Annotated in this window: 99 protein-coding genes (1 of these 99 running past the window's edge); 56 read left to right on the top strand and 43 right to left on the bottom strand. The window is 48.4% G+C overall.

Translation table 11 applies throughout. The features are described from left to right. Window positions 1-790, top strand: partial view of an amidohydrolase gene (locus W04_RS05160; protein ID WP_053910062.1) — the 3' portion only. The gene continues 53 nt to the left of window position 1, outside the view; 790 of the gene's 843 nt are visible here — the last part of the coding sequence; the start codon falls outside the window, past its left edge; it ends in the stop codon at window positions 788-790. A 55-nt stretch (window positions 791-845) separates the two neighbouring features. On the opposite strand, the gene W04_RS05155 is transcribed toward W04_RS05160, so the two are convergent. Continuing rightward, the gene (locus tag W04_RS05155; RefSeq protein ID WP_053910061.1) at window positions 846-3,884 is read right to left on the bottom strand and encodes a TonB-dependent siderophore receptor; all 3,039 of its coding nucleotides are present in this window, start codon (window positions 3,882-3,884) and stop codon (window positions 846-848) included. Window positions 3,885-4,224: 340 nt separating this feature from the next. Between W04_RS05155 and W04_RS05150 the strand changes: the two genes are divergently transcribed. Continuing rightward, entirely contained in the window at window positions 4,225-6,267 is a 2,043-nt protein-coding gene (locus W04_RS05150) for a winged helix-turn-helix domain-containing protein (RefSeq protein WP_269432190.1), read from the top strand. 53 nt (window positions 6,268-6,320) lie between these two features. Here the strand turns inward: W04_RS05150 and W04_RS05145 are convergent, their stop codons facing one another. Together W04_RS05145 and W04_RS05140 are read right to left on the bottom strand one after the other, a co-directional pair. Further along, complete coding sequence (locus W04_RS05145) at window positions 6,321-6,650, bottom strand: 5-carboxymethyl-2-hydroxymuconate Delta-isomerase (RefSeq protein WP_022945896.1); 330 nt, start codon at window positions 6,648-6,650, stop codon at window positions 6,321-6,323. 11 nt (window positions 6,651-6,661) lie between these two features. Next, window positions 6,662-7,249, bottom strand: a complete 588-nt coding sequence (locus W04_RS05140; RefSeq protein WP_053910059.1) for an outer membrane beta-barrel protein — start codon at window positions 7,247-7,249, stop codon at window positions 6,662-6,664. A 120-nt stretch (window positions 7,250-7,369) separates the two neighbouring features. On the opposite strand from W04_RS05140, the gene W04_RS05135 reads away from it, so the two are divergent. From W04_RS05135 to W04_RS05115, 5 genes are all read left to right on the top strand, one after another. Continuing rightward, on the top strand, window positions 7,370-8,149 hold the full coding sequence (locus W04_RS05135) for a hypothetical protein (RefSeq protein WP_053910058.1): 780 nt from the start codon (window positions 7,370-7,372) through the stop codon (window positions 8,147-8,149). Next, window positions 8,146-8,772 (top strand): LysE family transporter, encoded by a 627-nt coding sequence (locus W04_RS05130; protein ID WP_053910057.1) that lies wholly within the window; start codon window positions 8,146-8,148, stop codon window positions 8,770-8,772. The genes W04_RS05135 and W04_RS05130 overlap by 4 nt, the downstream gene beginning before the upstream one ends. After that, complete coding sequence (locus W04_RS05125; RefSeq protein ID WP_022945892.1) at window positions 8,769-9,269, top strand: gamma-glutamylcyclotransferase family protein; 501 nt, start codon at window positions 8,769-8,771, stop codon at window positions 9,267-9,269. The genes W04_RS05130 and W04_RS05125 overlap by 4 nt, the downstream gene beginning before the upstream one ends. Further along, window positions 9,266-10,822, top strand: coding sequence for a serine hydrolase (locus W04_RS05120; RefSeq protein ID WP_053910056.1), 1,557 nt, complete (start codon window positions 9,266-9,268; stop codon window positions 10,820-10,822). Before W04_RS05125 ends, W04_RS05120 begins: the two co-directional genes overlap by 4 nt. 115 nt (window positions 10,823-10,937) lie before the next feature. Further along, entirely contained in the window at window positions 10,938-11,855 is a 918-nt protein-coding gene (locus W04_RS05115; protein WP_053910055.1) for a histone deacetylase family protein, read from the top strand. On the opposite strand, the gene W04_RS05110 is transcribed toward W04_RS05115, so the two are convergent. Then, window positions 11,852-12,178: a hypothetical protein gene (locus W04_RS05110; RefSeq protein WP_053910054.1), complete on the bottom strand. Its 327-nt coding sequence runs from the start codon at window positions 12,176-12,178 to the stop codon at window positions 11,852-11,854. The two genes, W04_RS05115 and W04_RS05110, sit on opposite strands and share 4 nt — an antisense overlap. Window positions 12,179-12,200: 22 nt before the next feature. On the opposite strand from W04_RS05110, the gene W04_RS05105 reads away from it, so the two are divergent. Beyond that, entirely contained in the window at window positions 12,201-14,717 is a 2,517-nt protein-coding gene (locus W04_RS05105) for an EAL domain-containing protein (protein WP_053910053.1), read from the top strand. Here W04_RS05105 and W04_RS05100 read toward each other — a convergent pair. From W04_RS05100 to rpsU, 12 genes are all read right to left on the bottom strand, one after another. Next, window positions 14,690-15,511, bottom strand: a complete 822-nt coding sequence (locus W04_RS05100) for a DUF2797 domain-containing protein (protein ID WP_022946777.1) — start codon at window positions 15,509-15,511, stop codon at window positions 14,690-14,692. The two genes, W04_RS05105 and W04_RS05100, sit on opposite strands and share 28 nt — an antisense overlap. Window positions 15,512-15,553: 42 nt before the next feature. Beyond that, window positions 15,554-18,076, bottom strand: coding sequence for an EAL domain-containing protein (locus W04_RS05095; protein ID WP_053910052.1), 2,523 nt, complete (start codon window positions 18,074-18,076; stop codon window positions 15,554-15,556). Window positions 18,077-18,446: 370 nt separating this feature from the next. Next, a complete protein-coding gene (gene purD, locus W04_RS05090; protein ID WP_053910051.1) occupies window positions 18,447-19,733 on the bottom strand; it encodes a phosphoribosylamine--glycine ligase in 1,287 nt (428 codons plus the stop codon). Between the two features lie 12 nt (window positions 19,734-19,745). Further along, window positions 19,746-20,567: a class I SAM-dependent methyltransferase gene (locus W04_RS05085; protein WP_045980566.1), complete on the bottom strand. Its 822-nt coding sequence runs from the start codon at window positions 20,565-20,567 to the stop codon at window positions 19,746-19,748. Window positions 20,568-20,677: 110 nt separating this feature from the next. Then, a complete protein-coding gene (purH, locus tag W04_RS05080) occupies window positions 20,678-22,264 on the bottom strand; it encodes a bifunctional phosphoribosylaminoimidazolecarboxamide formyltransferase/IMP cyclohydrolase (protein WP_053910050.1) in 1,587 nt (528 codons plus the stop codon). Window positions 22,265-22,475: 211 nt separating this feature from the next. Next, window positions 22,476-22,766 carry a DNA-binding transcriptional regulator Fis gene (gene fis, locus W04_RS05075; RefSeq protein WP_010374122.1) on the bottom strand — a complete coding sequence of 97 codons (291 nt, stop codon included), beginning with the start codon at window positions 22,764-22,766 and terminating at the stop codon, window positions 22,476-22,478. 26 nt (window positions 22,767-22,792) lie between these two features. Then, entirely contained in the window at window positions 22,793-23,758 is a 966-nt protein-coding gene (gene dusB / locus W04_RS05070) for a tRNA dihydrouridine synthase DusB (protein ID WP_045980568.1), read from the bottom strand. A gap of 263 nt (window positions 23,759-24,021) precedes the next feature. Further along, window positions 24,022-24,900 carry a 50S ribosomal protein L11 methyltransferase gene (gene prmA / locus W04_RS05065; protein WP_022945342.1) on the bottom strand — a complete coding sequence of 293 codons (879 nt, stop codon included), beginning with the start codon at window positions 24,898-24,900 and terminating at the stop codon, window positions 24,022-24,024. A gap of 62 nt (window positions 24,901-24,962) precedes the next feature. Continuing rightward, a complete protein-coding gene (gene rpoD / locus W04_RS05060; RefSeq protein WP_022945343.1) occupies window positions 24,963-26,804 on the bottom strand; it encodes an RNA polymerase sigma factor RpoD in 1,842 nt (613 codons plus the stop codon). Window positions 26,805-26,928: 124 nt separating this feature from the next. Continuing rightward, on the bottom strand, window positions 26,929-28,698 hold the full coding sequence (gene dnaG / locus W04_RS05055; RefSeq protein WP_053910049.1) for a DNA primase: 1,770 nt from the start codon (window positions 28,696-28,698) through the stop codon (window positions 26,929-26,931). A gap of 148 nt (window positions 28,699-28,846) precedes the next feature. Continuing rightward, complete coding sequence (locus tag W04_RS05050) at window positions 28,847-29,293, bottom strand: GatB/YqeY domain-containing protein (protein WP_022945345.1); 447 nt, start codon at window positions 29,291-29,293, stop codon at window positions 28,847-28,849. Between the two features lie 21 nt (window positions 29,294-29,314). Continuing rightward, window positions 29,315-29,530: a 30S ribosomal protein S21 gene (gene rpsU, locus W04_RS05045; RefSeq protein WP_022945346.1), complete on the bottom strand. Its 216-nt coding sequence runs from the start codon at window positions 29,528-29,530 to the stop codon at window positions 29,315-29,317. Between the two features lie 199 nt (window positions 29,531-29,729). Here rpsU and tsaD point away from each other — a divergent pair, with 199 nt between their 5' ends. Further along, entirely contained in the window at window positions 29,730-30,746 is a 1,017-nt protein-coding gene (gene tsaD / locus W04_RS05040; RefSeq protein ID WP_022945347.1) for a tRNA (adenosine(37)-N6)-threonylcarbamoyltransferase complex transferase subunit TsaD, read from the top strand. Window positions 30,747-30,987: 241 nt separating this feature from the next. Continuing rightward, complete coding sequence (panP, locus tag W04_RS05035; RefSeq protein ID WP_022945348.1) at window positions 30,988-32,613, top strand: pyridoxal-dependent aspartate 1-decarboxylase PanP; 1,626 nt, start codon at window positions 30,988-30,990, stop codon at window positions 32,611-32,613. A 12-nt stretch (window positions 32,614-32,625) separates the two neighbouring features. On the opposite strand, the gene W04_RS05030 is transcribed toward panP, so the two are convergent. The 3 genes from W04_RS05030 to W04_RS05020 are packed head-to-tail and all read right to left on the bottom strand — an operon-like array spanning window position 32,626 to window position 35,625. Continuing rightward, complete coding sequence (locus W04_RS05030) at window positions 32,626-33,567, bottom strand: alpha/beta fold hydrolase (RefSeq protein WP_053910048.1); 942 nt, start codon at window positions 33,565-33,567, stop codon at window positions 32,626-32,628. 6 nt (window positions 33,568-33,573) lie between these two features. Next, window positions 33,574-34,941: an ATP-binding protein gene (locus W04_RS05025; protein WP_022945350.1), complete on the bottom strand. Its 1,368-nt coding sequence runs from the start codon at window positions 34,939-34,941 to the stop codon at window positions 33,574-33,576. Beyond that, a complete protein-coding gene (locus tag W04_RS05020) occupies window positions 34,942-35,625 on the bottom strand; it encodes a response regulator transcription factor (RefSeq protein ID WP_053910047.1) in 684 nt (227 codons plus the stop codon). It lies immediately after the preceding gene. Window positions 35,626-35,790: 165 nt separating this feature from the next. Between W04_RS05020 and W04_RS05015 the strand changes: the two genes are divergently transcribed. The 6 genes from W04_RS05015 to W04_RS04990 all read left to right on the top strand — a co-directional run bounded on the left by W04_RS05015 (window position 35,791) and on the right by W04_RS04990 (window position 42,851). After that, window positions 35,791-36,237 carry a Spy/CpxP family protein refolding chaperone gene (locus tag W04_RS05015; RefSeq protein WP_053910046.1) on the top strand — a complete coding sequence of 149 codons (447 nt, stop codon included), beginning with the start codon at window positions 35,791-35,793 and terminating at the stop codon, window positions 36,235-36,237. A gap of 294 nt (window positions 36,238-36,531) precedes the next feature. Further along, window positions 36,532-37,047, top strand: a complete 516-nt coding sequence (locus W04_RS05010) for a hypothetical protein (RefSeq protein ID WP_157576276.1) — start codon at window positions 36,532-36,534, stop codon at window positions 37,045-37,047. Between the two features lie 1,077 nt (window positions 37,048-38,124). Beyond that, on the top strand, window positions 38,125-39,141 hold the full coding sequence (locus W04_RS05005) for a Fe(3+) ABC transporter substrate-binding protein (protein WP_053910044.1): 1,017 nt from the start codon (window positions 38,125-38,127) through the stop codon (window positions 39,139-39,141). A gap of 13 nt (window positions 39,142-39,154) precedes the next feature. Further along, window positions 39,155-40,789, top strand: coding sequence for an iron ABC transporter permease (locus tag W04_RS05000; RefSeq protein ID WP_053910043.1), 1,635 nt, complete (start codon window positions 39,155-39,157; stop codon window positions 40,787-40,789). Continuing rightward, complete coding sequence (locus W04_RS04995) at window positions 40,786-41,820, top strand: ABC transporter ATP-binding protein (protein WP_053910042.1); 1,035 nt, start codon at window positions 40,786-40,788, stop codon at window positions 41,818-41,820. The genes W04_RS05000 and W04_RS04995 overlap by 4 nt, the downstream gene beginning before the upstream one ends. A 92-nt stretch (window positions 41,821-41,912) precedes the next feature. Continuing rightward, window positions 41,913-42,851 (top strand): Dyp-type peroxidase, encoded by a 939-nt coding sequence (locus W04_RS04990; protein ID WP_022945357.1) that lies wholly within the window; start codon window positions 41,913-41,915, stop codon window positions 42,849-42,851. Here W04_RS04990 and argR read toward each other — a convergent pair. Then, complete coding sequence (gene argR, locus W04_RS04985) at window positions 42,811-43,278, bottom strand: transcriptional regulator ArgR (protein ID WP_022945358.1); 468 nt, start codon at window positions 43,276-43,278, stop codon at window positions 42,811-42,813. The two genes, W04_RS04990 and argR, sit on opposite strands and share 41 nt — an antisense overlap. Window positions 43,279-43,507: 229 nt before the next feature. Here argR and mdh point away from each other — a divergent pair, with 229 nt between their 5' ends. From mdh to lpdA, 5 genes are all read left to right on the top strand, one after another. Next, on the top strand, window positions 43,508-44,443 hold the full coding sequence (gene mdh, locus W04_RS04980) for a malate dehydrogenase (RefSeq protein WP_053910041.1): 936 nt from the start codon (window positions 43,508-43,510) through the stop codon (window positions 44,441-44,443). 283 nt (window positions 44,444-44,726) lie between these two features. Further along, window positions 44,727-45,476: a pyruvate dehydrogenase complex transcriptional repressor PdhR gene (gene pdhR / locus W04_RS04975; protein ID WP_022945361.1), complete on the top strand. Its 750-nt coding sequence runs from the start codon at window positions 44,727-44,729 to the stop codon at window positions 45,474-45,476. A gap of 89 nt (window positions 45,477-45,565) precedes the next feature. Further along, window positions 45,566-48,232, top strand: coding sequence for a pyruvate dehydrogenase (acetyl-transferring), homodimeric type (aceE, locus tag W04_RS04970; protein ID WP_053910040.1), 2,667 nt, complete (start codon window positions 45,566-45,568; stop codon window positions 48,230-48,232). An 11-nt stretch (window positions 48,233-48,243) separates the two neighbouring features. Continuing rightward, a complete protein-coding gene (gene aceF, locus W04_RS04965; RefSeq protein ID WP_053910039.1) occupies window positions 48,244-50,151 on the top strand; it encodes a pyruvate dehydrogenase complex dihydrolipoyllysine-residue acetyltransferase in 1,908 nt (635 codons plus the stop codon). Window positions 50,152-50,306: 155 nt separating this feature from the next. Beyond that, window positions 50,307-51,734, top strand: coding sequence for a dihydrolipoyl dehydrogenase (lpdA, locus tag W04_RS04960; protein ID WP_045980580.1), 1,428 nt, complete (start codon window positions 50,307-50,309; stop codon window positions 51,732-51,734). Between the two features lie 95 nt (window positions 51,735-51,829). On the opposite strand, the gene W04_RS04955 is transcribed toward lpdA, so the two are convergent. The 5 genes from W04_RS04955 to W04_RS04935 form a co-directional block, all read right to left on the bottom strand. Next, window positions 51,830-52,792, bottom strand: a complete 963-nt coding sequence (locus tag W04_RS04955) for a DUF2608 domain-containing protein (protein ID WP_053910038.1) — start codon at window positions 52,790-52,792, stop codon at window positions 51,830-51,832. A gap of 4 nt (window positions 52,793-52,796) precedes the next feature. After that, complete coding sequence (locus tag W04_RS04950; protein ID WP_053910037.1) at window positions 52,797-54,797, bottom strand: FAD-dependent oxidoreductase; 2,001 nt, start codon at window positions 54,795-54,797, stop codon at window positions 52,797-52,799. Between the two features lie 11 nt (window positions 54,798-54,808). Continuing rightward, window positions 54,809-55,303, bottom strand: coding sequence for a hypothetical protein (locus W04_RS04945; RefSeq protein WP_053910036.1), 495 nt, complete (start codon window positions 55,301-55,303; stop codon window positions 54,809-54,811). Next, window positions 55,303-56,598 carry a hypothetical protein gene (locus tag W04_RS04940; RefSeq protein WP_053910035.1) on the bottom strand — a complete coding sequence of 432 codons (1,296 nt, stop codon included), beginning with the start codon at window positions 56,596-56,598 and terminating at the stop codon, window positions 55,303-55,305. Before W04_RS04940 ends, W04_RS04945 begins: the two co-directional genes overlap by 1 nt. Window positions 56,599-56,706: 108 nt before the next feature. After that, entirely contained in the window at window positions 56,707-57,249 is a 543-nt protein-coding gene (locus tag W04_RS04935) for a GNAT family N-acetyltransferase (RefSeq protein WP_053910034.1), read from the bottom strand. 57 nt (window positions 57,250-57,306) lie between these two features. Between W04_RS04935 and W04_RS04930 the strand changes: the two genes are divergently transcribed. Beyond that, the gene (locus W04_RS04930) at window positions 57,307-57,972 is read left to right on the top strand and encodes a tRNA-uridine aminocarboxypropyltransferase (RefSeq protein ID WP_045980595.1); all 666 of its coding nucleotides are present in this window, start codon (window positions 57,307-57,309) and stop codon (window positions 57,970-57,972) included. Between the two features lie 82 nt (window positions 57,973-58,054). Continuing rightward, on the top strand, window positions 58,055-60,148 hold the full coding sequence (locus W04_RS04925) for a TonB-dependent receptor (protein WP_053910033.1): 2,094 nt from the start codon (window positions 58,055-58,057) through the stop codon (window positions 60,146-60,148). A 74-nt stretch (window positions 60,149-60,222) separates the two neighbouring features. Here the strand turns inward: W04_RS04925 and suhB are convergent, their stop codons facing one another. Continuing rightward, window positions 60,223-61,026: an inositol-1-monophosphatase gene (gene suhB / locus W04_RS04920; RefSeq protein ID WP_022945497.1), complete on the bottom strand. Its 804-nt coding sequence runs from the start codon at window positions 61,024-61,026 to the stop codon at window positions 60,223-60,225. A gap of 206 nt (window positions 61,027-61,232) precedes the next feature. Here suhB and trmJ point away from each other — a divergent pair, with 206 nt between their 5' ends. The 13 genes from trmJ to W04_RS04855 all read left to right on the top strand — a co-directional run bounded on the left by trmJ (window position 61,233) and on the right by W04_RS04855 (window position 73,142). Continuing rightward, window positions 61,233-61,964, top strand: a complete 732-nt coding sequence (trmJ, locus tag W04_RS04915; protein WP_022945496.1) for a tRNA (cytosine(32)/uridine(32)-2'-O)-methyltransferase TrmJ — start codon at window positions 61,233-61,235, stop codon at window positions 61,962-61,964. Window positions 61,965-62,166: 202 nt separating this feature from the next. After that, window positions 62,167-62,658 (top strand): Fe-S cluster assembly transcriptional regulator IscR, encoded by a 492-nt coding sequence (gene iscR / locus W04_RS04910; RefSeq protein ID WP_022945495.1) that lies wholly within the window; start codon window positions 62,167-62,169, stop codon window positions 62,656-62,658. A 30-nt stretch (window positions 62,659-62,688) separates the two neighbouring features. Then, window positions 62,689-63,906: an IscS subfamily cysteine desulfurase gene (locus W04_RS04905; protein WP_045980587.1), complete on the top strand. Its 1,218-nt coding sequence runs from the start codon at window positions 62,689-62,691 to the stop codon at window positions 63,904-63,906. A gap of 35 nt (window positions 63,907-63,941) precedes the next feature. Next, window positions 63,942-64,325 carry a Fe-S cluster assembly scaffold IscU gene (iscU, locus tag W04_RS04900; protein WP_022943774.1) on the top strand — a complete coding sequence of 128 codons (384 nt, stop codon included), beginning with the start codon at window positions 63,942-63,944 and terminating at the stop codon, window positions 64,323-64,325. 11 nt (window positions 64,326-64,336) lie between these two features. After that, window positions 64,337-64,660 carry an iron-sulfur cluster assembly protein IscA gene (gene iscA, locus W04_RS04895; RefSeq protein WP_022943775.1) on the top strand — a complete coding sequence of 108 codons (324 nt, stop codon included), beginning with the start codon at window positions 64,337-64,339 and terminating at the stop codon, window positions 64,658-64,660. Window positions 64,661-64,748: 88 nt separating this feature from the next. Beyond that, window positions 64,749-65,273, top strand: coding sequence for a co-chaperone HscB (hscB, locus tag W04_RS04890; protein WP_045980589.1), 525 nt, complete (start codon window positions 64,749-64,751; stop codon window positions 65,271-65,273). Between the two features lie 30 nt (window positions 65,274-65,303). Beyond that, entirely contained in the window at window positions 65,304-67,166 is a 1,863-nt protein-coding gene (gene hscA, locus W04_RS04885) for a Fe-S protein assembly chaperone HscA (protein ID WP_053910032.1), read from the top strand. A 3-nt stretch (window positions 67,167-67,169) separates the two neighbouring features. Continuing rightward, window positions 67,170-67,508, top strand: coding sequence for an ISC system 2Fe-2S type ferredoxin (gene fdx, locus W04_RS04880; RefSeq protein ID WP_022943778.1), 339 nt, complete (start codon window positions 67,170-67,172; stop codon window positions 67,506-67,508). 75 nt (window positions 67,509-67,583) lie between these two features. Continuing rightward, the gene (locus W04_RS04875) at window positions 67,584-69,017 is read left to right on the top strand and encodes an NAD-dependent succinate-semialdehyde dehydrogenase (RefSeq protein WP_053910031.1); all 1,434 of its coding nucleotides are present in this window, start codon (window positions 67,584-67,586) and stop codon (window positions 69,015-69,017) included. Window positions 69,018-69,131: 114 nt separating this feature from the next. After that, a complete protein-coding gene (locus W04_RS04870; RefSeq protein ID WP_053910030.1) occupies window positions 69,132-70,037 on the top strand; it encodes a sugar phosphate nucleotidyltransferase in 906 nt (301 codons plus the stop codon). Between the two features lie 4 nt (window positions 70,038-70,041). Then, on the top strand, window positions 70,042-71,115 hold the full coding sequence (locus W04_RS04865; protein ID WP_053910215.1) for a phosphotransferase enzyme family protein: 1,074 nt from the start codon (window positions 70,042-70,044) through the stop codon (window positions 71,113-71,115). A 128-nt stretch (window positions 71,116-71,243) separates the two neighbouring features. Then, entirely contained in the window at window positions 71,244-72,620 is a 1,377-nt protein-coding gene (locus W04_RS04860) for a Gfo/Idh/MocA family protein (protein WP_053910029.1), read from the top strand. A 279-nt stretch (window positions 72,621-72,899) separates the two neighbouring features. After that, a complete protein-coding gene (locus tag W04_RS04855) occupies window positions 72,900-73,142 on the top strand; it encodes a hypothetical protein (protein ID WP_045979701.1) in 243 nt (80 codons plus the stop codon). A gap of 1 nt (window position 73,143) precedes the next feature. On the opposite strand, the gene W04_RS04850 is transcribed toward W04_RS04855, so the two are convergent. After that, window positions 73,144-73,413, bottom strand: a complete 270-nt coding sequence (locus W04_RS04850; RefSeq protein ID WP_045979700.1) for a YfhL family 4Fe-4S dicluster ferredoxin — start codon at window positions 73,411-73,413, stop codon at window positions 73,144-73,146. Between the two features lie 258 nt (window positions 73,414-73,671). Here W04_RS04850 and W04_RS04845 point away from each other — a divergent pair, with 258 nt between their 5' ends. The 3 genes from W04_RS04845 to W04_RS04835 are packed head-to-tail and all read left to right on the top strand — an operon-like array spanning window position 73,672 to window position 78,413. Continuing rightward, window positions 73,672-75,399 carry an HAD-IIB family hydrolase gene (locus W04_RS04845; RefSeq protein ID WP_053910028.1) on the top strand — a complete coding sequence of 576 codons (1,728 nt, stop codon included), beginning with the start codon at window positions 73,672-73,674 and terminating at the stop codon, window positions 75,397-75,399. Beyond that, window positions 75,392-76,633, top strand: coding sequence for a glycosyl transferase (locus W04_RS04840; RefSeq protein WP_053910027.1), 1,242 nt, complete (start codon window positions 75,392-75,394; stop codon window positions 76,631-76,633). The genes W04_RS04845 and W04_RS04840 overlap by 8 nt, the downstream gene beginning before the upstream one ends. Before the next feature lies 1 nt (window position 76,634). Then, window positions 76,635-78,413 carry a sugar phosphorylase gene (locus tag W04_RS04835; RefSeq protein WP_053910026.1) on the top strand — a complete coding sequence of 593 codons (1,779 nt, stop codon included), beginning with the start codon at window positions 76,635-76,637 and terminating at the stop codon, window positions 78,411-78,413. Here the strand turns inward: W04_RS04835 and yegQ are convergent. Then, entirely contained in the window at window positions 78,394-79,749 is a 1,356-nt protein-coding gene (gene yegQ, locus W04_RS04830) for a tRNA 5-hydroxyuridine modification protein YegQ (protein ID WP_022943788.1), read from the bottom strand. The two genes, W04_RS04835 and yegQ, sit on opposite strands and share 20 nt — an antisense overlap. Window positions 79,750-80,036: 287 nt before the next feature. On the opposite strand from yegQ, the gene ndk reads away from it, so the two are divergent. The 10 genes from ndk to W04_RS04780 all read left to right on the top strand — a co-directional run bounded on the left by ndk (window position 80,037) and on the right by W04_RS04780 (window position 91,236). Further along, window positions 80,037-80,468, top strand: a complete 432-nt coding sequence (ndk, locus tag W04_RS04825) for a nucleoside-diphosphate kinase (RefSeq protein ID WP_053910025.1) — start codon at window positions 80,037-80,039, stop codon at window positions 80,466-80,468. Between the two features lie 169 nt (window positions 80,469-80,637). Continuing rightward, window positions 80,638-81,768 carry a bifunctional tRNA (adenosine(37)-C2)-methyltransferase TrmG/ribosomal RNA large subunit methyltransferase RlmN gene (locus W04_RS04820; RefSeq protein ID WP_022943790.1) on the top strand — a complete coding sequence of 377 codons (1,131 nt, stop codon included), beginning with the start codon at window positions 80,638-80,640 and terminating at the stop codon, window positions 81,766-81,768. A gap of 91 nt (window positions 81,769-81,859) precedes the next feature. Next, window positions 81,860-83,923, top strand: a complete 2,064-nt coding sequence (pilW, locus tag W04_RS04815) for a type IV pilus biogenesis/stability protein PilW (RefSeq protein WP_053910024.1) — start codon at window positions 81,860-81,862, stop codon at window positions 83,921-83,923. Window positions 83,924-83,925: 2 nt separating this feature from the next. After that, a complete protein-coding gene (locus tag W04_RS04810; protein WP_053910023.1) occupies window positions 83,926-84,855 on the top strand; it encodes a RodZ domain-containing protein in 930 nt (309 codons plus the stop codon). Window positions 84,856-84,860: 5 nt separating this feature from the next. Then, window positions 84,861-85,979 (top strand): flavodoxin-dependent (E)-4-hydroxy-3-methylbut-2-enyl-diphosphate synthase, encoded by a 1,119-nt coding sequence (gene ispG, locus W04_RS04805; RefSeq protein ID WP_022944280.1) that lies wholly within the window; start codon window positions 84,861-84,863, stop codon window positions 85,977-85,979. Between the two features lie 113 nt (window positions 85,980-86,092). Continuing rightward, window positions 86,093-87,367, top strand: a complete 1,275-nt coding sequence (gene hisS / locus W04_RS04800) for a histidine--tRNA ligase (protein ID WP_053910022.1) — start codon at window positions 86,093-86,095, stop codon at window positions 87,365-87,367. Between the two features lie 21 nt (window positions 87,368-87,388). Continuing rightward, on the top strand, window positions 87,389-88,024 hold the full coding sequence (locus W04_RS04795) for a tetratricopeptide repeat protein (RefSeq protein ID WP_022944278.1): 636 nt from the start codon (window positions 87,389-87,391) through the stop codon (window positions 88,022-88,024). Window positions 88,025-88,036: 12 nt separating this feature from the next. Then, window positions 88,037-89,209: an outer membrane protein assembly factor BamB gene (bamB, locus tag W04_RS04790; RefSeq protein ID WP_022944277.1), complete on the top strand. Its 1,173-nt coding sequence runs from the start codon at window positions 88,037-88,039 to the stop codon at window positions 89,207-89,209. 90 nt (window positions 89,210-89,299) lie between these two features. Next, window positions 89,300-90,760: a ribosome biogenesis GTPase Der gene (gene der, locus W04_RS04785; protein WP_053910021.1), complete on the top strand. Its 1,461-nt coding sequence runs from the start codon at window positions 89,300-89,302 to the stop codon at window positions 90,758-90,760. A gap of 92 nt (window positions 90,761-90,852) precedes the next feature. After that, window positions 90,853-91,236 carry a VOC family protein gene (locus W04_RS04780; RefSeq protein ID WP_053910020.1) on the top strand — a complete coding sequence of 128 codons (384 nt, stop codon included), beginning with the start codon at window positions 90,853-90,855 and terminating at the stop codon, window positions 91,234-91,236. 27 nt (window positions 91,237-91,263) lie between these two features. Here the strand turns inward: W04_RS04780 and W04_RS04775 are convergent, their stop codons facing one another. The 8 genes from W04_RS04775 to W04_RS04740 all read right to left on the bottom strand — a co-directional run bounded on the left by W04_RS04775 (window position 91,264) and on the right by W04_RS04740 (window position 97,774). Then, window positions 91,264-91,491, bottom strand: a complete 228-nt coding sequence (locus W04_RS04775) for a hypothetical protein (protein ID WP_022944274.1) — start codon at window positions 91,489-91,491, stop codon at window positions 91,264-91,266. 29 nt (window positions 91,492-91,520) lie between these two features. After that, on the bottom strand, window positions 91,521-92,372 hold the full coding sequence (gene panC / locus W04_RS04770) for a pantoate--beta-alanine ligase (protein WP_053910019.1): 852 nt from the start codon (window positions 92,370-92,372) through the stop codon (window positions 91,521-91,523). 12 nt (window positions 92,373-92,384) lie between these two features. After that, window positions 92,385-93,179: a 3-methyl-2-oxobutanoate hydroxymethyltransferase gene (gene panB / locus W04_RS04765; RefSeq protein ID WP_053910018.1), complete on the bottom strand. Its 795-nt coding sequence runs from the start codon at window positions 93,177-93,179 to the stop codon at window positions 92,385-92,387. A gap of 12 nt (window positions 93,180-93,191) precedes the next feature. Next, window positions 93,192-93,671, bottom strand: a complete 480-nt coding sequence (gene folK, locus W04_RS04760; protein WP_053910017.1) for a 2-amino-4-hydroxy-6-hydroxymethyldihydropteridine diphosphokinase — start codon at window positions 93,669-93,671, stop codon at window positions 93,192-93,194. Next, on the bottom strand, window positions 93,671-95,101 hold the full coding sequence (gene pcnB, locus W04_RS04755; RefSeq protein ID WP_082342143.1) for a polynucleotide adenylyltransferase PcnB: 1,431 nt from the start codon (window positions 95,099-95,101) through the stop codon (window positions 93,671-93,673). Before pcnB ends, folK begins: the two co-directional genes overlap by 1 nt. A gap of 77 nt (window positions 95,102-95,178) precedes the next feature. Next, entirely contained in the window at window positions 95,179-96,123 is a 945-nt protein-coding gene (gene gluQRS / locus W04_RS04750) for a tRNA glutamyl-Q(34) synthetase GluQRS (RefSeq protein WP_053910016.1), read from the bottom strand. Window positions 96,124-96,129: 6 nt separating this feature from the next. Next, the gene (gene dksA, locus W04_RS04745) at window positions 96,130-96,573 is read right to left on the bottom strand and encodes an RNA polymerase-binding protein DksA (protein WP_022944268.1); all 444 of its coding nucleotides are present in this window, start codon (window positions 96,571-96,573) and stop codon (window positions 96,130-96,132) included. Between the two features lie 193 nt (window positions 96,574-96,766). Then, window positions 96,767-97,774, bottom strand: a complete 1,008-nt coding sequence (locus W04_RS04740; RefSeq protein ID WP_053910015.1) for an AraC family transcriptional regulator — start codon at window positions 97,772-97,774, stop codon at window positions 96,767-96,769. Between the two features lie 151 nt (window positions 97,775-97,925). On the opposite strand from W04_RS04740, the gene W04_RS04735 reads away from it, so the two are divergent. Then, window positions 97,926-100,484, top strand: coding sequence for a penicillin acylase family protein (locus W04_RS04735; RefSeq protein ID WP_053910014.1), 2,559 nt, complete (start codon window positions 97,926-97,928; stop codon window positions 100,482-100,484). Here the strand turns inward: W04_RS04735 and sfsA are convergent. Next, complete coding sequence (gene sfsA, locus W04_RS04730; protein WP_053910013.1) at window positions 100,456-101,163, bottom strand: DNA/RNA nuclease SfsA; 708 nt, start codon at window positions 101,161-101,163, stop codon at window positions 100,456-100,458. The genes W04_RS04735 and sfsA overlap by 29 nt on opposite strands. Window positions 101,164-101,241: 78 nt before the next feature. On the opposite strand from sfsA, the gene pepB reads away from it, so the two are divergent. Next, window positions 101,242-102,537: an aminopeptidase PepB gene (pepB, locus tag W04_RS04725; protein WP_045979682.1), complete on the top strand. Its 1,296-nt coding sequence runs from the start codon at window positions 101,242-101,244 to the stop codon at window positions 102,535-102,537. 57 nt (window positions 102,538-102,594) lie between these two features. Here pepB and W04_RS04720 read toward each other — a convergent pair whose 3' ends face one another. The 3 genes from W04_RS04720 to W04_RS04710 all read right to left on the bottom strand — a co-directional run bounded on the left by W04_RS04720 (window position 102,595) and on the right by W04_RS04710 (window position 104,816). Further along, a complete protein-coding gene (locus tag W04_RS04720; RefSeq protein ID WP_022944263.1) occupies window positions 102,595-102,828 on the bottom strand; it encodes a hypothetical protein in 234 nt (77 codons plus the stop codon). Between the two features lie 220 nt (window positions 102,829-103,048). Then, the gene (locus tag W04_RS04715) at window positions 103,049-103,702 is read right to left on the bottom strand and encodes a response regulator transcription factor (protein ID WP_053910012.1); all 654 of its coding nucleotides are present in this window, start codon (window positions 103,700-103,702) and stop codon (window positions 103,049-103,051) included. Beyond that, window positions 103,683-104,816 (bottom strand): sensor histidine kinase, encoded by a 1,134-nt coding sequence (locus W04_RS04710; RefSeq protein WP_053910011.1) that lies wholly within the window; start codon window positions 104,814-104,816, stop codon window positions 103,683-103,685. Before W04_RS04710 ends, W04_RS04715 begins: the two co-directional genes overlap by 20 nt. A gap of 151 nt (window positions 104,817-104,967) precedes the next feature. Between W04_RS04710 and W04_RS04705 the strand changes: the two genes are divergently transcribed. From W04_RS04705 to W04_RS04690, 4 genes are all read left to right on the top strand, one after another. Further along, window positions 104,968-105,705: a hypothetical protein gene (locus W04_RS04705; RefSeq protein WP_053910010.1), complete on the top strand. Its 738-nt coding sequence runs from the start codon at window positions 104,968-104,970 to the stop codon at window positions 105,703-105,705. Window positions 105,706-105,768: 63 nt separating this feature from the next. Further along, window positions 105,769-106,374 (top strand): fumarylacetoacetate hydrolase family protein, encoded by a 606-nt coding sequence (locus tag W04_RS04700; protein WP_053910008.1) that lies wholly within the window; start codon window positions 105,769-105,771, stop codon window positions 106,372-106,374. 46 nt (window positions 106,375-106,420) lie between these two features. Continuing rightward, window positions 106,421-108,559 carry an exonuclease domain-containing protein gene (locus W04_RS04695; protein WP_053910005.1) on the top strand — a complete coding sequence of 713 codons (2,139 nt, stop codon included), beginning with the start codon at window positions 106,421-106,423 and terminating at the stop codon, window positions 108,557-108,559. A gap of 2 nt (window positions 108,560-108,561) precedes the next feature. After that, window positions 108,562-109,179: a LysE family translocator gene (locus W04_RS04690; RefSeq protein WP_053910004.1), complete on the top strand. Its 618-nt coding sequence runs from the start codon at window positions 108,562-108,564 to the stop codon at window positions 109,177-109,179. Here W04_RS04690 and W04_RS04685 read toward each other — a convergent pair. Further along, entirely contained in the window at window positions 109,136-110,038 is a 903-nt protein-coding gene (locus W04_RS04685) for a hypothetical protein (RefSeq protein ID WP_053910001.1), read from the bottom strand. The two genes, W04_RS04690 and W04_RS04685, sit on opposite strands and share 44 nt — an antisense overlap. Window positions 110,039-110,222: 184 nt before the next feature. Here W04_RS04685 and W04_RS04680 point away from each other — a divergent pair, with 184 nt between their 5' ends. After that, window positions 110,223-113,312: an ATP-binding protein gene (locus W04_RS04680; protein ID WP_197275942.1), complete on the top strand. Its 3,090-nt coding sequence runs from the start codon at window positions 110,223-110,225 to the stop codon at window positions 113,310-113,312. 22 nt (window positions 113,313-113,334) lie between these two features. Here W04_RS04680 and W04_RS04675 read toward each other — a convergent pair whose 3' ends face one another. Further along, complete coding sequence (locus W04_RS04675; protein ID WP_053909998.1) at window positions 113,335-114,387, bottom strand: aldo/keto reductase; 1,053 nt, start codon at window positions 114,385-114,387, stop codon at window positions 113,335-113,337. 4 nt (window positions 114,388-114,391) lie between these two features. Beyond that, the gene (locus W04_RS04670; RefSeq protein WP_022944255.1) at window positions 114,392-114,829 is read right to left on the bottom strand and encodes a thioesterase family protein; all 438 of its coding nucleotides are present in this window, start codon (window positions 114,827-114,829) and stop codon (window positions 114,392-114,394) included. Window positions 114,830-115,343: the final 514 nt, after the last annotated feature.

Raw genomic sequence — 115,343 nt, 5'->3', positions numbered from 1 at the left:
TGATTATCACTGGTTAAGGCGCAAAGGACCGCCATTTTGGCCGCAAAAACAGGCTATTACGCGCAATTTTAAGCAACAGGATTTGCACCTTAAGGAGCCGTTGCAACACTGCGGCGCGGTGCATATTGAAGCCGGTTTTGACAATGCTGAACCCGCTCGAGAGCTACAGTGGTTGGCTGCCACGGAATTTACTGGGGCCGCCATTAGTCATGCCGCGATTGACCTGGCCCCTGCTGATTTTGCTGAAGCATTAGCTAAGTTACAACACCCCCTATTGCGTGGTATTCGTGATATCACCGAAGGCGCAGATGGAGCGCGATTACTTAACCCCCATTGCATCGACAACGCCGCGCTGTTAGCTGAGCAAGGGCTTATTTTTGAGGCGCAATTTACACTTGCTGATAGCCAATTGTGTAAACGTCTTATTGAGTTGGCCATTGCTGTGCCGACTATCAACATAGTCATTAATCATTGTGGCTTGGTGAGTGTGGATGGGTGGTCATTATGGCAAGACAACCTAGCGCTATTGCGCAGCTGTGACAACATCTTGATCAAATGCAGCGGCTGGGAAATGTTGTATCCGCATAAGTCAGTGCAGTGGCAGCAGCAGGTTATTAGGTGTTGTATTAACGCGTTGGGCGCTGAGCGAGTGATGCTCGCCAGTAACTTTCCCCTGTGTTTAATGCAGCAAAGTTACCATCAGGTGTGGCAGGGGTACGCCGATATGGTGTTGCCGCAAAAGCACAAACTTATGCATGATAATGCTTGGCAGCTTTATCGCCAGCCATAAAAAAGCCTCTCATTGAGAGGCTTTAGTCAACAAGGTAGGGGATGAGCCTACTCGTTTAGAAGCTGTATTGGGCTCCAAGATAGACAAACCGGCCGACACCACCGCCATATTCACTATCAAAGTTGCCGACGCCATGCTCGACATTATCGCCTGTGTAAGGAATAAACGGGCCTTGGTCGTCAAAAATATTATTTACCCCAGCAAATAGGCGCACGTCCTGCTCCCCTTGCAATGCGAGGTTATAAGAAAGCGAGATATCATGGGTGATATAAGAGGGGTAATATAAATATTTTGGCTGCTCTGGGTTTTCGACACAGCTATCATCGCCGGCGGCACAACTTGCGGCATTCTCGGCAAAGAGTTCGCGCATGTCTTCAACGCGGTCATGGCTATCAACGATGTCGCTTTTGTACTTGGTGGTCCAACGTACTCGTAAGTCTTCATAAGACCAAGTGAGTGAAGCGCGAGCTTTGTCGGTAAAAATGCCAGAATCTAGCTCGCCATCGTAGCGATTGACCACCGTGCCGTCGTTACCTTCATAGGTAATGCTGTACTCGGTGACGTGGTTCCAATCGAGCTTTAAGCGCAGACTACCGTACTCGGGCAAGTCGTAACGGTAGTTGATGGCAATGTCATAGCCCCGAGTACGGGTTTCGCTAAGGTTAAATACACGCTGCAAAATTTGTGTGATTTGACCATCACTGTCACGGGTAATGTCACCACAGAAACTATTATTTTCACCAAAGGGCACAGCAGCAGAAGCGTAGCACTCTTCAAGAATATCTTCATTGCCAATTTGTTCGATGGAGTCACTGATTTGAATATCATAATAATCGAACGACATGCCTAAATTTGGCGCGAAATCCGGCTGTACGGTTAACCCTAACGTGTAGGTGTCGGCGGTTTCTTCTTTGAGCAGTTTGTTACCGGTGTTAGGTGAGTAGCCGCTGTTTTCATCTTCAAACACGCCTTCGTTTGCAATCGCTTGGGCAATTCCCGCTTCTTGGCGACAGGCATCATGACCAAGCTCTGTGGAGGTTGCTGTTACGCCATCACAAATATCGCTGAAGCTGTCAAAGTCACCGCGTGGTGGCGACATTAGCTCAGTAATGTTCGGAGCTCGTTGTGCTCGAGAGTAGTTGGCACGAACCATATAACCTGAGGCTGGCACCCAGCTAAACCCTGCGCGGTAACTCGCCATGGTATCTATGCCTTCTGGGCTATAGTTGGCAATGCGTAGCGAGGTTTCTAAATCCAAAGATTTCGCTAAAGTTGCGCCTTTTAACACGGGTATGGAGGCCTCGGCAAAGGCTTCATAAATATCCATATCACCTGAGAAGGTCGGCACAACGTTAAAGGTTACGCCGCCATATCGCTGTTCCTTATTGGTGATCACATCTTGGGTATCGCGGCGATACTCAAAGCCAAAAGCAGTCGCCACTGGGCCAGCGGGCATCTCGAATAGATCGCCCGTCATATAGCCTTGCACGTTAAGCTGAGTAATATCTGTGGTGATCACGGGAGTGGCCCGGATCCAATCTGCCATCTCTGGTGTAATCGAGCCAATACCGAAAATATTCAGCGGTACACAGCCCTCGGCTCGTGCATCGGCATCTTTACATTGCACCGTGCCATCAGCCAGACGCTCAGAGGCGAGGGCTTGGCGTACACGCACGGTATTTAGCTCATTAAGGCGCTTTTGTTTTTGCTCAAAGGTGCCATAGCCTACCGAAACATCCCAGTCCCACTCATCATTAAAGGCCGTGCCTTTTAAGCCTGCCCAGCTACGAATCGTTTCTCGGCTATTATCTGTGGTCACAGGGCCGACTTCGGCAAAGCGGCGGTCCCAGTTGACACGGCCTTTCGCATTATCGCGAATTTCATCGGGCAAGAAGGGGTTATCAAGCTCAATATATCCTGGGCTAATTTCACCCGCAGCGCCCGTTAATGGGTCGAGAATGAGTGCATCTGCGCCTTCATATTCGTCCTCTGGCGACTTCACATTGCGGGAACCAGTTTTGCTGTATTGCACTTGTGCATAGCCGCGAACACTGTCATTCAAATCGTAATCAAGTTTAAAGGCGGCAGCGAAGCGATCATTGGGGACCTTAATCTTATCGAACATCTCATAGTTGATACCATCGCGCTCTTCATTCCAGCCACTTTGTAAGCCATCAGCGGTGTAGTAGTAGCCTCCGTCAGCGGCATCTAACCCTTCTTCGAATACCCCGCCATAGGTACCATCGCTGCGCTCTCGCCAATCGGCTTGAGTGATGTCACGCATACATTGGTCACCATCGATGGTGTTCATGGCATTACACATTTTACTGGCGAGGTAATCATAACTGGCCTCAATAGATGCTCGGTCACGGTCCTCCCAATTAATGCCAAATTGACGATCCCATGTGGCGCTAAAAAAGCCGTAGCCTTGGCCATCAGCAAAAGTAAAGCCATGCTCGGCATCTAGGGTAAACTCGTCGCCCCCGCCTTCAGGCGTTGTGCCGCCGCGCACTTTAATTTCGCTGCCGAGTTTATCTGTTTGGGTGATGATGTTAACCACCCCGGCTATGGCATCAGAGCCGTAGACAGCTGAAGCACCACCGGAAATGACTTCAACACGTTGCACCATGCCAGAAGGTATGGTGCCCAGACTGATATAGTTGCCGCTGTAGCTGTTGGAGACAACGCGACGGCCATCGATCAGGGTTAAGGTGCGGTCAGTGCCTAAGTCTCGTAGGTTTATGGTGGATAATCCGGTATTTTGTACACTAGATTGGCTGTTGGTGTTACTGAATGATTCACTGATCGCGGGTATTTGATCGACTAATATCTCAGATAATGAGCCAAGCCCAGTGTCGTTTAGTTCGTCTTTACCGACGCTGACAATGGGTGAAGGCGTGTCAAAATTGGTACGACGTAGTCGTGACCCAGTGACGATGATTTTTTCAACTTCTTCTGGCTGTTCAACGGTGGCGGGCGCAGCGTTATTTTGTCGCGCTACTTGTTGCTCGTTAGCCACTGCATAGCTGCTAAAACAGGCGCTAATTGCTGCCGCGACTAGACACTTTTTGAGTGGGGTTTTGGAGTAAGACACGATTGTTCCCTTTATTATTATATTCGAGGTGCTGCCGCAGCGTTTTAAACCAATAACTGGGGGGAAATCAGTTTGCCTGCGCGGCAGCGATGGGTCTTTAATTACGTGTAATATTACAGTGGTTAATTACATGTAACCGTTGTAATTTGATTGCTGACAACTAGCAAACAAGGGAGCCTCTTTTATCAACCTTTTTTATATCTATTAAATATCTATTCCTTAAAAATCATATGTTTAATTTTATTCCTCGACCCTTTATCGCAAACGGCTTGGTTAACTAAAGTGAATCACTGTAGACTGCAAAAGTGGATATGTTGGCTTTTTGGGTTGTATAGAATTAGTGCAGTTTGGCAAGGAATTTTTAATAGGTGCGTGTCATATAGATGTAAGCCGTTGCATTATTACATGTGGGCAGAATAGTCATGCATTGCAGCCCAAATTCATGGAATTATTATGCTATCTAGCCGATCGCTATCCTGAGCCTGTCAGTCGTGACGAGTTAATTGCGCATATTTGGCAGGGCAACGCCTATGTAGGCAAAAAAGCACTCACTAATGCTATCTGGCACCTGCGTAGTGCCTTTAAACAATGCGATGCACAGCATGAATACATTGAAACATTGCGCAAAACGGGTTATCGCTTATGTATTTCGCCGCAGGCACAAGAGCCTAAGCAAGCACAGACAAAACCGCTTAAACGCTCGTTCGCTTTGATTTTCTTGGGGGTTATGGCTCTGTCTGCGATCATTTTTCTCTGGTGGCCGCAACCGGCAACCAAAATAGCACAGGCGAGTAGCACTAAAATCACCGATGAGTTAGGGCGTGAACTCTTCCCCAGTGTATCACCCGATGGTCAATGGCTGTTGTACTCGTGGCGCCGCCTTGGCCAACCCACCAACCTTTACAAACAAAGCTTATTAGCACCGGAGCAAAGTGCGCAGGCAATTACGCAAAGCCCGTATCGTGAAAGTCGTGGGGTATTTAGCGCTGATATGCATTCATTATTTTACTACCGTAAGGGTAAGGATATCGGCTGCCAAGTGGTGCAACATTCTTTGCTTAATAATAAGGTGCAGATACTGGATGAGTGTTTAAGTAAAGGCAGTGCTGATGTTGCTATCTCGAAAGATGGTCACACATTAGCGTATATCGGCTTGAGTGCCGACGGTACTACTAACATTGCTTATTTGCGTGATTTGCGCACCGGTAGCAAACGGCCTTTGAGCTGCACCCATGAGCCTTGCCAGTTTCGTGATGAAGCATTAGCTTTATCGCCGGATGCCTCGCAGGTGGTGGTTAGCCGCAACTATGACTCAGGCCATGAAGAGTTAGTCTTGATCAATGCCACCAGCGGCGAGCAACAGCAACTTACATCAGGCTTTCTCGATGTGCGTGGTGTGGCATGGCATCCTTTATTATCTCGGCTTACATTTTCTGTTATTGAACAAGGGCGTCGTCAAGGTTATCACTTGCATTTGCCCAGTGGACAGTTACAAGCCCTCGATTTGCCTGGCTTTAGCTATCCGCATTATGGGCCAGATGGTGCCTTGTATTACCACCGTTGGCGCATTCCTAAATCGATAGTGAGATTAAGTCTAGATGCCGATGTGGCCTCAACTCCTTTCCCCTTGCTGCTAGGTGAGCACAGTGTGCGCTACCCCGCATACAGCGAACAAGCCAAAAAAATAGTGTTTGTCTCCAATGAGTCAGGCTTTGATGAGCTATGGAGTGCCGATGTCGACGGCAGCAATCGCCGCCAACTGACACATTTGCAGATGACCGCAGAGGACCCGAGCTGGTCTCATGATGGCCGTTATATTGCTTTTAATGCCTTCAGTGAACACAGTAATCATTTGTATATCTATGATATGCACAGTGGCCGCGCTCAGCAGCTAGAGGTGTCGCTTAATTATTTTGGGCGTCCTACGTGGTCTTTAGACAACCATCACCTTTATGTTTCTGACCAGAAGCAACTTTATAGTATTGATTTGAACACCCTGAGCGTGCAGGCGCTGACTCAAGATGGCGGCGCTTATGCTATGGCGATGGATGAGCAGACCTTGATATACGCCAAACCTCAAGGTAAGCGATTGTACTTACTTAACTTAAGCGATGGCACCTCGGCACCGCTGACCAAGGAGGTGCTCTTGTCGGGCGCCTACGGATGGCATTATCACAATGAAAAGGTGTACTTCTTTAAAGTTAATCGCGCCGATTATCGTATTAGTCGCTATGATATGGCCACGAATAAGGTGACCGATGTGATCAGGGTGCAAGAGCGCGGCTTCTCTCGTAATTTGGGAATGAGCTTTGTGCCGCACAAGAATTGGCTGCTGTACAGTGCCTATAAAGACCCGCAAATTGACATTATGGTATATCGCTAACGGCCAAAGGTAAGACGAGAACCGAATACTCGCCTCACCTGTCTTGGTCCGTATTACCCTTTACAGTATATATCTGGCTCAAGATCACGCACATCGACGCTGAGACAATCTGATTCGCGACAATAAGTGCGCAGACACTCTAATAAGTGATTGCTGAGTTGCTGTTTCTGCATGGGCGAGCGTCCCGCCATAATGTAAGCACAGATGTGAATGAAGCCTTCTTTGTTTTCGCCAAGTTGATAATGGCGATAGGCGATGGCTCGCGTCTTAATCGCATCTAATTCAAAGAGGCCACTGGAAAAGGTGGCTTGGTGTACTTTTTCTACCAGTACCTGGGGGAGTACAGGCAAATCTTCTGAGTGTTCTACAACAATGTGTGGCATGGCTGAACTCGTTAAAATCGCATACTAAATGCCAAGCTGGTATTGAATTGGTTTAGCACATCTCCATCAAAATGCCAGAGGCATTGATCATTTGGATCGTTGCTAATGGTGCAATTAAAGTCGCTGTCATTATTAATAATGGTCGCTAACCAGCGCACCTCGAACATAAGCTGAGCGTTGTCGGTGACATGATAGCCAGCGCCAGTGAATAACCCGGTGGCAAAGTAGGTATCGCTGCTTAACCATTCGGGGTCGACATTCGCGGCGCCAATTTGGGCCCCAAAGTAACCCGTTGTCGAGCTCGCTAGGGGATACTCTACGGCACTTTGAAACATATAGTGTTGAATATTTACTTGGCGCTCATTATTCCCTTGAATATCGCTCTTGTTGGCTGAGTAATAAAAGCCATAGCGAGCATCGGTAATGGTCCTATCGATACTAAAAGCAAAGTGATTGGCATCTTCAAGGTCGATATCGGCGCCTTCTTTGGTTTCTAAGCTTTGACTAAATGATTGACCGCCATAAAGGGTCACGGTTACATCGGCGGCAGCAACGCTGCTAAATAGGGTCGTGGCTAACAACAACGAGCGAGTGATCATAAGGGCTCTCCTTGAGCGTTAGTGTGACATCGATAGCTGAGCCATATCGCTGATGGCTATCATTTTTTACCCAAGTTGATATGCTTGCAGTTAACGACATAAGTTGCAATAAAAAATTACATGTTAAGTTGGTTAAAACCCTCGCCGTTACTGACCGAGAGCGAACAGCAGTGGCTGCTTGATGCCTTTTTATGGGCCTTCGAACATTTTGATGCGGATTACTTTCGCAATCACAGTCGCTTGGTGCAGCCTAGTAATGAATTTTTCCAGGGGCAAAGTAGCAGTACAGAGCAAATGGCGGCGCAAGTGTTTGCCCAAGTCAAAGCGCACAGTGGCTTGCAAAATTGGCCTATTCAATTACTCGGTCCAGGGCAGATGCCAGAGCAGCAATTTCCGCTGATGCGTTTCAGTGGTACTTTACGAGGCGAGCAAGCGCACTGTGTTGAGCACAGTCATGCGATCTTTGTGTCTTATAACCCGCAGCAAATTAATCAACCTCAAGACTTAATCGCCAGTTATGCACAAGCATTTGCACGCATTATGATTTATCAGCGTGGGGTATTGCCACCAGGTGGCGAAGCCATGATAGGTGCCGCTACTGAGGTAGTGGCCAGCTTCTTTGGTTTTGGCGTGATGCTTAGCAACACCGTCTATCAGTTCCGTGGCGGCTGTGGCAAGTGTTATAACCCCTACGCTAATCGCGCCAGTGAACTTTCTGAGCAGCAACATGTGTTTTTACTGGCGTTATTTTGTTTTATCAAAGGGGAAAAGCAAGGCACCGCACACTTGAAAGGACACTTGCGCAGTTATTATAAAAAAGCGCATAAGATTATCAGCACACTGGCCAATCATAGTCCGAACCCGATGTTGCTATCCTTGCTGAGCAAGGAGCAAGTATGAGCTATTGGCCGGAATTTTTAGCGATTGCCAGTGCCCACTTCTTTGCCGTTGCCAGTCCCGGTCCTGACTTTGCCGTAGTACTGCGTCAAAGTGTGCGTTTTGGTCTCGATAATGCACTTATTACCAGCGCTGGGGTGGGCGCGGGTATTCTCGTACACATTATTTACTGCCTCGTAGGTGTGGCATTACTTATCTCGCAGGCACCTGATTTATTTAATTTACTTAAATACATGGCAGCCGCCTATTTGGCATACATGGGTATTCAGGCTTTACGTCACGCGAAACCGGGGCAAGTTGAGCAAGTTCACCCTACTACCACGCAGCCTACAGAGTCATTTATAGTGGCCTTTCGCCGTGGTTTTTTAACCAATGCGTTAAACCCCAAGGCAACGCTGTTTTTTTTATCGTTATTTACCCTAGTGATCTCAATCGACACGCCCAAATGGGTGCAACTGGGCTACGGGCTCTATATGGCACTGGCGACTTGGGCGTGGTTTTCTTTTTTATCCATTATGCTGACACGAGCACGGGTGCGCACATTCTTCCTTGCTAAGGGGTTTTGGTTTGACCGTGCCATCGGCGTAGTACTTCTACTATTAGCGACACAAGTGGTGCTTTTATGACACAGTTTTATTTTGCCTTTGGCTCAAATATGTCACTTCACCGTATTCGCGCTCGCCTGCCAGGGGCTGAGCGCATTGGCGTAGCAGAACTCAAAGGCCACCGTCTTGATTTTGATATGCTCAGTCTGGATGGTTCTGGAAAATGTACGATTCATCCCAGTGACGATGAATCCGTGTATGGGGTTGTGTGGCAATTAAGTGATCACGAACAAGGTATTTTGCACGATATCGAAGGGCCGCGTTATGACATTGAAACTCGCACGGTCACTCTTATCGACAGCAATGAACACGTGCAGGTGTTTTGTTACATTGCCAATACCTTAGATAAAGTTGCGCTGCCGTTTGATTGGTATGTTCAGCATGTGTATTACGGCGCCCGTGAAGCTCAACTACCGGAGCATTATGTGAACGCTATTAAAACCAGGGCCAGCGTAGAGGATTTAAATCGCGAACGGCATTTACGGGAAACACAGATGTATAACAAGGAACAAAAATGAAACTGAAAACATTGTTAGCTTCGAGTGCGCTATTCGCCGCTCTGCACCTACCTAATTCGGCCTCGGCAGCACTTGATAAAGATAAAATAACCGCCGCTATTGAGCACTCTATGGCCCGATTTGATGTGCCGGGTATGGCTGTGGCCGTCGTCGAAGATGGCGAAGTGGTGTATGCCCAGGGTTTTGGTGTGCGCCATATTCAAAGCCAAGAGCCAGTGACTAGTGAGACCTTGTTTGGCATTGCCTCTAATACTAAAGCTTTTACCAGTGCGGCGCTCGCAATGCTGGTAGATGAAGGCAAGTTGGACTGGGATGATAAGGTGCAGACACATCTGCCGGAGTTTCGTTTGCACGATCCTTATGCATCGGCGCATATGACTATTCGCGACCTGTTGAGTCACCGTAGCGGGTTGGGGCTCGGGCAGGGCGACTTAATGATTTGGCCAGACACCAATAAATCGGTGGCGGATATTCTCGCCGGGCTAAAGCATTTAAAACCAAAGTCGAGCTTTCGTAGTCAATATGCCTACAACAACTTAATGTTCGTGACCGCCGGTGAAGTAGTGGCGCGAGTCAGTGGTATGAGTTGGCAAGATTATATTGAAAAGAAGATTCTCACACCGCTTGAGATGACCCGCTCACGCGCCGGGTTCTCGCGTATTGCACCAGATAATACTAACTATGCTACCGGGCACATTCCCTTAGATGGCAAGCTGCACCCGTTTTTCGTCAACTACCTTGAAGACTTCCGTGGTGCTGGCGCCATAGCTTCCAATGTTGAAGAGATGAGCTCGTGGTTAAATACTCAGCTCAATGGCGGCACAATGGCTAATGGCGAGCAACTTTTCAGTGAAAAGCAGCAACGTGAGATGTGGTTACCGCATATTAACCGCGCCGTGTCGAAAAAAGCTTTTGCCGACTCGCGCCGTCAATTCAGTGGGTATGGTTTAGGGTGGTCGATTGTTGACTATCACGGTTACAAGCGTGTTGGCCATGGTGGCGGCATTCTTGGCATGGTCTCTCAGGTTTCTTTGATCCCTGAAGAAAAGCTCGGTGTTGTGGTGTTATCAAACCAGCAGGCGTTTTCGGCTTTATCAGCGGTGACCGAGGAAATTTTTGAGCAAGCGCTGGAGCTAGAAGATAAAGACTGGGTCGAAATTTACGCTGAACAGCACTTTAGCCGCAAGGAAAAAGCCTATGCTTCAGCTAAACCAGCCATGGTGGAAGATTACCAACAGGCATTGCCTAATCATTATTATACCGGCACTTTGCGCGATGCTTGGTACGGCGATGTGATTATCGAAGAAGTAAGCGGCACGTTGCGTATCGATTTTACCCATACTAAACGCTTAAAAGGGCAGCTCAAGCATCACAGTGGCAACACCTTTATCGTTAAGTGGGACGAGCCATTGCTTGAAGCCGATGCTTTTATCGAATTTACCATGGGTAGCGATAACAACCTAAAGTCAGCCTCTATGCGTGCGGTGGCACCACAGGTGACAGACTTTAGCTTCGACTTCCGTAATTTAGATTTACGAGCCACAGAGCAGTAAAACCGTGATAACAAGGCACCTAAGGGTGCCTTGTTCATTATAAGACTAAAGGAGAAAAGCGCATTGATGCGAGCTCGTTTACTATATAGGCTCCATGTAATTGCCTAGACCGCTTATGTCTCGAATCGCTGTTATAACTCACCCCGCATGTCGCCGCCACGAAATGGGCAGTGAACATCCTGAGTCACCGGAGCGCCTTGATGTTATCTCTGATCGTTTACTTGCTAGCAGCCTGGATTTAGAAGTGCGGCAGCTGCAAGCACGTGGGGCGCAACGTCAAGATTATCTGCGGGTTCACAGTGAGCGCTTAGTGCATGAGGTAGAGCAGCGCATACCTGATATTGGCTACGCCGATTTAGATGGCGATACGCGTCTATGTCCACAAACCCTTCATGCTATTGAGCGAGCAGTCGGCGCTGGACTCACGGCGGTAGACGAAATTCTCGCCGGGCATATCGATGCTGGTTTTTGCGCGGTGCGTCCACCGGGGCATCATGCCAGTGAAGATCGCAGCGCCGGGTTTTGTATTTTCAATAATCTGGCAATCGCTGTACGCTATGCGCAGTCACTGGGTATTGAACGTATAGCGGTATTGGATATTGATGTTCACCATGGTGATGGTACCCAGAGTATTTTTAGCGACGACGATTCGGTGTTGTTGTGCTCGCTGTTCCAACGCCCTTTATACCCAGACCCCGAACTCATCGCGCGCGATAACCTAGTGCAATCACCACTGCCGCCTGCCAGTGATGGCCAAGCATTGCGCGAAGTGGTTGCGCAGCAGTGGCTGCCAAGGCTGCAAGAATTTAAACCCCAGCTTATCTTCGTCTCTGCGGGCTTTGATGCGCATTTAGAAGATGATATGTCGGCGCTGAAATTTGTCGAGCAAGATTACGGCTGGTTTAGTCAATGCATTAGTGAGTTTGCACAAACTCATGACGTGAAAGGGGTGGTGTCTTTTTTAGAAGGGGGTTATCACCTCTCTGCTTTATCTCGCAGCGTTGAGCATTATCTACGAGGCCAGCTGGGTTAATCGACGAACTTCCACACTTGGCTTTCATCACCAAGCCTTAGCTTGCTAACACAACATTCGCCTTCGCCAATCAGGTAAGCTTTTAACGCCTGCTGTAACATCGGCCACTGGCGCTCAATGCGCTGCCCGGACACATCAAAATACTGCTGGTGAGCATCAACAATAAACAGCACCTGAGCACTGTTGCAAAGGTGTGCCAGTTCGCTGGCGCTATCACAACGGGTTAGGTGAGCGGCTTCAACGGCCAGAACGGGAAAGTGAAAGTTGGTCATTTTTTGTTTTATGTCAAATTGTGCAATGCAGTGATTGTCTAGTATAGCCATGTTACAACCTCTAGGAATGGCTATGCAACTGAGCACTCGTGACTACAAAGTAAAAGACGCCAAGCTATCGGCGTTGCACTTTTGTATGCCTCACCAGCCAGCCATTGCTGTTATCAAGCTCATGCGCACCCACAATGTCAGTGCGATTGCCATTCGTGATAAAAATAAGGTGATCGGAATTTGGACTGAGTCGGATTGTGTTCGTGCGCAAGCCCACAATGGTGATGTTTTACGCCAACCCATTCGTACCTTAATGTCGACTCCAGTGCATACGATTAGTGATGATAGTGCGCTTAATGACGCCGCCAATAAATGTGCAACCTTGGCGATTCGTCACTTAATTGTGGTTGCTGACGACGATACCCCCTTAGGGCTGTTGTCATTGGCTGATATTGTCGGCAATCAGGGGTTGGATCATTACCTTAATCTAAAATTGATTGGCGATCATTTTGATCACCGTGTGCCCAAAGTGCAAGGCAGCGACAATGCTCGTGTCGTAGCCCAACACATGGCGAAATCGAATACCCATGCGGTGCTGGTGGAGCAGCAACAGCACGTGGGTATTATTACTGCTACGGATGTGCTGGAAATGATGCTCGCGGCACAAGAGCAATGCTGTTGGCCCTTTGCCAGTAAAGAACTGGTCACTGTGAGTTGTGAAGATACCTTATTGCATGCTTATCGGTTATTGCACCAACATGGTATTCGTCATTTGCTTGTCACAGCGAGCAAAGAGTCGCAGCGAGTAAAGGGGGTGCTCACCCTCAAGCATATCAATACCGAAATTGAGTCTGCTTATTTAAGTGAATTGGAAGCGGTATTGGCTGAGCGCGATTGTGCGTTGCAGGCCTCGCAAAAAGATTTGTATTTAGCGAATAAGATTATTGCCGCTTCTCTAGATGGCATCATGATCACCGATGCTCAGGGAACGATTTTACAAGTTAACCCTGCTTTTACTCGACTAACTGGTTACAGTGCTGAAGAAGTACTAGGCAAGACCCCGCGAATATTGAGCTCTGGCACTCATGACCGCAGTTTTTACCAGGCGATGTGGCAGAGTTTATCGCAGCAGGGGGTATGGCAAGGCGAGATTTGTAATCGCCGTAAAGACGGTGACACCTATGTCGAATGGCTCACCATCATTGAGATTAAAGATAAGCAAGACAGCGATTTAGTCTATGCGGGGATCTTTACCGATATAACTGAGCGCAAAGCATCGGAGCGTAAAATCACAAAGCTTGCTTATTTTGATGACCTGACTGGGCTGCCGAATCGACGCTTGTTTAAAGACCGGCTCAGTGTCGCTCTTGCGCATGGTCAGCGGCAACATCAGCGCTTAGCCATTATGTTTATCGACTTAGACCACTTTAAAGGCGTCAATGACAGCCTTGGTCATAGTGTTGGCGATGAGCTGCTAAAGCAAGTGGCGAAGCGATTACAACGCTGTGTGCGCAGTGGCGATACCCTAGCACGTTTGGGGGGCGATGAGTTTACCTTACTGCTTAACGAGGTAGCGGATATCGATGAGGTGATCGCCTGTGCAGAGAAAGTGTTGGCTCAGTTTAAGCCCTCCTTTTCGTTGGCAGGCCAAGCCATCACCATTACTACATCAATAGGTATTGCTATTTACCCTGATGATGGTGAGAGCATGGAAACCTTGCTAAAGCATGCTGATGTCGCGATGTATCGCTCTAAAGACTTAGGTAGAAACTCTTATCAGCTGTTTAAAGCGACCATGAATGCCCGCTCTTTGGAGCGCCTAACCATGAGCAGTCGAATTAAACAGGCGCTGGTCAATGATGAGTTTGAATTGTTTTTACAGCCTATTGTCGATTGCCAAACAACGCAGTTGTGTGGTGCTGAGGCTTTACTGCGATGGCAAGACCCGCAACTGGGCATGGTGGCACCGGGGCAGTTCATTCCTTTGGCCGAGGAGCTGGGATTGATCATTGATATTGATAAATGGGTGATCACTCGAAGCTGCGCGCTGCTTGCCCAGTGGCAACAGCACACACACTTTAGTGGCACTTTATCAATTAACTTGTCAGCGGCGCATTTATGTCACCATGATTTAGTCGATACCGTAACTGCGGCTATCAATGAGCATGGAGTGAGTGCCGAGCAACTGGAAATTGAAATTACCGAAAGCAGCTTCATTAGCTCATTTAGCCAAGCACGGGAAGTATTGCTAGCGCTCAAATTACTAGGAGTAAAAGTGGCTTTGGATGACTTTGGCACCGGCTATTCGGCGCTTAGTTATTTGACCAAGTTACCGATTGATAAGCTGAAGGTTGATTCTAGCTTTATTGCTAAAGTGCCGGATGAATACGGCAATAGCGAAATTGTCAGTGCCATTATTGCCATGGCCTCTAGTCTGAACTTGTTGGTGGTTGCCGAGGGGGTGGAGAAGCCTTGCCAACACCTGTTTTTACAAGGCTTAGCCTGTGATTACGTGCAAGGCTTTTTACTTGGCGAACCTTGCAGTATCACAGACTTTAATAACCGCTATGTTTATCCGTGCGCTACTTCTACTTCGTAAGCACCAAATTTGCGAATATTAATTACACCCGTATCTAAAATTAAGTACTGGCCTTTAATTCCTTGTAGTACACCACTGACCTGAGGGTTCTTATCAAAATTAAAGGAACTGACTTTGCTCGGATAATCTTGTACTGGGTAGTTAATTTCTACCACCTCTTCATCGAGCAGTTCCACAGCGGTGGCTCCAAAGAGCTCAGCCAGCTCATCTAATTTGTGCTGTATTTGTGGCACTAACTCATCGCGCGCCGCTTTTAAGTCAACATCGACGCTCGTGCCTTTAAGCATATTGCGCCAATTAGTTTTATCGGCAATAAAATCAGCGAGAGCAACCTCGACTAAGCCAGACTGTAGGCGGGTTTGCACCTTAAAAATAGGCAGCGCAGCGGTCGCGCCTTGATCTATCCAGCGAGTGGGGATTTGTGTATGGCGAGTAATACCCACTTTAAGCCCTGAGGTGTTAGCCAAGTAGACATAGTGCGGGATCATACAGTTTTCCTCACCCCACTGTGGCTCGCGGCAGGTGCCTTGGTCATAATGGCAGGTTTCCGGCTTCATAATACACATGTCACAGCTAGCGAGCTTGCGCATACATACGAAGCAGTGACCTTGTGAGTAACTCTTCTTGGTTTTTTTGCCGCAGTTTTTACAAAAGATATTGCCGGTGTGAGTTAAGGTAATGGGTTGACCCATTAGCTCATTCAATGACAGCAGTTCGTCACCGACAGGTAGCTGGTAATGTACGCCGTCGCTATCACTTAGCGCGGCTTTCATTTTATTTAGTGTGCCTAGCATTTAACGCCCCAATGTTAAAAGTCAGCGCGTATGGTAGCAAACCTAGGCTAGACTGTCGTTGCTGCATTGCTTGTGCTGCTGCAACCATGCGTTGTAATCGGCAATATTCATGGGTTTAGCATACAAATAGCCTTGCGCCGTATCCGCACCATAATGGCGTAGCAAGTGAGCGATTTCTTGCGTTTCAACGCCCTCAGCAGTGACCTTTAAACCAAGGTTATGGGCCATCATAATAGTCGTGTTTACAATCGCTTGATGGTGTTGAGAATGCGCCAATGACATAACAAAGTATTTATCAATTTTAAGCTCCGCGAAGGCGTATTTAACGAGATACTCGAGCGATGAGTAGCCAGTACCATAGTCGTCTAACACGACGTGGACCCCCAACTCAGCAAGCCTAGCAATGAGGGCTTTTAGCGCTTCTGGATCATCAACAAGGGCTGACTCTGTCAGTTCCAGTTTCAGCTGTGTCGGGGCTACCCCATGCTCATTAAGGATATCAGCAAGCTTGTGGGTAAAATCTGCAATATGTATGTCTCGGGCACTGAGGTTGACAGATATACGCTGCCCTTGCCACAGCAATCCTTGCGCAGCGATATCTCTGCAAGCGCAATTAAGAATCCACAGGGTCAGCTGATTGATCAACCCCGTTTGCTCTGCCAAATGAATAATATCTTCAACGGTAAAATCACGGCTTTGTTGTTGGGGCCAGCGCAGCAGCGCTTCAGCGCCGCATACTTGCAGAGTTTGCAGATTAAGCTGCGGCTGGTAATAAAGGCACAATTCATTGTTGTGCATGGCTTGCTGCAGTGCAGTGGCGCGTTGTAACTGGCTGACATCGCTGTTGTCATTCACTGAGAATATACGATGCCGGCCAGCAGGGGCTTTTTGTACGCACTGGCAAGCTTGCTCTATTAGCTGTTTAAAAGGCTGTGAGCTTTGCTCAGCAGCGACGGTAGCAAGAATGTAACTAGGCTTAAGGCGTAAATCAGCCACACTCAACTCGGCCTGTAACTGGCTAAGCAAGTGCGGCAGTCGCTGACGCTCGAGTGTTGTCGCAGGCTCTGCGCTGAGCACTGCTAAGCAGCCGTTGTTAAGCTCAGCCACGGTTTCTTTGCTGCTTGAGTGAATGCGATAACAGCGAAGCACCTTAGCGTGTTCACTGAGCGTTGCTGCAATACTTTTGAGCAGTTGCGAGCTACTTTCGATGCCAATGGTCTTCTGTAGGTTTTGAAAGTTCGCCATATGCACGATGCACAGTGTGAAACTGCGACGTTGATTTTGTAGTTGCGCAATCCGGCGCATCAACGTGGTGTAGGTTAGTAAGCCACTGTGGCTATTATGAATGGCGTAATACAGTGATTTCTTACGTTGATAGCGTACTCTATCGGCCAGTGCCAGGGCCATCAGGGTAATTTCAATTAAGCTGCCAAATAAAAAAGCGTGACGGGTTAGATAGCTGTACTCAATAACACCAGTCAATTCCAACGGCTGGATGGCGGCGGCACATAACAACGGAAACCACGAAAGTACGTAATACTTAGCCCACCGAAAACCACTGATAAGCTTTTTGAAAATCAGCCAGAAGCAAATGATATACAGCCCCGGCATGGTCATAAAAAATATCGGTGCGCTATAAAACTCCGGTAAAAACAGGCTGAGCGCGCACAGCAACAGCAAAAGCTGCAAATAACGTATCGCCACGCGATACGGCTTGCCTCGGTCTTTGTGATAACGCAAAAACATAACGCAAAATCCCAGCGTGGTAATGGCGATGGCGTAGTTAAATAAAATGACTTGGTGGTGAAACCATTGCTGCCATGACGTGGGCCATAAATAAAAGCCATAGCCGAGCACGATGCCGAGCAAGGTCATCACCGCAAGAATATAGCCCACATAGAGCAAATACACGCGATCGCGAATGCTGAAGTATAAAATCAAGTTATACAGCGCGGTCATTAATAACACCCCAACATATACACTCCACAACGAGAAAGTACTGCGACTAAGCTCAAAAAAGGTCTGTTCGGAGTAAAGGTTGACCGGGGTTTTGCTTATGCCTGTGGTGTGTATGCCAATAACCAGGGTACGTTGTTGTTGCGCCTGCAGAGTAAATGCATAGTGGGGCAGGGCATATTCAAGCTGGCTTAAATCGCGGCGGTGGTCGCCCAATTGCACGCTATGTTGCACTTGGCCTGCTTCATCAAGGTGATACACGAGCAAATTATCGATCATGGGGTTATCAAAGCGGGCAACAAGCGATCTTGGCTCTGCTTGATTGTTGGTGATAGTTAAACGTAGCCAATATTGCTGTGTACCAAATTGCCAAGGAACCTGTTGCCATGACCCTGCAGTGAAGTCATCAAAATGCTTTTCATGAAGCGCTGAAAATGTGACCGCTTGCGGGAGCACTATATAACTTGGCTCAACTGTTAACCCTGGTTCATCGCCCAGACTGTGGGGGGAAGACTGAGTAATATTGGCGGCTAACACACCGGCGATAAGCACTAGGGTGGCGAGCAAACAAGCAGCAAGTACGTTAAATAAATCCAGCCGTGGCAACAAAATGCAATACTTTCTTCTAGTTTAGATGGTCAAAGTGTAGCAAAGCACAGAAAAATGGAGGGATTAACGCCCAGTTACTTTACGGTACCGGGAATTTAGGTAAGTGCACAGGTAGAGGTTTTTACACTGGGCCGCGATAACGCTTGATACTAGTTACAGTGAAGTAAGTGAATAGGGGAGCGTCTAGTGAGGTGACAGTCAAACTGGCGAAGAATGAGCGCAAGCCGAGCATTTTGCGTCCATTTTTTAGGCCTTCGTAAAAAAGCGAGGCATTTAGCCTCGCTTGATATGTACGGTTATTAGCTCTTAACCCTGTTTTGAACGAAGGTTCTCGGAACGAATGTTCTCGGAACGAAGGTTCTCGTGGGGGTTAAGTACGCTCGCGACGAATGGCGTGGTGAGCGATATCGGTGCGGTATTCAACACCCTCCCAGTTAATCTCTTTCACCAACTCATACGCACGTTGTTGCGCCGCAGTTACGGTATCGCCTAGCGCTGTCGCACACAGCACCCGGCCCCCGGCAGTGACGATGTCTTCACCTTGCTGCTTGGTGCCTGCATGGAAGACTTTTTCGCCCTGTGGGTAATTTACCTTTAGACCGGAGATAGCATCACCTTTAGGGTAAGAACCTGGATACCCTTTAGCTGCCAGCACCACGCCAACGGCGGCGCGCGGGTCGAAGTTAATTTCTGTGCGATCCAGTTCTTGACGATTCGCAGCTTCAATTAACGACACTAGGTCTGATTGCAGACGCAACATAATCGGTTGTGTTTCTGGGTCGCCAAAGCGGCAGTTGTATTCAATGACCTTAGGCGTGCCATCGGCGGCAATCATCAGCCCTGCATACAAAAAGCCAGTATAAGGATGACCCTCTGCTGCCATACCTGCTACGGTTGGGTTGATCACTTCATCCATAATGCGGTTGTGAATTTCTTCACTGACCACAGGGGCTGGAGAGTAGGCTCCCATGCCACCGGTGTTCGGGCCTTTATCACCGTCATAGGCACGCTTATGGTCTTGGCTGGTAGCAAAAGGTAGTACATTTTTACCGTCAACCATAACGATAAATGAGGCTTCCTCGCCTTCTAAGAACTCCTCGATAACCACGCGGCTACCCGCCTCACCAAAGGCATTGCCTGCGAGCATATCGCGCACAGCAGCCTCGGCTTCGGCTTCGGTCATCGCCACAATAACGCCTTTACCTGCGGCCAAGCCATCGGCTTTGACCACGATGGGAGCGCCTTGCTCTTTAATGTAAGCAAGTGCAGGCTCGATTTGCTCAAAGGTCTTGTAGAACGCCGTTGGGATATCGTGGCGTGCTAAAAAGTCTTTAGTGAATGACTTAGAGCCTTCCAGTTGGGCGGCGCCTTGTGTCGGTCCGAAAATAGCCAAGCCTTGTTCGCGAAAGGCATCGACCACACCAATCACTAGCGGTGCCTCAGGGCCGACAATGGTCAGTTCAACCTGGTTTTCTTTGACGAAAGCGATAAGCGCATCGATGTCTTCGACACCAATGGCGACGTTTTCTAGTTTTGGCTCTAGAGCGGTGCCAGCATTACCTGGCGCGACAAATACTTTTTCTACTTTGCTTGATTGAGCGGCCTTAAACGCAAGTGCGTGTTCGCGGCCGCCACTGCCAATGACAAGTACATTCATGGCGTAAAAATCCTATTGCGGTTTGATGAATTTCAGCGTCATCCGATCGCTTTCACCAATCGCCTCATATTTAGCGCGGTCTTCATCGCCTAGCGCTAAACGCGGTGGCAATGTCCACACGCCACGAGGGTGGTCGGCAAAATCATTCGGGTTTGCATTGATTTCACTTTTCGCAGCGAGTTCAAATCCGGCCTGTTTAGCCAGCTCAATCACCCAACTTTCTTTAACATAGCCTGAGCGTTTCGCTTTACCTGCATCGCGGCTTTCGGGTAAGCGGTGATCAACTACACCAAGTACGCCACCGGGCTTTAAGGCTGCATAAAAGGCTTTAAAGGCATCTTTAACGCCTTGTTCGTCTTTTTGCATATACCAGTTGTGCAGGTTTCTGAATGTCAGCACCATGTCGGCGCTTCCTTCAGGAGCGATGCTATGATGTGTGCCAGGCGCAAACTCACTGAGTTTAACGTCGCTGTAGGCACTGTCGCTGGCAAGTTTATCTTGGAAACGGGTCAGTGAGCGTTGGTAATACTCAACATCGCTATCAGCAGGGAAGTGGGCGGCGTAAAAGGTGCCTTCACCTTTCATCGCAGGGGCGATAATATCGCTGTACCAGCCGCCACCAGGCCAGATCTCAACTACGGTCATCGACGGTTCGAAGCCAAAAAACGCCAAGGTTTCCACCGGGTGGCGATATTGGTCGCGACTTTTTGCTTGCTCGCTACGCAAATCGTTTTGCGCGGCATCGGTGAGTGCTTCGGTGCCACTGGTTGCAGCACACGCACTTAAAGAGACAGCTAAAGCAGCGCTGAGCGCGGTTTTCAAGCCTAGTTTCATAATCTAATCCTTGCTGTTGTTTTTGGTATTTAGTGCCAACATAACAGATTGATTTGAATAGTCTACGAAAACACGCCAGTACAAATTATGCACTGGCGTGATTAGCGGTTTTAGTGGCGGAAGTGGCGCATGCCGGTGAATACCATGGCCATGCCTGCTTCGTCTGCAGCGGCGATAACTTCTTCATCGCGCATTGAGCCACCGGGCTGAATCACGGCAGTGATACCAGCCGCTGCGGCGGCGTCGATGCCATCACGGAACGGGAAGAAGGCATCCGAGGCCATGACCGAGCCCTCAACCACGAGGTTTTCGTCAGCAGCCTTAATACCGGCGATTTTCGCTGAATAAACGCGGCTCATTTGTCCGGCACCCACACCAATGGTCATACCGTCTTTGGCGTATACGATGGCGTTCGATTTAACAAACTTAGCCACCTTCCAGCAGAACATTAAATCGTTTAGCTCTTGCTCGGTAGGTTGGCGCTTAGACACGACTTTCAGCTCTTCTTTGGCTACCATGCCTTGATCGCGGTCTTGCACTAAAACACCGCCATTAACGCGCTTAATATCCACAGCGGTGGTTTTATCTTGCCACTGGCCACACTCTAGTAGGCGTACATTTTGTTTTGCCGAAACGATTTGCGCTGCTTCTTCGCTGATGCTAGGCGCAATAATCACTTCCACAAACTGGCGCGCAACGATGGCTTCTGCGGTATCACCATCAAGTTCACGGTTAAAGGCAATAATGCCGCCGAAAGCGGAAGTTGGGTCGGTTTTAAAGGCGCGGTCATAGGCGCTAAGGATGTTTTCACCGACCGATACGCCACATGGGTTGGCGTGTTTGACGATCACACAGGCTGGCGCATCGAATTCTTTTACGCACTCAAGGGCTGCGTCGGTATCAGCAATGTTGTTGTATGATAGCGCCTTGCCTTGTAGCTGCTTAGCGGTGGCCACAGAGGCTTCGCTGAGGTCATTTTCAACGTAAAACGCCGCATCTTGGTGCGAGTTTTCACCATAGCGCATGTCCTGCTTTTTGGTGAATTGCATGTTGAAAGTGCGTGGAAATTTAGTCTCAGCCGCCGCTTCCTCGGTGTAATCTGGCACCATCTTACCGAAGTAGTTAGCGATCATGCCATCGTACTGAGCAGTGTGCTCAAAAGCCGCAATAGCTAAATCAAAACGTGTGGCGTGGGTGGTTGAGCCTTGGTTGGCTTTCATTTCGTCAATTACGCGTGTGTAATCACCCACATTTACTACGATGGTCACGTCTTTGTGATTTTTCGCTGCCGCGCGCACCATTGTTGGGCCGCCGATATCGATATTCTCAATGGCGTCTTCAAGGCTGCAATCCGCTTTGGCAACGGTTTGTGCAAAAGGATATAGGTTCACTACAACCATATCGATGGCATCGATGTTGTTGTCGCTCATCACCCCTTCATCTTGGCCGCGACGCGCTAATATGCCGCCGTGGATTTTCGGGTGTAGGGTTTTTACGCGACCGTCCATAATTTCTGGATGACCGGTGTGGTCAGATACTTCAGTGACCTTAATGCCGTTGTCAGCAAGCAGTTTGCAGGTGCCACCGGTAGAAAGAATGTCAACGCCTTGAGCGGCTAGTTCGCGAGCGAATTCAACGATACCCGTTTTGTCAGACACACTGATAAGTGCGCGACGAATTGGACGATGTGTATCCATGGTTGTTTTGATTACCTCAATGAGTGAAAGCTTGCCTAGGCTTACGCCTTGGGGTTAGGCAAGGGGACTTGCTTAGAATCCCTTATTTTAAACAATGATGGTGCTTTTGTATAACACCAGACCAGGTGTAGCGCTGGTCATTTTCGCGTATGGACGAAAATAAAAAAGCACCCGAAGGTGCTTTTAGGTGCAGCTTAGCGCTGCGTATTCATTAGTTCATGCCGTACTTTTTCAGCTTCTTGCGTAAAGTACCACGGTTGATACCTAGCAAGATGGCCGCACGCGTTTGGTTGCCACGTGTGTAAGTCATTACTTCTTCTAGAAGCGGTGCTTCTAGTTCAGAAAGAACAAGCTCGTATACATCTTGTACGTCCTGACCGTTAAGCTGCTTTAAGTAGTGGTGAACAGCTTTTTTAACAGCGTCGCGAAGAGGCTGTGGTTTCTCTTGTGACTGAACGTGAGCGTTAGTAATAAAAGGAGAAGTCACATTTTGTTCAAACATCGTTGTATTGTCTCTTTCTTTCTGGATTAGCAATAAGTTTCAAAGTACTCATTAAGCGCTTCCACCTGCTGTTGAGGTGTTTCTAGCGCATTGAATACTCGCCTAAACTGACCGTTTTCGTCATGAGCGTGCAAATACCATCCAACATGCTTGCGAGCAATCCGCGCCCCCATGGGCTCACCGTAAAATTGATGCAGATTAGTTAAATGCTCCATCAATATGCTGCGTACTTCGCCTAATTCAGGCGGCGCTAGCAGCGTTCCGGTTTTTAAATAATGATCGATTTCCCGGAAAATCCAGGGGCGACCTTGGGCGGCTCGGCCAACCATGATGGCATCTGCGCCCGTATACTCTAAAACCTGTTGTGCCTTATGTGGCGATGTAATATCACCATTAGCCACCACAGGAATTGACACTGAGCGTTTCACGGCTCTAATCGTGTCGTATTCAGCATTGCCTTTATACATGCACGCACGAGTGCGTCCATGGACGGCAAGTGACTGAATACCATTGTGCTCAGCGATAGCTGCAATCTCGACGCCGTTGCGATTATCCACATCCCAGCCAGTACGGATTTTCAATGTGACGGGCACATCCACCGCATTAACCACCGCTTTAACGATGGCTTCGACCAACTCTGGATATTGCAGCAACGCAGAGCCTGCAAGCTTTTTATTCACTTTTTTTGCCGGGCAGCCCATATTGATATCTATGATCTGCGCGCCATTGGAAACGTTAAATTGTGCGGCTTGCGCCATAAGTTCAGGGTCGGCACCGGCAATTTGCACGGAACGAATACCTGACTCACCGCTGTGATCCATACGGCCCATGGATTTAGCTGTACGCCAAACCTTTGGGTTGGAAGACAACATCTCGGAGACCGCGAGGCCTGCACCTAAGCGACGACAGAGTTGTCGAAAAGGGCGGTCGGTTATCCCAGCCATGGGGGCGACCATTAAGTTGTTTTCTAACTGGTACGGACCAATTTGCACAGCGACTCAATTCACCTCGTTTCAAGGGGCGCTAAGTTTACGGTTTTTTGCGCCAAAATCAAAGGCTATAAATTGAACAAAAGTGCTTTTTTTTTAAACTTTTCGTATTGACATTTGGTAACGAGCTGAGGGAGTGATTTTTTTGTTTGTTTTATGAACACAGGCCCGTGAAAGCTTACTCTGCGGGGTGTTGATGATGCGTAAAAAGTGTAAAAAAGTCGCGCAGGGACAATTGTCCGCTGCGCAAATAGTGTCAGCTGTGGTTACTTTTTAACCCCACTGATGCGCACCCAATCCCCTTCCTGTTCGATAGGGGCGAGGCTTACTTGCTGGTCATAATGACTGGCTACCGATTGCGCTTGCTCAGCCAGCACTCCAGATAGAGCAATGTCACCGCCGGACTTTAGCAAGCTGAGAATCACTTCATTAAGTTCACGCAAGGGCTGGGCAAGAATATTAGCAACCACCACATCAGCTTCAAGATGAGGTTGGTTTTGTGGCAAATACACCTCTAGCTGTTCAGCAACACCATTACGTGCGGCGTTGTCTTGACTGGCATCGAGGGCTTGCTGGTCGATATCTATACCGATAACGCGGGCAGCACCTAACTTGATGGCCGCAATCCCCAAAATACCGGAACCACAGCCAAAATCGACCACGGTTTTGCCGCTTAAATCGAGGCCTTCTAACCACTTTAAGCACAGCGCGGTAGTAGCATGGGTGCCGGTGCCAAAGGCCAGACCCGGGTCGAGCATAACATTAACCGCACTGGGGTCTGGCACATCGAGCCAGCTTGGGCAAATCCACAAACGCTCGCCAAAGCGGATAGGGTGGAAGTTTTTCATCCACTCTCGTTCCCAATCTTTGTCTTCAAGTTGCTCAATTTTATAATGAAATTGCTCTTTCAGCTCAGGCTGTACTTTTAGGTAGTCAACCACGGCTTGCATATCGTGGTTGGCCTCAAACAGGCCAATCACGGTGGTTTCTGCCCAGTATTTTACTTCCCCGGGCTGGGGTTCAAAAATAGGCGTGTCTTTAGTGTCCATGAAGGTCACCGATGGACAACCGATGTCCATAAGGTGATCACTAATGGCATCAGCCGTTGACTCGGTGGCACGAATGCGGATTTGGATCCAAGCCATTGTAAATCCTCGTTAAAAAAGGCCGCTAAAAAGCGGCCTTGATGTAGTGTGTAAGACGCGGCTTATTTGCTGGCGTCTAAGAAACTCTTCAGCAGGTCAGAGCGCGATGGATGGCGTAACTTACGCAGTGCCTTCGCTTCGATTTGACGGATACGCTCTCGAGTAACGTCAAACTGCTTACCCACTTCCTCTAGGGTGTGGTCGGTATTCATGTCGATACCAAAACGCATACGTAGTACTTTTGCTTCGCGGGCTGTCAGGCCTGCCAGTACTTCGTGAGTCGCGCCTTTAAGGCTTTCCATGGTCGCTGAATCGATTGGCGAGTCAATGGTGGTATCCTCAATGAAATCACCTAAGTGCGAATCTTCATCGTCACCGATAGGCGTCTCCATTGAAATCGGCTCTTTAGCGATTTTTAATACCTTACGAATCTTATCTTCAGGCATTAGCATGCGCTCAGCCAGTTCTTCAGGGTTTGGCTCGCGGCCCATTTCCTGAAGCATCTGACGCGAGATACGATTGAGCTTATTAATGGTCTCAATCATATGTACCGGAATACGAATAGTACGCGCTTGGTCTGCAATCGAGCGAGTGATTGCCTGACGGATCCACCAAGTTGCATAAGTTGAGAACTTATAACCACGGCGATATTCAAATTTATCTACTGCTTTCATCAAGCCGATATTACCTTCTTGGATCAGATCCAAGAACTGCAGGCCTCGGTTGGTGTATTTCTTGGCAATTGAAATAACCAGACGTAAGTTTGCCTCAACCATCTCTTTTTTCGCACGGCGGGCTTTCGCCTCACCAATACTCATACGACGGTTGATGTCTTTGATACGCTCAATGGATAAACCGGTGCTTTGCTCAATCTGTTTTAGCTTATTGATGCAACGTTCAATTTCCGGTTTTAGCTCGCTTAATTTCGCTGAGTAGCTCTCGCCTTTAGCGATTTCGGCATCTAGCCAAGAGGCATCTGTTTCGTTATTAGCAAAATGCTTAACGAACGTTTTCTTTGGCATTTTAGCAACTTGTACCGCTTGCTTCATGATGATGCGTTCTTGCACACGCACTTTATCCATCATTGCACGCATGTTGTTAACCATGCGATCAAATTGCTTCGGTACTAGTTTGAAGGTACGAAATAGCTCGCCGATCTCGATAATCGCGGCTTTAGCATCGGGATGCGAACGGCCTTTTTGCTCGAAAATCTCGCGTGCGCCAGTGTACAAGGCACGAAGCTTTTCAAAGTGCTCGCGCGCTTCTTCCGGATCTGGGCCGTTATCGGTTTCTTCTTCATCATCGTCATCGCTGTCAGCATCATCGTCTTCGTCATCGAGCTCTTCTTCGCTCAATTCAGAACCAATGTGTGTGGCAGAGATTTGTGTTTCGTCCTCGTTGGGATCGAAAAAGCCAGTGATGATGTCGCTCAAGCGAATTTCTTCGGCTTCGAACATGTCCCACTGTTCAAGTAGGTGCGAGATAGCCTCTGGATATTCAGCAACAGAAATCTGTACTTGGTTGATGCCTTCCTCAATACGCTTGGCGATATCAATTTCGCCCTCACGAGTAAGTAGCTCAACCGTCCCCATTTCACGCATATACATGCGCACAGGGTCCGTAGTACGACCGATCTCTTTTTCTACCGTTGCCAGGGCTGCAGCCGCAGCCTCTGCTGCGTCCTCATCCGTGGTCGTTTCAGCCATCATTAATTCATCGGCATCAGGCGCAGACTCGCTGACCTTAATACCCATGTCATTAATCATGCTGATAATGTCTTCGACCTGATCCGAGTCAATGATGTCTTGTGGAAGGTGATCGTTCACTTCCGCGAATGTAAGATAACCTTGCTCTTTACCTTTCTGAATCAGAAGTTTTAGTTGTGACTGAGGAGTTGGATCCATAGAGATTTGCTCTTCCACCCTGATAAGTTGATACAACAGGCGTCAGCTTAAGAACCTAAGCTGGGAGCCCCAAGCCGGTTTGACGCAGTGAATTGCGTATTATAACAGACCGAGTTTTTTCTGGCTAGCTTTCGAGCACTTCACTGCCTTTTAGTGCTTGCGTCAGTAGCGCGTATTCACGTCGTTCTTCAAAGCTTAAACCTTGCGTCTTGTCCTTTATTAATAAGGTCTCGAGGCGATGATTTAAACACTGATCTTCAATGAATTTGACCGTTTGTTGGAAATGAGGTTCCAAAACCTCGTCGTTTATTTGGTGTGGCCACGCCGCAAGCTTAGTAAGCGCGCCGTATTCAGGGCGTTCACGGTAACTTTCTAACAACTGTGCGGTGGTTATTTGTGGGTTGTCTAAACATTGTTTTTGAATGGCTAAAAACAATTCCAAACCCGGTAAACCTAAACTGGCAAGCTCTGGCATGTACTCAACCGTAGGTGCCAATTGCGGGTGTTGCACCATAAGCGCGATGGCGGTGCGCATGGGCGTCATTTTAAATTGGCTCTCAACCCGTTTTTGTTGTTTTGGGGTTTTGAGCTTGGCATTGAGTTGTTCCCGAGTGCGGCCAATAAACCGTGCTAAACGTTCTAATAGGCTTTCTTGGTAAAACTCACTGGGAATTTTTTCAATCAGTGGTAAGGCTTCACTTAGTAACTTGGCTTTGCCTGCATCCTGAGTAAGATCTAAATGTTCGCTCAAACGAGCAAAAAACACCTCGATAAAATCTTTGGCGTCACCCAAGCGTTGTTCAAAGGCCGCTTTGCCCTCTTGCTGTACCAATGAATCTGGGTCTTCGCCGTCCGGCAAAAACACGAACTTCAGAGCTTTGCCGTCTTTTAAATAGGGCAGGGCGTTTTCAAGCGCGCGCCAAGCCGCGTCGCGACCCGCGCGGTCGCCATCATAACAACAAATAACTTTGTCGGTGGCCCGCAGCAGTAACTGCATGTGTTCGGCGGTGGTCGCAGTGCCCAAGGCGGCAACGGCATATTTAATATCATGCTCAGCCAAGGCCACCACATCCATATAGCCTTCAACAATGAGTAACTGCTCAAGCTTTTTGTGCGCTTGCTTAGCCTCATAAAAACCGTATAGCTCAAAACCTTTATGGAATACCCGGGTCTCAGGTGAGTTTAGGTATTTAGGGCCGTTATCATCGCTGCCCATGATACGTCCGCCAAAAGCAATGACCCGACCGCGACGGTCGCGGATAGGGAACATCAGTCGGTCACGGAAGAAATCAAAGGTGCGGCCATTGTCTTTTTGGGTGGCCAGTTTAAGCTCGATCAACTGCTGCTTTTGCTTGGGGTTTTTCCCTAGAGTCTGGCACAAGGCTTCCCACTCACTCGGGGCATAGCCAATTTGATAGTCTTTAACCGTTTGGCCGCTGAGGCCTCGCCCTTTAAGGTAATCAATCACCAACTGTGAATTAGCATGATGGCGCAACTGCTGCTGATAATACCGTGCTGCTTGTTCCATCAATTCATAGTCTGAGCGCTTTTGTTCTTGACTGACAGGAGGGCGCTCGGAATTATTATGGCCTTGCTCTCTTGGCACTTCGAGGTGCAATAAACTGGCGAGCTCTTCGATAGCGTCAACAAAGTCGAGTTTATCGTATTCCATGACAAAACTGATGGCGTTGCCATTGGCGCCACAACCAAAGCAGTGATAAAACTGTTTGTCTTGAGAGACGGTAAATGACGGTGTTTTTTCGTTATGGAAAGGGCAACAGGCTTGGTAGTCTTTGCCTGCTTTTTTAAGATTAACGCGCGCGTCTATTAACTCTACAATATCGGTGCGAGCTAAAAGATCATCAATAAACTGCCGTGGGATCTTGCCTGCCATTGCTAACACCTAATTGGGAATAGAGAATCTCAGTAGTATATCAATCGCCACGAAGAAATGGAGCTGCCACAGTGACTTTATTTTTCAATCGTGCACAAACGAAGAAACCGAGCACAAGGCTCGGTTTGCTTGAATTTGCTTTCGCAATCTAGGCGCTGAGTCGCTGTTTAATAAGGCCTGATAATTTGCCCATATCGGCACGGCCTTCAGCTTGACTCTTTATTACGCCCATCACTTTACCCATGTCTTGCATGCCTTGGGCACCGGTGTCGGCGATGGCGTTATCAATCAGTTGATTGATTTCATCCTCGTTCAGTGGTTTTGGAAGAAACTCTTCTAAAACCGCAATTTCGGCAGCTTCCACATCAGCGAGATCGTCACGACCGGCGTCTTTATACTGAGTATAAGAATCACGGCGTTGCTTAACGAGCTTAACGATAACCGAGGTAATCGCGGCTTCGTCTAAGGTAATGCGCTCGTCGATCTCGCGCTGTTTAATGGCTGCTAGTACTGAACGCACAGCACCAAGGCGCATTTTGTCCTTGGCACGCATCGCGTCTTTTTGTGCATCTTTTAAGGTAACTAAAAGACTCATGACATCAAGACCGAGAAGCGATTAGTATAAACGAACGCGACGTGCGTTTTCGCGAGAAAGCTTTTTCATGTGACGCTTAACAGCAGCCGCTTTCTTACGCTTACGCGCAGCGGTTGGCTTTTCATAGTGCTCGCGACGACGAACTTCTGAAAGGATACCTGCTTTTTCACATGAACGCTTGAAGCGGCGTAGAGCTACGTCAAACGGCTCGTTTTCTCTTACTTTAACTACTGGCATTAAAAATTCACCTACCTAACTAAATGAGCTTCACTCATCTGATCAAATTATGATCAAGTGGTTCAAAAATGGTGCGGCATTGTAATCCGACTTACCCCCGTGTGTAAAGAATAAATATCACAATACTGGTAAAATTGCAGCAACCAAGTAGAATATGCGGCCTTATCCATGCCACCTAAGCCCATGTAGGAGACTCACATTGCGCATTTTGGGAATAGAATCTTCCTGTGACGAGACCGGGATTGCTATTTATGACGATGAACAAGGTTTGCTTGCGCATCAATTATATAGCCAAGTGAAAATGCATGCCGATTATGGCGGCGTGGTGCCTGAATTAGCATCGCGCGATCATGTGCGTAAAACGTTGCCTTTAATTGAAGCTGCGTTTGCCGAAGCAAAGTGTGGCCCTGAGGATTTAGATGGTGTGGCCTATACCGCAGGCCCAGGCCTTGTCGGGGCCTTATTAGTAGGCTCATCCATTGCACGCTCCTTAGCCTATGGGTGGCAGCTCCCTACTGTGGCGGTTCACCATATGGAAGGGCATTTGCTGGCACCAATGTTGGAAGAGCGAGTCCCAGAGTTTCCTTTTGTGGCTCTATTGGTATCCGGAGGGCACACGCTGTTGGTAAAGGTTAGCAATATCGGCGAATACCAAGTACTTGGTGAGTCGGTGGATGATGCTGCCGGTGAAGCCTTCGATAAAACCGCAAAGTTACTTGGGTTAGATTATCCTGGCGGACCCTTATTGGCGAAGTTGGCAGAGCAAGGCACGCCGGGGCGCTTTAAGTTCCCCCGACCAATGACCGACAGACCTGGCTTGGATTTTAGCTTTAGCGGGTTGAAGACCTCTGCGGCAAATACCATTCGTAATGAAGGGGACGACTCACAAACGAAGGCTGATATTGCTCATGCTTTTCAAACAGCGGTGATCGATACCTTGGCGATTAAGTGTAAGCGAGCACTTAAGCAAACCGGTATAAAACGTTTGGTGATCGCCGGTGGAGTCAGTGCCAATACTTATTTACGTGAACAGTTGGCGAAGGTAATGCAAGGCATGCAAGGTGAGGTGTACTATCCGCGCCCAGCTTTTTGTACAGATAATGGTGCGATGATCGCCTACGCCGGCATGCAGCGCCTAAAAGCAGGGCAAACTGGTGATGTGAGCACGCAAGTTATGCCGCGCTGGCCAATAGATAGTTTACCGAGCATTGCTTAAGGGTCGTGTGCGCATGTTCAATCTATGCGCGCAGCCTTAGGTGAGGCATTGTTAATTCATTCTTTTGTACCAGTATAAGTGCCGCTTATGCTGGTAATGTCGTAAAAAATTCACCTAACTTTCTTAAATTTGACCAAAGCTGCAAGACTTTCTAAGGTGATTGCTATAAAGTGAGCGCAATTAAATTGAACTGCTTTAAGCAACCCGTCACCGCCTTAAAGCCAATGCATTTAGGTATGTCATGAGTGATAAGCGTTTTGCCGTCGCATCAGAGCAGAGCTTGATGCGCGTCTTTACGGTGCCAGAGGCACCGGACTCAACGCTCAGTAAAATAGAAGCCGAGATTTCTAGTAATCTAGCTGGCTTTTTAAATGAGAACATTGCTGCGGTTGAAAAACCGCTGCATGAAATCGAGCGAGACTTCGAATCAGCTCAGGTTCCCGAAGAGCCGATGTTTGTCAGTGCCCATGCTCAGGACATCATGGAAAAGCTGGTAGCGCATTCCGTGCATACCGCTGCCCCGAGCTTTATTGGTCATATGACCTCGGCGTTACCTCATTTTGTGCTGCCACTGTCCAAACTCATGGTGGGTCTTAACCAAAACCTGGTAAAGATCGAAACCTCCAAAGCTTTTACCCCATTAGAGCGCCAAGTGGTCGGCATGCTGCATCATATGGCGTATGGTCGCGAGCAAAAGTTTTACGACAAGTGGATGCATAGCGCCAAAACCTCGCTCGGTGCGTTTTGCTCCGGGGGCACGGTGGCGAACATTACTGCCTTGTGGATAGCGCGCAATTGCTTGCTTAAGGCCGAAGGTGATTTTAAAGGCATTGGCGCCCAAGGATTGGTGTCGGCGATGTTCCACTACGGCTACAAAGGTTTGGCGGTATTGGTTTCCGAGCGAGGCCATTATTCCCTTGGCAAGGCCGCCGATGTGCTCGGTATTGGCCGCGATAACTTTATCGCGATTCCTACCGATGAAGATAATAAAGTCGATGTTGCGGCGATGCGCAAAGAGGCACGTGCCCTCGAAGCCCAAGGTATTAAAGTGATGGCCTTGGTGGGAGTCGCTGGGACCACCGAAACCGGCAATATCGACCCGTTGAATGACATGGCTGATCTGGCCGAGGAGCTAGGCTGTCACTTCCATGTCGATGCGGCTTGGGGTGGAGCCACCTTGTTATCGAATAATCACCGTCATCTGCTCAGTGGCATTGAGCGTGCAGACTCCATCACCATTGATGCGCACAAACAAATGTATGTGCCTATGGGCGCGGGAATCGTGTTATTTAAAGACCCCAGCGCGACCGACGCCATAGAGCACCACGCTGAATATATTCTGCGTAAAGGTTCAAAAGATTTAGGCAGTCATACCTTAGAGGGTAGCCGCCCGGGAATGGCGATGTTGGTGCATGCCTGCTTACGTATTATCGGTCGTAAAGGCTATGAGATGCTGATCGATAAAAGCTTAGAGAAAGCGCGCTTTTTCGCTGATTTAATTAAATCGGAAGCGGATTTTGAACTGATCTCCGAGCCTGAACTGTGCTTATTAACCTACCGTTATGTGCCAGAGAAAATAAAGGCACGGTTGCAGCAGGCGGATGAGCAAACCAAGCTGGATATTTACGCCGCATTGAATCGTTTCACCGCTAGCATGCAAAAGCGCCAGCGTGAGGCGGGGCGTTCATTTGTATCGCGTACCCGGTTGACTCCAGCTGCCTACGGTTATCAGCCTACGGTGGTATTTCGTGTGGTATTGGCGAACCCACTCACATCGAAAGCGATACTTAAGGACATTCTTGCAGAGCAGCGTGAATTAGCCGCCTCAGATCCGATGTACAAAAAGTACTTGTCTAAGTACCTTTAATCCTGTCTTAAACTACAAGCCCTGACAGAAGGTGAGTAAGTCGCGAATGAGTGGCTTACGCACCGTATCGTGCTCACACAAAAGCTCATGCTTAGCCCCTTGGTAGGTTTTTAATACAGCTTGGCGTTGACCATGAATAAAGTCGTTATAAGGACTTGGGTCAACCACGGTATCGCATTGTGCTGCAGCGACAAATAACGGCACAGGACATTGGCAGGTCCGTAGCTTCTTGATAGCGGCAAAAGCGGCGTTAAGCCAGGCGTAAGTCACCCCCCCTAATTGCATATCGCTGTGCTGCTCATATAACTGGCGAAAGCGCGTATACCGGGCTTCACTGTGGGTGAGTTCATTTTCTGCAAAGGGGATATTACGATAAGGGCCGTGTCCAGGGACATAACGCCCGCCTTGACCGACTAAGGTCATTAGCCATGCCCATAAGCGTGTTTGCCAAGCTTTGATATTACCGGTATCCAGTTGCAGCATCGGGGCGCTTAAAAACGCGCCGCTGAACGAATGGCGGTGGTGACAAAGATAATCTAAGGCGATTGCTCCCCCCATGGAGTGGCCAAGGAGTATTTTTTTCCCTTGCCAGTGGCGTTCAACCACCTCGTTTACGAATTGCGCAAGGTCTCGGCTGTAATCATCAAAGTGCCCTACATACCCTTTGTGGCTATCTTCAAGATGGCGATAAGAGCGCCCTTGACCTTGATGGTCAACAATAAACACGGCAATGTTATTACGCGCAAATTCCCACAGCAGCTCTTGGTATTTCTGTGCCGCTTCAATGCGCCCTGAGCTGATCACTAACGCAAAGTCAGCTTGGTAGGGTAAATGGTAGGCGTAAAATAACTTACCTTGGCGTGTGTCCACAAAGCCCTTGTGCATATCTTGCTGCCAAAATTGCGCGATGGCGTCATCATTTTTATGCAGTAGTGCTTCGCTGGAGTAGAACATTCAGTATCAGGTCGTAGGGAGTTTTATGGTCGCTACTAAACCACCTTGAGGGTTATTTTGCAATACAAGTTCCCCATTGTGGGCCGCTATGGCCTTGTTGGCAATCGCTAAGCCTAAACCGGTGCCGCCACTATCGCGGCTGCGCGCAGAGCCAACGCGGTAAAAGGGTTCCTTGAGATGAGCAAGCTCATGCTCAGCAACGCCAGGACCATCGTCGCTAATAGACAGTAGCATTATCGTGTCTATCCACTGCAAGCTCACTTCAATATGCTGATTGGCATATTTGATTGCGTTACGCAGTAAGTTATCGCAGGCACTGGCTACCACTTGGGGGTCAATGTTGAGGAAATGGCTATCACTGAGCTCAGCAAGAGAGAGCTGCTTATGCTCAGAGTCGGCCTCGAACTTGGCGTCGGCAAACACTGGAGCCAGTAACTCACGCACACTGATGCGCTGGCGCACAATACTTTGTTGACGATTTTCTAGCCGTGAGAGCATCAAAATACGGGCAATAAGAGTATCAAGCTGCTTGGCTTCTTTTTCTATGCGCTGCAGTTGTAATAAGGTTGCGCTATCGGCACTGTCTTGGGCTAATGCACAGGCGAGCGAGAGTCGCGTTAATGGCGAACGTAGCTCATGAGAAATATCACCCAACAACGAACGTTGACTATTCACAAGGGTTTCTAGACGCGCCGCCATGGCATTGAACTCGTCGGTGAGAACGCCAAGCTCATCATGGCGAACGTTACTCGGCGCACGACTTTGTAAATTACCTGCGGCGATGTCTTTCGCGGCGCTTCGTAGCGCATTGACCGGTGTGATCAAGGTGCGGGTAAACAGCAAACTCAACAACAAAGAGGCACCCAAAGCCACAACTACCTTAAGCCAAGTAGGCATGAGTTTGAGCCGCAATAACCAAGGTAGCTTGCGCCCGGGGCGCAGCTCATACAGCTGATATTGCCCGTCCGGTAGGGTGATTAGCAAAGGGCCTAATGCTTGAAAGTGCTCGTGGAAAATCATTTGTGGAGCCATGCTCTGGCGAAAATTAAGCTCATTGAGGCCAATGTCGTGGGGTGGGGTGAAGTTCTGTAGCGCTTTATCTTGGTCAACAGAATACAGATAAAGCTGCTTTCTTTTGGCAAAGCGGCCATGGTTGATGAGTTGCTCAGCGCTGATATCGTGTTTATTAGCACTGCGCTCAATGGCATGCCCTAAGCGCTTTAAGTAGTGCGCATCGCCACCGCGTAAAGGCTCATAAGACAGTTCACTGAAGCTCATCGAGCTTAGCCCGGCAAGCAACGCGAAGGTCGCGGCTAGGGTGAGCCAAAACCACAAGAATATTTTCACATAGAGTTTGCTAAACAATGGCCGCATTTACGCATCTCCCACCAAGACGTAACCGGCACCGCGTAGCGTGCGAATACGCTCGGCCTCAATGTGTTCGGCTATTTTCTTGCGCAAGTTACTGACATGCATGTCAATAGAGCGGTCATATGGCGCTAAGCGGCGGCCCAACACTTGTTCACTTATTTGCTCTTTACTGATCACGGTGCCCGGTTGTTGTAGTAATAAGTGCAAAATAGCAAACTCAGTGCCGGTGAGTGCTAAAGGCCGTGTATTGGCGCTGACGCTGCGGCTATGCATACACATATCCAGACCGGCAAACTGTAAGTCCTGACGAGGCTTAGTGGCATTGATATGCTCGATGCGTCGAGTAATAGCCTTGACGCGGGCAAGCAGCTCTCGGTGGTTGAAAGGCTTGGGGATATAGTCATCGGCACCGAGCTCGAGGCCAAAAATACGATCAAAATCATCGCCTTTGGCGGTCAGCATGATGACTGGCATCAGCGATTGAGCTCTGAGCCTTTTTAAGACCTCGAAGCCATCTAACTCTGGCAGCATGACATCCAGTAATAACAGATCAAAATTGCCAGTTTCGGCAAGCTCCAAGCCTGTTTTTCCATCATGCGCACAGGTCACTTGGAAATGCTGGCTCTGTAGGTATTCGCTGAGCATTTGCGCCAGTTCAGTATCATCGTCAGTTAGTAAAATATGCATGTCATTCCCAGTACGTATACAGCGACAACGCTATACTACCTTATCCCTTGCCAGCAGTGTGAATCCTTTACATAACCTTTACACCGCCCTGACAGTGCTTTGCGTTGACAGCGCTATGCTAGGCACTGTGAATTGTTTTCAATCAGGACAAACAAGGAGTCCACAATGAAACTAGGTAAGAGTATCAGCGCAACGTTGCTTTCTTTAGCCTTGGCATCCAGCGCCGTGTTTGCTGGTCAAGGCGGTCACCACAACCATGGTGAGCGTGGTATGTTTAACAAACGTATGGCCAATTATTTACAGCTTAGCGAGCAGCAACAGAGCCAAATCGACGCTATTTTAGATGCGCAAAAGCAACTGCAGCCGCAGCGAGGCCAGCGTGGTGACATGAAACAGCAGCTAAATGCCTTAACGCACACCAATGCGAGCTTCGATGAGCAGGCTGCGCGAGCGTTAATCCAAGATCAGCAAGCTAAACAGCTTGAACGTAAGATTGCACGGTTACACACCCAGCATCAAATATGGAACTTACTCACCGAGCAGCAGCAACAAAAGTTGCAGGAGCTCAAGGAAAAGCGTCAGTCGCGCGGCCATCATAAGCGTGGTCATTAAAATTTTATGTCAGTGCACGTAAACGGCCCATTGGGTCGTTTTTTTGTGCGGACATTTTCAGTGACTTGGGCTTAAGTGCTAGTAAGCGATAGCAAATTTTGCTATCAATAATAACGTTGAGCTATGACTCGATAGCTTACTAAAATGTAAATGCTTAAAGTTGATCAGGTATCTCGTGGTTTTCTCTCTCCCCTGGGCCACGGAAATAACCATTATCGATGCTGTATTGGGGTAGGGCTCAAGTTTACGGAGCGAACACAATACAGCGGCTTCGTGTATTAAAGGACTAAGTTGTTGGAAAAACAGAAGTGGTATAAAAATCCAGAAATGCTCATTGCGCTGACCGCGCTTTTTATTGGCTTAATTACGGCCTTTATCTCTATTTATTCTGCGTACATAGATCGCGCCTACGCGAAAGCCTCTGTGTGGCCAAAAGTTGAGGTTGTCAGAAGCAAAGGAAAGGATCGCTTTAGTTATCGCGTAGCTAACAGAGGTACAGGTCCGGCCATTATTAAGTATGTAAAAGTCAGTATCGGTAAGCGGTATTTGCAGCGGTGGTCGGATTTACCTGAATTCGACTCCATTAACCAATCCCATATCAGTTCAATCACGCTTCCTGCAGGCGAAATATTAAAGCCCTTGGTATACAAAGGGGAGGCTGTAGAAAATATCTTAAAGATAGATAAACGCCTCGAAATCGAGCTGTGTTACTGCTCAATTTATGACGACTGTTGGGTGGTGAGTCGCTCGCTTCAAACCCGCCCTGTAGAGCAGTGCGAGGTAAATTCTAAGCAGGCTTTTTTACAATAACGACTGATGTGTGAAAGTAGTGGAATACGGTGCTTCAGTGCACGGCACCGTTACAGTTGTCTATCTGAGTATTGCGGTGTGTTTCGTGGTAGCTGAGTATCACCACTAGGCGTGTGCGATAGGCAAAAAAATACGCGGCCGTTGAGGGCCGCGCTGACGGAATAATTTCCAGCTTCCTGCCGGGATTGGAGCAAGTCCAATGTTCCTTTACTCACCGTAGTGAGCGCTACAAATCGCTTTGTAGGTTCATCCTTGTCCACTTCCTGTATAAACCTGTGATACACATCCAAGTCAGTCGCATGTGGTTCGCATTATGACTGCTATGATTGTTTAGCTCATCCTGTACTTCCTGTGATATGTACATCCTGCACATAATCCTCAGTGGAGCTATCACTGACAAATCCTTCGCTGTCCTTATTCACATTTCCTTTGTGAGCTGCGTTCACTCGCCTGTCCTATACTCACCTTGAGTATCACGTCCGGTGTGCTCGGCATCCTGCCTATTTTTCCTTTGCTGTCCTTAAAGTAGCAACTCCTTTGCGTTATGCATCCTGCATCTGTCCATATTGGCATCTTGCCGTTTTCCCTTGACTATCCTTAGAATAACAATTCCCTTGTGTTATGCGTCCTGCACCTGTCCTTCTATGGCATCTTGCCAAATCCTACCGTCCTGTCTGCGTGTCCGTTGCGTTACGCGTCCTGCGCCTGTCCTTGAACTTCCGGTCCGTCCTTTGAGGTTGGCTTTCCTTAACTTTATCGCCCATATGCCCTTACAAGCGATGGAGACAGTATAAGGATGAATTAGGTACAGGTCAGGTAGTGGTAACAAAAACTGATTTAGTAAAATAAACGAAATAATTAAAAAAACATTATTTATCAGTGTTTTGTGTATTTTTGCGTGCTGTTCTTTATCGCAAATGACGCAATAACCTGATGCTATGTGAGATATATCTCACAATAATTCGGGCAAAGATGGAAGTTGTTCAGCTGGTGTTTATGTTGTGATGATGGTGCTGTACTTTTGCGGTGCAAAAGATATGATGCGCTTGAGAATTATTTTTATCTATTGGAGGCTTTATGAAAAAAGCATTGGCTTTGGGCTTGGCATCGTTACTCGCTACGTTAACAGCCGCTCCCACCTTGGCGCAAGACAGCGTCAATATTTACTCGTTTCGTCAGCCTTTTCTTATTGAGCCCATACTAGAGAAGTTTACAGCACAAACGGGAATAGAGACCAACGTGGTGTTTGCGAAAAAAGGGCTTATTGAGCGCTTAAAGCGTGAAGGCAAGCATACTCGCGCTGATTTAGTACTTACCTCTAATTTTAGTGCCTTAATGCAACTAGACGATATGGAGCTAACGCAAAGCATTAATAGCGACGCGGTGGCCGACAATATTCCTGCTAGCTTCCGCGACCCCAATGGGCAATGGGTGGCATTAACCAAACGGGTGCGCAATGTCTACTCGTCAAAAGAACGTGTGGGCCAGTTAAGCAGCGTGCGCTATGAAGACCTGGGCAGCGAGCAATTTGCAGGTAAGGTGTGCATGCGCTCAGGCAAGCACCCTTATAACTTGGCGTTGGTCGCATCTATGATTGCCCATCATGGCGAAGCGCAAACCAAGCAGTGGTTAACAGCGTTAAAGCAGAACCTTGCCCGTAAACCGCAGGGCAATGATCGAGCGCAGGTTAAGGCCGTAAAAGAAGGGCTGTGCGATGTGGCCATCGGTAACAGCTATTACTTTGGAAAAATGATGCAAGACGAGCAACAACGTACTTGGGCTGATGCCGTTTATATTAACTTTCCTAACCAACAAGACCGAGGAGCACACGTTAATGTCTCCGGCGTTGCCTTAACAAAGTATGCTAAAAACAAGGATAACGCCTTGAAACTGATCGAGTTTATGACCGACAATACAGCGCAAAATATGTATGCCTCTGTGAATATGGAATACCCAGTGAAAAAGGGTGTGCCATTGTCTGAGTTAGTTGCCTCTTGGGGTGACTTTAAAGAGGACTCTCTGCCTTTATCGGAAATCAGTAAACATCGTCAAACGGCGTTGAAGCTGCTCGATGAGGTAAAATTCGACCTTTAATTACTGGGTATTGATGCGCTTTAAATTCTCGCTGTCATCGTGGCAGCTTATTGCGTGGACGACAGGCTTAGGCCTGTCGTTACCGTTAGCTTTCCTTATTTTTGAGTCCTTGCAAAGTGATCCCAACGTGTTTAACCACCTCTGGGATACGGTGCTGTGGGATTATACCCGTAATACCTTAGTGTTGATCCTCGGTGTAGCGCTACTGAGTTGCTTGATTGCGTTGCCTTTAGGGTGGCTGGTCGCCTGCTGCGACTTTCCGGGGCGAAAACACTTTGAATGGGCTTTGATGCTGCCCTTAGCCATGCCTACCTATCTTATTGCCTATGTTTATACCGACTTACTGGATTATGCTGGTCCGGTGCAAATCCAGTTACGGCAGTGGTTTGGCTGGCAGTCGCCGGATGATTACTGGTTTTTTGATATTCGTACGCTCGGTGGCGCAATTGTGATGATTGCGTTAGTGCTGTACCCCTACTTATTCTTAATTTTTAAAACCGCGCTGAAGGAGCAGTCTCACAAGCTGGTTCAAGCCGCCCATATTATGGGACACGGCCCAGTTGCAGGCTTTTTTAAAGTCAGTCTTCCCTTAGCTCGAGGGGCGATTGTCGCCGCTATAACCTTAATTAGCATGGAGGCGATGGCGGATTTTGCCACCGTCAATTACTTTGCCGTAAGCACCCTAACGACAGCGGTGTACGATACTTGGTTTGGGTATTATTCATTAACCGCCGCTGCGAAAATCTCAGGGATCATGCTGCTCATTTTGTTTTTGGCTATCATTATTGAGCGTTATTCGCGCCGCAACCGCGCCGTATTTGAGCGCCAAACCCAGCTAAGCGGTGAGCCTCTTTATACTCTCAAAGGAGCTAAAGCGTTGGCAGCCACAGGCTTTGCCTTAGTTATTCTGGCGCTTGCTTTCGCTATTCCGACGGCGGTGCTTGTTAGCTACGCGTTTAATTATTTTGACCAAGCGTGGAATGATGAGTTTTTCCTCTATGCTTGGCAAAGCCTAAAAATTGCCACTATGGTCAGCATCCTCGCCATTACCCTGAGTATTCTTGTGGTGTACTACCAGCGCTTGAGTACAGCACGATATACACTGTGGCCTGGGCGCTTAGCCAGCACTGGATACGCCTTACCTGGCACCGTTTTAGCCATTGCGGTGCTGTTACCGCTGACTAGTTTAGAAATCGGCATTAATGATTGGCTCGCCCAGTATGACTATCAACCAGGGTTATTCTTAAGCGGTACTATATTTGCCATCGTGTTTGGTTACTTGGTGCGATTTTACGCCATTGCTCATGGCGCCATAGAATCAAGCTTTAGCCGCATTAGCCCGAGCTTGGATATGGCCAGCCACTCCATGGGCCGCAATGAGCGACAAACCTTACTTGGCGTGCATATTCCCATTCTTAAACGCGGTATCTTAACCGCTGCCTTATTAGTGTTTATCGAGTGTATGAAAGAGTTGCCAGCAGCATTACTGTTGCGGCCATTTAACTTTGAAACATTGGCGACCCATGTGTTTCAGTATGTTAGCGATGAGCAATTAGAGCTGGCTTCAGTGTCGGCACTATTTATTGTATTAGTGGGGCTACTGCCCTTGTATTTTATTAACCGCTCAATGGAGCATTCTCGGTCATGACAGCGCAACTAGAATTAGACAACATTAGTTTCGAATACGCTGAGCGGGCGGTGGTCAACAATTTAAGCCTGACCTTAGCAGACGATGAGATTTTGTGTTTGCTAGGCGCCAGCGGTTGCGGCAAAACGACCACACTAAAAGCCATTGCTGGGCTTATACGTCCGCATCGAGGGGTGATCCGCTTAGGGAAAGAGGTACTGTGTAGTGACCAGCATTGCGTGCCCCCACAGCACCGCAACATGGGCATGATGTTTCAGGATTACGCGCTGTTTCCACACTTAACCGTGGCGCAAAACATAGCCTTTGGTTTAAAGGGCATGAGCAAAGCAAACAAACAGCAGCGGGTCGCTGAAATGCTCGCACTGGTGCATCTAGATGAGTGTGGAGGGCGTTATCCACACCAGCTTTCAGGCGGCCAACAGCAACGTGTTGCCATAGCTAGAGCGCTGGCATACAAACCTAGCCTATTGCTGCTTGATGAGCCGTTTTCGAATATTGACCATCAGGTGCGTTTTCAACTAATTGCTGACATTCGCCGCATTATTAAAGACCAGCGCGTCTCTGCTATTTTTGTGACCCACTCCAAAGAAGAAGCATTTGCCTTTGCCGACACATTAGCGGTCATGCACAACGGACAAATTGCACAGCAAGGTACGGCGAAACAATTATTCCAGCACCCCAACTCTAAAGTCGTGGCAGAGTTCTTAGGCACGGGTGTGTATATTGATGCCACTATCGTTGATGCCGAGCATGTGCAAACGCCCTTTGGTGTTGTGCGCTCTTTACAGCCTTTGCCATCATCGGGGAAGGGGCAAGTGTATGTTCGTCCTCACGATATGCAGTTGATTGGTGATGAACACGATGAAGTGACGTTACTATCACAGCGTTTTGTCGGCACAGAATACGTTTATCGCGTCAGCGTGTTTGCTCAAGAAGTTGAAATTCCTGCTAAAGCTGAACAAGAGTTTTTGCCGAGTCAGAAGCTATCGCTTACAATTACCCCACACTCTGTGAATTTCTTCGCTGATTAAGCGCGAATTCATAGCCTGTATGTAGCCGCGCAGGCGGCTTAGCGCTCGTAATAGGCGCTGCTAACAATAACAACGAAAGGAATGGTAACTTAATGCCCAGAGCGCAATCCGGTGTGTGCGCGCAGGCCAATTTGCACGGCTTGCACTTGTTTCTCAATGTCCTTGATGGCCATGATCACGCAGTTAAAAGTAAGCTCGCACAGTTAGTGGACCTGCAAAGCGAATACGATGATCGCTTCTCTGAGGCCATGGTTTCCAGCTTTGTCGCCATAGGTGCGCAGTACTGGCCGCATTTTCACCCCGATGCCATGCCTGCAGAATTAGCGAGCTTTCCGAGTATCCCCAACCGTGACCACCACGTGCTAGCACAGCCGTTCGATTTGTTTATACAAATTCGCTCGGACCGGGAAGATGTCAATCATCTATTTGGCCAGCGAGTATTGAAGCTGTTAGGCAGTGATGTGGAGCTTGTTGAGGAGATCACCTGTTATCGCTTTTTAGACGGGCGTGATTTTAATGGCTTTCTTTACGCTCCGGATACGCCTCATGGGCGGCAAAAAAACCTCACGGCCCTCATTAATGACCCCGGCAATGATTTTGTAAAAGGCAGTTATGTGCACGTCCAGCGCTTTACCCACAACCTTAATGCCTGGCAAGCGCTCAGTATTGAAGAGCAAGAGTTGGTGATTGGCCGTACTCGTCTGGATGCCGAGCTGCTAATGCCGATTAATGCCAACAGTCACGCGGCGCGCTCAGAGTTGAAAGATGAAAAAGGCGAACCGCTGTTACTGCACCAGGGCATGCCTTTTGGCACCATGACCAAGCAAGGCTTGCTGTCGGTGACCTGCGCCGCCAGTGGCGACGCGTTTACGCAAATGCTGAAAAGTCAGCTAGGGGATCATCATCATTATGATGCTTGGCTGGACTTTACCCAGGCCGACATGGGCTCAGCGTTTTTTGCCCCTTCGGTGGATTTTCTAAAGTCGTTGGCTACACGTTCTCAAACAGCTTACGCACCCGCTCCAGAGTAATATCAATTTCTGAGACTTTGGCGGGGGCAATAAAGATGGTGTCATCCCCGGCTATGGTTCCTAGCACGCCATCGGCCTTACCGAGAGAATCGAGCAAGCGCGCGATTAATTGTGCTGCACCCGGGCTGGTGGTGATGATGATCATCATCTCATTGTGAACAATATCCAGCACTAATTGGCGCAGTGGCGACTTCGCAGTGGGAACGGCTAATTCTGCGGGTAAGCAATAGACCATTTCTTGTTTGGCGTTGCGTGTACGCACCGCACCAAACTTGCTGAGCATGCGCGAAACTTTGCTTTGGCTGATGTTATCGAAGCCTTGTTCTTTTAAGGCATCAACAATCTCTCCTTGTGAGCCGAAATTTTCTTCTTTTAGGAGGGCTTTAAAGGCTTTTACCAAGGCTTCTTGTTTTTCTTGCGCGTGCATAATAATGGTCTTTGTAGCTTAAAGTCTTATCATTCTACCCAAGAACCGGGGTTATTTCATCCAAGGCACTGAGGTTTACAGTGAAGTTTACGACTATGGTCGAGATTATCGTCAAAATAACGCGGATAAATTTGTCTTTATCGGCGCTTTTCATTATCTTTAAGGCCACCAAAAGGTCAGATGACCCAAATCTTGATAACCCAATCTCGTTATTTTACGGAGAATTAAAATGAAAGTTGCCGTTTTAGGTGCTGCCGGTGGTATCGGTCAAGCGCTCTCTTTGCTACTAAAAAATAGCCTTCCTGCTGGTTCTGAGCTTGCTCTATACGACGTAGCCCCTGTGGTTCCTGGTGTTGCTGTTGACCTATCACACATCCCAACTGCGGTTGATGTAAAGGGCTTCGGTAAAGAAGACTTAGACGCAGCACTAAACGGTTGTGACATTGTTTTAATCCCAGCGGGTATGCCGCGTAAGCCGGGCATGGACCGCGCTGATTTGTTTAATGTAAACGCCAGCATTGTTCAGACGCTAGCTGAGGGCATTGTTAAAAACTGCCCGAAAGCCATGGTCGGTGTTATCACTAACCCGGTCAACGGCACAGTGCCAATCGTTGCTGAAGTATTCAAAAAAGCGGGTACTTATGATCCAGCACGCGTATTTGGTGTAACAACACTTGACGTGATCCGTGCTGAAACTTTCATTGCTGAGCTAAAAGGCCTGAACGTGAACGACGTGAAAGTGCCAGTAATTGGTGGTCACTCAGGGACTACTATTCTACCTCTACTGTCTCAAGTAGAAGGTGCGAGCTTCTCTGATGAGGAAGTTGCTGCGCTAACTAAGCGTATCCAAAACGCCGGTACCGAAGTTGTTGAAGCAAAAGCGGGTGGCGGCAGTGCTACACTTTCTATGGGCGCAGCTGCAGCGCGCTTCTGCTTGTCACTAGTCAAAGGCATGCAAGGTGAAGATGTTATTGAATACGCCTATGTTGAAGGCAATGGTGAAGACGCACAGTTCTTCGCTCAGCCGGTACGTCTTGGTAAAAATGGTGTCGAAGAGTTGCTTTCTTACGGTGAACTAAGCGCCTTTGAACAACAAGCCAAAGAAGACATGCTGGGCACCTTGAATAAAGATATTCAAGAAGGCATCGACTTCATGAATAAGTAATAGCCACCATGGCGGTTACTTCATGATATTGGCTAATAGCGATATCATGCTAAAAGCCCCTATAGTTCTGCTATAGGGGCTTTTTTGTGCATCTATTTCCTTTCTTCTTACAGGTCTGACCATTTGTCGCTAAGCGTAAATTACTTTAATTTGCGCGCATATCCACCATAATTGGCTGAATAAAAATTGATGTGAACTGGGTCAATTTTGACAGCTTGCGGTGAATTTGATACCTTAACCGCACTTTTTGGTATGACCAATTTACCCAAAGCATAAATCAACGATGTCATTGAAAGTAAAAGCAGCGAAATTATCGGACGTGATCTTGGCCCAGCTTGAGAATATGATTCTTGAGGGATCGCTGGCGCCAGGGGAAAAGCTTCCGCCTGAGCGTGAGCTGGCTAAGCAGTTTGAAGTATCGCGCCCATCGCTGCGTGAGGCAATTCAAAAACTCGAAGCCAAGGGGTTGGTGACGCGCCGCCAAGGTGGTGGCACCTTTGTAAAGAACCAATTGGAAGAGGGCTTAAGTGATCCACTGTTTGAGTTGATCAGTAAGCACCCAGAGTCGCAGTTTGATTTACTGGAGTTTCGCCATGCCCTCGAAGGTATCGCCGCCTATTATGCGGCATTGCGCGGGACTCAAAATGACTTTGTAAAGGTAAAGCATAGCTTTGAAAAAATAGCTCAAGTAAGTGATGATCTCAGTGCCAAAGCGAAAGCCATTAACGCTTTTCACTTTTGTATCGCTGAAGCGTCTCATAACGTGGTGTTACTGCACTTAGTGCGTGGCATGCAAGCTTTACTAGAGCAAAACGTACTGCAAAACTTGCAGGTATTGATGAAGAAAACCGCCGTGTCGCAGCAATTAGCGCAGCACCGCAAAGTGTTGATGGACGCCGTCATTGAAGGCCGCCCAGAAGAGGCACGCCTGGCCAGTAATGCGCACTTAGCCTTTATCGAAGAAGCCTTACTGGAAGCAACGAAAGAGCATTCGCGTATTGAGCGCTCTTTGCGACGTACCAGAGCACAATAAATTCGCTGTGAGCCTCAGTTGAGCATCGCGCTTAAGCTGGGGCTTTTTGGCATTTTAAATTCGTATTTTAAACATAAGGAAAACTCCATATGTCTGAAGTCAATAATGTTGACGTAGACGCACTCGAAACCCAGGAATGGCTACAAGCCCTTGAGTCGGTTGTGCGTGAAGAGGGCGTTGAGCGAGCTCAATACATCCTTGAACAAGTGCTAGAGCAAGCACGTCTTGATGGCGTAGATATGCCAACTGGCACTACCACAAACTACGTCAATACCATCCCCGCTGACCAAGAGCCAGCGTACCCAGGTGATGTGAACATTGAGCGTCGTATCCGCTCTATCATTCGCTGGAATGCGATTATGATTGTTCTGCGTGCCTCGAAAAAGGATCTTGACTTGGGTGGACACATGGCGTCTTTCCAATCATCAGCGGCATTTTATGAAGTTTGCTTCAACCACTTCTTCCGCGCGCCAAATGAGCAAGACGGTGGTGATTTGGTGTATTACCAAGGTCACATTTCACCGGGTATTTATGCACGTGCCTTCGTCGAAGGGCGCCTGAGCGCAGAGCAGCTTGATAATTTCCGCCAAGAAGTAGATGGCAAAGGGTTACCTTCATACCCACACCCTAAGTTGATGCCTGAGTTTTGGCAGTTCCCAACCGTGTCTATGGGTCTAGGCCCTATCGCTTCAATCTATCAAGCTCGCTTCCTTAAGTATCTTGAAGGTCGTGGCCTGAAAGACACCAGCAACCAACGCGTTTATGCCTTCCTAGGTGATGGTGAAATGGATGAGCCAGAATCACGGGGCGCAATTTCCTTTGCTGCTCGTGAAGGCTTGGACAACTTATGCTACCTAATTAACTGTAACCTGCAGCGTCTTGATGGCCCAGTTATGGGTAATGGCAAGATTATCCAAGAGCTTGAAGGCCTGTTCAAAGGGGCTGGTTGGAACGTCATCAAAGTCGTGTGGGGCAGTGGCTGGGATAAATTACTGGCCAAAGACACCACAGGTAAATTGCTACAGCTGATGAACGAAACGGTTGACGGCGATTACCAAACCTATAAGTCAAAAGACGGTGCCTATGTGCGCGAGCACTTCTTCGGTCGTTACCCAGAAACAGCAGCTCTTGTTGCCGATATGACCGATGACGAAATCTTTGCCTTAAAGCGCGGTGGTCACGAGCCATCGAAGCTATTCGCAGCCTTTAAATCGGCGCAAGATACTAAGGGCCGTCCTACGGTAATCTTAGCGAAAACCGTTAAAGGTTATGGTATGGGCGATGCCGCCGAAGGTAAAAACATTGCTCACCAAGTGAAGAAAATGGACATGACCCACGTGGCTCACTTACGTAAGCGCTTAGGGTTAGAAGATCTTGTTTCCGAAGATGAGCTTAAAGACTTACCGTACCTGACCTTAGAAGAAGGCTCAAAAGAGTACGAGTATATGCACGCCCGTCGTAAAGAGCTGCATGGCTACACGCCAACGCGTTTGCCTAATTTCAGCGAACAGCTGCAGTTGCCGCAAATGGATGCGTTCAAGCAATTACTTGAAGAGCAAAAGCGTGATATTTCCACCACCATGGCATTTGTGCGTACTCTTAATGTATTGCTAAAAGACAAAGGCATTGGCAAAAACATTGTGCCAATTATTGCCGATGAAGCACGTACCTTCGGCATGGAAGGCTTGTTCCGTCAAATTGGTATTTATAATCCACGGGGCCAAAATTACAGCCCGGAAGATCGTGATATCGTTGCTTACTATAAAGAAGACCAAAAAGGTCAGGTGTTGCAAGAAGGTATTAACGAGCTCGGTGCGATGTCCTCATGGGTTGCTGCGGCGACCTCATACAGCACTAACGACCTACCGATGATCCCGTTCTACATCTACTACTCGATGTTTGGTTTCCAACGTGTAGGTGATATGGCGTGGATGGCCGGTGACCAACAAGCACGTGGCTTCTTACTTGGTGCCACCGCAGGGCGAACAACGCTTAATGGTGAAGGGTTGCAGCACGAAGATGGCCACAGCCATATTCTAGCGAACACCGTGCCGAACTGTATTTCTTATGACCCAACCTTCGGCTATGAAGTCGCGGTTATCGTTCAAGATGGTATTCGCCGTATGTATGGTGAAGACCAAGAAAATATCTACTACTACCTGACGTTGATGAACGAAAACTATCATCAGCCAGCCATGCCAGAAGGTGCGGAAGAAGGGATCCGTAAGGGTATTTATAAGCTTGAAAGCTACGAAGGCAACAAGGGCAAAGTACAGCTATTAAGCTCGGGTACGATCATGAACGAAGTGCGCAAAGCCGCGCACATTCTAAGTGATGACTACGGCGTTAGCTCAGATATATTCTCGGTAACCTCGTTTAATGAGATCACCCGTGATGGTCAAGAAGCCGACCGCTATAACATGCTGCACCCAGAGGCAGAGGCGAAAGTGCCGTATCTGCAAACTGTATTAGGTGAAGAGCCTGCGATTGCGGCTACCGACTACATGAAGAACTACGCCGAACAAATTCGTGCCTTCATCCCGGCTGAGTCATATCGCGTACTGGGTACCGATGGCTATGGCCGCTCCGACAGCCGCGAGAATCTGCGCCGTCACTTCGAGGTGAATGCAGGTTACGTGGTGGTTGCTGCACTAACAGAATTAGCGAAACGTGGCGATGTAGAAAAATCTGTGATTGCAGAAGCAATCAAGAAGTTCGACATTGATGCCGACAAGATTAACCCGCTGCACGCTTAAGGGGTTTGCAAATGAGCATTGAAATTAACGTACCTGATATTGGTGGCGATGAAGTTGAAGTCACCGAAGTGCTTGTCTCGGTAGGCGACAAGGTTGAAGTAGAGCAATCTTTGATTACCGTAGAAGGCGATAAAGCCTCTATGGAAGTACCTGCCAGCGAAGCGGGCGTAGTAAAAGAGATCAAAGTGAAAGAGGGCGATACCGTCTCTACTGGCACTTTGATTATGATTTTCGAAGGCGAGCAAGGCAATGCCGATGCCGAGCAAAGCGAGGCTGCAGACAGCAGTGAGGACAACAGCGGTGCTAGCAATGAAGCCGGCGCCGAGGTGGAAATTACTGTGCCTGATATTGGTGATGACGAAGTAGAAGTCACCGAAATTATGGTCAGTGTTGGTGATAGCGTTGAAGAAGAACAATCAATTCTTAACGTTGAAGGCGATAAAGCCTCTATGGAAGTGCCTGCGCCACAAGCCGGTAAAGTTAAAGAAATTAAAATCAATGTCGGCGACACCGTAAAGACTGGGTCGCTGGTATTTATCTTTGAAACCGCAGGCGGTGGCAGTACCGAGAGCCCAAGCTCGAGCGATAGCGACAAGCAAGAAGCGAAAGCAGACAAAGACAGCGGCAGTGTTGAAGTTAAAGAAGTGACGGTGCCGGATATTGGCGGCGACGAAGTGGAAGTGACCGAAGTGATGGTCAGTGCCGGCGACACCGTTGACGAAGAGCAGTCGATTCTTAACGTTGAAGGCGATAAAGCTTCTATGGAAGTGCCTGCTCCTTTTGCCGGCAAAGTAAAAGAAGTGAAAGTTGCTGTGGGTGATACCGTGAAAACGGGCAGCTTAATCTTTACCTTTGAGGTGCAAGGCAGTGCCCCTGCACAGCAACAGGCTCCGGCTAAGCAACAATCAACAACTGCAAGCGACGCGCAACCGCAAGAGCACAAGGCCAGTGGCCCAGCGCCAGCGAAGCGTGAAGACTTCGTTGAAAATGCTGATTATGCCCATGCTTCACCGGTAGTGCGCCGTTTGGCCCGTGAGTTTGGTATTAACCTAGCGAAAGTCAAAGGCACAGGCCGTAAAAACCGGGTGTTAAAAGAAGACGTGCAAAACTATGTTAAAGACTTAGTGAAGCAAGTTGAATCCGGTAGTGCAGGTAAAGGCGGTAGTGGTGCAGGTATTGACTTGATCCCATGGCCAAAGGTCGACTTCAGCAAGTTTGGTGAAGTCGAAGAGAAGAAGCTGTCGCGCATTCAAAAGTTGTCTGGTGCTAACTTACACCGTAACTGGGTACATATTCCTCATGTAACCCAATACGACGAAGCCGATATCACCAGCTTAGAGGCATTCCGTAAAGAGCAAAACGCGCTGGCTGAGAAGAAAAAGCTGGGCGTTAAGATCACCCCATTGGTGTTTGTGATGAAAGCGGCGGCCAAGGCGTTGGAAGAATTCCCAACCTTTAACTCGTCACTTTCAGAAGACGGCGAGAGCTTGATTCTGAAAAAGTATGTACACATCGGCATTGCGGTTGATACCCCTAATGGTCTCGTTGTTCCTGTGGTTCGTGATGTCAACAAAAAAGGCATTATGGAGTTATCACGCGAGCTGATGGATATCTCCAAAAAGGCCCGCGATGGTAAGCTAACCTCGGCCGATATGCAGGGCGGTTGCTTCACCATCTCTAGCCTCGGTGGCATCGGCGGTACCGCGTTTACGCCTATCGTCAATGCGCCTGAGGTGGCTATTTTGGGTGTCTCCAAGTCAGACTTCAAACCGAAGTGGAATGGTAAAGAGTTTGAGCCGCGCTTAATGGTGCCGCTAAGCTGCTCTTACGACCACCGTGTTATTGACGGTGCGCTGGCAGCACGCTTTACTGTGACTCTGGCAAATTACCTAAGCGATATTCGCCACTTGGTAATGTAAGCCATACAGATAATGAACTTTAATCCCAGTAATCGGTTTTTACTGGGATTTTTTTAAATTGCAATGATACAATCTTTGCACAATTTTTGTGAGCGATGGCATGTTGACAGCAAACCGTGTCATTGCTTCCCGTTCGGACAAAATAAGGTAATAGCATGAGCAACGAAATCAAAACACAAGTCGTTGTACTAGGCGGTGGTCCTGGTGGTTACTCTGCGGCATTCCGTGCTGCGGATTTAGGTTTGGAAGTGACCCTCGTTGAGTCACGCGCGACCCTAGGTGGTGTGTGCTTGAATGTCGGTTGTATCCCTTCAAAAGCACTTCTACACGTTGCTAAAGTGATTGATGACGCGAGCGAAATGGCGTCACACGGTGTTTCTTTTGGCAAGCCTGAAATTGACCTAGACAAGATCCGCGATTGGAAGGACTCTGTTATTGGTCAGCTAACTGGCGGCCTAGACGGCATGGCAAAAATGCGTAAAGTGAAAGTCGTGAGCGGCTACGGTAAATTCACTGGCAGCAACACCATTGACGTAGAAGGCGATGACGGCAAAACCACCATCACTTTTGATAATGCTATTATCGCGGCTGGTTCACAGCCGGTGAACTTACCTTTCATTCCAGAAGACGAGCGTGTTATTGACTCGACTGGTGCGCTTGAGCTTAAAGACGTACCAGAAAAACTATTGGTACTAGGTGGTGGTATTATCGGTCTTGAAATGGGCACTGTATACCGCGCTCTTGGCTCACAAATCGACGTTGTTGAATTTGCTGATCAGCTAGTTCCGGCTGCGGACAAAGACGTTATCAAGATTTACCAGAAGTACGTTAAAGACAAGTTCAACGTCATGCTATCGACTAAGGTAACCGGTGTTGAAGCGAAAGACGACGGTCTATACGTTACTTTTGAAGGCAAAAATGCGCCGGCGGAGCCTGTGCGTTACGACAAAGTATTAGTTGCTGTTGGTCGTACACCAAATGGTAAGTTGGTTGATGCCGACAAAGCCGGTGTTAACGTTGATGAGCGCGGCTTTATCAACACCGATAAGCAAATGAAGACCAATGTTGAGCATATCTATGCCATTGGTGACATCGTTGGCCAGCCTATGCTTGCTCACAAAGCTGTTCATGAAGGCCATGTTGCCGCTGAAGTAATTTCTGGCAAGAAGCACTATTTTGATCCTAAGTGCATTCCTTCAATTGCCTACACAGACCCTGAAATTGCATGGGTCGGTGTTACTGAGAAAGAAGCAAAAGAGCAAGGGCTGAATATTGAAACAGCGGTATTCCCATGGGCTGCTTCAGGTCGTGCGATTGCTTCATCACGCACCGAAGGTCAAACTAAACTCATTTTCGATAAAGACACAGATCGTCTTATCGGTGGTGCAATGATCGGTATCAACGCTGGCGAAATGCTGGGTGAGATTGGTCTAGGTGTGGAAATGGGCGCCGATGCTGAAGACATCGCTTTAACCATCCACGCGCACCCAACGCTCAATGAGTCAATCGGTCTCGCGGCTGAAATTTTCGAAGGGTCAATCACTGACCTACCGAACAAAAAGGCTGCAAAAAAGAAGAAGTAAGCTTCTTTAACTGAATCTAAAAACCCGGCACTAAGCCGGGTTTTTTTATGTTTGCATATGACCACAGCGCTGCTGCTACCATCACTACCTATACATTAGTGGCACTCGCGGGTGTAGCTTGGTTCTATCAGCTCCTTGGTCATGGTTTTTATTACCTTACACCAGCGTTCGGTGGCCTTTGCTTGGTGCTTTTTCGCCATTGGCCCTTGGGTCAATGCCGCTTTATGCGCCGCCAGCGCCGTGTAGTGGTAGGCGGCAACATTAAACTGCGCTTGAGTTGCAAATGCATGGTTTATACTTTCGACATTCTCCAGTGTGTCATCAATAAAGGCGATATTACGAATTTGCTTATCGGGTGATAGCGTGTCGTTGTACTGGTTCACGAAGCACAGTAGATTTTTGCCTTTATCTTGGCCTGCCAAATACATCACTCCTTGGCGATAAGAAATGCGACGCTGGCTGTCACTATCACACGATGAGTAGGGGCTGGCTTTACTAGCAAGTCCTGCAAACTTGGGCGCATGGGTGGCAAAAAAGCTCAGTAAATCGCCGCCACCTGGTAGTGTTAAGTCGGTAAACTGGTCTTCTGTAGCAGAAATCGTTTGATTACCGCGTGCCGTCTCAACCATTAGCCTCACCCCTTGACTGCTTAACCGTGCCAATATGGCGGGGACGTTATCTCGAGTGTAAACCATGGTGTTAAGCGCAAATAATAGGTCTGAGGCTTCAATAAGCTCCAGACTTGAGTCGGCGACACGCGGACCTGATTGCGCAGCGACTAACTCACTTTGCCACGCATACCAAGCGGCCCCACCGAGATACTGGCACTCACTCGGGGATTGGTCGTCAGCGCAGGCGATCATCGTCAGCGTATCGTCGTTATCCATCACTACCAGAGTGTTTTCTGGCTCCCCCCACTGCATTACTTGCTGCTCTAGCGTAGCAAACGAATCGGTGGTTAAAATGCTCTTTGCTGACTCAGCATACACATGGGTGCTCAGAGTCATGGTGGCGATGCCTGTAAGTAAGGCATAGTAAGTCAAAGATAAAAAGCGCATGGCATTAAGCTCCTGCTAAATCGTCGAGTATGTGGCCAGCACCTTGAAATGCCAAGGCGGCGATCGTCAATGTGGGGTTACCAGTACCAATGGTTGGAAACACACCGCTTCCCACCATATACAGGTTAGCATGGTCCCATGATTGTTGGCGGTGGTTAAGTACCGAGGTCGCTGGGTCATCACCCATGCGATAGGTGCCAACGATATGCCCTGCGCCATAAAACTTAAAATTATGTAAGGTGCCACTGTCATCCTGGTATTGGAATTTTGTCGCCGAGGCATCCTCGGCATTACTGAGGTTGGGCTCGCCGGGGTCTTGAGTATATTCGGTGGCACCTAATTGGGTGAACAGCTCTGTGGTAATTTGTTTCGCCGAAACAAACGCCTTACGCTCGTAATCGGATGCCAAGCGGTAGGTGACCTTGGGTCTTGGCAAGCCAAGGTTGTCCTTCAGCGTCGAAGATAGCTCGACTCGGTTATTGGCATCGGGGAGTTGCTCAATTAGGTAACCTAAACGCAGTTGGCGGGTGTAAGCCTGATTCAAGGTATGCACCAATTGTTGACCGAACAACTTACTATTCGCCGGTAAGTTATCATCTAAGCGTAGCTCTTGGCCTTGTTGATTCACCGAGTTGCCGTTCAACTGACTATTGTTTTGCCCAAATATGAAATCAGCGAGCGTCGTGCCGGGATCATTAGCAGCCCATTGCCAGCCCTCATTACCAATCTCGATGCGATAAGCTGAGCGCTGTTTACGAAAATCCCCATCGCGCAGCGATTCAATGCCACCTGTGGAAAGTGGACCGCGATACGGGTAAATTGGCTTCTCTGCTAGTCCCCAGCCTAAATACATAATATGGTCCATAAGGTTGCGGCCCACTTGATCGCTGCTGTTAGCAACCCCATTCTCGAAGCCTGGGTTTTTATTCGACATAAGCAGTAGTTTCGGAGTTTCAATCGCGTGTGCGGCAAGCACAAAGCGTTTGCCAGTGACCGAACCCTGACCTGTGGCAATGCCGTTAGCATGGGTATAGCTGATGTAATCAATGGCGCATACCTGTTGGGTCGTGCTATCGAGCTGGATATTGCTTGCCACATGTTGATAGCGAATCTCAACATTCCCGGTTTGCAGTGCTCGAGCCAAGGTCACGGTGGCATCATATTTAGCCTGAATAGGGCAAATGGGTATGCAGTTGGTGTTGCCGGCGCATTGGCGGCGCTCACCGGGGCGAGAGTTTCGTCCCTGTGGCGTTGGCGATACATAGACTTCATTGCCCTCATACTTCATGCCCAAGGTGGCATGCTCGTAGACTCTGTCTTGTAGGGCAGGGACGATCCCCGGCATGGGGAAGTCATAATTACTACCGTAGGTGCCGCTGGGGTCGACGCCAAACTGTTCATACAGGCGCTGCATCCGCTGTTTATCGCCAGCGACGTTTATCTCTTGGTCCGCTTTTTCATAAAACGGCACTAAGTCCTGATAAAACTGCTCACCACCGGGCCAATCAACCCCTTGGCCATACAAGGTTTTAAGCTCAAAATCTTGTGGTAGCAAGCGCAAGCAGGTGCCTAACCAATGCCATGTGGTACCGCCACCGATGCGTTCGTAGGAGCTGGCAAAAGCAAACTTAGCATTTAAACTCGTGCCGCTGACATTGGCATCTTGCGGTGGATACTCAAAGTAACATTGTGTCGGTTTACGCCAAGCATCCACTTGTAATACTGTGTATCTTGGTGTGTTTTCGGTACTGGGATCGGGTAAGCCAAGGGGGTTGTTTGGGCTATTTGCCACTGCATTCTGTGTTGCCGGTGGATACGGGCTTTCGGGTGTTTTCGCGGCAGCTTTAAAAAAAGTATCCATATATTTGGAGCGATCAGCGGGCACGGCAGGCCCAGCCTCTAAAATAAGTACTTTTTTACCTGCTTTGCCAAGCTCGTAGGCAACAATGGCACCTGCGATTCCTGCGCCGACAATCACCACATCATATTCGGTTTTGCTATTCATCATATTACTCCTTATTGCTCGCTGCTGTGGCCGGTAAAGTCACTTAATGTGGCGCTGGGTTTCTCCGCCCAATAGCCGTAACGTTCATTCGAGTCGCCCATAGGGTGGGCTTGCATGACCTGCCACACCAGCCCTGCAGAGTAAGCTTTACTTGACACTATGGTGAAGTCGGTACGACTATTGTCCTTTGGGACACTGGGCCAGGCCCCCATATACCAAAGGTAAATGAGTTGTCGGCAGGCCATGGTGAAGTCAGCGCCGTTGCGCTCGCTGAGCATGGCCTCACCAATTTTTTGATCTGACAAGGGCGGTTGAACGCTTCTTAGTTCGCTGTAAGTGGCGAGAATTTTGCTGCTTAAGCCGTTACTTTGCTCATCAACCTTTTCTTGCCACAGCGGCAGATACTCTGATTTGATATCAATAGGGTCGATTTGCGGCGCGAGTTTGCTCTCGGCAAAGCCTGTTAAAACGGCACTCAAGCCGATGAAATTATCCATTTTACTCATTACTTTTCTCCTTTGGCTTGTGCACGTTGTAGTAGGTAGGTGAAATCAGCAAAGCGGCCATTGGTCATGGCGGCATTGTTGTGACAGCCAATACAGCTTGATGACGTTTGTTTAACCTCGCCTTGTATGTAAGTCTCCAAGGTGGTATTGGCAAGAAAGCTGGGGGCAGGGACGCCGGTTGGGTCCGTTTTACTGTTAGCGTCTGTGGGCCATTGAGTGCTCACTAGCTCATAGTTTACCCAAACGCTTTCGGCAAAGGCGTGCTTAAGTTGGGCATGATATTTCTGGTTCAGCTTGTTGGTCGCCTCGTCAATTGCAATTACGCGTTCGACCTGCGAGGGTTGCGTATGGGGTGTGCTTGGATCCCAAGGGCGTGGCGGCGGGGTATTCACCGCAGTGCAATCATCGCAGTTGGGCCGGTAATAGTTGTAGCTCTGCTTAGTTGCCGGCTGGCCTTGCGTGGGCGCATTATTAACATGCTCGAAGGTAGACCAAATCCATTGTGGATTGCCTTCTACTTTTGTGGCGATATGAAAGCCAACTAAACCAACCCGCTGCAATTGGCACGCAGCTTGAACTCCCTGGTTTTCGTCGGGGTTGTTATACACATAGGCATCTACGGTATAAAAACGGCTGCGGTCATCGCCCGGGCCCATCACTTTCCAAGCGGCCTTTATCATAATAGCGCCGTCTTTATCCTTACTGGTATCGGTAAACGGGAAGTCAGCGTCGCCTTTGAATTTATGTTGCCCTTGCTGGTTATAGAGTTCGTTATCAACGATGTAATCGAACATCTTTTTATTGGTGAGAATTTCAAAGCGAGTGTACTGGCCATTTTGATCTATCAGTGGCCCGGTTTGAAACGGCTCACCGCTTTCATCAAGCACATTCGGAGTTTTACCCACTTGCGACAGCACTAAGGCATTATTAGGTGCATCGCACTGGGTTGGCGGCGGGTTGTGCTCTTTCCAGCCGGGCGGTTTGGCGCCGTTAGCTAAAAATATATCGCGACTCTCCTTATAGTGCTGCCATACCACAGCGTTGCCTTGTTGGCCTATGGTTTTGCTGGTATCCGGCAGGCCGTCCGCGTTTGCAGGCCAATTCAGAGCAATAAAGGACTGCCAAGAGAATACATCAAAGTCATGCTGTAACGATTGCAACGTGACCGGCTCGGTGACGCTGATGTCTTTGGGTAAATGGGGGGTTAACTGTTGTGTGGGCGTTGTTTGCGCATGGCCGTTAGCAAACGTACTGAGTGCGCCAACAGTGGCAACAGCAATGAGGGGTAGCCTCATATTCAGCTCCTTGAATCAATAGGGTAATGACGGTTAACACGCACTTAGTGCCTGTTAGGTGTACTAACCAATGTAGATTCAAACGCTGGGACTTCACATTACAGTGGGTTACACCGCTAATTGATAATGGACAACGGGCCAGTTCCCTAGTGGATCATGGTGTACATACTGGCGCTGAAAGCGCATGCCTAGGCGCTTCATGACGGCGATAAAACCGATATTTTCGGCCATCGCAATGGCGCTGAAGTAACGTATTTCTGGTTGCTGTTCAGCAAGACCATGGAGCACCGCATGAGCCGCCTCAGTGGCGTAGCCTTGGCCCCATACTGACTGTTTAAAGCGCCAACCGAGCTCAATATCGTGCCATTTTGGTGCGTCACTGAAAAAATCAAAAGGGCGCACCAGTATCCAACCGAGATAGGCATCATCGGCGATACGGTTGACTTGCCAAATGCCCCAGCCCTTTGCAGGATTAAGGTAGGCGCGAAGGCGAGGCACAAACACTTCGTTGATGCTTGCTCTGGAGGTGGGCGTTCCGCCATTAATGTAACGCATCACATCGGGGTCTTGGTCTAGTTCGTACAATAGCTCGGCGTCGCCAAGATCCATAAGGCGAAAGCGTAATCGCGCGCTGTTGGTTAGGTTAACCATGTTCTTGCATCCTTAATTCGCTTACAATAAGAGGCTATCGTCGACCTGAGGTATGTGGTGACTAATTCTGTATTAAAACTTCGTGCGCAGCAAATTGCTGATGCTAAACGCGAATACAAAGCCCGAGGCAGTAAGCTCAGCCGTTGTGAACACTGCTTGTTAGCGCAGTCATTATGTATTTGTGCCGGGGTTGAAACGGTGCCTTGTGATGTTGCCGTGTGTTTGCTGATGTATCACAATGAGAGTTTTAAACCCTCCAATACCGGTCGGCTCATTGCCGATATCGTGCCGCAGAACTTTGCTTTTCGCTGGGATAGAACGGATCCAGACCCTGCCTTATTAGCGCTATTAGAAGATAGTCGTTACCAGCCGTGGGTGGTGTTCCCGGAGCAAGGCGTTGAACCACAACGAGTCTGTACTGAGGTACAGTCTATTGAGGGCAAAACACCTTTGTTTATTTTCCTTGATGGCACTTGGCGTGAGGCGAAAAAAATGATGCGTAAATCGCCTTATTTAGATGGTTTTCCGGTGCTATCCATTGCCCCAGAGCAGGTGTCGGACTACCGCTTGCGTATTGCCCCACATGAGCACCAGTTGGGGACTGCTGAAGTGGCTATTATGGTTTTAGAGTTAGCTGAACAGCACCAAGCAGCAACCAAGCTCGCCGAGCATTTTATTGACTTTCGCAACGCTTATCTTAAAGGTAAACGTTCTAAGCTTTAGCCCCCACAGATATTCATTTAATGGCCTGATTTTGCTAGACTCGGTGTTCCTTTTTTAATCCACTAGGGATGCCAAGCTGCGCATGAATGCACGTCTATGTTTGCTGGCCTGTGCCGTGGCTCAAAGTTTGAGTCTCAGTGCACACGCTGATGAAAGTGATATTGAAAAGATCATCGTAACGGGTGACTTTAAAAGCGAATCAATCCAAGAGCTTAGCGCTAGTGCAAGCTTGTTCTCCGAGGCCGATATTGCCTCCCGCGAAGCCAAATATTTAGATGAGCTACTTAACCAAGCTGCCAATGTGAATTTTACTGCCGGCGCGTCGCGCGGTAAGTTTGTGCAAATTCGTGGTATCGGCTTGCGTTCGCAGTTTGTTGACCCTGTTAATCCATCGGTCGGAGTGGTGATTGATGGTATTAATTACTCCGGCCTTGGCGGCGCCGCAATGCTGTTTGATGTTGACCAAGTAGAGATTTATCGAGGCCCACAAGGCACGCGCTTTGGCGCCGATGCGCTTGCGGGGATGATCCACATGGAAAGCGCTGAGCCAACCTTGGAGCCTAGTGTTAAGGTGAAGCTCGGTGCGGGTAACTACAATGCGTGGGATGCCGGTATTGCTGCAGGCACCGGGTTTGGTGAAAAAAGCAGTGTGCGCGCGAGCTTCTATCAAAATAAGTCAGACGGCTATGTTGATAACCAGTACCTTGATAGCAACAGTCAAAATATTGATGAGCAAGTCGCCCGCATAAAGCTGCACTCGCAAATTACTGAGCATTGGCGTACGGAGCTCGTTGCTCATTATATGGATATTGATAACGGCTATGATGCGTTCACCTTAGATAATACCCGTATCAGTGTGGCCGATGAGCCAGGTAAAGATACTCAAGAGAGTGTTGCTGTGGGGCTGAGCAACATCTACAGTGGCTTTAACTTTGCCGATGTGCAATTTAACTTAACCGGTTTAGACGCTGACCTTTTATATAGTTACGATGAAGATTGGGTGTGTAATGACCCCGAGCAGCCAGCGTTGTGTTTAGAGGGCTTGCATCCCTACGCTTACAGCTCCACTGACAGCTATCAACGAGACCGTCAAGATTACACCGCAGAGCTACAACTTAGCGGCAAAGCGGGGAATTGGGTCTCTGGGCTATATTACCAATCTCGCGATGTTGACTTATTGCGCCAGTACACCTGGAATGCCGGTGATTTCACATCGACCTATGACAGTGAAAATATTGCCTTATATGGGCAAATAGAAACGCCTATCAGCGACAAAACGCGGTTGGTCACGGGACTTCGCGTAGAGCGCAATGAGGGCCAATACAGTGACTCCGCTGCGGTCGTCGAGAATGTGGACGACACCATGGTCGGTGCAAAAGTGGCGCTTGAGTATCAAGTAGTGCCGAGAACGATGATTTATACCAGTATCAGCCGAGGCTACAAAGCCGGTGGTATCAATGCCGAAGCCATCGCCAAGGCCAATGATGAAGGGTTAAGCCAAGATGCTGATTTTTTCTTAAACCATCGTACTTTCGACCCAGAGTACTTATGGAATGCTGAGTTCGGCGTGAAGGGCAGCTCAGCCGATAAGCGCCTTAATTTGCGCATCACCGCGTTTTATATGTATCGCGATAATATCCAGCTAAAGGCCTGGAAAACCGAAGACCAGCAGTTCGCAGGCTACTTTGATAACGGCAACAGCGGCGAAAACTACGGCCTTGAAATTGAAGGCGAGTATGCTGTTTCTAAGCGCTTAACCTTAACGGGCAGTGTCGGTGCACTGGACAGTGAAATCGATGGTTTTGTTACCGCTGGGGGCGTTGATCAAAGTGACCGCGATCAAGCGCAAGCGCCCCATTATCAGTATGCATTGAGCGCCCGTTTTGACATCACCGACGCGCTATTCGTGAACTTAGGGGTAGAAGGCAAAGACGAATACTATTTCTCAAATAGCCATAATTCGAAGTCGCCGAGCTACAACCTTGTTAATGCCAGTGTTGGCTACCAAGCCGAATATTGGGGAGTGAACTTCTGGGTGCGCAATGCCCTAGATAAAGACTACTACAATCGCGGCTTTAAATTCGGCAATAACCCAGTGAATGGTTACATCGCGCAAACTTACGTGCAATATGCCGAGCCAAGAGTTGCGGGCGTCAGCTTTAACTACGGTTTTTAGAGAGCAATAAAAAACGCGAGCCTAAGCTCGCGTTTTTTCTATTATGCTTGATAGTTCAAGCGCCGGTCACGACATTACTTCAGTAATGACTCTGTTAATACCGGGCGAATCTCTTTTACAATAGCTTTAGCGAGTTTTGGTGAACCGCAGATCACATTACCGCTTTTCTCGTGGTTAGCCCCGCCAGCAAAATCCATCACCAAACCACCGGCTTCTTTTACCAATAGTTGACCGGCAGCGGTATCCCAAGGCTTCAAACCAATCTCAAAAAAGCCATCAACACGGCCTGCCGCCACATAGGCCATATCTAACGCGGCAGAGCCCGCGCGACGAATATCGGCAGTGTATACAAATAGCGATTTAAACGCTTCCATGTAGGCATCCATGTGATGCTTTTGCTTAAATGGGAAGCCTGTGGCTAGCACTGTGCCAGAAAGCTCTTTAGCGTTACTAACACGAATACGCTTGCTGTTAAGTTGCGCGCCTTGACCTCGACTCGCAGTGAAAAGCTCACCACGGATAGGATCATAAACAACGGCCTGTTCGATACGGCCTTTGACCTTTAAGGCAATAGAGACGCAGAAGTGCGGGATATCTTTAATGAAGTTAGTGGTGCCATCGAGGGGGTCGATCACCCAAAGGTAGTCAGCATCAGTGCCATTATGTTGGCCTAACTCTTCCCCTATAATACTGTGGTTAGGGTAAGATTTTAAGATGGTTTCGCGAATAACGGCTTCCGCCTCTTTATCAACGCTGGTTACAAAGTCATTGCTGCCTTTTTGGCTGGCTTCTACTTTTGATAAATCTTCACAGGCGCGCAAAATCACCTTGCTTGCGTTTCGCGCAGCGCGAATCGCAATGTTTAACATCGGATGCATAGCATTACCTTTGGGTTGTAAAAGAACAATATTTCGAGCCGGCGTATTCTAGCGGTTTTTCAACTAAAGTAAATACGCGAGTAAAAATAACCTGGTGATTTTTTGTGCAGTGCTGTTTTGCTTATAAAAATTTTTCAGCGGCTCTCTACCTAGGGTTATGATAAACTACGGCGTATTGTAATTTACTAAAGAATAAACACCGTACTATGGCACTTGAGAACATTCGCATCGTTTTGGTTAACACCTCGCATTCAGGTAATATTGGCTCGGCGGCTCGAGCAATGAAAACCATGGGTTTTAGTAACCTTTATCTTGTTGACCCGGCCTGTGAAATTGATAGTCATGCCAGCGCACTCGCAGCTGGTGCTACGGATGTTTTAGGGCAGGCTCAGGTGGTCGATACGCTAGAGCAAGCACTTGAAGGCTGTGTATTGGCCATCGGCACTAGCGCCCGTTCTCGCACTTTGAGCTGGCCGATGGTAGACCCTCGTCAATGCGGTGAAAAACTTGTTAAAGAGGGCGAGAGCAGCCCTGTGGCATTGGTTTTTGGTCGTGAAAACAGCGGCTTAACCAATGAAGAGTTGCAGCTATGTAATTTCCATGTCTGTATTCCGGCGAACCCAGATTACAGCTCATTGAACCTAGCCATGGCGGTACAAACTTTGTGTTATGAGACGCGCATGCAGTTTTTAGATACCCAAGAGCAAGCGGTCGAGCAAGACGACAACGAGTACCCCACCAACGAACAAATGCAGCGCTTCTATGAACACTTGCAAAGTACCTTTAGCAACACCGGATTTATCATCAAACAGCACCCTGGCCAGGTGATGACTAAACTCAAACGTTTGTTTAACCGTGCCCGCCCAGAGCAACAAGAGCTCAATATTCTGCGCGGTATGCTGACTTCCGTAGATAAACAGCAAAACAACCAAGACTGATACTCAGAAACGTCATTAGAGCGCCACTGTGAAGGGGCGCTCGTGATCCCTCTATACACTGCAGGTTAATACTTGACTATTTTACTCAGGTAATTACAATGACAGTCAATACCCGAGTATTTTACTCAAGTACTTCCAGTAAATACTTGACTCTAATACTCAGGTAATTAAAATTCACACTCTTGAAGAGTATGGGGGCGATATGAAGTTAACATCCAAAGGCAGATATGCGGTTACCGCGATGCTCGATGTTGCGCTGCACACCGATGCAGGGCCCGTTCCCCTTGCCGATATTTCACAGCGGCAGGAAATCTCATTATCTTATCTTGAACAATTATTCGCTCGCCTACGTAAGCAAGGGTTAGTGACCTCAGTGCGCGGTCCAGGCGGCGGTTATTTACTAGGTAAAGAAGCCGGTGCTATTTCGGTCGGCGATGTTATCAGTGCGGTTAATGAGTCGGTGGATGCCACTCGTTGTCATGGCGCTGATGGTGGGTGTCAAAGCGGCATGCGCTGTTTGACCCACACTTTGTGGTCTGACTTAAGTCAGCGCATAGAAGAGTTTTTACATGGTATTAGTTTATCTGAGTTAGTCAGCAAATCTGACATTAAAGAAGTGGCCGATCGCCAAGATAAACAGCTTAACGATGCCATTAGCAAGTTAGAAAATATTCAAGTCAGCTGTCAACTGTAAGCAACTAGGTTGCCGTAAGCGGAGAAAGTAATGAAGTTACCGATTTATTTAGATTATGCAGCAACAACGCCGGTGGACCCGCGCGTTGCCGAAGAAATGATGCAATGCCTGACAATGGAAGGTAATTTTGGTAACCCCGCATCGCGTTCACACCGCTTCGGTTGGCAAGCGGAAGAAGCGGTCGATCAGGCGCGTCACGACATTGCCGATTTAATCAACGCCGATGCCCGTGAAATTGTATTTACTTCAGGTGCGACTGAATCGAATAACCTAGCTATTAAAGGCGCCGCTAACTTTTATAAGAAAAAAGGTAAGCACGTGATTACCGTGCGTACCGAGCACAAAGCGGTGATCGATACCTGTCGTGAGCTTGAGCGGCAGGGCTTCGAAGTGACTTATATGGACGTTGAAGAAAACGGCCTACTTGATTTGAAAAAGCTGGAAGCAGCAATGCGTGACGACACCATTTTGGTGAGCGTGATGCACGTAAATAACGAATTAGGTGTGATTCAAGACATCGCCACCATCGGTGAGATGTGTCGCGAACGTAAAATTATGTTCCATGTCGACGCCGCTCAAAGCGCCGGTAAGGTGAAAATTGACTTACAAGAATTGAAAGTCGACTTCATGTCATTTTCTGGCCACAAAGTATATGGCCCTAAAGGCATTGGTGCATTATATGTACGCCGTAAGCCACGTGCGCGTTTAGAAGCACAAATGCACGGTGGTGGTCATGAGCGGGGTATGCGCTCGGGCACGCTGGCAACGCATCAAATCGTTGGCATGGGCGCGGCATTCCGCTATGCCAAACAGGATTTTGATAAAGACCATGCACACATCAGTGCCCTACGTCAGCGTTTAATTGACGGCATTATGAATGACATGGACGAAGTATATTTTAACGGTGCACCGGAGCAGTCTGTTCCTGGTATTACCAACATTAGCTTCAACTTTGTTGAGGGTGAGTCGCTGTTGATGGCAGTGAAAGACATTGCCGTATCTTCTGGCTCAGCCTGTACATCAGCAAGCTTGGAGCCGTCTTACGTGCTGCGTGCACTAGGTCGTAACGATGAGCTAGCACACAGCTCGATTCGCTTCAGTATTGGTCGTTTCACCACTGAAGAGGAAATCGATTACACCGTAAAACTTATTAAAGAGTCCATTGGCCGCTTGCGTGAAATGTCTCCATTGTGGGAGATGCACCAAGAAGGGATTGATTTAGAATCGGTAGAATGGGCACATCATTAAGCCTTGGCGAATGACAAGGTAGCGAGGTAAAAGTTATGGCATACAGTGATAAAGTAATTGATCATGTTGAAAACCCACGTAACGTGGGCGTTCTAGACAAAAACGATCCCAGCGTTGCAACCGGTATGGTCGGTGCACCTGCGTGTGGTGACGTTATGAAGCTGCAAATCAAGGTATCTGATACAGGTGTCATTGAAGACGCTAAGTTCAAAACCTATGGCTGTGGTAGTGCAATCGCATCATCATCGCTGGTCACCGAATGGGTGAAAGGTAAAACCTTAGATGAAGCGGCAACTATCAAAAATACCGATATCAGTGCAGAGCTAGAGTTACCACCAGTGAAAATTCACTGTTCAATCCTAGCGGAAGATGCAATCCAAGCAGCAATCAAAGATTACAAGAGCAAGCAAGACAAATAAGGCGGCAGTATATGGCAATCACCTTAACAGACTCAGCAGCAGACCGAGTTAAATCCTTCCTCGCAAACCGTGGCAAGGGCATAGGTTTGCGTGTGGGGATCAAAACCACCGGCTGTTCGGGGCTTGCCTATGTGCTAGAGTTTGTCGACGAGCTCAGCGAAGGAGATCAAACCTTCGAAGACAAGGGCGTAACCCTGATCATTGATGCAAAAAGCCTGGTGTATATTGATGGCACTGAATTGGACTTCACCAAAGAAGGGTTGAATGAAGGGTTTAAGTTTAATAACCCGAACCAAAGTGGTGAATGTGGCTGCGGCGAGAGCTTCACTGTTTAATAACCAGCAGTGAGTACGCCTAAGCGGTGTGCATCGCACGTTTTTAAGCCCTACCCAATGTAGGGCTTTTCATTATAGGGTTTAACCAATGCGTTATTTTGAACTATTTTCTATTCCAGTCAGCTTTACGGTTGATTTAACCTTAATTAATGAGCGCTATTTAGAATTGCAACGTGCTGCTCACCCAGACAGACACAGTGGTGGCAGTGAGCGAGATAAACTCGTCGCCGTGCAAAAAACAGCGGAAATCAATGACGCGTTGCAAACGCTTAAGCACCCAGTAAAGCGCGCAGAATATATGCTGGCTGAGCTTGGAGTGGACCTACGCGGTGAACAACAGACGCTGCAAGACCCTGAATTTTTGATGCAGCAAATGGAGCTGCGTGAAGAGCTTGAAGAATTGCAATCAGCCAGCGACCCGGATACGGCCATCGCTGAGTTTGAAAAGCACATTGCTGCCTTAGATAAGCAATACAGCAATGAACTCGCGACGCTGTTAGCGAGCGACGATTCAGCACAATGGCACAAGGCTGCAGATGACGTGCGCAAACTGAAGTTTGTCTACAAGTTACGAGACGAACTAGAACGCATTGAAGATGAGTTATTTGACTAGCGCATTAAACGAAAAGGTTTTTTAGATTACATGGCATTATTGCAAATCGCTGAGCCGGGGCAAAGCGCGGCACCACATGAACACAAACTCGCTGTGGGAATTGATTTAGGCACCACCAACTCGCTTGTTGCCACGGTGCAAAGCGGTGAGGCAAAAACCTTAGCTAATGAGCAAGGTGAGGCTATTTTACCCTCTGTTGTGCGTTATTTAGAGCAAGACGTGGTCGTCGGCACTGACGCGCAGCAGCACGCTGCAGATGACCCTCATAATACGCTGATCTCGGTTAAGCGCTTTTTAGGTAAGACCCAAGAGGAAATCGAAGCCAGTTATGGCCAGTTGCCGTATCAGTTCACTGATACCAATAACAGCCTGCACATTCACACTCGTCAAGGCGATATCAGCCCAGTACAAGCTTCCAGTGAGATTCTCAAAGCATTGCGTAACCGCGCCGAGCAAAGCTTCGGCGGTGAGGACATCACCGGGGCGGTGATCACCGTGCCTGCCTATTTTGATGATGCCCAGCGCCAAAGCACCAAAGATGCGGCCCAATTAGCAGGGCTAAAAGTGTTGCGCTTACTGAATGAACCAACCGCAGCAGCGGTGGCATACGGTTTAGATTCGGGCCAAGAAGGGGTGATTGCCGTTTATGATCTCGGTGGCGGTACCTTCGATATCTCTATTTTGCGCTTAAACAAAGGCGTGTTTGAAGTGCTGGCAACTGGTGGCGATTCAGCTCTGGGCGGCGATGACTTTGATTCTTTGCTGGTGGATTACTTTAAGCAGCAGACCGGCGTTGCGCAATTAACGGCCAATACCTTACGGTTATTTATCAATAAAGCCAAAGCCTGTAAGGAAGCACTGACAAGCTATGGCAAAGTGAATGTGGTATTGGAATTTGATGGTCAATCACACACCGTTACCGTGACCCGCGAACAGTTTGCCGAGCTGGCACAGCCGCTGGTTAAGAAAACCTTACGCAGCTGTCGCCGGGCGTTAAAAGATGCCCAAATCAGCAACGAAGAAGTGCTCGAAGTGGTGATGGTCGGTGGCTCGACTCGAATGCCGGTAGTGCGTGAGCAAGTGGCCGAGTTTTTTGCCAAACAGCCATTAACCAGCATTGACCCAGATCGTGTTGTTGCCGTCGGCGCCGCGATTCAAGCTGATATTTTAGTCGGTAATAAGCCTGACTCTGATATGTTATTGCTTGATGTGTTGCCGCTGTCTTTAGGGTTAGAAACCATGGGTGGCTTGGTGGAGAAAATCATTCCCCGCAATACCACAATTCCGGTTGCACGGGCGCAAGAGTTCACCACTTTTAAAGATGGGCAAACAGCCATGTCGTTGCATGTTTTACAGGGCGAACGAGAGCTAGTTGACGATTGTCGTTCTCTGGCGAAATTTAGCTTAAAGGGGATCCCGCCAATGGCCGCTGGTGCAGCGCACATTCGGGTTACCTTTAATGTTGATGCTGATGGCCTACTCAGTGTGACGGCGATGGAAAAATCCACCGGTGTGCAAGCAGAGATTCAGGTAAAACCTTCTTATGGTCTATCTGATGATCAGGTTGCCGAGATGCTGACATCGTCAATGAGCAACGCTAAAGAGGACATGCAAGCGCGGATGCTTAAAGAGCAGCAAGTAGAGGCGCTACGGGTTGTTGAGGCACTAGAAGCTTCATTGGCAACCGACAGTCACTTGCTTGATGAGCAAGAGTTGAATGCGCTGCGAGCAGCCATGGCGGAGCTCACGGAAATTAGCAGTCAGGCCGATGAGCCACAGCAAATTAAACAAGCAATAGAGAAAGTTGATGCGGCCAGCAGCGAGTTCGCTGCGCGCCGTATGGATGCATCCATTAAAAAGGCTCTTACGGGCCAGTCAGTAGACGAGGTATAAGCAATGCCACAAATTATCTTTTTACCCCATGATGAATTGTGCCCCGATGGCGCGGCTTTAGAGGCAAAAGAGGGCGAAACAGTCCTTGATGTGGCACTGAAAAATGGCATCAGTATTCCCCATGCTTGCGAAAAATCTTGTGCCTGCACTACATGTCACGTGGTGATCCGCGAAGGGTTTGATTCTTTAGAAGAAAGTGATGAACTTGAAGATGACATGCTTGATAAAGCCTGGGGACTTGAGGCCGAATCACGCCTTGGGTGCCAAGCCAAAATTCATGACGAGGACTTAGTGGTTGAAATTCCCAAATACAACCTCAACATTGTTAATGAAGAGCATTAATTTGGTTCGAACTTAATTTATGCAAAAAGCCGCTGTAATTTATCTTCAGCGGCTTTTTTGTTTTGGAGGCGCGTTATGGATTCAGCTTGGATATTTCAACACTCATTTATTGATGGGCAATGGCTAAAAGGAGAGGGGGAGTTTGCCGTAACTAACCCCGCCGATGGGAGCGAGATAGTGCGTGCCTCAAGGGTGAGCCCTTCTCAGGTAGAGCAGGCAATAACGAGTGCACAACGTGCTTTTAAAGGTCTCAAAACAACCACTGCTGAGCAGCGCAGCGAAGTACTCTACCGTTGGTATGAGTTGATTATGAAGCATCAACACAGCCTTGCTGAGCTGATGACGCTGGAGCAGGGTAAGCCGTTAGCCGAATCGCAAGGTGAAGTCGCGTATGGTGCCGGGTTCGTAAAATGGTTTGCTGAGCAAGCCAAGCGTAGCTATGGTGAAATTATTCCAGCTAGCAAGCCTGAACATCGCATTAGTGTGATTAAGCAAGGCGTTGGTGTAGTTGCTGGCATTACCCCGTGGAACTTTCCCATTGCCATGATCACTCGTAAGGTTGCACCTGCTTATGCGGCGGGCTGTAGCTTTGTGCTTAAACCCTCAGAACACACACCATTGTGTGCGTTAGCTCTGGCTCACTTGGCGCATCAAGCGGGGTTCCCTCGGGGCGCCTTTAATGTTCTGCTTAGTGATGATGCTAAAGCGGTTGGGGAGCAGCTTACGGCCAGCGAAACGGTGCGTAAATTCACCTTTACTGGCTCAACCCAGGTCGGCAGCCAGCTGCTAAAACAATGCGCGAATACCATTAAGCGCACCTCTATGGAGCTGGGGGGCAACGCGCCTTTATTGGTGTTCGCCAGTGCCGACTTAGATAAGGCGGCTGATGGCATCATTGCCAGTAAGTTTCGCAATGCTGGGCAGACCTGCGTGTGCGTTAACCGTGTTTTAGCTGACGAGCGCATTGCCGACAAGTTGCTCGCCAAGTTACAGCAGCGAGTGGCCAAATTAAAGGTGGGGCCAGGCACCGAAGAGGGCGTTGATATTGGCCCGCTTATTTACCCACAAGCCAAAACGAAAGTGAATGAGCTTATCGACTCGGCGCTGCAAGAAGGCGCGACCCTAGTGGGCGAGCGCCAAAGTCTTGAAGGAAATTTTGTGGCGCCAGTGTTATTGAGTAATGTCACCAGTGAGATGCGTATCAGTCGTGAGGAAATTTTTGGCCCAGTGCTCACGGTTGCCACTTTTAAAGATGAGCAACAGGCACTACAACAGGCCAATGACACTCCCTACGGCTTAGCGGCTTATTTTTACAGTCAAGATGTAGCCCAGATACACCGGGTCGCAGAGACGCTTGAATATGGCATGGTAGGTATCAATGAAGGACTCATTTCTAATCCAGTGGCCCCCTTTGGCGGGGTGAAACAGTCTGGTCTTGGCCGTGAAGGGGGACACCAAGGGTTAGAAGAGTACCTCGAAGAGAAGTATTTGTGTCTCAACCTTGATTAACAGCTTAAGTGGGGGCGCGTGCAAACGCGTCTCATCTGGATTCCCTCCCAACTATTTGCTCAACTCCCTCAGTTATCTGTACACTCTACCTTTTGTCGTAGTAATTGGACGAGTATGAGTGCAGCAACGCTAAGTTTAGTTATTCTTGCTGGCGGCTTAGGGAGTCGTTTTGGTGGCGCCAAGCAGGTGGCGGTATTGCCGGGTTTGCAAAAGACTATAATGCAATTGAGTATTGAAGACGCTTATAGGGCGGGGGTGCGCCATGTAGTATTGGTCATTAACCAACAAGTACGGGCGACGCTGTGCGAGCATATATTACCGCAATTACCAAAGGACATGCGTGTTGACTTGGTCGAGCAACATATCAGTGATGTACCAGCGGCTTATGCTCACTTAGTACATGAGCGCAATAAGCCTTGGGGAACTGGCCATGCTTTGCTATGTGCGAGAGACAAGGTGAGGGATAAAGCCATCGTGATCACCGCCGATGACTATTATGGTGAGCACGCCTATCAGCAAGTGGTGGCACACTTTGAGCACAGTGAGCACTGGGCCTGTGTTGCTTACCCGGTGGTGAGTACCTGTAGTGAGCAGGGCGGCGTGAATCGGGGGATCTGTCAGCTTAACAGCCATAATCAACTTCAACGTGTTGATGAAGTGCTTAATATTCAAAACGTTGATGACGAGCTTGTTGGCTATAATGATATGGGTGAAAGGTTACAAATTGATTCAGGAGCGCTCGCGTCAATGACCTTTTGGGGTGTAGGGCGAGCATTATTTGATGTGTTAGCGGATAATTTCGAGCGCTTTTTGGCGCGCACTGACAACGGTGTCAAAAAAGAGTATTATCTTCCCGATCAAATACAATATTGCATTGACCATCATTTGGCGACCGTTGATGTTTACCCTGCCACACAGCCCTGGCTCGGCATGACTTATAAAGATGAACTCGCTGTAATCGCAAAAAAAATAAAACAGCTCAAGGGATTAAGCAATGAGCGAAGCGGCACTCAAGATTGAACCTATGAATACAGACTCTCATGCGCAGTTATTGGCGCACCAGTTCGGCTTTGAGCCGACCCAGCTTAGTTTAAATCCCATTGGCAATGGCCACATTAATACCACCATGTTATTGAAACATGCTCACGGCGCGGTCGTGGTACAACGCCTCAATACCGATGTGTTTCCTAAGCCAGATAAGCTGGTCGCGAATGCCCGTAAAATCGAACAGCACTTGCTTAAAAAGCATCGTAAACAACAATACCAACTTGATATTATTAAACATGTAGCCACTACAGATCAGCGCTACCTACTCGATATCAACGGTGAGAAATGGCGTGCATTGGAGTTTATTGGTGGTAGTTACAGCGAGGAAGTGGTGCGCTCACCAAGCCAAGCGAAGGTCGCGGCTAATGCGTTCGGTCAATTTGCAGCAGCGCTTGAGGATTTCGACGCCGAGCAGCTTTATCCGGTGATTCAGGACTTTCATAACTTAGCAATGCGCTTGGACATGCTCGAGCAAGCGGTGCAAGCGGATAGCCAAGGGCGTGTAGCAAAGGTGAGTGAGCAATTAGCCTTTTGCCAACAGCAAACCCATCTTGTGCACCAATTGGCAGAACTTGTGACCTGTGTTCCAGTGCGTCCATGTCATAACGACACCAAGATAAATAACATGCTCTTTAGCAACAAAACCGATCAGGCCAAGGCGGTCATTGACCTAGATACTTGTATGCCAGGTTATTGGTTATTTGATTTCGGTGATATGGTCCGTACCTTTTGCTCGCCTGAACCCGAAGACAGTACCGAGCTTAGTAATGTGCGGGTGCGTAAAGATATATTTGCCGCTATTGTTGAGGGTTATATTGAGCCATTAAAAGGGCTAATCACGGTACAGGAAAAACGCAGTTTTTGGCTCGGTGCGCAAGTGATGCCATTTATGATTGGTGTACGCTTTTTAACTGATTATATTAATGGCGATAAGTACTTTGCCACTAAGTACCCCGAGCATAATTTGGACAGAGCAAACAATCAGTTTGCCTTGTACCGCGATCTCATCAATAACACCGACACTCTGAAAACACTGATCGATCACGCTTAGCTTTTTGCTGTCGTCGCGTTATCTCAGCTGACGACAGCTCCAACCAGCGCGTTATTCATCCTGTTCCTTTTGCCTAGCCAAGCGCTTTGCGATAGCGTGCTAGTGACGCATTTACCAAGGAATAGATTATGAAGCAGTTTAATCGACGCGATTTCATTAAGGCCGCAGGCGCGGTTGCCGCTGGGGCGGCAACCGCCTCTTTGGCTGGCTGTGCCAGTTCACAACGAGCAGTGACGCCTGCACGCCAAGGCAGCTCAGTGATCGGTTTGGTGGCACCTAAAATGGAGGTTGTTCGGGTCGGCTTTATCGGCGTAGGTCAACGAGGCTACGGCCATGTAAAGCGTATGAGTGCCATTGCAGGCACCGAAATCAAAGCCATCTGCGATACCCACCAAGAAGTGCTGGAGCGCAGCGTCCAGTTCGTTGTTAATAACGGTCAACCCAAGCCCACTGCCTACGGCGATAGTGACTATGCTTATCGCGATATGCTCGCACGCGATGACATTGATATTGTTATTATTTCTACGCCCTGGCAATGGCATGCGCCGATGGCTATCGATACCATGATAAGCGGTAAGCACGCGTTTGTTGAAGTGCCACTGGCGTTGACTGTAGAAGAAATGTGGGAGCTGGTAGATACCGCTGAGCGCACGCAAATGAACTGTATGATGATGGAAAATGTCAATTACGGTCGCGATGAGCTTATGGTGTTAAATATGGTGCGCCAGGGCGTATTTGGCGACTTACTCCATGGTGAAGCTGCGTACATTCATGAGCTGCGTTGGCAAATGAAAGAAATCACCCATAAGACCGGCTCTTGGCGTACTGCATGGCACACCAAACGTAATGGTAACTTGTATCCAACACATGGTTTAGGTCCGGTGTCGCAATACATGAATATCAATCGTGGCGACCGTTTCGATTACCTCACCTCTATGAGTTCCCCAGCATTAGGACGTGCTGCGTATGCACAGCGCGAATTTCCCCCCGAACACTCGCGTAATCAAATGGAATTCATAGCTGGCGATATGAATACCACGCTGATAAAAACCGTTAAAGGGCGCAGTATTATGGTTCAGCACGATACCACCACTCCTCGCCCTTATAGTCGTCATAATCTTATCCAAGGAACCAACGGCGTGTTTGCCGGCTTCCCTAATCGCATCGCTCTGGAGCAAGGAGGCGATAAAAGCTTCCATGAGTGGGAGTACGATATGCAGCCATGGTATGACAAATACGATCATCCCTTATGGCAAAAAATGGGTGCGCAAGCAGAGCATAATGGTGGCCATGGTGGTATGGATTTCTTGATGTTTTGGCGCATGATCTACTGTCTGCGCAATGGTGAGCCATTGGATCAAGATGTATACGATGGCGCCGCGTGGTCAGTGATCTCTCCTTTATCTGCGCAGTCGGTGGCTAATCGCAGTGAGTCCTTGAGTATTCCTGATTTTACTCGTGGTGCCTGGAAAAGCGCCACTCCATTGGGGATAGTTGGCGCTTAACCCCTCTTTAACCTCGAGAGCTTGATACTGAGCCTGTTGGGCTGAGTTTATCGAGCAATGGCTGTTTTTGGTTGCGGTGATAAGCAAGCTGATACAACGAAAGTGTCCGATTGCGGACGCATATGTGTCCACAGACGGACAGCTTTGCTGCGAATAAAACGCGTGTTAAATAATTAAGTCATTGATAATTAAGTATTTAAATTTTTGGCACGGACCTTGATATTCCTACAGTAAGCGCATCAAAAGATGCTTTAATTAAACTGAAAAAGGAATACAACTATGAAATTCGCACGTATCGCACTTATCACTACTGTAATGACATTGAGCTTTTCTACTCAAGCAGCCAGTCTAGCCGAAGAGGTGGAATTAGCCGTTAAACAAGCGGCTGAGCAAGCACTTGAAAACTTTGTACAAGCGCAACGTGAAGCACTGCGAGCGAGTGTCTCTAATTTGCTAGAGCAAGCACTTGATGATGATGTGAATACCGCAGAGAAAAGCAATACATCTGCGCCTCGGTCGTAATTTATGTGTTGCCGTAGTGGGCAGTTTGTTCGGTTAAGCGTACATACTTATCGGCAAGCTGCTCCACACTCTCTTTGTGTGCAGGATCTGGTTTTATGCAATCAATAGGGCATACTTGCACGCAGGTTGGTTGATCATAGTGACCAACACACTCAGTGCATTTACTCGCCTCGATTTGATAGATTTCTTCGCCCATAAAAATAGCGCCATTAGGGCACTCGGGCTCACACATATCGCAGTTAATACACTTATCGTTGATTAATAAAGCCATCACGACTCCCCTTGTTTCAGCGCGGACGCGATAGTACAAAAAACGTGGTTCAAGCACAGCCTTTTAGTTATCGTTTTACTACTTTGCTTGATCTAAAACAAAGTGCAATAGCAGCGCATAATCCCTCCTTTTTGCACTTTTTTGGTGCGCTTACTCTTCGCTTATTTACTAACCTTATGAAAAGGCCGTCTTTTACAATTTGGCCTAAGTCCTGCAGATTACCTTCATAGTTACAATCGAACCTGGTGTGAGCACGGCATGGATATTGAAAAATTTATATCAGCGCAACAGTTGCAGTCGAGTTATAAATTGCAAATTCAGCACCACTTCATGCCGCTGGCGCAGCAGTTAGCAAATAGTAAGCAACCTGGACAGGCGTTGTTTATCACCATAAATGGTGCACAAGGGTCGGGTAAAAGCACCTTAGCAGCGTTCTTGGCGCAAGCATTACAACAGCGCTTTGCTTTGCATACCTGCGCGTGCTCTATAGATGATTTCTACTTCCCAAGAGCGGTACGTGAACAGTTAGCGCAGTCAGTGCACCCGCTCTTTGCCACCCGAGGTGTGCCGGGCACTCATGATATTGCACTGCTCAATAAAGTGATCGCACGAATTCAAGACGGAGCTCGTGGTATCCGAGTGCCGCGATTCAATAAAGCCACCGATGACCGCGAGCCGTTAGTGAATTGGCCTTATTTTGAGCGCCCCATCGATGTGTTTATTCTTGAAGGCTGGTGTGTTGGTGCGCAGCCACAAAGCCCGTGTGAGCTTAACGTCGCGGTTAATAGTTTAGAGCAGAACCAAGATCCAGATGGCCGCTGGCGGCGTTGTGTGAATTCCCGTTTGGCCAATGAGTATCAAGGGGTTTTCAACGCTGCCGATATTCGCATCATGTTGAAAGCGCCCAGCTTTGATACTGTGCAAGCGTGGCGCTGGCAGCAAGAGCAGCAGCTTATTGCCCGCCATGGAGCCAGTGAGCACACTCTCGACGAGCAAGGAGTCAAATCCTTTATTAGCTATTTTGAGCGCTTAACCCGCCATTGTTTAGCTCACTTACCCGCGCACTGTGATGTAGTTTATCACCTTGATAACACACGACACATTTACCAATGCGATAATAAGCTAGCCACTCAGGGGTCGGCATTTCCGGTGGTCTTTACCGATTTGGATGGCACTTTATTAGATCATCACAGCTATCAGTGTGATGAGGCGAAGCCCTTACTCAATGCTTTGAGTCAGGCGCAGGTGCCAGTGGTCGTTAATTCCAGTAAAACAGCGGCGGAAATCCATGCGCTGTGCCAGGCTTTACACCTAGACTTGCCCTTTATTTGCGAAAATGGCGCCGCTCTGTATGTGCCCAAAGGGCACTTTATTACACCACCTAAAGCTGCTCAGCAGTGCGATAACTACTGGATCATGCCCTTTGCCCCGCCTTTAGGGACCTTACAACAGTGCATTTCTGCTTTGGCAGAACAATTCGGCGACAGCTTTCGTTCTTTTAGTCAATTATCGTCTAAGCGCTTAAGTGCCTTAACTGGCCTCACTGGCGAGGCATTAACACAAGCGCAAACACGCCATTACAGCGATCCGTTTTACTGGCAAGGTAGTGACAAGGTGTTACACCAATTCACGCTGGCGGCGCAGAAATTAGGATGTGAAGTGTTGCGCGGTGGGCGCTTTGTGCACCTGAGTTTGGGAGTGAACAAGGGCAAAGCGCTGCACTATGTGATGCAAATGCTGGCACCGCAATATAGTTGCCCACTGCACAGCATCGCCCTGGGCGACAGCCATAATGATGTGGCAATGCTAGAGGCGGCTGACACTGCGATAGTTATTGCGAACAGCGAAAACACAGCCCCAATTTTAAAAAAACGCAGCGCGTTATTCAGTGTTCATGCCGGGCCGCGAGGTTGGCAGGAAACGCTCAGTAGTTTAGCGCTGATCAAAGAGCAACTAGCAGCAGATGAGGTGCGTAACCATGGCTGATTTTCATCAAAATGGCATTGTCACAACACTCCACAATATTTCTCAGCGTTCGGTCGCTGAACTTGAAGAAGAGTTGGTGCAATTTGCCCGAGAACGGCCCATGGGTCTTATTCTGCCATCGCTTTTTTCCGAACTCGAAGGCCCCGCGTTAGGAAACATAGTGAATCACCTGCAGCAAGTGCCTTATCTCGATGAAATCATCATAGGCCTGGACCGAGCAGACGAGCAACAGTACCGTCATGCGCTGACATTCTTCGACAAATTGCCGCAAAAACACCGGGTACTATGGAATGATGGCCCGCGTTTACGTGCATTGGATAGTGAGCTACAGGCCCTTGGTGTGGCCCCTAAGGAGTTAGGGAAGGGGCGTAATGTGTGGTATTGCATGGGCTATACTCTTGCTGCATCAAAAGTTGAATCTATCGCTTTGCATGATTGCGACATTCTCACCTATGACCGTGCACTGTTGGCTCGGCTTATCTACCCTGTGGCCCACCCACGCTTTAACTATGAGTTCTGTAAGGGCTTTTATGCCCGTACTGCGGCAGGAAAAATCAATGGCCGAGTCTCGCGTTTATTGGTGACGCCACTGCTGCGCTCATTCAAAACGGTTTTAGGTAGTACCGATTACCTCGAGTACATGGACTCATTTCGCTACCCCTTAGCGGGGGAATTTTCGTTTCGCCGCGATGTGCTCAATGATATTCGTATCCCCAGTGATTGGGGCTTAGAGATTGGTGTGCTTTCGGAGATGTACCGCAACTACGCTCATAACCGTTTATGCCAAGTCGATATTGCCCAAACCTATGACCACAAACACCAAGATCTTTCCTTGGAAGATAGAAACGCTGGGCTATCAAAAATGTCGGTGGATATTACCAAAGCGTTATTTCGCAAGCTTGCCACCCAAGGGGAAACCTTTACTACCGAAACCATTCGCTCACTGAAAGCAACTTACTACCGCATTGCCTTGGATTTTGTCGAAACCTATCATAATGATGCGCTTATGAATGGTTTAAGCCTCGATATTCACCAAGAAGAAAAGGCGGTGGAAATGTTCGCGCAAAATATTATGCATGCCGGGCAACATTTTTTAGAGCACCCGATGGAAGCGCCTTTCGTGCCCAGCTGGAACCGCGTAGTGTCGGCAATGCCTGACGTGTTTGCCCGATTACGTGAAGCGGTTGAGCTTGATAATCAGCAGTTCAGCGCACACATACGCAAGGCGGGGTAGTATGACTTCTCGCCAGCGCCAGTTTGAGCAACGTGTCACCCACCATTTAGCGATCATTTACGCCGGTATTCTTGATGATGCGCAATGTCAGGAGCTCGCGGCACAATTGCTTGAACTGATGCTTCAAGGTGATGTGGTTCGCCAGCCCACCCCCCATAAAAGTCGCTGGGATGAACGGGATGCGGTGTTGATTTGTTATGGCGACTCGGTGAATAAAACTCAGGCTCATGAACCCCATACACTGCCCACTGAACCGCCTTTGTATACACTGAAACAATTTCTCGATACCTACACCGAAGGCGCCATTAACTCGGTGCATATTTTGCCATTTTACCCTTACTCGTCAGACGAGGGGTTTGCGGTGATGAATTACGTGCAAGTCAATGAGGCCCTTGGCAGTTGGCAGCATATTAACGATATCAGCAAAGATTACCGGCTGATGGCCGATTTAGTGATCAATCATTGTTCCAGTAAGAGCCTGTGGTTTAGTAACTTTATTGCTAACGTTGCCCCCGGAAAGGGTTATTTTAAAACGGCCAATGTCAGTGACAATCTAGACGACGTGGTGCGTCCACGCACATCTGAGCTACTCAACAAGGTGCGTACGGCAGCGGGTGAGCAACATGTGTGGTGCACTTTTAGTCATGATCAAGTGGACTTTGATTTTGCTAACCCGCAGGTGTTGCGAGAGTTTGTGGCGATTATCCGCTTTTATCTCGACAACGGAGTACGTTTATTTCGCCTCGATGCGGTGGCCTTCTTATGGAAAGTCCCCGGAACTTCCTGCATTAATTTGCCGCAAACACATGAAGTGGTGCGTCTGCTTCGCACTTTGATAGAACATGTGCAGCCACAGGCCATTATCATTACTGAAACCAATATTCCCAATGAGCAAAACCTCTCCTACTTTGGTAATGCCAATGAAGCGCATTGCATTTATAACTTCTCTTTACCTCCTTTGTTATTACACACCTTGACTACCGGTGACTGCACAGCACTGAAAAAGTGGATGATGCGCATGCCCCCTGCCCAAGATGGTACGGCCTATTTTAACTTTATAGCCTCCCATGACGGCATTGGCTTGCGCCCAGCAGAGGGCCTGTTAGATACCGTGCAAATTAATGCTCTGGTGGCCTGTATGCAGCGCTTTGGTGCCAAGGTGAGTTGGCGCACACAAAATGACGGTACGTTAGCGCCTTATGAAATCAACATCGCGTTGTTTGATGCCTTACAGGGAGCGCAGCAGGGGCCAGATAACTTTGCTGTGGCGCGATTTCTATGTGCTCATGCCATTATGTTGGCACTGGAGGGAATTCCCGGTGTGTATATTCACTCGCTCACGGGGACCGAAAACGACTATGAGCGTTTTAATAATACCCAGCATAATCGTGCCATTAATCGCCATCGTTGGCACTGGCATGACTTAGAGGCCAAATTGGCCGATCCACATAGCCATCACCAAAAGGTGCATCGTGGTATGTTGAATTTGCTTAAGATACGCGGGAAGCAAAAAGCCTTTCACCCCAATGCAACGCAGTTTACTTTGCACCTTGGCCAAGAAATTTTCGGCTTTTGGCGGCAAAGCGCCGACCGCCGACAAAGTATTTTTTGTCTGTTTAACATTAGCAATCAGCCACAAACCTTGTCACTGGAAGATTTAAACTTGGTGAACACCCAGCCGTGGTGCGATTTGCTCAGTGACATTGTCTATAAAGACATGAGCACATGCCTGAGCATGCGCCCTTATCAAGCTATATGGCTTACGAACACGACGACTTAAACGGGTTGCGTGTATCTTGACCACTTTCTAAGTTACGCATCAAAATGGCGTGTTCAAGGTCGATATCCTCGGGGATGGGAATACGCACTTGATGGCCAGAGCCTTTAGCATCACTAATACGCTCGCCCTTAGTGTTTTCCATGTGTTGTAAGTTAAAATGCACGTTGCCTTTAGGTGTCATTAACTCCAATGAGTGACCGGTACAAAATTTATTTTTGACGTCTATTTCCGCCAAGCCATTTGCGGTTCGACCAAGCACCTCACCAACGAACTGCTGTGAATCAGAAATAGAGTGGCCATAGTCATAATTTTGATACTCTTGGTGCGCATGGCGTTTTAAAAAGCCCTCGGTATAGCCTCGGTGGGCGAGATGCTCGAGACTGCGCAGTAAGTTGGCGTCGAATGGCTTGCCAGCGACGGCATCATCTATGGCTTGGCGGTACACCTGAGCCGTGCGTGCAACGTAATAGAACGACTTAGTACGGCCCTCTATTTTAAGACTATGAACGCCCATACGCGTCAGCGCATCCACATACTGCACGGCGCGTAGGTCTTTGGAGTTCATGATGTAGGTGCCGTGTTCATCCTCAAATGCTGGCATATACTCCCCCGGGCGGCCTTGTTCTTCAAGCATAAATACCTCATTGGTAGGCGCACCCAACCCAAGTGTTGGGTCCACCTTATGCACCACATCACCGGTCGGCGTTTCGGTGGCCGGTTGCACATCGTAGCTCCAGCGACAGGCATTCGTGCAAGTACCTTGGTTGGGATCGCGTTTGTTGATGTAGCCACTGAGTAAGCAGCGCCCGGAATACGCCATGCATAACGCGCCATGGACAAACACTTCTAATTCGGTGTTAGGACATAGTTCACGGATCTCTGCAATCTCTTGCAGTGATAACTCACGCGATAGAATCACCCGCTCAACCCCCTGTTTGGCCCAAAACAGCACGCTGGCATAATTCACGGCGTTGGCTTGAACACTCAAGTGAATGGGCATATCAGGCCATTTTTCTCTCACCAACATAATAAGCCCCGGGTCAGACATGATCAGGGCATCGGGCTTCATGGCGATAACCGGCTCTATATCGCGCAAATAGGTTTTTATTTTGGCGTTGTGCGGCGCAATATTAGAAACCACATAAAGTTTTTTATTTTGCTGGTGGGCTTCATTTATACCAAGCTCGAGGTTAGCGAGGTTAAACTCGTTGTTTCGAACGCGCAAACTATAGCGAGGCTGTCCCGCATAGACGGCATCAGCGCCATAGGCAAAGGCGTAGCGCATATTTTTTAAACTACCCGCAGGGCTGAGCAGCTCTGGTGAAAATACAGACATAATGATTCCTTAACTGAGTCCAGGTCAGTGAAAAAATAGCTCGGCAGTGTAGCGGTGAGGGCGCTAGGATGGTTTGATATGGATCAGCTTTTGCTATTGCGTCAGCGCACTAAGCACAGTAGGGCGGCAGGGTACATCATCACCGAAACGGAGTTGTCATCGCCCTGACTTGTTTATTCACTAAGCTCACGGGCGTAACAATGTAGTAGGATTTTCACGCTAAAGCGCGTATAATTCGCGCCCGGTAAAGTTTAACACTTAAAATTTAACGTTATTTGGAGCAAAACATGGCTTTAGAGCGCACTTTCTCTATCGTTAAGCCTGATGCGGTAGCTAAAAACCACATCGGTGCAATCTACAACCGTTTCGAAACTGCAGGTCTTAAGATCGTTGCATCAAAAATGGTTCACCTATCACAAGAGCAAGCTGAAGGCTTCTACGCTGAACACAAAGAGCGTCCTTTCTTCGGTGCCCTTGTTTCTTTCATGACTTCTGGCCCAGTAATGGTGCAAGTTCTTGAAGGTGAAGATGCAATCCGTAAAAACCGCGAAATCATGGGTGCGACTAACCCTGCGGAAGCGGCTGCTGGCACACTACGTGCTGACTACGCAGACAGCATCGACGAAAACGCAGTACACGGTTCTGACGCGCCAGAGTCTGCGGCTCGCGAAATCGCTTACTTCTTCGCTGAAGAAGAAATCTGTCCTCGTACTCGTTAATTTCGAGCTACGACAACAGTCGCGGGAAGGGCTTTCGGGCCCTTTTCTTGTCCTTGTAATTCCTTAGTTTATTGGCACTGCAGCCAGTGTGCTAAGGAATTGCTATAATGGTTAAATTGTGTACAATTTGCCACCTTCGTTTTATCCGTCACCTGATAGAGGTTTGTTCATGGCCACGACTGAGAAAAAAATCAATTTACTCGATTTTAATCGCCAAGGAATGCGCGAGTATTTCGCATCCATTGGTGAAAAGCCGTTCCGCGCCGATCAGGTGATGAAGTGGATTTACCATTTTGGCATCGACAATTTCGACGACATGACCAATCTCAATAAAAAACTCAAAGCGCGACTGAGTGCTGAGTGTGAGATTCGCGCCCCGGAAATTTCGGTAAAGCAGCCATCCAGCGATGGCACTATCAAATATGCCTTGCTACTCGATGGTGGCCAAGAGGTAGAAACCGTTTGGATCCCGGAAAAAGATCGCGCCACCTTGTGCGTATCGTCGCAAGTGGGTTGTGCATTGGAATGTACTTTCTGCTCGACTGCACAACAGGGCTTTAACCGTAACCTCAAGGTTTCTGAAATCATCGGTCAGGTATGGCGTGTAGCCCGTGATATCGGTCTGCACGGTGACAGCACCCGCCGTCCTATCACCAATGTGGTGATGATGGGCATGGGAGAGCCACTGCTGAATTTGAAAAACGTGGTTCCGGCGATGGAGTTGATGATGGATGATTGGGCGTTTGGTTTATCGAAGCGTCGCGTTACCTTGAGTACTTCAGGTGTGGTTCCAGCGCTTGATTTGTTAAAAGAGCAAATAGACGTGGCCTTGGCTATCTCCTTACACGCTCCGAATAACGAATTGCGTGATGAGCTAGTGCCGATTAATAAAAAGTACCCTATTGAAGAGTTTTTAGCGGCGTGTCGCCGTTATATTGATGGTTCAAAAGCGAATAAAGACATCACCATTGAGTATGTGATGCTGCAAGAAGTCAATGACAGCACCGATCATGCCCATGAATTAGTGAAAGTACTTAAAGGCACGCCATCGAAGGTTAATTTGATTCCTTTTAACCCTTTCCCAGGCAATGATTACGGGCGCTCAAGCAACAGTCGTATCGACCGCTTCTCGAAGGTACTGCAAGGGGCCGGTATTACCACCATCGTGCGTCGTACCCGAGGCGATGATATCGACGCCGCATGTGGTCAGCTAGTGGGTGATGTGGTTGATAGAACCAAACGTTTGGCCAAGAGAAAAGAGCGAGAAAAGAGCGCTATCGCTATAAATGTGGCTCAATAACAGAAAATATCGCCCTTTTGTTAAAAAATAGATGAAACAAAAGGGCTTTTCGGTAATATAGGTGCAATAACGGAATTAACGAGGCGACGCCATGCGCAAGCTTTTAGTGACCAGTGTCAGTTTACTCGCCTTAGGCGGGTGTGTAACCGAAAGCACCTATGTGGGCAGCGACCGGCCTGTAGTAGAAAAACGAATAAATAATGTCGACGCCGCGCGTACGCGCATCTCTTTAGCCCTCAACTATCTCTCGCAGGGCAACAGCACACAAGCAAAATATAACCTCGAACGCGCAGCTAAGTTTGCACCAGAGCTTCCTGAAGTACATTACTCGATGGCTTACTACTATCAACGAGTCGGTGAGCATCAGCGTGCCCAAGATGCTTACGAACGTGCAATTGAGCTCGAGCCGAATGATCCAAACACCTTGAATAATTATGGGGTGTTTTTATGTGATATTGGCGATTATGAAGGCGCAGTTGACAAGTTTATGTCAGCAATCGAAATTCCAAGCTATTTACGGGTTGCGGAAAGCTACGAAAACTTAGCTTTGTGCGCACTCGAATTTGATAAATTTGATGCCGCTGAGTCCTACCTTGAAGAAGCGTTGAATCACAGTTCTTTACGTGCATCCAGCCTCATTAATTTAGCTGCAGTGCACTATGCTAAAAGCGATTTTTATAAAGCACAGCAGGTGCTCCAGCGTTATGAGCGCACTGGACGAGTTTCATCGCGGTCATTGTTACTTGGTTATTTGATTCAAGATCGTATGGGTCATGTGGAAGATGCGCGTAAATTAGCAGAAACCATCGAGCTGACGTACCCGTCGTCGATTGAAGCGCGTATTGTCCGCGAGCAGCGCTATAGCGCCAGTGAGTTTGAACAGTTGCGAGAGCAGTATCGCAAACACCAACTTTCTGAGTTGCAAGGGGTGATGCAAGATGACCGCATCGTTGCCAAGCCAAAAATCAAGGTGATGAAGAAAAAGTCGAGCACTTCGACAACGCCTACTACATCGCCGGTAGTCATCACTTCACCAGCGCAGCAACAGGCCGCAACCAGCAGTGCCGAGCAGACTCAAGAAATGGTCGACAGTGCTCATGAAAATAGCGACCTAGTTGCAAATGACGATGCAGCAACCACAAATGACAAGGTAGAAGCAGCAAATACTGAGGTGGATACAGCCGCAGAAGCTGTTAAAGCACAAACCTCAGATACTGAAGCGACTCAAACCGAACAAAGTGCTACCGAGCAGGTTAATGCAGAGTCTCAGGACATTGCGGTGGTCACGACCACCGATACCAGTGACGAGACAACGACCCCGAATCCAGAGCCGTCAGCTGCACAACCTGCAGCACAGCCGAGTGATGATAATAGCGATGGCGCGCAGAGCGCACCGCAACAGCCTGCTGAAGCGCTGCAAGCAAGCGCCGAAATTGATGAACAATCAACGTCACCGGCCGATTTGCCAGAGCATGACTCCGCTGCACAAGATGAGCCTGCAACCACAGCCGTCACCGATGAAGTCGACACGGTTGCTGAGCAACAAAATGCTGAAGTAGCGACCCAAAGCGAGGGTGCTGACAGTGCATCTGATATAGTGGCCGAAAGCAATGACGGCGCCGAGCCGCCATCTTTATCCACCGATGAACAAGCAATGGCACAGGTGAGTGATGTCCCTGCACAGAGTGAGAGCGATGACACCACGCCTGTAGACAGTACGCAAGCGTCCGATGCACAGGCCCCCGCAAGTGAAGATGTGGTGGTACAGCAAAGTAATACTGAGCTCAGTGAAGGGGTCAGCGAGTTTATCGCTCAAGGCGCACAGGTCGATAGTGATGACCCACTGGCGCTGCCCTATCACGTAATGAAAAAAGGGGAGACCTTATTCAGTGTTTCGGCACGCTATAATATTCGCTTAAGCACTTTGCGTGAATGGAATAACCTTAAGAGCGCAGATCACGTGCTCAGTGGTAGTAAAATTTACTTAAAAGAGCCGAACATTTATCATACTGTGCAAGAAGGAGATACGCTGTTTAGTATCTCCACCCAGTATAACATTCTTCTGCAACGACTAATGGAATGGAATCAGCTAGATGAGGACGCTCGCCTAGTACCCGGCGAGAAACTGTATTTAGTTGATCCTCAAAACTATTAAATATGAGCGAAAATAGTGAAATAACAGAGGAAAGTGCTCCATTAGAAATAGGGAAATATTTAGTACAAGCGAGGGAGCAACACAGGTTAAGCCAAGAACAAATGGCGAAAAGGTTGAACCTGACAGTGCAAAAGCTTGATGATTTAGAGCATGACCGCCTCGAAAAGCTCGGCCCGCCGATCTTTGTTAAAGGCTATGTGAAGGCTTACTGCAAAGTGGTAGGCCTAGATCATAAAGAATTGCTTGAGGGTTATGACCCACAAGATGACAGTGAACAAATCGCGGCCATGCAAAGCTTTTCGCGAAGAACTGAAAAAGAAGCCCATGACAGCCGCTTGATGCTGGTAAGCTATATTATCCTGGCTATCATCTTGGGCTCTTCCGCTATTTGGTGGTGGCAAAATAGTGATGACCCGCTGAGTTTGTCTACCCCAGAGTCCAGCACTGTGAGCTCGAACCCAATATCCAGTGAAGGGCCTGAAAGCGCTGAGCAACAGCCAGTGCAACCAGGTGGCGAAATCCAAGAACAAAGTCAACAAACACCTGCTCCCGAAGCACAGCAATCAGCGACGACGCTGAGCGCGCAAGAGCCACTGTCTGACACTGCGACAGAAGAGCGTGTAGAGACTGCTGAAGTAGCACCTACAGCAAATACTGCAGTGCAAAGCGAGCCCTTAAAAAGTGGTCAGCAGCGTGTATATATGCGTTTTAGCGGTGAGTGCTGGGTGGCGGTAGAAGATGCTGATGGTAAGCGCCTAGTTTACGATATAAAAAATGCAGGGCAAGAGCTTGAACTCATTGGCAAAGCGCCTTTTGCTGTCACGCTTGGCAAACACGATGTTGTTGATATCGAATTAAATGGTGAAGCGGTTGATATTTCACAGTTTCCGAAAAACCGCCTCGCTAAATTTTCATTACCGTTAACAGAGTAAGTAGTATGTTTTCAGAGTCACCGATCAAACGCCGCAAATCGACGCGTATTTATGTAGGTGATGTGCCTATTGGCGACGGCGCGCCAATTGCGGTGCAGTCCATGACCAATACCGACACCATGGACGTCGATGCCACAGTCAAGCAAATTCAAGCTATTGAGCAAGCAGGCGCAGACTTGGTGCGTGTCTCAGTGCCCACTATGGCGGCGGCTGAGGCGTTTAAAAGCATTAAAGAACAAGTGGATATTCCGCTAGTTACGGATATCCACTTTGACTATCGTATCGCGCTTAAAGTGGCTGAGTACGGCGCTGATTGCCTACGTATTAATCCCGGGAATATCGGTAATGAAGAGCGAATTCGAGCAGTCGTCGATGCCGCTGGTGAACGTAATATTCCGATTCGTATCGGTGTTAATGGCGGTTCACTAGAGCGTGACTTACAAGAGAAGTACGGCGAGCCAACGCCTGAAGCTCTGCTTGAGTCGGCGATGCGTCATGTGGAAATTTTACAGCGTCTCAACTTCGACCAGTTTAAAGTGTCCGTCAAAGCCTCCGATGTATTTTTGGCTGTCGGCGCATACCGATTGTTAGCACAAGAAATTGATCAGCCGTTGCATTTAGGGATCACCGAAGCAGGTGGTTTTCGTTCTGGCTCGGTGAAGTCAGCAGTCGGTTTAGGCATGCTCCTAGCCGAGGGGATTGGTGATACTTTACGGGTGTCGTTGGCGGCCGATCCTGTGCAAGAAATTAAAGTCGGCTTTGACATCCTTAAATCGTTGCGTATACGTTCGCGCGGTATTAACTTTATTGCCTGCCCAAGCTGTTCGCGTCAAGAGTTTGATGTGGTCGGCACCATGAACCAGCTTGAAGAGCGCCTCGAAGACGTGGTCAAGCCGATGACCGTTTCTGTGATCGGCTGCGTAGTCAATGGCCCGGGTGAAGCCTTGGTCAGTGATATTGGCTTAGCCGGGGCAAATCGCCGTTCAGGCCTGTATATCAACGGCCAGCGACAAAAGCTGCGTATCGATAACGATAACATTGTCGATCAACTTGAAGAGCAAGTGCGCGATTACCTCGCTAAACAAGAACAACAAACGCCAATCGACGTTAAATTAGTTGATTAAGCCTTGCTCTGCTACTTGGTGGTAGCGGCGCAAAAGGCTATAATGGCGCGCTTAATTTATCGACGCTTTGACATCGGCGCTTGAGCGCCTAAACAGAATTTTTGGGATTATCAGTGGCAAAACAAATTCAAGCAGTCCGTGGGATGAATGACATCCTACCGGGTGATACACAAGTTTGGCAGAAAGTGGAAGGTACCTTGCGCCAGTGTGTGGCCTCTTTCGGTTATCAAGAAATCCGCTTCCCGATCGTTGAATCAACCGATCTTTTCAAGCGCTCTATTGGCGAAGTGACTGATATCGTAGAAAAGGAAATGTATACCTTTGCCGATCGTAACGGTGATAGCCTCACCTTACGTCCTGAGGGCACCGCGGTGTGTGTGCGTGCCGGGAACCAAAATGGTTTACTGTATAATCAAGAACAGCGCCTGTGGTATATGGGGCCTATGTTCCGCCATGAGCGCCCTCAAAAAGGTCGTTATCGCCAATTTCATCAGTTCGGTTTGGAAGTGTTTGGTATTGCCAGTGCTGATATTGATGCCGAAGTGATCATGCTTACTGCGCAGCTCTGGCAGCAATTTGGTATTAGCGAGCATGTGCGCCTCGAGCTTAATTCGTTGGGCTCCAATGAAGCGCGTGCACAATATCGTGATGCGCTTATTGCTTACCTAGCGCAGCACGAAGACAAGCTCGATGAAGATTCAAAGCGTCGTATGCACTCCAACCCACTGCGAGTGCTTGATAGTAAAAACCCTGATGTACAAGCTGTTCTGGCTGACGCACCTAAGTTATCTGAGCACTTAGATGATGAATCTAAAGCACATTTTGCAGATTTATGTGAACGTTTAGACGCAGCGGGTATCGAATATCAGGTTAACGAAAAACTCGTTCGTGGTCTTGATTACTACAACCGCACTGTGTTTGAGTGGGTGACTGATAGTTTGGGTGCCCAAGGCACAGTTTGTGCGGGCGGTCGTTACGATGGCTTAGTTGAGCAACTTGGTGGTAAAGCGACGCCTGCTGTTGGCTTTGCCATGGGTATGGAACGTTTGGTGTTGTTGTTGCAAGCATTAGATAGCGTCGGCGACATTCGCCGTGATGCCGATGTATACGTTGCAGCAATGGGTGACAAAGCCAGTATTCAAGCCCCCGTTATTGCTGCCCAGTTACGTGCGCAAGTGCCAGGTTTACGAGTGCTAGTACACGCCGGTGGTGGTAACTTTAAAAAACAATTAAAACGAGCCGATAAGAGCGGTGCTGAAGTAGCGCTGATCCTCGGTGAAGACGAACTTGAGCAAGGAGTGGTGACAGTGAAATACCTGCGTGAAGAAAAACCACAAGCAACTCACTCCTTGAATGAAATTACCCAGCTATTGGCTGAGATGATTTAGACCTGAGTCTACGAGGTAATAATGGAAATTTATTCAACAGAAGAACAACAAGCAGAAGCGATTAAACGCTTTTTCAAAGAAAATGGTATTACGTTAGGCCTAGGTATTGTTATCGGTCTAGGTGGCTTATATGGCTGGAAAGCCTATAACCAAAACCAGTTAAGCAGCGCCGAGCAAGCATCTGATGCCTTTAACAAGGTGATTGAAGGTGCTGGGTCACAAGACAGTGACGTAGTTGCTAAAAGTGATGCCTTTATTGAGCAGTACAATGGCTCGAGCTATGCCGTGCTGGCGGCTTTCGTTGCAGCGAAAGAAGCGGTTGATAACGACGACTTAGCCCTGGCTGCTGAGAAGCTAACGTGGGCACAAAAAAATGCTGGCAAAGCAGAACTGCAAGCGATTGCTACCACGCGCTTAGCGCGTATTCAACTAGCTCAGAAAGACTATGATGCGGCACTCGCAACGCTTGATACGCAGTTACCTGAAAGCTATAAGGCCAATGTTGCCGAGCTCAAGGGTGATATTTACCTAGCTCAAGGCGATAAAGCTCAAGCGCGGGCGTCGTACCAAGCGGCAGCAGACAATGGCGGTTTAGAGAGTAACCCTTTACTACAAGTGAAGTTAGACGATTTAGCCGAGCAGACTCCAGCAGCTTAAGGAGTGGGTAGTATGAAAAAGTTAACCCTGGCAGGCTTAGCACTGTGTATGGCGTCGCTCACCGGTTGCTCTTCCAGTGATGAAGATGAGTTGGTGTTACCAGAGATTGCCAACCAGTTTGAAACGCAAGTGTTGTGGCAAGAAACTGTGGGAGATGGTGTAGAGCATTATTTTTCTCGTTTACAGCCCGCTGTTTATAAAGACCGCGTCTTTGTTGCCTCGCGTTTTGGTGAAGTACAAGCATTGTCATTAACTGATGGCGACGTCTTGTGGGAGAACGATGTGCGCGCAGACGCCTCGTTTTGGCCATGGGAAAGCACAGACAGCGCCAAACTCTCAGGTGGTATCTTGCAAGCCTATGGCAAGCTATTTATCGGCTCGGAGCATGGCCAAGTGGTTGCTCTTGACCGAGAAACTGGTGAGGTCATTTGGCGTAAAAGTGTTCCCGGTGAAGCGCTATCAAAGCCCGCCGCCGGAGATGGCCTGGTTTACGTTAACTTAGGCTCGGGTAAGTTACTGGCGTTACACCCTGATAGCGGGGAAGAGCGCTGGCGCTATGAGCAAGAAGTGCCGCCGTTGACCTTGCGTGGCCTAAGTGCTCCCACTGTCGCGAATGGCGGAGTCTTAGTGGGTGAAGAGACGGGTAAGTTATCTGTGCTTATTTCCGATAGTGGATTTGCCGCGTGGCAGGCAGATATTGCCCAGCCTAAAGGTGCTTCTGAGTTCGAACGTTTAGTCGACGTTGACACTGAGCCCAAAGTAAGCGGCTCTATGGTGTACACCTTAGCTTATAATGGCAACTTGGCTGCCGTTGATATTCGCTCTGGTAACGTGGTCTGGAAGCGTGAATACAGCAGCTACCGCGAATTCAGTATTGTTGGTACTACGATTTATGTGGTCGATTCTGATGGTGTTATCTATGCTTTAGATAAGAGTTCGGGGATCGAACGCTGGTCACAGCCAGCACTGCGTGGCTGGTATATCACAGGCCCTGCAGTACTAGGTGATTACCTCGCTGTGGGTGACCAAGAAGGTAACTTGCACTGGCTAGACCGCAACAGCGGTGAGTTAGTCGCTCGTCACGAGTTTGATGGCTCAGGGTTTTACGTTGAACCTGTGGTTGCTGATGATCGCTTGATCATTGTCACGCGCGATGGCGAAGTAAGCGCCGTTAAAGCGCCGTAAGTTAGATTAATTGGGCTTTGCCCTAAAATAGGCTTCGCCTTCAGGCCAATTGGTCATGGCGGAGCTTTTTTGTTGTTTAAGAGGTATATTATGCTTCCTGTGATCGCCTTAGTGGGGCGACCTAATGTTGGTAAGTCGACATTGTTTAACCGCTTAACTCGCACTCGAGATGCGCTCGTTGCTGATTTTCCCGGGCTCACTCGTGATCGTAAATATGGTCAAGCGAGCTATGATGGCTATGACTTTATTGTGGTCGACACCGGTGGTATCGATGGCTCTGAAGAGGGCATAGAAACAGAAATGGCGGAGCAATCGTTGTTGGCGATTGATGAAGCCGATGTGGTGCTGTTTTTAGTCGATGCTCGTGCTGGCATGACGGTGGCTGATCAGGCCATTGCCCACCACCTGCGTAAGCAGGAAAAAAAGGTGTTCTTGGTAGCAAATAAAACCGACGGCATCGATGCTGATTCCAACTGTGCGGAGTTTTATCAGTTAGCCCTCGGAGAGGTATACCAGATTGCAGCTGCCCACGGTCGTGGTATAGCTGGGCTACTTACTACAGCATTGCACCCGGTTATCGAGGAGCTCAGCGCATTAGAGGCTGACACTGAGGAAGAAGCCTTTGCTGCGTTTGATCACGACGGTGAGCTGAGTGACGAAGCTCAGCAAGAGCTGGAGAATCAAGCCATAAAATTGGCTATTATTGGTCGCCCTAATGTTGGTAAGTCAACACTCACTAACCGTATCCTTGGTGAAGAGCGGGTGATTGTTTATGATATGCCAGGTACCACACGAGACTCCATTTATATTCCTATGACTCGCAATGAGCGCGAGTATGTGTTGATAGACACTGCCGGTGTTCGAAAGCGCAAGAAAGTCAGTGATGTGGTTGAGAAGTTTTCGGTGATTAAAACGCTCAAGGCCATAGAAGATTCGAACGTTGTGCTGTTGGTGATTGATGCGCGCACAGGCATTTCCGATCAAGACCTAAGCTTGCTTGGTTTTGCCCTCAATGCCGGACGCTCCTTGGTATTGGCGGTAAATAAATGGGACGGACTGGATACCGATGTCAAAGACCGTATTAAGTCTGAGTTAGACCGTCGTCTTGGCTTTGTTGACTTTGCGCGTATTCACTTTATCTCAGCGCTGCACGGCACTGGGGTAGGGCATTTATTTGAGTCGGTGGAAGAAGCCTTTGATAGCGCCACTAAACGAATTAGTACGGCGATGTTACGGCGGATCATGGATATGGCACAGGCGGATCACCAACCACCTTTGGTGCGTGGTCGTCGAGTGAAGTTAAAGTATGCGCACGCCGGTGGCTATAACCCACCGCGTATCGTCATTCATGGTAACCAAGTGCATGAGTTGCCGGATAGCTATAAGCGTTACTTAATGAACTATTATCGCAAAGCTCTAGACATCATGGGGACGCCGATCAAAATTGAATTCCGTGAAGGGGATAACCCTTATGCGGGACGCAGTAATAAAATGACCTTATCACAGCGACGGAAGCTGAAAAAAATCAGCCAAGAGTCTAAAGGTAAGTAAGGAAAGCGGCGCAATTAGAGCGCCGTTTTTGTTTATTTTATACGCCCTTAGCGCTATTCTTAAGCTATTGTTCAGAAATAAAACGAGTGGCTATGAAGTGCGTAGGGACGACTATCTTCGTTGATAATGTCGAAGAAGTGCTGGATTTTTATTACCAAGCTTTTGGTTTATCGACACACTACATTGACGAGCAAGGCACTTACGGCCAACTAGCCTGCGGGGTCGCCAAAATCGCCTTTGCCAGCCATCCATTTGCGCAATCACGCTTTCGCCAAGAATATATCCGTACCCAGCCAAAGCAACCGGCACTGGGCTTTGAGTTGAGTTTATGCTGCGATAATGTTGCCCAGAGCTTTGCTAAAGCGGTGGCCGCTGGGGCTGAACCACTGTCGCCACCGGCAACTCATCAAGGGCTCACCTACGCCTATGTGCGCACCCTGGAGGGGACTTTAGTTGTGCTCAGCAATGAATCATAAAAAAGCCGCTCTAGGCGGCTTGTTTGGTTATTGAATTTCGCCGAGCTTTTCGGCTTGCTCTTTACAGCGGTTGTAGATTTCTTGGCACTGGGCCACGCACACGGTGTTGGTCATACTCTCTTCAACGGTGCTGTTGCTACAGTTGGTTTCACACTGAAAATTTTGCTGCGCACACTGGTTAAGCTCAGGGTTTTCCACACTATTCTGACAGCCACTTAGAGCGGCGACTAAAGCTAACGCGAAAATCGCTTTCATGGTATTCATCCCTTTTATTTTTCTGTTACTTAGCTGCAGTCTAGCGTTAAATTATCGATAAGTCTCACTTTATCCAAATAGGCGGCCACCAATAACACCAGCTCAGAGTCTTTGGCTGTCGCTGCTGTCAGTCGATTGCGCTCAGCCACATTAAAGTAATCGATACGCAGCCCTTGCTGTTCTATGCGGGCGATAGCTTGATGCTCCAAGTCGGCAAAGTCGTTATTACCGGCCTGTATTTGTTCTTTGACCCACTGCAAGGTCGTAAACAAGGTGCTCGCTTGCTGCTTTTGCGCTTCATTAAGATAGTTATTCCGAGAGCTTAGTGCTAAACCATTCACATCTCGTTGGGTTGGCACACCGATGACCTCTATAGGCATGGACAGGTCGCGCACCATGGTTTTTATAACTTGTAGCTGTTGAAAGTCCTTCTCGCCAAAACAGGCGAAGTCAGGCTGTACTAAATTGAAAAGCTTAGTGACCACAGTAGCAACACCGCGAAAGTGTCCTGGGCGGGCACCGCCGCAATAACCCAATGACACGCCAGGGACGTCAACATAGCTTTGACTTTCTAAGCCATTGGGGTAGATGGTTTGTACCGTGGGAGTAAATAAGTAATCGGCACCGCGCTCACTCAACCCCTGTTGATCAGCTTTTAAGGTACGCGGGTACGCATCTAAATCCTCATTGGCACCAAATTGCATAGGGTTAACAAAAATACTGACGACCACCTTATCTGCTAACGTTTTCGCTTTATCAACAAGTGAGTAGTGCCCCTCATGTAAGTTGCCCATAGTTGGAATAAAGGCGATGCTCAACCCCGCTTGGCGCCAAGACTTAATTTGGCTGCGTAGTGAGCGAATTTCGCTGGTAGTCTGCATAGCTATCTTCGTCTAATTGAATTCATGGTCAGGGCCAGGAAAGGCACCACTTTTTACATCTTCACAAAACTTCTGCACCGCCGCAGGCATGTTACCGGTTTCGGCAAGAAAGTTTTTCGAGAATTTGGGAATATACCCTGCGGAAATACCGACTAAATCATGCATAACCAGAATCTGTCCATCGGTCTGGTTGCCTGCGCCAATGCCTATAGTGGGAATATTCACCGCATCGGTGATGGCTTTGGCTAAGGCGCTAGGTATGCATTCAAGTACCAAAAGCTGCGCTCCAGCCTGCTCTAATGCTTGCGCATCGGCAATCATTTTCTGCGCTTGCGCTTGGTCACGGCCTTGAATTTTAAAGCCGCCAAACACATGGACCGATTGCGGCGTTAGCCCCAAATGTCCACAAACCGGTACGCCTTGCTGAGTGAGAGCTCGGATACTGTCATGCAACCACTCACCGCCTTCCACCTTAACCATGTTGGCACCGGCACGCATCAGCTTAGCTGCATTCTCGCAGCTTGCTGCAACAGTGTTGTAAGTCATAAATGGCATATCAGCGATGACAAACAAATCGCGGCTGCCAGCGCGAACGCAACGCGTGTGATATGCAATATCCTCTATGCTGACTGCGAGCGTATCATCACTGCCTTGCAGTACCATGCCGAGGGAGTCACCGACCAATACGGCATCAACGCCATTGTCGGCAAAAAGTTTGGCAAAACTGGCATCATAGGCTGTAAGCGAGGTTATTTTTTCACCTGCTTGTTTTTTCTTTGCCAGAGTAGAAACTGAGATCTTCGCCATATGCTGTCCTTATTAGAGTTGTTCTAAGCCATTGCGTGGGGTATTGGCCACGAGGCGTTGCAGCGAGCTGCCATCTGGTAGATGTAAATCAGGAGCTAGCTCATAAAGTGGGTAGAGCACAAATTCACGCTCTTTCATACCGTAATGTGGCACTGTGAGGCGGGCATCATCAATGCATTGCTCGCCAAATAAGAGGATATCGATATCTAAAGTACGTGGCCCCCAGCGCTCGGCCTTGCGCACTCGACCGAGTCGTTGTTCAATCGCTTGAGTGGCATCGAGAAGTTGGTGTGCGCCTAAGGTGCATTGCATTGCGAGCACCGCATTCACATAGTCGGGCTGATCTTGCGGTCCCATAGGTTTACTGGCGTACAGCGCCGAGCAGCGGTGTGCTGTGGTACCCGGCAGAGCCTTGAGTTCAGTAATGGCATGGTGTAATTGGGCGATAGGGTCGCCTTGGTTTGCACCTAATCCTAAGTACACCTGAGTCATTATTGTGACTCACCCTTAGGTTTGTTGCGGTTGCGTGAGCCGCCGCTACGACGACGCCGACGAGGGCGGTTATTGCCTCCTAGGGCTTTGACCATCATCTTTTGACCGTTCACATCGGCATTAAGGTAGGCGCTCCACCAATCAGCCAGCTCTTTTAGGTCCTCTTGACCGCTATCTACCAGTAACAACATAAAGTCGTAAGCGGCTTTAAAGCGTGGTTGCTGGCTCAGGCGATAGGCACGTTGGCCACCGCGTTTATCAAAACGGTGTTGAATGTGCCAAATGTCTCGTGCTCCTAGCGTGAAGCGCTTTGGCACTGCCACATGTTGGGCGTTTTCCGATAAAATTTGGTTCATGGCCGCAGCCAAGGCTTCAAAATGTGGCAATTGATCGCGTTGCATCAACAACTGACAACGCTCTAACAGCGGGAACCACAGCAGTGCGGCAAAAATAAACGCCGGGGTGACTTTTTTGTCGCCGTTAATCCGCACATCGGTATTGGCAAACATCTGCGCTATAAAATGCTCTTCTTGACCACCTGGGTTGGCATCAAGCAGCTTGTCCAATGCGGGAAATAAATACTTAAATAACCCATATTGGCGCAAAGCATGGAAATTAGCTTCGGCTTTGCCGCCCAAAAACAACTTCAAACACTCTTCAAACAAACGAGCCGGCGGGATATGCGCAAGTAAGTCAGCCAATTCAGTAATGGGTTTTGCTGTAGCGCTGCTAATGCTCATGTCTAACTTGGTGGCAAAGCGAATGGCACGCAACATCCGCACAGGGTCTTCGCGGTAGCGTGTCTCTGGATCGCCAATAAGCTCTATGCGGCGGCCTTTAATGGCTGCGATGCCATTAGCGTAATCATAAATGCAGAAATCTTTAATTGAGTAGTACAGCGCATTGATAGTGAAATCACGGCGCTCGGCATCTTCGTCGATAGTACCGTAGACGTTGTCGCGCAGCAGTTGACCATGCTCAGATGACTGACTGACGTTATTTTTTGAGTCTTGCGCCTCGTGGTGACCACGCATGGTCGCCACTTCAATGATCTCGCGGCCAAATACGATATGCGCGAGACGAAAGCGACGACCAATTAAACGACAGTTGCGAAACAGCTTCTTAACCTGCTCTGGCGTCGCATTGGTAACGACATCAAAGTCTTTTGGTTGCAGACCCAGTAGCAAATCGCGCACACAACCACCGACTAGGTAGGCTTCAAAACCACCGTCCTTGAGTCGGTATAATACTTTTAACGCGTTGGGGCTAAACTGGCTGCGCGAAATCCCGTGCTCGCTGCGGGGGATAATCACCGGCTCGTCGAGCGTCCCTACGGTTGCTGAGTGGGCGTCAATGTGCTCTTTTGCGGACAGTGCTTGTCGGCAAAAATGAAACAATTTGGAAATGATAATCGCTCTCCTAGGCTGCATTTATGGCGATTTTAGAAGTGGCTTATAATATACCAGCGCGGCGGAAAAATTAAGCGAGGGAGCAAAAAATCACGGCTTTATAGGGTGGTTAATTCGGTGTTGCCCGCTTCATTTTCACTTACTTGCACTTCTAGGGCCTGACGCAGCTGTATTTTAGGGTATTGGCTAACAGCCCAATCAACAATGGTTGCAGCGCGCTCATGGATCAGTTCAGGGTCAGGTTGAAAACCTAAAAAGCGTAATGCATCTAATAGAGCTGGTTGAGGGTGTGCGCGCTCGATAGCTGGCGCGTAATTTTGCTTCGACAGCTTAAAGCCTGGGCTGGCCACAGCTAACGGCAGATGCATATAGCTCGGTGGAGGGGCCCCTAATTCAGTAAATAAGCCGATTTGCCGTGCGCTGGGGATAAGTAAGTCGGCACCACGGACAACATCAGTAATGCCTTGGTCAATGTCATCGATGACCACGACCAGTTGGTATGCGAACAAGCCGTCCCGGCGCTTAATAATGTAGTCTTCGCGTGCTTGTTGCGCCAACACTTTTACCTCGCCTTGAAGGCGGTCTTGAAAACGCTCGACAATCTGGTTTTGAACTAATCTGAGGGCATATTCATCACCGCTGACCGTCAAGTTGCGGCAGCGATTGTCATAGACGCCGCCCATGGCTTTAATTTGTTTGCGGGTGCATTGACAGCGGTAAATTAAACCTCGGTCATAAAGTTCATCGGTGATTGCTTGATAGCGCTCTAAACGTTGGCTTTGGTAAACGACGTCACCATGCCAATGCAGTGCATAGGCTTCGAGGGTTTTTAGAATGTCGGTATCAGCGCCGGCTTTGACGCGTGGAGTGTCAATATCTTCAATGCGAACGAGCCAGCGGCCATGATGACAGCGGGCATCTAGGTAGCTACCAAGAGCAGCTACCAGAGAGCCGAAATGCAGGGGACCGGATGGGGAAGGGGCAAAACGGCCAACGTAATGGCGCGCGGCAGGTGTGCTCGTGCCCAAACCCGTAGTTGTCATGGTTGATTAACCGCGACCGGCTTGCTTCTCTTTAATCTCAGCGAGTGATTTACAGTCCACACACAAATCTGCAGTTGGTCGCGCTTCTAAGCGGCGAATACCGATTTCAATACCACAAGATTCGCAATAACCAAACTCGTCTTCATCGATAAGTGTGAGGGTTTTTTCAATCTTTTTAATTAGCTTACGTTCGCGGTCACGAGTGCGAAGTTCCAAAGAGAACTCTTCCTCTTGCGCGGCACGATCGACTGGGTCTGGAAAGTTAGCCGCTTCATCCGCCATATGGGTCTTGGTGCGGTCAACTTCATTTCTCAGTTCGTTACGCCATGATTCCAGAATTTTGCGAAAGTGAGCACGTTGCTGCTCATTCATATACTCTTCGCCTGGCTGTTCTTGATACGGTTCTAACCCCGCCTGAGCGATTAACCCTAGTTTACGCTGCTCTGGCATAACACTCTCCTAAATCCTTAATATACAGTCCCCGGAAATAACCGGCGGCTATAAATAGCAGAATACCACCCCCTTAGCAAACACTTTTTTCTTAACCCGATGGCGACTGAATCCATCATGACTGGTAAAAAGGAACGATAAAGTGTGGCGTTTATTCTTTTCTTAATTCAGCTTTATATGGTGTTCTTGATCACTATTTCAAGTTGTTTTTTGTAATAAGATAACGTTTTGGTGATTTGCCGTACCAGCGCTTGAAAGCTCGTTGCAACGCACTTTGCTCAGAAAAACCAAGTTTTGTTGCAATATCAATGGCTTTGTAGCCGGATTCAAAGAGCTGTAAAGCCAGACGCGCACGGGCTTCATCCAATAATTGCGAAAAGCTTGTTTGCTGCTGCGCCAGATGACGCTGCAGTGTACGTGTTGGCACAGCGCACAGTTGCGCCGCTTGCTCTACATTGAGCCGCTGTGGCAAATGCGCTACCAGTTGTTGTTTTACTTTTTCGCGTATATCAAAGCGCGCATCCAGTTGTTGTTGAGCCTGATGCAGTAACAGCTGCTCTAGGGTGGTATCGGGCTGCTTGAGAGGTTGGCTAAGCAACCCCCGTGCGATGGTCATGCTGTTAGTGCTGCTATTGAAATACACTGGACATTTAAACACGTTTTCGTAAATACGCTGTTCCTTGGTGTTATTAGGTGGCGAGCGCATTAGGTGTACGGCAATCGGCGTCAGCTGCTCTGCTTGCAAAACATACATGCGAGCAAAGCTTAGCCAGCTAGCAAAAAGCTCATCAATTACGTAGTAACAGTGCGACTGCGTGGGCCCTAAATCCAAAGTTAGCGTTTGCGCTCGCTGATGAAAGGTAAGGCTTTGGGTGTGGCGCACCAATGGATGAAATCGACGTCCGTAGTCAATGACCCGGTGTAAATCAGGGCTCACGGCAGCAAGGTGACCAAGCACGCCCCAGCGCTCAAGGTCCAATTGCACGCCAAAGTATAAGCCGATATGTGCGCAATTGAGTTGCTGATGCGCCCAAAGCATTAGGCGGTGGTAATGGCCAAGGTGAAAGCTTTCACTGGGCTGGTGTAGTGCCTGCTCATCGCAGCGCAGCTGGTGCAAGGCGTCGGCTCGTTTCAGCCCCTTTGTTTGTAAAAACAAAACCAAAGAGCGCAGTACTTGATGGCTGACAAAAGAGGGACTCATAGTGCTATTTGTTATTATTTTATTGTTCTTTATCCACGCTGCGCTAATTGGCGCGTAAAGTCAATTTTTGGCGTTATAGGTCAAGATTTACACCTGAGCTTAGGGCAAGGTGAAGCAGAGCAAGTAGAATAATAATAGAGAAGGACACCCTATGAAAACATCGTTTACGCCGCTGTGCCTTGCCGTCATCAGCGCACTAACCTTAAATGGTTGCGGCTCTGACTCCGATGACAAGACCTCGCCTGTGGTCGAAACCCCGGACCCAGTACAACCGGACCCTGAACCTAAACCTCTGGTGCTGTTTGATGACGATGGTACCTTAAACGCTGATATACGTTGGACCACTTACGGCGTCCCTCATATTAAAGCAGACAATGTTGAGAGCTTGGCATTTGGTAGTGGCTATGCCTATGCCAAAGACAACGCCTGTGTGTTGATGGACCAAATCGTCAAAGTACGAGGCCACCGTAGTCGTTACTTTGGCCCGGATGAAGTGCCTGGCAGTGGCGACTCCGCTCATTTGATTTCAGACTTTGGCTATAAGGCCTTGGGCGTTAATGACTATGCTGCAGAAAATTACGACCAGCTCGATGCGCAAAGTCGCGCCCATTATCAAGGCTTTGTTGCTGGGTTTAATAAGTATGTCAGTGACACCGGGGCTGCTAATCTGGCCCCCGAGTGCGCCTCACAACCTTGGGTGATCACGCTCACCCCTGAAGATATGCTGGCCTACTCTATGGCCACAGTGCAATTAGCCAGCTCTGCCAACTTTCTTGATTTAGCCTTTTATGCCAACCCTGGTGAGGGCGATGAATACCTACCTGTTATGGCCCAAAACGGGGCGGTGGCGCAGAGTTTTGCTGCCAATTTGAATGCCCGTACGAAAACCTTAAAGCTAGAAAAGAAGTATGAGCACTTGGGCTCGAACGGTTGGGGGTTAGGTAAAGATAAAATGGAAAATGGCATGGGTGGCTTGTTAGCGAACCCACATTTTCCGCATCGCGGTAACCTCAGGTTCTGGCAATCGCATTTGACCATTCCTGAATCACTCAATGTCATGGGCGGCAGCTTGCAGGGCATGCCGGGTGTGGTCAATATCGGCTTTAATGAGCATGTCGCTTGGACTCACACCTTCTCCAAGGCTCGGCATTTCATTATTTACCAGTTAGCGCTCAGTGACAATGACCGCCTAAGTTACACCTTAGATGGTGAGCCTATGGCCATTAATAGCAAAACCATCAATGTCGATGTTGCCATTGCACCAGGGCAGAGTATTACCTTGACGAAAGACTACTATTACTCACATCAAGGCTTGATGATCGAGACCCCAGCCGCGCAAGGGTTAGGATGGAGTGACAGTCATGCATTTACCATTAAAGATGCCAACGAATTTAATATGGATGTGGTGGGCTTTTGGTCGCGTATGAATGCCGCCAGTAGTTTGGACGATATGAAGGCAGCATTTGCCGAATTTGATGGCGTATCCTTCAACAATACCATGGCAGCGGACAAGCACGGCAATGCCTTTTTTATTGATGACTCCACCGTTCTAAAAGTAGGAGAAACCGCTAACCTGGCGCTGCGATTAGAGCCACAATTAGTGGCATTACGTGAGCAAACAGGGTTTGATTTAGTCCCTGGCGATACCTCATTATTTGCCGCTGATGGCGTGGTGCCTTATGCCGAGGCGCCGAAGTTAGAGCGCAGCGATTATGTGCAAAATTCCAATGACAGTTATTGGCTTACCAACCCCGAGCAACCGCTGTCAGGATTTGCCGCGCAATATGGAGACGTGCAATACCCGCAATCACTGCGCACGCGCATGGGACTCAAGCTACTGCGTGAAGGCGGTGGCGAAGACGGTAAGTTCTCATTAGCTGAGCTCGAACAAGCGTTAATTGGCAATGATATTTACCTTTATGACTTGGTCTTTCCGGAGCTTGTAAACCAATGTCAGGCTCAGGGCAGCGAGCCTATTAACCTTGATGGTCGGGCGGTTGACTTAAGTGATGCCTGCGCGCTGTTGGCTCAGTTTGACGGCAAGATGACCTTGCAGACCAAAGGCGCTGCGCTGATCCGTGAGTTTGCGCACTTATTTGACCCAGCAGTGCATTTGTTTGATAACTTCTCCAGCATCGATGCTGCAAATACTCCGAACACGTTGCGCCCCGATGGCTCAGCATTACAAGCCCTGGCACATGCGGTACTAAATGTGACCGACAATGGTTTTGCCCTGGATGCGACCTTGGGTGAGTTGCAGTTCGTTGAAAAAACACTGGCCGGGGGCATGGCCTCAGGAGAAAAACTCCCCTGGGCTGGCCCTATGCATGTCGAAGGCGGCTTTAATGTATTTCGCTTTGACCGCCGTGGGCTTTCCGATTCGACGGTGATCCCTTATGTTAGCTACCCCGCGCTCAATGATGCGCTTAGCGGCGCACCACTGGCTTCCAATCTCAGTGCATCTGGTTACCCCATCAACTATGGTTCAAGCTGGATGTTTGTGATGAACTTTACCGAGAACGGCCCGGTTGCCAAAGGGTTGCTGACCATGTCTCAGAGCGCACACTCAGACTCACCACACTTCGACGACCAAAGCCGTTATTACTCGCAACAAGCCGCTTTGCGCCCGCTGTATTTTTCTGAGGGCGACATTAGCAACAACTTGATTGCCGAGATGAGTATTAGTCTTGAAAAGCCAAGCGCTGAGTGAGGGTGACCTCCTCGGCACTGATACGGGCTTTATAGGCTAACACTTCAACGCCGGCTTGCTGCGCTTGGCGCAGGAGGTCGGCGTAAACCGGATCAATATGGGCGGCGGCGCTGACTTGGTTGATGCCGCTGTGCAGCACAGCGAACAGTAACACCGCCCGCTTTCCTTGTTGGCGCATGGCGGTTAACTCGCGCAGGTGTTTTTGCCCACGTAGCGTTTGCGCGTCGGGGAAGTAACCCTGTCCTGAGTGCTCAAGTAAGGTCACTGATTTTACTTCGATATAGCAATCTGCTTTGTCGGCATCGCGCAACAGTATGTCGATACGGCTATTTTCTGCACCGTATTTTACTTCACTGTGTAGTTGTTCATAGCCTTGCAGTTCCTCGATCACATCGTTGTTGATGGCCTCGATAGCGACTTTATTAGCCACGGCGGTATTAACACAAATTAAATCCCCTTGGGCGTTACTACTGAGCTCCAAACTATGCGGGTATTTGCGTTTGGCGTTGTCGCTGGTGGAGTAGTAGGCTTGCACGCCAGGCTCGGCACAGCCGGTCATTTTACCGGTGTTAGCACAGTGCACGGTGAACTCATTACCATCTTCGTCGCGCAAATCCACTAAGAAACGTTTATAGCGCTTTAGCAGGGTGGCGCTTTGTAACGGGGCAGGAAATAACATTAATCTCACTTCGCTTTAGAACTGCATAGCCCTAGTGTAAACTGAGAGTAATTGTAATCACAGTCCAAGAGGACCCACATGAGTCAACAATTTTTAGTACATCTAAGTGAACAAGCTGCGCCTAGTCATTGGGGCGAATCTGCATCAGTGTCTTTCAATGAACAAGGTGCCACGGTGCACTTAAGTGAAGATGAAACCCTTAAAAACGTACAAAAGGCGGGCCGCGCCATAGCTAATCAAGGCGTAAAAGCGGTGCAGTTAAGCGGCGATACTTGGTGCACTGAAAGTCAGTGGGCATTCTACCAAGGCTTTGTTAGCCCTAAGGTACTCGATGGGGTGAGCTTTGTTGATAACGACCAAAGCGACATTAAGGAGCTGCAAGCGCTTAAGCAAGCGGCGACTTGGATGCGCCAGATGATCAACGGCACGGCAGAAGAAATTTACCCAGAGAGCCTGGCGGAAAAGGCGGGTGAGTTTATTCAGTCGCTGGCGCCTGAGCATGTCAGCTATCAAATTATCAAAGGCGAAGCACTAAAAGAGCAGCAGTGGATTGGTATTTACGAAGTCGGTCGCGGTAGTGAGCGCCCACCGGTGCTACTAGAGCTTGATTTTAACCCCACCGGTGATGATGCCGCTGAAGTGGCTTCTGCACTTGTTGGTAAAGGGATCACCTTTGATTCTGGCGGTTACTCAATCAAGCCGAGCGAAGGGATGTTGGGCATGAAGTGCGATATGGGCGGTGCAGCAACTGTCACCGCTGGCTTGGCTCTGGCAATTAGTCGTGGTTTAGACAAGCGAGTAAAATTATACCTTTGTTGTGCCGAGAACCTGATTTCAGGGCACGCATATAAACTTGGTGACATTCTGACCTATAAAAACGGCACCACAGTGGAAATTGTGAATACCGACGCCGAAGGCCGCCTAGTGCTAGCTGATGGTTTGATGGCCGCCAGTGAGTCTGGGGCGAAAACCATTATTAATGCAGCCACCTTAACGGGCGCAGCGTTAGTGGCTGTGGGTCAGGAATATAACGCTCTGTTTGGCTTAGACAAAGACATGGTGCGCGATGTTGAAGGCTTCGCTAAAGAAGAATTTGAAGGTGCATGGCCGTTGCCATTAGAGAAGTTCCACCAGCACAACTGTCCATCACCTTATGCCGACACCGCTAATAGTCGTCCACAAAAAGGTGGTGGTTTTGGTGGCGCCTCAAACGCCGCCGGATTCTTGTCTCGCTTTGTTCGTGATGAAGGTCAAGGCTGGGTGCATATCGATTTAGCCGCAGCGTTCCAGACATCCGCTACGGGCATGTGGGCAGCTGGGGCAACGACACAAGGTATGCGCACGGTTGCGCGCACGCTACAAGAAAAGTCGTAACTTTAACAATTCGATAGAAAGCGGCCTAGTGCCGCTTTTTTTATGCCCAAAATTAACCTAAAGCTTGGAATCGTGGCCCTCATGGCGCATTAATAAAATGGTTAGATATATTTTGGTGGGAAGCGAGAGAATAAGCCCAATAGCAATACACATAGCGCCAAGCATATAGCTGTACATACCAAAATACTGGCGGAATCCATCAACGACAAGCAGGCTATGACCACTCAAAATGAGCAACAGTCCCAATACTATGATGCATTTTAATAGGGTGAGTTGGGTGGCTTTTTGCATGGGATAATCACTTTTAGTCACATTTTACGACTATTATTTAAGCAAATGTAAATTTTTATTGGATTGATCTACCTCATGCAAGGTATATTTCGTCCCAAAATAATAAATAATCATTAGACAGGTTCGCTGTGACACCGACAGTAAAAGCACAATCTCATGCAAGCGCGCGCTTACCTCATCTCAATACGTTTCCTAAGCTATTGATTGGCGGCCTGTTGTACTACGCTTTAGCGCAGTAAAGGCCTAATTCGATGGCTTTAATGGTGGCTTGGGTGCGATCGCGCACTTCAAGTTTAGTTAATATCGTCGATACCGCGTTGCGAATAGTGCCTGGTGCTTTGTGTAATTTAGCGGCGATTTCTTTATTGGCATAGCCTGCACAAATAAGCTGTAAAATTTGCTGTTCGCGCGCTGTTAAGCCCTGTAATTGCGGCGTTACTACACTGCGCTGCTTAGCCATCACCGCCTCTTTTAGTGCTTGTTGTAATACGCTACCGCCTTGAGAGAGAGCTATGATCCCCGCAACTAACTCTTCCAGTGATGCATCCTTAAGCATGAACCCTTTGGCGTTGTGCTCAATAGCCCGAAACAAAATGTCGCTGTCGTTGAAGGTGGTTAGGATAAGGCAGGGCGGCGCGTGGTACTTCGCAAGTGCCTGTAGCACGCCTATGCCGTCTAATCGTGGCATGCGTACATCCAGTAGAATTACATCCGCATCCACGTTTCCCTGTTGATAACACTCTAAAAAGGCTTGGCCGTCCACAGACTCACCACTGACCTGGATGCGCTTATCGAGCGCCAGCAAACTCGCCAACCCTGCACGAACTAAGTGTTGGTCGTCAACCAGGTGAACTTTAATGGCTGTCGTTTGCATAGGGAAACTCCGCATTTAACACCATGCCTTTGCTATTGGGGGTGAACGTAAACGTGCCGCCCAAGGTTTCAACGCGCTCCTTTAACCCTAACAGGCCATTGCCAGGCACTGGATTATGTATGTGACCACCATTGTCACTTATCGTCAACCGCAGTGGGTTATGGTTATATAAATGTATATGTAGCTCCGTAGCAAGCGAATGCTTTAAAGCATTGCTAATTCCCTCTTGAGCACAGCGCAGCACACATTGGGCATAATTAAGTTGTGCCAGCAGTGGGTGAGCTTGGTAGTGTACAACCACCGCAATGCGTGGTGTGTTTTCAGCTAACTGCATTAAGGTAGGCTGTAAATCAATCGGGCTGTGGTTGCGTTTGTCACTGACCACAGAGCGGACACTAGCAAGCGTTTGCCGAGCATGTTGATAACAGTGTTCAAGTTGTGGTTTAAGCGTATCCGGGGCGGTACGCCGAGCAATATCTAGCTGCATTATAAGGCTCGTTAATTGATGGCCTACATCATCATGCAGTTCACGCGCAAGGTGCAAGCGCTCTTCACTTGCTCCAGCTTGGATTAATAAGGCTTGAGTGGTTTGCAAGGAGGCATTACTGATTTGCAGTGCTTCTTTGGCTTGCTGTTCGGCCATTGTGCGTTGGCTCACCACTAACGCGAATAAGCAAAAGGCGCTGGTAGAAAGCGTATTCAAAACAGGCCATGGGTGATGCCAATAAAATCGCTGTAGGAGTAAAAAGAGTACCGCGTTAACAGCAATGCTGAGGTAACAGTAACGCAGCGGCAAGTAATAAACCAAAATGGCGCTAAACATCACCATGTAGATGAGAATCAGTGTTGCGCTAGTGAGCAGTTGCAGGCCGATAATGCCCGCGCCAATAACAACCAGTAGTACATAGCGTACCGGGTAGCCGTAACTTTGCTCTTGCTCGTTTATGACCAGTAGTAAGCAAAGCAACATGAGTGTGTGTATCACCACTTCTATGGTGGCTAATGCAGTAAACCCATGCTCAGTGTTGAACATGATGCGCGGTATCGCGATAACGGCCCAAGTTACGAGCACGACCACTAACCAAGATAACTGATAACGAAAGTTTTTTTTCATTTCTTAACTATATCCACAGCAGGCATCTAACACCAGCAGTGCAACGCATGTTGTGACAGATGTCATGCGCCAAAATGACGAATGTGACTTACCGTGTCAGCATGGCGTTTGTACTCTAACACTGTTAATTGGCAACACAGTGAGAAGAGTTATGTATTGGTTACATCAAGGGGCGCTTTATATACATATTGTATTAGGATGCATTGCTTTAGTGTTATTTTGGCTGCCAGTGTGCGCGGCCAAAGGCTCCCGGTTGCACAATCAAAGTGGTAAGGTCTATGCGTATGTGATGTACGCAATTGCAGGCAGTGGCCTCTTTTGCTGTGCATTAGTGCTATTAGATCCGTTGGGCGCGCGCAATATCGATACCTTGAGTACGGCAGAAGAGTTGCGCCGCTATCTACAGATTAACCATCGTATGGCATGGTTTTTAAGCATGTTATCAATGTTGGTGTGGGTGTCGGTTTATCATGGTCGGCGAGTGTTGGTGGCCAAGGAGCAGCGTTCCTTATTACGCACGCCAGCTCACCTTGGGCTTATTGCAGCACTGGCTCTATGTGCTTGTTATACCTTTTACCTAGGGTGGCAACAGCAACAAGTGTTATTGCTGGCGTTTTCGGTGTTAGCCATGGTTATCGCAGTCACTATGGCGCATTATATTTACCGACCCTCTGTGCGGCCTCGTAGCTGGGTTATTGAGCACCTAAGCGCCATGTTAGGCTCCGGTATTGGTGTGTATACCGCTTTTGGTGCCTTTGGCGGACGCCGTCTATTTAATGCGGTATTAGGAAGTGATGCCCAGTTAATTGGTTGGCTGCTACCCACTTTGGTAGGTAGCGCGGGCTTGATGTATGCCGCGCAGCACTATCGTCGACGCTATGGTGTCTAGCTTGGCGCTCTTTATAAAGGCAGTTACACTGAGCGGCAAATAAAGAAAAAAGAGATAACGCCCATGAGCTTACCGGGAAAAATTGTATGTATTGGCCGTAATTATGTTGAGCATATTCACGAGTTGGGCAATGCTATTCCAGAGCAGATGGTGGTATTTAACAAGCCTAGCAGTAGTCTTAGCCAGCATCTTTATGCTCAGCATCAAGGCGATAGGTTACATTACGAAGCTGAGATCTGCTTGCGTATGACCGAGCAAGGTCTCACTCAAGCAGCGGTAGGGCTTGATTTAACTAAGCGCATGCTGCAAAGCCAGCTCAAGCAAGCAGGACTGCCTTGGGAGCGTGCAAAAGCCTTTGACGGTGCCGTGGTGATGAGCGACTTCATTGATATTAGCGAAGCACAGATTTCGCAATTGGGTGTGCGTTTACTGATTGATGGCAAGCAATTACAACATGGTGAAGTAAAGCATATGATGTACCCGCCTCTTATGGCGGTGCAAGAGCTGGCCACATTTATGGCTTTGCAGCCGGGTGATTGGCTGATGACTGGCACCCCTAAAGGCGTTGGGGAAGTACACGCAGGGGCTGAGTTTACGGCGCAGCTGCTGCTCTCCCAAGAGGTGATAGTGAGCCAGAGCTGGCGCGCAAGAGATAACTTGACTGTATAAATAAACAGTATTAGGCTTGTGCCACCAAGTCGGAATTGACGAGTTTATGTACAACAAGTCTTTACCCCCAACCTATTATCATGATCACTTCTTGGAGTTGCTGCATTTTTTCCAGCACCAAGGCTGGCATTTATGCGGTGCCCATGAACAGCGCTTTATTGATGACTTTTTAGCCTTACCAAAAAATGCCCAGTGTGTGTTGGTGCGCGGCTTTAATCGCAAGTCTGATTTTCTTGAACAAAGCAGCTTGCATTATGACGAGATAGAGCAAGCGCCACTGGCGCTCGCCTTACTCAAGCGTCGAGGTTGGTTGCGTCATGTACACGAGGGGGAGTTTGAACAATGGTTGGCGGCATTAACCAAAGCTGAGCTAGTCGCACTTTGTCGTGAACTGGGGCTGCCCGGGGTGGCGTTGTCTAAGCGTAAAGAGCAATGGTTGGGCTATTGCCAAACCCACGTGAGCTTTGCCAAAGCTTGCCACAGCCATGTATTTCTCAGTTATGTAGTCCATGCCTATAACCCGGTTCTAGCTTATTTATGTTTTATCTTTTTTGGTCGCCTACAAGCTGGGCTGGGTCATTTTTCGTTGCGTGATTTAGGGATTATGCGCACCCAACAAGGCAAGGTCATCCCGCGCTTTGACACCTTAGAGGAGGCTAAAAGTGCGTTCACTTATGCGCAATTACGGGCCCAGGTTAGCGAGTTGAGCGAGCAGCAGCTGGTGCATCATGGCGAGCAAGTAACGCAGCTACCAAGCGCTATAGGTGCGCTGGCAGAGCGCTACTCGCATGAGTATCTCTATCGTTTAGGTAAAGCCTTACTCGCGGAACCGCTGCATCAAGATTTAGCATTATCAGTGCTAGCACACAGTGAGGATAATCGCGCCATTGAATTGCTGCTGCGTCAGCGCTTTAAAAAAGGGCACAGGCAATGGGTTGAGCAGCGTTTATGCGCATTGATTGACGATCCGCCTAGCGATGAGGTATTTGTATTCGCCGAGGATTTTTACGCTTTAAAATATCAAGGCAAACGCACCAGCGTACTGAGCGACCTGCTGGCAGAGAAAGAACCGCTGGCTATAGATGAGGCGTATCGCCATCAAGTCGAGCAGGGGGTGATAGATTTATATACCCAACGCGGCGAACAAGCGCTGCATAGCGAAAATCAGTTGTGGCAACACTTATTTGCGCTCTGTTTTTGGCACTTATTGTTTGATGGCGAGCAGGCTGGCAGGGGGAGTGAGTTTGATGTTTTTCCTGCAAGCTTACGTGACGGCCAGTTTTATCACTATTATCAGCAGCAAATACGTGAACTGTTCGCAGAGCATAGTAGTAAAGGGGCGTTAATCACTCACATCAGCGCGGCGGCCAGTCGCTACTACCATCAGCCTAACGCATTTATTCGTTGGCACGAAGAAGTATTAGCGCCATTGGTCGCTCTCATCAATCATGCCCCCCTAAGTGCGGTTTATACACAGCTGGAAACCATGGCGAAAGACTTCCGCAGCGCCAAGGACGGTTATCCAGATTTGATGGTGATCACATCTGGCAAAGTGCGTTTTGAAGAAATAAAAGCGCCGGGTGATAGCTTGCGCCGCAATCAGCTGGTGGCGTTAAAACAATTGCAGCGTGCCGGGTTTGATGTCAGTGTGCAAACCGTACGCTGGCAGGTGAACAGTGAACAGCCTTATGTGATTGTTGATATAGAAACCACCGGTGGGCGCCATCAAAGCCATCGGATCACCGAAGTCGCCGCTATCAAGGTAGTGGCTGGTAAGGAAGTTGCGCGTTGGCATTCGTTAGTTAACCCACAGCGTCACATACCGCGAGCAATTACCGAGCTTACCGGCATAGATAATGTGATGGTGGCCGATGCCCCTATATTCGCAGAGTTAGCAGACTCGCTGTGGCAATTTATGCAAGGCTGTATTTTTGTCGCCCATAACGTTAACTTTGATTATGGCTTTTTAAAAGCAGAATTCGCCCGTACTGAGCGCCACTTAAGTATGGCAAAGCTATGTACGGTGCGCTTGGGTCGCAGTTACTTGCCCGGACATGCATCATACTCTCTAGCACGTTTAAGTGCCGATTTAGATATTGTATTGTCGCGGCATCACCGCGCCATGAGTGACGCAGAAGCAACGGTGGCAATTTTTAATTTAATACAACAACAAAGGCAAGAATAACAATGGAATTATCAATGTGGTTAGCGCTGGTAGGAATATGCTTGATGGGGGCGATGTCTCCCGGGCCCAGCTTGGCTGTGGTGCTGAAGCATTGTCTAGCCAGTGGCCGCACGGCGGGTATTATCACCGCATTGAGCCATGGTTTTGGTGTGGGTGTGTATGCCTTAATAGCGGTGTTAGGGTTGGGCGCACTTATTCATCAGTGGCCAATGTTGTACACCGCGCTCATTTATGGAGGGGCGGCTTATCTCGTATACCTCGCTATTAACAGTTGGCGTAGTAGCGCAGGAAAGCTGACCATTGAGACAACCCAAGGGAGCTATAAAAAAGCCGCCACAGATGGCTTTGCTATCGCTTTTTTAAATCCTAAATTAGCTATTTTCTTTATCGCGTTATTTTCTCAATTTATCCCCGCAGATCAAGTCAATACCATGCAAGGCGCTGTTATGGTGGCAACGCCTACCGTCATTGATGCTAGTTGGTATGTGCTAGTGGCACTATTGTGCAGCCATGGTCGATTTTTACCTGTATTGGAGCGCAATCAAGTGTTGATCAATCGCTTACTCAGTGTTGCCTTTATGGGTCTTGCGTTGATGGTGGTTGCTCGTCAGTGGCTTTGAGCACGTGAGTTTTATAAACTGCATCAAAGTCAGTGAAATAGGGGGCTAACCAAAAACGCTGTGACAGCACGTAATTGGTATTTTCCAAAACGTCTTGTTTGAGCGCTTTGTTGATGGCTGAAATAGCTTGCTCAGCGAAGCTGTCTGCAGCGCTCGCGGAGCAGCCTACTGCACCTCTGACTAAGTCTTGGGTGAGGTTGGTTTCTAAGGCGCGGATATTGCCGTATTTCTTAGCAAAATAGCGAGCCATATACGGGTAATCAAGGGTGTAGTCGATGATGTCATGTTGTAGCATTTCGGCAATTGCACCGCTTTCGCCATCGGCGCGATAACTCAATACCGCAGGGCGGGAGTGAGCAGTTTGTTGTAGTAACGTTTGCAGCTCGCCACTAAAACGTCGCGCAGCCACTTGGCCGTAAGTAAAAGAGTCATCGGCAAACAAACTCGCCAAATTAATAGGCTTACCATGGGCTTGTGTGAGTTGATCGCGCTTATCTACCGTAGTGATAAGTGTAAAGGGAGGATACACCGCTGTGGGGATGCTTAGCTTTGCAGTATGTGTATCTTTATTTCGGTGGATCATACACGGGAAGCACACCTTTTCGCCTTCATTCATATAGCGGTGAATACGCTTTTGCGGCAATAGCAGCTTTTCATGTTCAATACCTGGCATCTTGGTGATGAGCTGGTTGAGCAACTCATCACATAGCCCTGCAAAGGGATACTCTGTAGTACGAGGTAAATGGAAGGGCGGAGTCTTGCTTTGCAGCCAAATGATTTTCTCTACCGTTTGCGCCTTAGTACTCCAAGCTGTACATAAAACCAAAGTGGCAACAAGTAGTTGTCGTGGCTTAAGCATAGTCTCTCCTTGTGCAGTAATGGTAATTACAGTGTGCTCTAGGTGAGTATAGAAATTCATATGAGTCTCGCCAGTTTCTCTAAGGGGGAGACAAAGCGCGAGATCCATGTTGTGAAGTGCGGGAACTCATCTAGACTGAAAAGACGGGTGTCCATGAGGCAGAATCACTAAAGGGACGATGACAGTGACATGGTTTGAGCGCTACGGGTTAATAGTTATGCTGGCCGTTCTCACTACCCTGTTTGCGGGGGTCGGTTATTACGCATACGTGTTGGTCCAAAGCAGCGAAGCAAGTAACGCCAAACAAACAATCAATAGCCAGCTAGCGATGCGAGTTGACGACGTACAGCAACATTTCGAATACGGGCGCAGCCAAGTTCGATTTCTTGCTAATACTCCTCCTAATCGTGGTATTATCCGCGCCCTTGATAACCAAGGCTTTGATGAACAAGATAAAACATCGCTAAGTCAATGGCGTGACCGCCTCGCGACTATATTTCGCTCCTACATTCAAGAGCACGGAGATGTGCTGCAAATTTGCTATATTTTGGCTGATAAAAATTATTCCGAATTGGTCAGGGTAGAGCTCGTCGACGACGAAATAGTACGTACACCACAGTCCCAACTGCAAGCTAAAGGGGGCAGAGACTATATATCCCATAGTATGCAGCTGCAAAGCCAGCAAACCTATGTCTCTGATATCAACCTGAATCACGAGTTTGGACGCGTGCAGGAACCTTACCAGCCGACTTATCGCATCACTCAACTGATTCATGACGAGCAGGGCCAACCCCGGGCCATATTAGTCGTCAACTATGACGCTAATGTATTGATTAATTCGATAGCACAGGGGCTCGCTCAAGGCTTAGAGTTAATTGGTATCGGCGCTCAACAGCAGTTCTTTGCTCATCCTGATACACGCTGGCTATTTGCCAATGAATTCAATGCTACCTTCGTGCCCGCGCAGCAGCAATTTGTTCGCACCAATAAACAAGAGTTAGGAATGCAGGTGTACTTAGATAAGCTCTCTGCTCAGCACGTTTATGCGCAACAGCAGCCGATAACTGTTGGCAGCCCTCAAACACCTATCGCCCTAAGCCTTGCACTTTATCTCAGTAAAGAAAGTCTCGCCATGGCGATAGATAGGCGTTGGCAGGTGTGGCTGGGGGTACTCATTATTCTCTATGTTATTTTGTTACTCAGTGCCCTAACGTACCACCATTTTGTTATTCGTCAGCTGACCTTGTCGCGCACGATTCGTGAATACCACACCATTTTTCAACGCACCGCAATGCCTGTGCTGCTGTTAAATAGTAAAGGGGCTGTGTGCAGTGCTAATCCGGCGGCTGAGCAGCTATTTAATTCTGTAAATGGTTCGGAAAATCAGCACTTTGCCACATTGTTGGGCTTCGAAGAGAGGCAATGCAAGCAAATTCAAGCCGCTATCGATAAGCGTGAACACCTTGATATGGAATTAGGTATCAGTAATGCTGATGGTGAAGAGCGGCAAGTCAATGTTAGCGTGTTACCTGTGTACGAGCAGAAGCTGCCAACCTCTTCTGCGGTGGCTGCATTGCTGCTTTATGATCATACTACTGAGTTTAATTTACGCCGACAATTGCAGAATATGAATGCCTCTCTCGAGACTAAGGTAGCCGAACGCACAGAGCAACTTGAAGCGACGCGCAAGGAAGCAGAGCAAGCCAACGAAGCTAAAAGTCTATTTGTAGCCAATATGAGTCACGAGCTGCGAACCCCCATGAATGGCGTATTTGGCATGCTCAACCTGATCAAAAAAGAGCCGTTAAGCGAGCAACAAAACCATTATCTGCAATTAGCACAGGCCAGTGCTACGAATCTAACTGGGCTGATTAACAGTGTACTTGATATCTCTAAAATCGAAGCAGGAAAGATGGAGCTGGAAGTACAAAGTGTCAATTTAGAGGTGGTGCTCAGTGAGTTATTACAATCCAATTCCATTCGCCCCAAAGAGAAGGGACTGTTGCTGTTATTAGATAGCAGTGGCTTGACTCAACCTACGTTTTTGGGAGACGTCACCCGTATTCGACAAATTTTTACCAACCTGCTCGGTAACGCCATTAAATTTACCGACAATGGCCATGTGTTAATCAAGGTGCAAAGTCGGCTACAAGAAGGTCAGTACCGTATTGATTTTGTTGTAGAAGATTCAGGTGTGGGTATCGAGCCGAGCAAGCTAAAAGATCTCTTTAACTCGTTTACACAGGCGGATAACAGCATTACCCGCAAATATGGCGGCACCGGACTAGGGTTAGCTATTACTAAACAACTTGTACAGCTGATGGGGGGCGAGATCCGTGTTGAGAGTGAGCTTGGCAAAGGATCGCGCTTTATCGGCCATATCATGTTACGTAGTGCTGAAAACCGTGCAGTAATGGCTGAGCCTTTGGCTGGGTCTTGCGCAGTTATCATCGATGAAGTAGCCATACGTAAACAGGTGATCACGAATCATTTGCGCCAGTGGGGCGCTGAAGTAATCGACGCCGACTGGCATGATGTTGACCAACTCGCAGCGTCTGGTGATTTCCATCAGTTGTTATTGTTTGTCGACGCTACGAAACAAGGCCGAGAGGTGCAAGCGCATTTACATACCTTATTGCATGCCCAGCACAGTGAAAAACTTAAAGTCATCGTCAATTGTAGTCAGTATCAAATGAATACGGCGTTTGCTGAGCAATATGACAATGTTGAGTGCCTCTTACCACCCATTTCTGCTGTGGTATTGGCCCATATTTTGTTTTCAGCCGAAGGGGCGGAGCAGCCACTGTGTGATAGCCCACCGGTCACCGCACTCGACTTTCATTCGGTTTCAGGTGCAAAAGTGTTAGTGGTAGACGATAACGCTATTAACCAAGTGGTTGTGACTGGTGTCTTTAAGGATTTACCCATTACCCTAGTCAGTTGTGGGGATGGCAAGCAAGCGTTGGATATTCTCAATGCTGACCCGCACTTTGACGTCATTTTAATGGATTGCCAAATGCCGGTGATGGATGGCTACAGTGCCAGTTTAGCGATTCGCCGAGGGGATGCGGGTGAGCATTACACCGGTATAGCGATTGTCGCGATGACTGCCAACGCCATGGCAGGGGATCGCGAACGCTGCTTGCAAGCGGGAATGAGTGATTACATCACCAAGCCCGTTGATGCCGACCAATTGTTAGAAAAAGTCTACTATTGGCTCAGCGTCGCTAATGTGAAAAAGCGCACGCAAATAGATGTGAAATCAGAAAAGTAGCCCGTTACAGGCTACTTCCACATTAAAAGGGAGCGGGATAGGCTTTTAATACTGAGTCGATTTGCGCCAGTGCTTCGTCCTCAAGCTGGATATCAAATGCAGCAATATTTTCCTCAAGTTGCGCCAGAGTAGTTGCACCAATGATTGTGGAGGTAACCCCTTGCACTTGGTTACACCACGCCAGGGCTAGTTGTGCCGCCGTCATATTGTGCTCTTTCGCGATAGCCTGATATTTAGCAACGGCTTCTTGCGCAAGGTGAGTATCGCGGAACAAGCCGTTGCGCTGGGCAATGGTCCAACGCGAGCCTTGTGGCCGGGCTCCCCCTAAGTATTTACCACTGAGCATACCGCCCGCTAAAGGTGACCAAGGCAAATAAGCGATGTCCTCATGGTGACACTGCTCAAGCAAATAAGGCCAATCTTTGGCATGCACTAAACTGAACTCATTTTGCATCGATACCATGGCCGGTAGCGAATACTGCTTCGCTAGATCAAGGTACTGATTTAAGCCCCAAGGCGTTTCATTTGAAAGCCCGCAGTGGCGAATCTTACCGGCACGAACACACGCATCTAAGCCCTCTAAAATAGCGTGCATTTGCGCCCGCTGCGCGCTTTTATCTATTTGCTGCAAATCCACCATACCTGGCCACTGTTTACCAAAATGTGGCGAGGTGCGGTTAGGCCAATGAATTTGATAAAGATCGATATGGTCGGTCTGTAAACGTTGCAACGAGCCATCAACGGCACTGATGACTGACTCTTTGGTGATATCACCACCGTCACGGACCCAAGCTAGGCCATTCCCAGCCACTTTGGTGGCAATAACCACATCCTTACGTTTGTCGATATGGCGGCTTAGCCAATCACCAATAATGGCTTCGGTTTTACCATAGGTTTCCGGCGCCGGGGGAACTGCATACATCTCTGCAGTATCAATAAAGTTAACGCCTTGAGCAAGCGCGTAGTTGAGTTGCTCATCGGCATCTTGCTGAGTGTTTTGTCTACCCCACGTCATACTCCCTAGGCACACCCGCGATACGTTTAAACCACTGTGACCAAGTTTTGTATAGTGCATTGAGTTATCCTTTTTCATTCGCATGCAGGAATGTACGTAAGGTATCACTCAATGGTGCTTTTTGCGATGTCTTGAAATCGAACATCACCACTCTAGCTTGACCCTCGGTAACAATGGCTTGCTGGGCACAAGAAAATACCGTGTAGTGAGTCATAAAACCTGCTTCGGCAATCTCGCTAACGCTGACTCCAATGAGTAAGGTGTCGGGGAAGGTAACCGGGCGCTTGTATTTACAATAGTTGTCAGCCAGTACGGGGCCTATCTTCTCTGCCTCGAGGCGATCAAACAGCCCTGCTTGCGCAAAGAAATCAATACGCGCTATTTCAAAGTACTTAAAATACATACTGTTATTGACGTGTTGTAGCGCATCCATATCACCCCAAGCCACTTTAATTTCACAGGCGTGCGGAAAGCGTTCTAAAAACTGTTGTTTATCTGGCATGAGTAAATCCTTAGAGTTTTTGCTCAGACTAGCACGACAGCTTGTGCAAACAAACAACAAGCGACAAGTGTTTTATTGGTAGTAGATAGAACAAAAATTGGAGTAGCTTAATAAGTACTTTTGCTACTAAAGGGTGAGAGGTTGGTCGCTATATATCGCAGGAGCGATTGACTTTAGTTAAGGTGAATAAACAAGGCAGCAGGCTACTTTGAGCAGCCTGCCAGAGGTTACTAATAACTCAGCGTGTTAGCGCATAGTATTTCCTTACTCTGTACATCTAAGTCTGGAAACACTCTGGAAATCCACACCCCACCTAGTCTAGAAGACTTTTCCAGAAAAAGTGAAAAATCGCAAAGAAATTTGGACTTTTTTGAGGTCTGGAAAACGGTTTTCCTGATTTGGTACTTTCCATTTATTAGAATTGCAGATTGATATGAGCTATGAACGAAAAATCATCCACTCAGAAAATTCTTGTTTACATTTGTAGGTTTTTCCCATAGCCATGAAATCAACC

Origin of the sequence: Pseudoalteromonas sp. SW0106-04, from assembly GCF_001293805.1 — a bacterium.
Classification (GTDB): Bacteria; Pseudomonadota; Gammaproteobacteria; order Enterobacterales; family Alteromonadaceae; genus Pseudoalteromonas; species Pseudoalteromonas ruthenica.
This window is presented reverse-complemented; position numbering and strand designations above follow the sequence as displayed.

What these genes read in the sequence shown, in the direction of transcription:
- W04_RS05145 (WP_022945896.1), bottom strand. Translation starts at nt 6,650, where the DNA reads ATGCCACACATTGTTGTAGAACACTCAGAAGATTTGCCTGTACTCCCC.
- W04_RS05140 (WP_053910059.1), bottom strand. Translation starts at nt 7,249, where the DNA reads ATGATCACTCGCTCGTTGTTGTTAGCCACGACCCTATTTAGCAGCGTT.
- W04_RS05135 (WP_053910058.1), top strand. Translation starts at nt 7,370, where the DNA reads ATGTTAAGTTGGTTAAAACCCTCGCCGTTACTGACCGAGAGCGAACAG.
- W04_RS05130 (WP_053910057.1), top strand. Translation starts at nt 8,146, where the DNA reads ATGAGCTATTGGCCGGAATTTTTAGCGATTGCCAGTGCCCACTTCTTT.
- W04_RS05125 (WP_022945892.1), top strand. Translation starts at nt 8,769, where the DNA reads ATGACACAGTTTTATTTTGCCTTTGGCTCAAATATGTCACTTCACCGT.
- W04_RS05120 (WP_053910056.1), top strand. Translation starts at nt 9,266, where the DNA reads ATGAAACTGAAAACATTGTTAGCTTCGAGTGCGCTATTCGCCGCTCTG.
- W04_RS05115 (WP_053910055.1), top strand. Translation starts at nt 10,938, where the DNA reads ATGTCTCGAATCGCTGTTATAACTCACCCCGCATGTCGCCGCCACGAA.
- W04_RS05110 (WP_053910054.1), bottom strand. Translation starts at nt 12,178, where the DNA reads ATGGCTATACTAGACAATCACTGCATTGCACAATTTGACATAAAACAA.
- W04_RS05105 (WP_053910053.1), top strand. Translation starts at nt 12,201, where the DNA reads ATGCAACTGAGCACTCGTGACTACAAAGTAAAAGACGCCAAGCTATCG.
- W04_RS05100 (WP_022946777.1), bottom strand. Translation starts at nt 15,511, where the DNA reads ATGCTAGGCACACTAAATAAAATGAAAGCCGCGCTAAGTGATAGCGAC.
- purD (WP_053910051.1), bottom strand. Translation starts at nt 19,733, where the DNA reads ATGAATGTACTTGTCATTGGCAGTGGCGGCCGCGAACACGCACTTGCG.
- W04_RS05085 (WP_045980566.1), bottom strand. Translation starts at nt 20,567, where the DNA reads ATGAAACTAGGCTTGAAAACCGCGCTCAGCGCTGCTTTAGCTGTCTCT.
- purH (WP_053910050.1), bottom strand. Translation starts at nt 22,264, where the DNA reads ATGGATACACATCGTCCAATTCGTCGCGCACTTATCAGTGTGTCTGAC.
- fis (WP_010374122.1), bottom strand. Translation starts at nt 22,766, where the DNA reads ATGTTTGAACAAAATGTGACTTCTCCTTTTATTACTAACGCTCACGTT.
- prmA (WP_022945342.1), bottom strand. Translation starts at nt 24,900, where the DNA reads ATGGCTTGGATCCAAATCCGCATTCGTGCCACCGAGTCAACGGCTGAT.
- rpoD (WP_022945343.1), bottom strand. Translation starts at nt 26,804, where the DNA reads ATGGATCCAACTCCTCAGTCACAACTAAAACTTCTGATTCAGAAAGGT.
- dnaG (WP_053910049.1), bottom strand. Translation starts at nt 28,698, where the DNA reads ATGGCAGGCAAGATCCCACGGCAGTTTATTGATGATCTTTTAGCTCGC.
- W04_RS05050 (WP_022945345.1), bottom strand. Translation starts at nt 29,293, where the DNA reads ATGAGTCTTTTAGTTACCTTAAAAGATGCACAAAAAGACGCGATGCGT.
- rpsU (WP_022945346.1), bottom strand. Translation starts at nt 29,530, where the DNA reads ATGCCAGTAGTTAAAGTAAGAGAAAACGAGCCGTTTGACGTAGCTCTA.
- panP (WP_022945348.1), top strand. Translation starts at nt 30,988, where the DNA reads ATGAGTGATAAGCGTTTTGCCGTCGCATCAGAGCAGAGCTTGATGCGC.
- W04_RS05030 (WP_053910048.1), bottom strand. Translation starts at nt 33,567, where the DNA reads ATGTTCTACTCCAGCGAAGCACTACTGCATAAAAATGATGACGCCATC.
- W04_RS05025 (WP_022945350.1), bottom strand. Translation starts at nt 34,941, where the DNA reads ATGCGGCCATTGTTTAGCAAACTCTATGTGAAAATATTCTTGTGGTTT.
- W04_RS05020 (WP_053910047.1), bottom strand. Translation starts at nt 35,625, where the DNA reads ATGCATATTTTACTAACTGACGATGATACTGAACTGGCGCAAATGCTC.
- W04_RS05015 (WP_053910046.1), top strand. Translation starts at nt 35,791, where the DNA reads ATGAAACTAGGTAAGAGTATCAGCGCAACGTTGCTTTCTTTAGCCTTG.
- W04_RS05005 (WP_053910044.1), top strand. Translation starts at nt 38,125, where the DNA reads ATGAAAAAAGCATTGGCTTTGGGCTTGGCATCGTTACTCGCTACGTTA.
- W04_RS05000 (WP_053910043.1), top strand. Translation starts at nt 39,155, where the DNA reads ATGCGCTTTAAATTCTCGCTGTCATCGTGGCAGCTTATTGCGTGGACG.
- W04_RS04995 (WP_053910042.1), top strand. Translation starts at nt 40,786, where the DNA reads ATGACAGCGCAACTAGAATTAGACAACATTAGTTTCGAATACGCTGAG.
- W04_RS04990 (WP_022945357.1), top strand. Translation starts at nt 41,913, where the DNA reads ATGCCCAGAGCGCAATCCGGTGTGTGCGCGCAGGCCAATTTGCACGGC.
- argR (WP_022945358.1), bottom strand. Translation starts at nt 43,278, where the DNA reads ATGCACGCGCAAGAAAAACAAGAAGCCTTGGTAAAAGCCTTTAAAGCC.
- mdh (WP_053910041.1), top strand. Translation starts at nt 43,508, where the DNA reads ATGAAAGTTGCCGTTTTAGGTGCTGCCGGTGGTATCGGTCAAGCGCTC.
- pdhR (WP_022945361.1), top strand. Translation starts at nt 44,727, where the DNA reads ATGTCATTGAAAGTAAAAGCAGCGAAATTATCGGACGTGATCTTGGCC.
- aceE (WP_053910040.1), top strand. Translation starts at nt 45,566, where the DNA reads ATGTCTGAAGTCAATAATGTTGACGTAGACGCACTCGAAACCCAGGAA.
- aceF (WP_053910039.1), top strand. Translation starts at nt 48,244, where the DNA reads ATGAGCATTGAAATTAACGTACCTGATATTGGTGGCGATGAAGTTGAA.
- lpdA (WP_045980580.1), top strand. Translation starts at nt 50,307, where the DNA reads ATGAGCAACGAAATCAAAACACAAGTCGTTGTACTAGGCGGTGGTCCT.
- W04_RS04955 (WP_053910038.1), bottom strand. Translation starts at nt 52,792, where the DNA reads ATGCGCTTTTTATCTTTGACTTACTATGCCTTACTTACAGGCATCGCC.
- W04_RS04950 (WP_053910037.1), bottom strand. Translation starts at nt 54,797, where the DNA reads ATGAATAGCAAAACCGAATATGATGTGGTGATTGTCGGCGCAGGAATC.
- W04_RS04945 (WP_053910036.1), bottom strand. Translation starts at nt 55,303, where the DNA reads ATGAGTAAAATGGATAATTTCATCGGCTTGAGTGCCGTTTTAACAGGC.
- W04_RS04940 (WP_053910035.1), bottom strand. Translation starts at nt 56,598, where the DNA reads ATGAGGCTACCCCTCATTGCTGTTGCCACTGTTGGCGCACTCAGTACG.
- W04_RS04935 (WP_053910034.1), bottom strand. Translation starts at nt 57,249, where the DNA reads ATGGTTAACCTAACCAACAGCGCGCGATTACGCTTTCGCCTTATGGAT.
- W04_RS04925 (WP_053910033.1), top strand. Translation starts at nt 58,055, where the DNA reads ATGAATGCACGTCTATGTTTGCTGGCCTGTGCCGTGGCTCAAAGTTTG.
- suhB (WP_022945497.1), bottom strand. Translation starts at nt 61,026, where the DNA reads ATGCATCCGATGTTAAACATTGCGATTCGCGCTGCGCGAAACGCAAGC.
- trmJ (WP_022945496.1), top strand. Translation starts at nt 61,233, where the DNA reads ATGGCACTTGAGAACATTCGCATCGTTTTGGTTAACACCTCGCATTCA.
- iscR (WP_022945495.1), top strand. Translation starts at nt 62,167, where the DNA reads ATGAAGTTAACATCCAAAGGCAGATATGCGGTTACCGCGATGCTCGAT.
- W04_RS04905 (WP_045980587.1), top strand. Translation starts at nt 62,689, where the DNA reads ATGAAGTTACCGATTTATTTAGATTATGCAGCAACAACGCCGGTGGAC.
- iscU (WP_022943774.1), top strand. Translation starts at nt 63,942, where the DNA reads ATGGCATACAGTGATAAAGTAATTGATCATGTTGAAAACCCACGTAAC.
- iscA (WP_022943775.1), top strand. Translation starts at nt 64,337, where the DNA reads ATGGCAATCACCTTAACAGACTCAGCAGCAGACCGAGTTAAATCCTTC.
- hscB (WP_045980589.1), top strand. Translation starts at nt 64,749, where the DNA reads ATGCGTTATTTTGAACTATTTTCTATTCCAGTCAGCTTTACGGTTGAT.
- hscA (WP_053910032.1), top strand. Translation starts at nt 65,304, where the DNA reads ATGGCATTATTGCAAATCGCTGAGCCGGGGCAAAGCGCGGCACCACAT.
- fdx (WP_022943778.1), top strand. Translation starts at nt 67,170, where the DNA reads ATGCCACAAATTATCTTTTTACCCCATGATGAATTGTGCCCCGATGGC.
- W04_RS04875 (WP_053910031.1), top strand. Translation starts at nt 67,584, where the DNA reads ATGGATTCAGCTTGGATATTTCAACACTCATTTATTGATGGGCAATGG.
- W04_RS04870 (WP_053910030.1), top strand. Translation starts at nt 69,132, where the DNA reads ATGAGTGCAGCAACGCTAAGTTTAGTTATTCTTGCTGGCGGCTTAGGG.
- W04_RS04865 (WP_053910215.1), top strand. Translation starts at nt 70,042, where the DNA reads ATGAATACAGACTCTCATGCGCAGTTATTGGCGCACCAGTTCGGCTTT.
- W04_RS04860 (WP_053910029.1), top strand. Translation starts at nt 71,244, where the DNA reads ATGAAGCAGTTTAATCGACGCGATTTCATTAAGGCCGCAGGCGCGGTT.
- W04_RS04855 (WP_045979701.1), top strand. Translation starts at nt 72,900, where the DNA reads ATGAAATTCGCACGTATCGCACTTATCACTACTGTAATGACATTGAGC.
- W04_RS04850 (WP_045979700.1), bottom strand. Translation starts at nt 73,413, where the DNA reads ATGGCTTTATTAATCAACGATAAGTGTATTAACTGCGATATGTGTGAG.
- W04_RS04845 (WP_053910028.1), top strand. Translation starts at nt 73,672, where the DNA reads ATGGATATTGAAAAATTTATATCAGCGCAACAGTTGCAGTCGAGTTAT.
- W04_RS04840 (WP_053910027.1), top strand. Translation starts at nt 75,392, where the DNA reads ATGGCTGATTTTCATCAAAATGGCATTGTCACAACACTCCACAATATT.
- W04_RS04835 (WP_053910026.1), top strand. Translation starts at nt 76,635, where the DNA reads ATGACTTCTCGCCAGCGCCAGTTTGAGCAACGTGTCACCCACCATTTA.
- yegQ (WP_022943788.1), bottom strand. Translation starts at nt 79,749, where the DNA reads ATGTCTGTATTTTCACCAGAGCTGCTCAGCCCTGCGGGTAGTTTAAAA.
- ndk (WP_053910025.1), top strand. Translation starts at nt 80,037, where the DNA reads ATGGCTTTAGAGCGCACTTTCTCTATCGTTAAGCCTGATGCGGTAGCT.
- W04_RS04820 (WP_022943790.1), top strand. Translation starts at nt 80,638, where the DNA reads ATGGCCACGACTGAGAAAAAAATCAATTTACTCGATTTTAATCGCCAA.
- pilW (WP_053910024.1), top strand. Translation starts at nt 81,860, where the DNA reads ATGCGCAAGCTTTTAGTGACCAGTGTCAGTTTACTCGCCTTAGGCGGG.
- W04_RS04810 (WP_053910023.1), top strand. Translation starts at nt 83,926, where the DNA reads ATGAGCGAAAATAGTGAAATAACAGAGGAAAGTGCTCCATTAGAAATA.
- ispG (WP_022944280.1), top strand. Translation starts at nt 84,861, where the DNA reads ATGTTTTCAGAGTCACCGATCAAACGCCGCAAATCGACGCGTATTTAT.
- W04_RS04795 (WP_022944278.1), top strand. Translation starts at nt 87,389, where the DNA reads ATGGAAATTTATTCAACAGAAGAACAACAAGCAGAAGCGATTAAACGC.
- bamB (WP_022944277.1), top strand. Translation starts at nt 88,037, where the DNA reads ATGAAAAAGTTAACCCTGGCAGGCTTAGCACTGTGTATGGCGTCGCTC.
- der (WP_053910021.1), top strand. Translation starts at nt 89,300, where the DNA reads ATGCTTCCTGTGATCGCCTTAGTGGGGCGACCTAATGTTGGTAAGTCG.
- W04_RS04780 (WP_053910020.1), top strand. Translation starts at nt 90,853, where the DNA reads ATGAAGTGCGTAGGGACGACTATCTTCGTTGATAATGTCGAAGAAGTG.
- W04_RS04775 (WP_022944274.1), bottom strand. Translation starts at nt 91,491, where the DNA reads ATGAAAGCGATTTTCGCGTTAGCTTTAGTCGCCGCTCTAAGTGGCTGT.
- panC (WP_053910019.1), bottom strand. Translation starts at nt 92,372, where the DNA reads ATGCAGACTACCAGCGAAATTCGCTCACTACGCAGCCAAATTAAGTCT.
- panB (WP_053910018.1), bottom strand. Translation starts at nt 93,179, where the DNA reads ATGGCGAAGATCTCAGTTTCTACTCTGGCAAAGAAAAAACAAGCAGGT.
- folK (WP_053910017.1), bottom strand. Translation starts at nt 93,671, where the DNA reads ATGACTCAGGTGTACTTAGGATTAGGTGCAAACCAAGGCGACCCTATC.
- pcnB (WP_082342143.1), bottom strand. Translation starts at nt 95,101, where the DNA reads ATGCAGCCTAGGAGAGCGATTATCATTTCCAAATTGTTTCATTTTTGC.
- gluQRS (WP_053910016.1), bottom strand. Translation starts at nt 96,123, where the DNA reads ATGACAACTACGGGTTTGGGCACGAGCACACCTGCCGCGCGCCATTAC.
- dksA (WP_022944268.1), bottom strand. Translation starts at nt 96,573, where the DNA reads ATGCCAGAGCAGCGTAAACTAGGGTTAATCGCTCAGGCGGGGTTAGAA.
- W04_RS04740 (WP_053910015.1), bottom strand. Translation starts at nt 97,774, where the DNA reads ATGAGTCCCTCTTTTGTCAGCCATCAAGTACTGCGCTCTTTGGTTTTG.
- W04_RS04735 (WP_053910014.1), top strand. Translation starts at nt 97,926, where the DNA reads ATGAAAACATCGTTTACGCCGCTGTGCCTTGCCGTCATCAGCGCACTA.
- sfsA (WP_053910013.1), bottom strand. Translation starts at nt 101,163, where the DNA reads ATGTTATTTCCTGCCCCGTTACAAAGCGCCACCCTGCTAAAGCGCTAT.
- pepB (WP_045979682.1), top strand. Translation starts at nt 101,242, where the DNA reads ATGAGTCAACAATTTTTAGTACATCTAAGTGAACAAGCTGCGCCTAGT.
- W04_RS04720 (WP_022944263.1), bottom strand. Translation starts at nt 102,828, where the DNA reads ATGCAAAAAGCCACCCAACTCACCCTATTAAAATGCATCATAGTATTG.
- W04_RS04715 (WP_053910012.1), bottom strand. Translation starts at nt 103,702, where the DNA reads ATGCAAACGACAGCCATTAAAGTTCACCTGGTTGACGACCAACACTTA.
- W04_RS04710 (WP_053910011.1), bottom strand. Translation starts at nt 104,816, where the DNA reads ATGAAAAAAAACTTTCGTTATCAGTTATCTTGGTTAGTGGTCGTGCTC.
- W04_RS04705 (WP_053910010.1), top strand. Translation starts at nt 104,968, where the DNA reads ATGTATTGGTTACATCAAGGGGCGCTTTATATACATATTGTATTAGGA.
- W04_RS04700 (WP_053910008.1), top strand. Translation starts at nt 105,769, where the DNA reads ATGAGCTTACCGGGAAAAATTGTATGTATTGGCCGTAATTATGTTGAG.
- W04_RS04695 (WP_053910005.1), top strand. Translation starts at nt 106,421, where the DNA reads ATGTACAACAAGTCTTTACCCCCAACCTATTATCATGATCACTTCTTG.
- W04_RS04690 (WP_053910004.1), top strand. Translation starts at nt 108,562, where the DNA reads ATGGAATTATCAATGTGGTTAGCGCTGGTAGGAATATGCTTGATGGGG.
- W04_RS04685 (WP_053910001.1), bottom strand. Translation starts at nt 110,038, where the DNA reads ATGCTTAAGCCACGACAACTACTTGTTGCCACTTTGGTTTTATGTACA.
- W04_RS04675 (WP_053909998.1), bottom strand. Translation starts at nt 114,387, where the DNA reads ATGCACTATACAAAACTTGGTCACAGTGGTTTAAACGTATCGCGGGTG.
- W04_RS04670 (WP_022944255.1), bottom strand. Translation starts at nt 114,829, where the DNA reads ATGCCAGATAAACAACAGTTTTTAGAACGCTTTCCGCACGCCTGTGAA.